This is a genomic window from Sphingopyxis sp. LC363, assembly GCF_000756385.1.
In the GTDB taxonomy this organism is placed as follows: domain Bacteria; phylum Pseudomonadota; class Alphaproteobacteria; order Sphingomonadales; family Sphingomonadaceae; genus Sphingopyxis.
In genome coordinates this window covers 1-114,610 of sequence record NZ_JNFC01000056.1, presented here as the reverse complement: position 1 = coordinate 114,610, position 114,610 = coordinate 1, and the positions used below count along the sequence as shown (strand labels likewise).

Sequence of the window (114,610 nt, the reverse complement as noted above, 5' to 3'; positions counted from 1 at the left end):
ACCCGGCTGGGACAGGCGGCGTCGCGGCGCGGCAAGGGGCTCGCCTTTGCGCATGAGGTCGGCCAGCTCATCTGGGGCGGCGCGCAGGACTGGCATCTCGGCGATCATCTTGCGGGCGCGGCGAAGCGCGCGGGGCTCGACCTCGCCGAACTCGACGAAGAGGCGGTGCGCGAGGCCGAAGCGCTCGACAATGAAGTCGCCGGCAACCAGGTCGCGCTCGAAATCGCGGGCCATTGGGGCGTGCCGACTCTCGTGTTCGAAGGCGAGCCCTTTTTCGGGCAGGACCGGATCGAGATGGCGAAGTGGCGCATGGAGCAGAAGGGCCTTCTCCCGCGCTGATCGGCGCTTGCCGAACCGGGTATGGAGGGCGCATAGCGCGTCGCATGACAATCGAACCCCGATATTTCGAAGCGCGCGACGGCGTGCGGGTGGCGTGGCGCGAGACGGGCGAAGGTCGGCCGCTGATTTTGCTGCACGGCCTGTTTTCGAGCGGCGAGGTCAACTGGATCAAGTTCGGCACTGCGGCACGCATCGCCCGCGACGGATACCGCGTGATCATGCCCGACCTGCGCGTCCACGGATCGAGCGACGCGCCGCACGAGGAGGAATTCTATCCGTCCGACGTGCTGGTGCATGACCTCGAAGATCTGGTCGCGCATCTGGACCTCGCCGACTTCGACCTCGGCGGTTTCTCGCTCGGTGCGCGGACGAGCGTGCGTGCAGTTGTCGCCGGGATGAAACCGCGCCGTTTGATTCTTGGCGGCATGGGATTGGCGGGGCTCGCCGGCTGGCAGCGGCGCGGGCGCTTCTTCAAGCGCGTGATCGCCGAATATGAGACGGCGAAACGCGGCGACGATACATGGCTGTCGGTTCAGTTCATGAAGACGATGAAGGTCGACCGCATCGCGGCGGGGCATCTGCTCGACAGCTTCACCGATACGACGCCCGAGATGCTCGCGGCGCTGACGATGCCGACCCTCGTCGTCTGCGGCGACCGCGATCAGGACAATGGATCGGCCGAGGAGCTGGTTGCGGCCTTGCCCGACGCGCGGCTTGCGACAATCCCGGGGACGCATATGTCGAGCGTGACGGAGCCCGAGCTGGGCGAAGCGATCGCCGTCTTTCTCGCGACTTGACCGGACTCGCGCCGGGCGCCTAGCTGTTCGCATGCGCCAGAGAGCGCTGCGATAACATTCCAGAGGACGCACCCCATGAAAGCCATGATTTCGACGCTGTCGCTTGCCCTGTCGCTCGCGGTGGCGACCCCCGCTTTTGCGCAGAGCGCACCCGCCGCTGCCCCCGCGGCGGCGGCCGCCACTGCTGCTGACGCCGACGCCTTCATCGCGGCGGTCGAAAAGGACCTGTTCGACTATACGGTCGAGGCCAGCCAGGCGAACTGGGTCAATTCGACCTATATCACCGAGGATACCGACGCGATGGCGGCGCGGATCAACGCGGTCGGCACCGAAAAGTCGGTCAAATATGCGCTCGAGGCCGCGAAATATATGAATGTCGCGGGACTCAGCCCCGACACCAAGCGCAAGCTCGACATTTTGCGCACCGGTATCGTGCTGCCCGCGCCGACGACGCCGGGTGCCGCGACCGAGCTCAACACGATCGCAACCGACCTGCAGTCGCAATATGGCAAGGGCCGCGGCACGCTGAACGGCAAGGAAATCTCGGGGTCGGATATCGAGGCCGAGATGGGCAATCTCGAGAACACGCCGGCGCAATTCGCCGAAATGTGGACGAGCTGGCACGACAAGGTCGGCGCGCCGATGAAGGACGATTATGCCCGCATGGTCGGCATCGCCAACGAGGGCGCGAAGGAGCTGGGCTTCACCGACACCGGCGCCATGTGGCGTTCGGGCTATGACATGCCGCCCGAAGAATTCGCCAAGCTGACCGAAAAGATCTGGCAGGACATGAAGCCGCTGTACGTCGCGCTCCACACCTATGTCCGCTGGAAACTGAACGAGAAATATGGCGACGCGGTGCAGCCCAAGACCGGCCCGATCCGCGCCGACCTGCTCGGTAACATGTGGGCGCAGGAATGGGGTAATATCTATCCGCTGGTCGCGCCCGCGGGCACCGGCGACCTCGGCTATGACATCGGCGACCTGCTCACCGCGCAGGGAAAGACCCCGCTCGACATGGTCAAGGCAGGCGAGAATTTCTATTCGTCGCTCGGGATGGCGCCGCTGCCCGAAACCTTCTGGAAGCGCAGCCAGTTCCTGAAGCCCGCCGATCGCGAGGTCGTCTGTCACGCGTCGGCGTGGGATATCGACAATAAGGACGATATCCGCATCAAGATGTGCATCAAGGTGAACGCCGACGACTTCATCACCATCCACCACGAACTCGGGCACAATTATTACCAGCGCGCCTATAACAAGCAGCCGTTCCTCTATTTGAACGGCGCGAACGACGGCTTCCACGAGGCGATCGGCGATTTCGTCGCGCTGTCGATCACGCCGCAATATCTCGTCGACATCGGGCTGCTCGACAAGGCGAAGGTGCCGAGCGCCGACAAGGATATCGGCCTCCTGCTTCGGCAGGCGATGGACAAGGTCGCCTTCCTGCCCTTCGGCCTGCTCGTCGACCGCTGGCGCTGGGGCGTTTTCGACGGGTCGATCCAGCCCGCCGATTACAACAAGGCATGGACGCAGCTGCGTACCCAATATCAGGGCATCGTCCCGCCGGGTGAGCGACCGGCGAACGCGTTCGACGCGGGCGCGAAATACCATATCCCGGGGAACACGCCCTACACCCGCTATTTCCTCGCGCGCGTGCTGCAGTTCCAATTCTATCAGGCGGCGTGCAAGCAGGCGGGCTGGAAGGGCCCGCTCCACCGCTGTTCCTTCTATGGCAACAAGCAGGTCGGCGCGAAGCTCAACGCGATGCTCGAAATGGGCGCGTCGAAGCCGTGGCCCGACGCGCTCGAAGCCTTTACCGGCAACCGCGAAATGTCGGGCAAGGCGATGGCCGACTATTTCGCGCCGCTGAAGACATGGCTCGACGAACAGAATAAGGGCAAGCCGTCGGGGTGGTGAGCTAGGCCGACTGGCAGGAAGTAGAAAGGCCGGGGTCGCGACCCCGGCCTTTTCATTGCGCCTCGACCGACTGTTTGAAGCGGGCGAGCCGTGCGCTTGCTGCTGCGGCGTGCGGGCCGATCCAGCGGTCGTGGATGTCCTGGATCGGTATCGCGTTGAGATGGTTCCAGCGTTCGCGACCGCGGCGTTCGGCGATGACGAGGCCGGCCTCTTCCAGCACCTTCAGATGCTGCATCACCGTGCAGCGGTCGATGTCGACGAAATGGCCGCACAGCGCCCCCGTCGTCAGCGGCTGGTCCTTCAGATCGTCGAGAATCTGGCGCCGGATCGGCGAGGCGAGCGCCTTGAACGTCGCGTCGAACTGTTCGTGAATTGACATGTTATAGTTTTATAACATAAAAAGAGTGCGACTCAAGCGGAGAATCGACATGGAACTGAAATTCAGGGTCGCGGCGCGGATCGCGAAGCCGGTGCACGAGGTGTTCGAGGCGGTCGCCGACCCCGCGAAGCTGTCGAACTATTTCACCACGGGCGGCGCGGAGGGCCGGCTCGAGACCGGCGCCACGGTGACGTGGGACTTCCATGATTTTCCGGGCGCCTTTCCGGTCTGGGTGGTCGAGGTCGTGCCCGACGAAAAGATCGTCCTCGAATGGCAGGCGAGCGAAGGCGAGGCGCATAACGTCGAGGGCAGCGAACCGAAGGATGCCGACTATCGCACGCGCGTGACGATGCGCTTCAAGGGGCTCGACGACGGCCGCACGCTGGTCGAAATCGCCGAGGAGGGCTGGCGTGAGAATCAGGGCGCGCTCAGCGCCTCCTATGGCAATTGCCAGGGCTGGTCGCAGATGCTCTGTGCGCTGAAGGCCTGGCTGGAACATGGCATCAATTTGCGCGAGGGGATGTACAAATAATTCGGCAATCCCCGGTGCCGTGGTGCGATATTCGAAGCACGGCGGGCGAACGTAAAATGTCGGGACGCGGCGGGTTGCGGACATGGAGAGAAGAAGGCTCCTCCCCTTCAGGAGTATCAGGTGAAACGTCCGGGGGACGTTTCACCTGATACTGGGTTGGGGTGGGGTCTATCGGCCTTGCGCAAGGCCGATAGACCCCACCCCACTACGCTAGGCAGCAAGCTGCCAAGTCTGCGTTGCCCCTCCCCTGAAGGGGAGGGACTTGATAGACCTCAACGTCCGCTCACCACCCCGAACCGGACATCGGGGCCGTATCGCCGGCAGGGGCGAAGAAAAAAGGGGGCGCCGCGGCGGGCGCGCGCCTCTACCCCCTTTGTCGTCGGATCAGAATTTGACCGTGCCGGTGACGAAGACCTGGCGCGGGTTGCCGTAGAAGGCGGTCAGCGTGCCTTCGGTGCCGAGCGCCGAGACCGGGAGGCCGTTGGCACCGAGGGCGGGGACGCCGGTGACCGGGTCGACGACGATGAAGGTATAGCCCGAGGTCTTATATTCCTTGTCGAGCAGGTTCTTGCCGAACACCCCGAGGCTCCAGCGGTCGTCGGGTGCGGTGTAGACGATGCTCGCGTCCCAGAGCGCGAAGCCTTTCTGGTCGATATAGGGATTGGGAATTTCGAACTGATAGGTCTTGCTGCGATAGGAAAGCGTCGTGGCGAAATTGATGTCGCCGTCGCCGACGGGGGTCGAATAGGCGAGGGTGCCGCTGGCGGTCCACTTCGGCGTGTTCTGGACCTCGCGGAAATCGGCGACATCGGTGGGAACGCCGCCGATGTTGGTGACATATTCCTTATATTCGGCGTCGATATAGCCGAGCGCGGTCGACAGCGTCAGCCGGTCGCCGACGGTCGCGACATCCTCGCCGAGCCGCGCGCGGCCTTCGAATTCCAACCCCTTGAAGGTCGCCTTCCCCGCGTTCGACACGACGCCGCAGAAGCTCGGCAGGCCTTGCACGGTGCAGGCGACCGAGCCGGGGATCTGGACGTCGGTATAGTCGGCGTAGAAGCCCGCGAGCGCGAGATTCAGCGCGCCGTCGAACAGGCTGCCCTTATAGCCGATTTCATAGCTGTCGACCTGTTCGGGGCGGAAGCTCAGAAAGGCGGCGACCTCGTCGTCGGTCGGCATGCCGGGGGTCGCGGCGGGCGCGTTGACCCCGACGCCGCGCGGGTCGAAGCCGCCGCCTTTGAAGCCTTGCGAATAGCTTGCGTAGAGCGTGTGGTCGGGGGTCGGCTTGAACGACAACGAAGCGCGCGGGGTGAATTTTTCGAAGCTCCGGCTGCCTTCGAAATCGGTGCCCGGCGCGCCGAAGGGCACCCCGGCGCCGCCGAATACCGGCGATCCGCCGCCGAGATAATTCTGGCGCAGGATCGAGGCTTCACGTTTGTCCCAGGTATAGCGGCCGCCGACCGACAGGCTGAGCCGGTCGGTGAAATCGAAGGTCGCATCGCCGAACACCGCGAAGGTCGTGGTGTCGACGTCGGCCTCGGTGAAGGCGGTCAGCCCCGCGAAAGTGTTGAAGATGCGCACGTCGAAGAGCGTGTCGGCGGTCGCATCGAGATAATAGAAGCCGAGCAGGCCCTTGAGCCGGTCGCCTTCGTAGAGCAGCTGGAATTCCTGGCTGATCTGTTCGTTGAAGTAGAAGCCCGGAACGTCGACGTCGACCGCGGGCAGCGCGTCGAAGTCGATCGGGGTCGCCGAGCGGTCCTTGCGCCACGCGCTGATCGAACGCAGCGTCACCGTGTCGCTGAGTTCGGCGGTGACATTCATCGCGAGGCCATAGGCCTCGATATCCTGCTTCGGATCGTTGAGACCGCCGCGCGAATCGAAGACGTCGTCGAGGACGGGCGCCCCCGTCGCGAGCGAGGGGATCAGGCGATGGCCGCCGCGCGGGTCGCTCTTGTCCTTGCTGTAATCGCCAGTGATGCGGATGAGCACGGGGGCGTCGTAGCCGCCGAGCTCGACGGTGCCGCGGCCGGCCCAGACGTCCTTGTTGTAATTTTCGAGCCCCGTCGTGAGATTGTCGCCGAAGCCGCCGCGCGACAGCCGCGCGATCGAGCCGCCGACGCGGACGAGGTCGCCGACCGGCGCGCTCGCGGTGACGACGAGGTCGGCCTGATCATAGGTGCCGAGCGTGCCCTTGATCTTGAGCGAAAACTCCTCGGGCAGCGGCTTGGTCACATATTTGACCGCGCCGCCGATCGTGTTGCGGCCATAGAGCGTGCCCTGCGGTCCGCGGAGGATTTCGATGCGCTCGACATCGTAGATGTCGAGCACCGCCGCCTGCGGGCGGTTGAGATAGACGTCGTCGAGATAGATGCCGACGCCCTGTTCGAACCCCGACACCGGATCCTGCTGGCCGACGCCGCGGATGAAGGCGCTGAGCGTCGAGTTCGACCCGCGCGAGACTTCGAGCGTCGTGTTCGGGGTCGTCGCGCCGATGTCGGTGATGTCGATCGCGCCCGCCTTTTCGAGCGCCTCGCCCGAGTAAGCGGTGATCGCGACGGGGACGTCGATCAGCCGTTCGTCGCGGCGGCGTGCCGTGACGATGATCTCGTTATCGCCGACGTCGGTGGCGCCGGCTTCCTGCGCGAAGGCGGGCGGGGCGAAGGCGATCATGGAAAGCGCGCTGGTGGCGAGCACGGCACGGCGCAGCGGGCGGACGAAAGGACGCATGAAAACTCTCCCATGTGATGGGCGACCCCTCGCCGCCCTGTTTGCTTTTCTTGGGCCGGTGCTTGCCAAGCCGCGCCGCTTCCAATAATGAAACATGAACCAAGTTTCAACTTGGAAACGAGCTTCGTCGTTTTTTGCTTGCCAGTGGTGCTCAAATGCCACGATGCAGGCGGAGCCGGACGGGGGGAGACGGAAAGGCAGCCATGGATCAGCCGCGGACCGAAACAGGCGAAGGCGCGGGCGATACGCGCGACAAGACGCCGCGCACCGAACGCGGACGGCGGACGCTGCGCAAGCTGCTCGACGCCGCGGCGGTCGAATTCGGCGAGCGCGGCTTTCACGAAGCGTCGATCAGCGCGATCACGCGCCGCGCCGGAACCGCGCTCGGCAGCTTCTACACCTATTTCGATTCGAAGGAGGAAATCTTCCAGGCGCTCGTTCGCTATATGAGCGAGCAACTGCGCGACCATGTCACGCCGCTGGTGCAGGCGGCGCCCGACGAGATCAGCGCCGAACGCATCGGGCTCGAATCCTATCTCGGCTTCGTGCGCGCGCATAAGGAGATTTACCGCATCATCGACGAGGCCGAGTTCGTCGATTATGCGAGCTATCGCCGCCACTATGAGACGACCGTGGCGCGTGTGCGCCAGCGGCTGGAAAATGGCGCGGCGCGCGGCGAGATTCGCGGCGACGTCAGCGAAATTCATGCTTGGGCGATCGGCGGGATGAACGTGTTTCTGGGGATGCGTTACGGCCTCTGGGATACCGACAGCGATATTTCGGAGATCGCCGCGATCGCGAACGACCTGCTTGCGAACGGGCTCAGGAAGCGGGATTAGCGATCGGTCCTCCCTGTCGCGAAGCGATGGGGAGGTGGCGGCGCGAAGCGCCGACGGAGGGGCAATAGCGCGACGTCGCGGCCCCTCCACCACGCCCTACGGGCGCAGTCCCCCTCCCCACCGCTTCGCGGCAGGGAGGATCAGGTTCGCGAAATCAGGAAGATCGCATGTTCGGCGCGCCAGCTGGCGGCGGCGTCGCTCGCCGGCTTGTCGCCCGACAGGTGCCAGACGCGCTCGACCCTGATGCCCTTGGCGCGCACGAGGTCGCGAAAGTCGCGGACCGTGACATGGTGGATGTTCGGCGTTTCGTACCAGGCGACGGGCAGCAGCCGCGTCACCGGCATCCGGCCGTTCCACAGCAGCGCGAGCCGGACGCGCCAATGCGCGAAATTGGGAAAGCTGACGAAGGCGCGCGGCGCGATGCGCAGCAGTTCGTCGACGACCCGGTCGGGGCGCTCGGTGGTCTGCAGCGTTTGCGACAGGATCGCATAGTCGAAGGCGTCGTCGGGATAGTCGGCGAGGTCGCGGTTGGCGTCGCCCTGCACGACCGACTGGCCGCGCGCGATCGCCGCGGTGACATTGTCGGGATCGATCTCCAGCCCGCGCGCGTCGACGCCCTTGGCGCGGAGCGCCGCCATCAGTTCGCCGTCGCCGCAGCCGACGTCGAGCACGCGCGCGCTCGACGGGACGGCGTCGGCGATGATCGCGAGATCGGGGCGAAGCTTCATTGCGCGGCCTGCCGGTAGACGTCGGGGAAATGCCGCTGCATGAACGGGTCGCTGTCCTCGATCGCGGTCCAGCCGAGCGCGGCATAGAGGCCGTGCGCGTCGCTGGTCGCGAGCATCCAGCGCCGCAGCCCCTGCAGCTCGGGATGGTCGTGGAGCGCGGTCACCATGCGCGCGGCAAGGCCATGCCCGCGATGCGCCGCGAGCACATAGACGTCGGCGAGATAGGCGAAGGTCGCGCGGTCGGTAACAACGCGGGCAAAGCCGACCTGCTCGCCGCCGGGCGCGAAGACACCGACGCAGAGCGACCCGGCGATCGCGCGTTCGACGACCGCGCACGCGATATTTTCGGCCCAATAGCTTTGGGCCAGAAAGGCGTGGATCGCGTCGACCTGCATGTCGGACGGGTCGAAGGAAAGGCGATAGGTTCCACTCATGCCAGACCCGCCCGCAAGGACCCCGCGACGAGCCGGTCGAGCGCGGGGACGTCGAGGAGGAAGCTGTCGTGGCCGAAGGGCGCCGACAGCTCGACGAAGCTCGCCGCCGCGCCGACGCTTTGCAGCGCCTGGACGACGCGGCGCGATTCGGAGGTCGGATAGAGCCAGTCGGTGTCGAAGCTGACGAGCGTGAAGCGCACGTCCCTGGCGCCCGCGAAGGCGCCGGCGAGGCGGCCGTCGTGCGGGTCGGCGAGGTCGAAATAGTCCATCGCGCGCGTGATATAGAGATAGGCGTTGGCGTCGAAGCGATCGGTGAAGGCCAGCCCCTGATGCCTGAGATAGGATTCGACCTGGAAATCGGCGTCGAAGCCGAAGCTCTTGATGTCGCGCGCCTGCAGCCGGCGGCCGAACTTCTCGGTCAGCCCCGCTTCGGAGAGATAGGTGATATGCGCGGCCATGCGCGCGACCGCGAGACCCTTGGTGGGCGCGCGCGCGCTGCCATAATATTGGCCGTCCTGCCAGTTGGGGTCGGCCATGATCGCTTGTCGCCCGACCTCGTGAAACGCGATATTTTGCGCCGAATGGCGCGCCGCGCTCGCGATGACGAGCGCCGAGGCAAGCCGTTCGGGAAAGGTCGCCGCCCAGGCGAGCGTCTGCATTCCGCCCATCGAGCCGCCGACGACGGCGTGGAGGCGCGATATGCCGAGATGGTCGAGCAGCATCGCCTGCGCGCGCACCATGTCGGTGATGGTGATGACGGGAAAGGCCATGCCGAGCGGCGCGCCCGTCGCGGCGTCGGGGGTCGCGGGGCCGCTCGTCCCCATGCAGCTGCCGAGCACATTGGCGCAGATGACGTGGAAGCGATCGGTGTCGATCGGCTTGCCCGGGCCGACCATGCGCGCCCACCAGCCGGGCTTGCCGGTTCCGGGATGGTCGCTCGCGACATATTGGTCGCCGGTGAGCGCGTGGCAGATCAGCACCGCGTTCGACCTGTCGGCGTTGAGCGCGCCATAGCTTTGCCAGGCGATCGTCACCGACGGCAGCACCTGTCCGCTGTCGAGCGGCAGCGGTGCGTTGATCGTCACGCCTTGATGCTGAATCTGGTGGAGAAGGCTCGCCATGATGTGCGCCGGGCTAAGCGGGCGCCGGGGGCGTGTCAACGATGGGCGCGAAAAGCCTCGTCATCCCGGACTTGATCCGGGATCCATCGCCGCGCTTGCCTTCGTGGACCCCGGATCAAGTCCGGGGTGACGAACGAGTAAAGGTCGAGCTTGGCGTTTCGCCCACTGGACTCGGGGCGCACAGCCGTTAAACGGCGCGGCATGACCGACGCGACCGAAACCCTTGTGCCCAAGCCGTGGATCAGCGGCATCGCTCCCTATGTTCCCGGCAAGTCAGCCGGCGCCGATGGCCGTCCGCTGATCAAATTGAGCGCGAACGAAAATCCGCTCGGGACGGGCGAGAAGGCGCGCGCGGCCTTCGCGGCGGCGCAGGGCGCGGCCGATGCGTTGTCGCGCTATCCCGATCCCGGCTCTGTCGAGCTGCGCGAGACGATCGCGGCGAAGTTCGGGCTCGATCCGGCGCGGATCATCTGCGGCAACGGGTCGGACGAGCTGCTCCACCTCGCGGCGGGCACTTACGCCGGGGTGGGCGACGAGATTCTCTATGTGCGCTACGGCTTTGCGGTCTACGAGATCGCCGCGCGGCGCGTCGGCGCGGTCCCGGTCGAGGCCGACGATCGCGACTATGCGACCGACGTCGACGCGTTGCTCGCGGCGGTGACCGACAAGACCCGCGTCGTCTATCTCGCCAATCCGAACAACCCCACCGGCACGCTCGCGACGCGCGAGGAGGTCCAGCGGCTTTACGCGGGTCTGCCCAAGAACGTCCTGTTCGTGATCGACCAGGCGTATAGCGAATATCTGTCGGAGGCCGAGGATGACGGCGGGCTCGAACTCGCCAAGACGCAGCCGAACGTGTTCATCACGCGCACCTTTTCGAAGATCCACGGGCTCGCCGCCGAACGCATCGGCTGGGGCTATGCCGCAGCCGAGGTGATTTCGGCGCTGCATCGTATCCGTTTGCCGTTCAACGTGACGCGCGCCGGACAGGCGGCGGCGATCGCGGCGCTCGGCGACGAGGAATTCGTCGCGCACAGCCGCGAGCATAATGCGACATGGCGCGCGTGGCTGGCGGGCGAGCTCGAAAGCCTCGGCAACCATGGCGTGCGCGTCGTGCCGTCGGCGTGCAATTTCCTGCTCGTGCTGTTCGAAGGCGATGTGAGCGCCGAGACGGTCTATAATCGGCTGATGGACGCGGGCTATATCGTCCGCTGGCTGCCGGGGCAGGGGCTACCCAATGCGCTGCGCATGACGATCGGCACCGCGGACGAGACGCGCGGGCTCGCGGCGGCGATCCGCGCGGCGCTGAACGGCTGATGGCGATCCGCAAGGTCGCGGTCATCGGACTGGGCCTGATCGGCTCGTCGATCGCGCGCGCGGTGGCGGAACGGTTGCCAGAGGTGGCGGTGACCGGCCATGACGCCAGCGACGATGTGCGCGGGGTCGCGCGCGCGCTGGGCCTTTGCGACACGATCGTCGACGATCCCGCCGCGGCTGTGGCCGATGCCGACCTCGTCATCCTCGCGGTCCCGGTCGGGCGCATGGCCGACGCGGCGGCGGCGATCGCGCCGGGGCTGAAGGCGGGGGCGATCATTTCGGACGTCGGATCGTCGAAAGCCGGCGTGGCGGACGCGCTGGCAAAGGCGCTGCCCGACCATATCGTCATCCCGGCGCACCCGGTCGCGGGGACCGAGAACAGCGGTCCCGCCGCGGGTTTCGCGACCCTGTTCGATCGTCGCTGGTGCATCGTCACCCCCGGCGCGGGGGCGTCGGGCGAGGCGGTGACGGCGGTGACGTCCTTCTGGCAGGCGCTCGGCGCGAAAGTCGACGTCATGGACGCCGCGCATCACGACATGGTGCTCGCGGTGACGAGCCATTTGCCGCACCTTATCGCCTATACGATCGTCGGCACCGCGAGCGAGCTCGAAGAGGTCACCGAGAGCGAAGTGATCAAATATTCGGCGGGCGGTTTCCGCGACTTCACGCGCATCGCGGCCAGCGACCCGGTGATGTGGCGCGACGTGTTCCTCGCCAACAAGGATGCGGTGCTCGCAACCTTGCAGCGGTTCAACGAGGATCTGACGGCGCTTCAGCAGGCGATCCGCCGCGGCGACGGCGCCAAGCTCGAGGACTGGTTCACGCGCACGCGCGCGATCCGGCGGTCGATCATCGAGCAGGGGCAGGATGATGCGGCGCCCGATTTCGGGCGGAAACATTAGTCCACCGAATCATCTCCAACCGCCGTTCGTATCGAGCGAAGTCGAGATACGCCTGCACAGCCCAAGCCTTCGCGTGTCTCGACTTCGCTCGACACGAACGGATTAAGGGGCTTTGTAGCCTTCCAGCAACGCCTCGGGTGGGTTCAGCGCGTTGATCGCACGCCAGACGCGCTCCTCGGCCTCGTCGCGCGGCAGCCCGGCGGGGATGGTTTCGCCGACCTTGTAGGTGATCGTGCCCGGCCATTTGACCCATTTGCGCGGCGGATAGGCGATGCCGCTGTTCACCGCGACCGGGATCACCGGCACGCCGAGCAGGCGGTAGACGCCCGCGAAGCCCGAGCGCAGCTGCGGCGCCTCGCCGTGCGCGACGCGCGTGCCTTCGGCGAACAGGACGAGCGGGCGCCCGCCCGCGAGCGCGGCTTTCGCGGCGCCGAGCATTGCGCGCATCGCCTTGCCGCCGCCGTCGCGATCGACGGGGATCAGGCCATAGAAGCGCGCCGCCTGGCCCCAGACGGGGATCGAAAACAGCTCTTCCTTCGCGAACACCGCGGGATGTTTGAACAGCATCGGCTGTTCGACCGTTTCGAACGCCGATTCATGCTTGAAGACGTACAGCACCGGGCTGTCGGGCATTTCGCCCTCGATGACGATCTTTTGCCCGAGCACGAAGCGGCAGATCAGCCGGTGGAACTGCGCCCAGATCCGCACGAACCAGATGGTGGCGCGGTGCGAGATCGGCAGCGAGACCACCGCGCCGATCGAGCTGATGCTGCTCATCAGCACGAACAGCAGCCAGAAGAGGATCGAGCGAAAGAGGGCGATGGTGTAGCGCATCGGCGCCCGCTTTAGAGCCCGAGGAGGCCGCCCGCCAGCCCCGCGAGATATTTATGATATTCGCGGAACAGGGTCGCGAAACTGGGCTGGCTGCGCACCGCGTCGGGCAGGATCGTCACCGTGTCGCCGACCGCGCGGCCAATCTCATATTCGGCGCGGCGCATGTGCCAGTCGGTGGTGACCAGCCGGATGCTCTTGTACTTGCGCCGCTGTGCCCAGGTCGCGACCTCGGTCGCGTTCGAGCGCGTATCCTCGGCCTCGAACCCCAATGCGATGCAGCAGTCGAACAGCGAAACCGGGCGCTTATATTCGGCGGCGAGCTCGCGCGGCTTCACCTCGCGCGCGACGCCGCTGATGAGCAGGCGCTTGGCGTCGCCCGCCTCGAGCCGTTCGAGCGCGCGGTCGATGCGGCCGGGGCCGCCGGTGAGCACGACGATCGCGTCGGTCTTTTGTGCGTCGGCGGGCAAAGGCAACAGCAGCGCAAACCATGCGAAGCCCAGCACCCAGGCCAGAAACAACAGGGAAATCAGGCGCTTGATCATAGAATCTTCTTGAGCGCCGCGAGCAGGGTCTGCCGCGCGGTGAGGGCAGCCAGCGCGATAGCCAATAGCGGCAGCGCCAGCAAGAGCGCCCAGCCCGCGGGGCCGAGCGATGCGGTCGCGGCGAGGCCCGCGGTGACGCCCGACCATTGCCAGCCGATGAGCAGCAGGATCGCCGCGGCGACGGTGCTGCCGAGCGCGATGCCATAGGCGGTGTCGATCGCGATGCGGCGCTGGAACAGCCGCGTGATCTGGCGGTCGGTCGCGCCGATCATATGGAGCATCTCGATCGTCGCATAATGGGTGCCGAGCGCGGCGCGTGCGGTCATGATCACCACCGCGGCGCTCGCCGCCGCCATCAGCAGCACCATGGCGCCGGCGATCCACGCGAGCGAACGGATGAGCCGCGCGACGGGACCCAGCCATTCGGCGTGCGGGATGATCCGCGCGCCCGGCGCCTCGCGCGCGACGAGGGCACGGAGCGCCTCCATATGGCTGCCGCGGTCCTCGCCGACGAAATCGACATCGACCAGGGCGGGCAGCGGCAGCGACTTCAGCACCGGGTCGTCGCCGTCTGCGCTGCCGAACCATTGGCCGAGCGTCGCCTGCAGCTCCTCGCGCTCGACCGAACGCGCCGACCGCACGAAGGGCTGCGCGGCTGCGGCGCGGCGGAGTGCCGCCGCCTGCTCGGCGCGCGTCACCGGGTTGGCGGTGACGATCTGGACGGTGACGCGCCCGGCAATCGCGTCGCCGATCGCGTTTGCAGAGCGGGCAAGACCGACCCCGGCGGCGGCGGCGAGCAAGGTCAGCATCATCAGGATCGCGACGACCCACGGCGTCGGCCCCGACAGGCGGCGGTCGGGCAGCAGGCGGCGATGCTGGACGGGGACGCGCGGGATGATCATGCGCGATTTGCCGGCGGATAGCGCAGCGCGCCGGTGGGGTCGGCGAGGCGGCCCTTTTCGAGCCGCATCATCTGCGCATTTTCGATGCGGCTGATCAGGTGGATGTCGTGGGTCGCGACGACGACGGTGGTGCCGAGGCGGTTCAAGGCCTCGAACAGGCCCAAGAGGCGCATCGCCATCTCGGGGTCGACGTTACCCGTCGGCTCGTCGGCGACGAGCAATTGCGGGCGCGCGATCACCGCGCGCGCGATCGCGACGCGCTGCTGCTCGCCGCCCGACAGCGTCGCGGGGCGCGCGTCGGCGCGATCGCCCAGCCCGATCCAGCTCAGCATTTCGCCCACAGGACCCGAAAGATCCTCTTCGCTGACCCCTGCGATGCGCAGCGGCAGCGCGATATTGTCGCGCGCGCTCAGATGCGGGATCAGGCGGAAGTCCTGAAAAACGACGCCGATGCGGCGGCGAAAGCCGGGCAGGCGGTGGCGCGGCATCGCGACCAGATCCTCGCCGAACAGGCGGACGATGCCGCGGCTCGGCCGCTGCGCGAGATAGAGCATCTTGAGCAGCGACGTCTTGCCCGCACCCGACGCGCCGGTGAGGAAATAGAAGCTGCCCGGCTGGAGGTTGAAGCTGATGTCGGAGAGGATTTCGGCATCGGGGCCGTAGCGCAGCCCGACGCCGTCGAATTCGACCATCGCACCGCCGGGGCGCGCCGGGGACGCGTCGGTCATGACGTCGCGCCGCAGCGATCGTGCGCCTGCGCGGGGTCTGGGGTCGGGTGCGCTGGTCCGCTCATCCACCTGCCTGTCGCACGGCTATCCACCAAGGACAAGGTGCGAGTGAAACGCGGCGCTTGCAACGCGCGAATCGGCGTGTTTAGAGGGATCCCATGATCCTTGCCTGCCCGTCCTGCCACACACGCTATGTCGTTCCCGATACGGCGATCGGTCCGACGGGGCGCACGGTGCGCTGCGCCAATTGCCGGCACAGCTGGTTCCAGGAACCCGCCGCACCCGCCGCAACGCCGCCCGCCCCGGCGGTCGAAGCCTCCGCGGCGACGCCAACGCCGGCCGCCGAACCCGCCGCCGGCACGCAATCGGAGGTTGCAGAGCCTTCGCCCACTCCGGCTCCCGCTCCGGCGCCGCCCGCCTTTGCCGCCGCCGTGGACCCCATGCCGCGCGCGGCGCCCATCGCGGCCGACGCGCCGCTGCCGTTCCGCCGCCCGCGGCGCAACCCGGCGAAGCGCTGGACGGCGATCGCCGCGAGCGCCGCCGTGCTGATGATCGCCGCGACCGCGGGGCTCGCCTATTTCGGCCTGCCGGGCTGGGCGCAGGGGCTCGGCCTGCCGGGCGGCGTCGATGAACCCGACCTGGTGATCGAGCTGCCGCCGAACCAGGATCATCGCGAACTCGCCGACGGGACGATCTATTTCGCCGCGTCGGGGGTGATCATCAACCCCACCGACCGCGAACAGCGCGTGCCGCCGATCCTCGCCGAGCTGCGCGATGCGCAGGGGACGATCGTCTACAGCTGGACGATCAAGCCGCCGGTTCGGATGCTGCCGCCCAACGAGAAGGTCAATTTCAGCGAGGCGAAGCTCGACATCCCGCGCCGCGCGACGCAGCTGACGGTGAGCTGGGCCTTACCGAAAGGCTGAGATTCCGGGGTGTTGTACTGACGTCACGCCGTCATAACAGCAGCGCGGCGCCCAAGGACAGCAAAAAGCTGGTCAGCGTTGCGACGATGATCGGCGCGAAGCTGCGCCATCCCTGATCGAGCAGCAGGTGCAGCCGCGCCTTCATCGCGGTGGCTACGATCGCGAGGAGAAGCAGCGCCTGCGCGGCGGTCGCGGCGGCATCCTGCGCGGGCCTCGGAATCACGACGAGCGAATTGATCGCCGCGAAGCCGAGAAAGCCGAGGATGAACCAGGGCAGGCGGAACGGAATGCGCGTCTCGGCGCCCGCTTCGCCGTTGCGGCCGAGCCAGAGCGCGATCAGCATCAGCATCGGGGCGAGCAGCGCGACGCGCGTCAGTTTGACGATCGTTGCGACCTCGCCCGCCGGCTGCGAGAAGGAAAAGCCGCCGCCGATCGCCTGCGCGACGTCGTGGACCGACGCGCCGATCAGGAATCCCGCCTGCGCGTCGGTCAGGCCGAGCTGCGCCGCGAGCACCGGATAGAGCGTCATCGCCAGCGCGCTCGCGACGGTGATGCCGACGAGGGTCAGCGTGAAGCGCGCCTGGTCGATGCGCTTGTCGCCGATCAGCGAATAAAGCGCCAGCGCCGCCGACGCGCCGCAGATCGCGGTCGCGCCGCCCGCGAGCAGCGCAGCCTGCTTGTCCTGCCGGAACAGCGGCGCGACGACGACGGTCGCGACGATCACCGCGAGCATGATGACGACGAGCAGCGCGAAGGGCAGCGGTCCCAGCTCGGCGAGCTGGCCAGCGGTGATCCGCGCGCCGACGAGCACGATGCCGATGCGCAGCGCGGTTTGCGACATCAGGTCGAGCCCGGCGTGGGTGCGCTTGTCCTGCGACAGGAAGGACAGGGCGAGGCCGATGAGCAGCCCCATCAGCACGATCGGCGCGGCATAATGATCGGCGAGCCAGGCGGCGGCGAGCGCGGCGATGGCGGTGACGAGGCTGCCCGGCAGATAGTCGCGCCAGCGATGCCGCGCGGGCGGATTCGCCTCGAGCTGCATTTCGCCGTAAAGGTCGGCGGCCATCGGCCAGCTCTGTTCGGATAGTTTCGCCAACGCTCCCGTCCTCTTTGCGGGGCCCGCTTCGCATATCCGCGCGCGCCGGTCGATAGGCCATTGCTGGCGGGCCAAGGGCTTGCTAGAGGCCGCGCTCTATCAGCACCCGTAGCTCAGCTGGATAGAGCGCTGCCCTCCGAAGGCAGAGGTCAAGCGCTAATTTCTCGGTAAATTTCCATCTATCTCCTTGGTATTAAACGCTTTTTCTGGTGAAAATAGCGTACCAAATAGGTTCGGTTCTTTCGCGTAAGCATGACGTAAGCATACTATGTAGTATCATAGCGTACGAAGGGTTTGGCTAGCGTACGCCGTTGCTGTCGATCCTGTCCTGCCATTCCGCATCGAATCCGTTGACCGATGCCCGTCGAACCGGCTAGGCACCGCCCCGAAGCACCCGTAGCTCAGCTGGATAGAGTGTCGCCCTCCGAAGGCGAAGGTCACAGGTTCGAATCCTGTCGGGTGCGCCATTTCCTTTTCATTTCAAATACTTGATGGGAATCCGGATAGCGCGTATCCCGACGGCGGAAATCGAAACCCGCCGATAGCATCAAGCAGCCGTTCGATCTCTCCGCTGGCCACCACATGGCTGCGGCTCTTGAAGGAATGGCGTCTTCGCGAAGTCGTCCTTTGGCGAGCAGCAACATCTGGCCATTGATAAAAATGGTCAGGCCTCGGCGCATTTCGCGACGACGTCGGCTTCCACGCCGCTACCCAAGGCGACTCGCGAGAGACTGATATTGAGGCTGCCACGGGTATCCACGCGAAACGGGGCGGTTATGCGTGACATGTCGGCGCCCGTCGCCGCGAAGCATTTGAGCGGCACGCCTACTACGCGCCACTGGCCGGGCACGAGCGCAGCAAATTCGGGCAGAAGAAGCGGACGACCGCAATCCGAGCCATCGCAGCGAACCGACAGGGTAACCGGCGCAGAGAGCGGCGCATCGAGCCTCACGGTCGCAAGCAGCATGACGTCGCCGTTAGTCTCTCTCGAAAGATCGATGGCATTCCGGGCGTTGATTTCGATCGCAGCGCCCTCAGGGCCCGCAGTGATGACGAAGCGCCGCGCCCCTTCCTGTACGGTGTGATCGGCCGCGTTGACGGTCGCGCGACCCGACAGGCCGGTCGCAGGAACCGTCGTCACGCGCAACGGATCGCTGCCATCGGCTTGCGATACGATTAGCGACCATGATGCCGTTGCTTCGCCTTTGTCGAAATAGACGCCGCTGCCGCTGCCGTCGTCGGCAACCTGGCTGTCCTGCGAAAGCTTTTTCCACGGTTGCGATCCATCGGCGTAGGTCAGGCCATAGCCGAGAGGAAACAGCGTTGGTCCGCCTTGCCTCGCCGTCGCTGGCCAGGCCGTCGGCAGGCGTCCCTGGAAATCGAAGGCCATCGTGCCGTCCTTGCGTGCGAACAACAGGTCGGCGACGCCGGCACCCTCCGAACCGGGAAGCCAAGCCGTGACGAAGGCGTCGGCTTCGTTCAGCGCTTCGGTGACGAAGAGCGGCCGACCGGTGATCATGACCGCCACCACCGGGATTCCCGCCGCTTTCAGCTTGCGCATCGTTGCGAAGGGGCGGCGCAGTTCGGGACGCAGCTGGAGCGACGGGATGTCGCCCTGAAATTCGGCATAGGGGGTTTCGCCGAAGACGACGATCGCCGCATCCGGGCGCTGCTTATAGTCGCCATCGGGGGCAAGCTCCGCACTGCCGCCCGCCGCGGCGACATTTTGCTCGATGCCGCGCCATAGCGAGGTCGCGCCCGGAAAGTCGCCGTTATCGAGCCCCGTCCCCTGCCAGCTCAGCGTCCAGCCGCCCGACTGGCGGGCGATGTCGTCGGCGCCGTCGCCTGCGACGAGGATATGCGCCTGCGGCCTGAGCGGCAGCAGGCCGGTGTTCTTGAGGAGGACGAGCGATTTGCGAACCGCTTCGCGGGCGACGGCCCGGTGCTCGGGCGCGCCGAGCAGTTCGTAACGGCCCGAATAGGCACGCGCGGACGGCTTGCCCGCGTCGAACAGCCCCAGCCGCTGTTTGACACGCAGGACGCGCAGCACCGCGTCGTCGAGCCGCGCCATCGGGATCGTGCCGTCCTTCACCTGCGCCAGCGTGCTCGCATAAAGCGCGCGCCAGCTGTCGGGGGCCATGAACATATCGATCCCGGCGTTGGCGGCGACGGGGCAACTGGCGTTGCTGCAGCCGGCGACCTGGCCATGCGCGTTCCAGTCGGTGACGACGAAGCCGCCGAAGTTCATCCGCTCTTTCAATATATCGGTGACCAGCCCCTTGTTCCCGGCGATCTTCACGCCTTGCCAGCTCGAAAAGCTGGTCATCACGGTGGCGACGCCATTTTCCATCGCGGGAATATAGGGCGCGCCGTGGACGAGGCGCAGTTCGAGTTCGGACACGGTCGCGTCGCCCTGATCCTTGCCGTCGACGGTGGCGCCGTCGGCGAGGAAATGCTTGGTGCTTGCGGCGACATGCGGTCCCGCCAGTATCGGCGCGGTCGACGGCGGTCCTTGCAGCCCGCGGATCATGCTGCCGACATAGGACGCGACGAGCGCGGGGTCCGACGAATAGCCTTCATAGGCGCGCCCCCAGCGATAATCCTGGGGGACGGTTACGGTTGGGGCGAAAGTCCATTCCTGACCCGTGACGCGGATTTCGATCGCCGTAATCCGGCCGATGCGCTCGATCAGTCCGGGATCGCGCGCGGCGCCCAGCCCGACATTGTGGGGAAACAGGGTGGCGCCGACGATATTGCTGTGCCCGTGCACGGCGTCGGTGCCCCACATGATGGGGATTGCCGGCGTGCTCTCCATCGACGCCGCGTAAAAGGCGTCGGCCAATGCGAGCCAGTCGCGCGCGGGAGCTAGGTCGTTGCCGCCGGGCCCCGAGTTTCCGCCGTTGAGCACCGAGCCCAGATGATATTCGCGCACCTCTTCGGGCGTCACGCTGCCGATGTCGGCTTGGATGATCTGGCCGACCTTCTGCTCGACCGACATGCGGGCCAGCAGCGCGCGGACATGCGCCTCGCCGCTGGGGGTCAGGATTTGGGGATAGGCGACTTCGGGCCATTGCTCGGGATGGACCGCGCCGGACGATGGGTCGGAAGCAATGGCCTCCTGCATCGTCGGCGCCGCGAGCGCGGGAACTGTCGCGGCGGTGACGGCAATGGCATAAACCGTTATTTTTGAAAGCATAAATCCCCTCTCGGATGCGGCGTCGTTCGCCGATTCTTTCCGGATTTTCTTATGTCAACCTTGACAGGCATAAGTCCATATATCGTCGATTTCCAAACATCGTTTGACAACGTTGACAAGATTATGCAACAAAAATGGAGCGCGAGGCTGACCGTCCCTTCGAGTCCGCTTGCCGGTTCCGGAATTCGGTCCGCCCGCGCGAACAGGGATTTTCATTGTCCGCACACAAAGATGCGGCTTGGGAGGGATGGATATGACCAGCGCGACTTTGCGCCACCGGAGCATGTTGTTTGCGGCGGCATCGGCCTTGGCCATGGGACTGGCCGCTTCGCCCGCGGCCGCGCAGTCCGCGCCGGCGGCTGACGAAGGCACGGAAAGCGAAATCGTCGTCACCGGTTTTCGCGCGTCGTTGGAAAATGCGCTGAACGCCAAGCGCGATTCGAACCTGATCATCGAATCGGTGACGGCCGAGGATATCGGGAAATTCCCCGACCAGAATGTCGCCGAATCGCTGCAGCGCCTTCCCGGGATTCAGATCGACCGCGAAAATGGGCAGGGGTCGAAGGTCCGCATTCGCGGCCTCGAACAGAATGTGACGCTGCTCAATGGCGAGCTTTTCGTCAGCGGGCTCGAAGTCTACAAGGTCGGCGAGGGCAATTATAACCGCAACGACAGCCTCGAAGGCGTGCCGTCCGAACTGATCGGCGGCATCGAGGTTTTCAAGTCGCCCAACGCGTCGCTACTCGAAGGCGGCCTCGGCGGTATCGTCAATCTCAAGACCCGCAACCCGCTCGACTTGCAGGACGGGCTGACCGCCGCGGGCAATTTCAAGATGAGCAAGGGCAGCGAAATCGGCGGCTGGGAACCCGCCGGCGCGGCGGTGCTCGGCTATAATTTCAACGACCGGCTCGGGATCATCGCGTCGTTCAGCTACGAGCGGACGAACAATCACGTCAATGTGCTCGGCGGCGACAATCGCGGCAACTGGGCCTTTGCCGAGGGGCGCCGCGATACCGCGACCGTCCCGACCAACTATTATGCCCCCGAATATCGCTATATCACCGACCGTGACCAGTATCGGCGGCGTTGGGGCGCGTCGCTCGGGGTCAATTTCAGGCCCACCGACGAACTCGAGGTCAGCGCGCAATATTTCCATTCGGACCTGAAGATCGACACGCGCGAGGCTTCGGTCAAATTCCCGTTCGGCCAGGGCGAATCGCAGGGCCTGGTGGGCAGCTACAATATCAACGACAATGGCGTGCTGACCGACGGAACCGTGCGTGCGCAATCGGCCGAGGTCATTTCGTTCGTCGACGTCTCGAAGATCAAGTCCGACAACCTTCAGTTCGGGATAGAGTGGGACAACGACGCCAATTTCCGCGCGTCGGTCATGGCCGATTATTCCTCGTCGAAGATGGGCCGCGAAGTGGCGAACAACGATGTGCGTTTCACCGCCTATGGCGTCCGCGGCCCCGGCACCTCGGGGCCGCAGCCGGGTTTCATCCCCAATCCGGCGGCGCCCGCGACGTTCGATTTCACCTATCGGAACGGCGACTTCCCGAGTTTCGGCATCGCGCCGGACAGCCCGCAGGATTTGTTCAGCAATCCGGCCTACGGCTTCTTCAAGTCGCACTGGGCCTTTGGCGACCGGTCCGACATCAAGGGCCATTCGATCCGCGCCGACTTCGGTTATGACGTCGACGACAGCGACACGAACACGATCACGCTGAGCGCGGGCTTTCGTTATGGCCAGCGCACGGTCGATTTCACCTCGGGCCGCTATCTCGCCGATTACAGCGGCAAGGGCGAGATCGACGCGACCGCGATTCCCGAGGCCGAGCGCGTGCCCGGTTTCTCGTACAACTGGACGCCCTACGGCTATTTCCAGGACGGCGCGATCGGATACAAGATCTGCGACCTGCCCGAGGCGAACAAGCCTGCGGCGTTTGCCGGATGCACCCGCTTCGGCAATTCACCGGCGCTCATCACGCCCTATCAGACTTTGACCAGCAATCCCGAGCGGGTCGAGACGATCACCAATTTCGCGGGCGGTGGGCATGTCGCGGGCGATACCGTGCTTGTCGCCGACCGGTCGCAGATGACCAATGCCCTGCAATGGATCCAGTCGCTCTATCCCGACACCCCCTTCACCTTCTTCGCCGATCCCTTGCAGACCTATCGGGTGAAGGAGGAGACGAAATCGGGCTATGTCATGGCCGACATGGGCGGGCTCGACGATCCCTATCATGTCAATGTCGGGCTTCGCATCGTCAACACCAGCCTGACGGTCGATCAGAACCAGCCCGCCAGCGCCGATCCCAGCTATTGGGGAACCGACAGCTGGAACGGGGTGCTGCGCGACTTCACCACCGCCCGCGTCGTTCGCCGCTACACCGACTTCCTGCCCAGCGTGAATGCGGTCTTCAACCTCAGCGAAGGCGACAAGGTCCGCTTCTCGGCCGCCCGCGTCGTCGCGCGCCAGCCGCTGGTTTCGCTGGGACAGGGTTTCGCCACCCAGTTCACGCGCGACCCTGCGGACGATCTGTTCAAATTCACCAACGGCAGCCGCGGCAACGCCGATCTCGATCCGTTCCGCGCCTATCAGTTCGACCTCGGTTTCGAGCACTATTTCGGAAATCAGGGACTGCTGTCCGCCGGGCTGTTCTGGAAGGAGGTCGACAGCTTCATCGTCAACGAAACCGTCGCGGTTTTCGTGAACGACCAGGCCGGTGGCCGGCTCGGTCCCGTATCGCAGCCCGCGAACGGATCGGGCGGCCGGGTGAAGGGGTTCGAGCTCGCCGGCCAATATGCCTTCGATTTCGGCCTCGGCTTTACCGCCAACTACACCTTCTCGGACACCAGCACCGATTTCAGCACCGACTTCACCGATAATCTGCCCTTGCCGGGCGTGTCGAAGCATTCGGCGAACGGGCAGATTTACTTCGAGAAATATGGCTTCGCCGCGCGCGCGTCGTACAGCTGGCGCTCGAAGCAATATCTCGGCAATTTCGGTTTCGCCGACGGGACGACGACGCGGACGCTCGGCATCTATCAGAAATCCTATGGGCAGCTCGACGGCCAGATCAGTTACAAGATTACCGACAATTTCGAGGTCTTCGCCGAGGCGATCAACATCACCAAGGCCGATACCAGCGTCTATCTGCAATTTCCCGAACTGCCCTTCCGCTATGAATCGGGTTCGCGGCGGTTCTATGGCGGGGTGAAATTCAACTTCTGATTTCGGCATCCCCCGAAATATGGCAGCGGTTCTCTTCGCGAGGACCGCTGCTCCTTTTTTCGGGGCGTCCCGATAGAGCGGGACCTCGCTGTGGCTATGACGAGATCGGCGGCGGCGCGGCGGTCAGCCGATCGACGAACGCGTGCGCATGGATAACCATCGCTCCCGGTTCCTCGCCCGCGAGTTCGCGAAGCAGCATGTCGGTCGCCGTCTTCGCCATCTCCATGACCGGCTGGCGGATCGTCGTGAGGCGCGGCCACACCACGCGGGCGATCTCCGAATCGTCAAAGCCGACGACGGTGAGGTCGGTGGGAACGTCGAATCCCAATTCGCGCGCCGCCGACATCGCGCCCACCGCCATATCGTCATTCTGCGCCAATATGGCGGTCGGCCGCAGCTTGCGCGACAGCAGGCGCTTGGTCGCCTCATAGCCCGATTCAAAGCTGAAATCGCCTGTCTCGACGAGTTCGGGGCGCTGCGACAGCCCGGCCGCGTCGAAGGCCTGGCGATAGCCGACAAGGCGCTGCGCGCTGGCCGCGTGGGCCGGATCGCCCATGATGATCGCGATTGTCCGGTGGCCGAGCCCTACGACATGCTCCGCGATCTCGCGCGCCGCCGCAACATCGTCCATCGCGGTCGACAGGCCGACATCGAGCCGGGATTGGGGCGCGATCCGCGCGAACGGAATGCGCGCATCCGAAAGCCCGTCGAGAATGTCGGGATGATCGGACGCCGGCGGCGCGAGGATGACGCCGTCCAGCGCCGCGGACCGGACGAGACTGACCACTTCGAGCGGGCGGTCCATGACCGATTCGACCGGCAAAACGATCAGCCGGTAGCGTCCGCCATGCAATCGTTCGAGCGCGCCCCGCTGCAATTCGACGACATAGCTCGGACTCGGCTTTTCGTAGATCAGGCCGATAAGATAGGATTGTCGCCGGACAAGGCCCTGCGCAAGAACATTGGGATGGTAGTTGAGCTCCTTCGCCGCACGGAGCACCTTTTTGCGCAATGCGGGCGAGATATGCGGTTCGTTGTTGAAGACGCGCGACACGCTTTTGGGTGACACCTGAGCCAGCCTGGCGACGTCAATGCTTGTCGAGCGCTTTCCTCCTTGAGCCATGCTTCAGCTCGTGACGAGATTGTCCTTCGTTGTCAATCGGGGAGCTGCTTCGCGCTTGAACCGGACTCAATGGCGCAGCGCCCCCTTTTTCAGTCGGGTAGAAAAATGGATGCTGGCCGGCTTCTTGCTTGCTGGAATTTGCAACCAGCATTGCCAATCGTCGCGGCCAATTACCGCACGGCTGCTTCTTGCGATTTGCGCCTCAGAGCTGCCCCGTCCCCGATCGGCCAAAAGCGCCGGGCAGGCGCAAAGCCGACACCTACCCGGCCGCCCAGGCGTAGCCTGTCAGTACCCGCTCCGAAAGCAGAGGCCAAGGGTTCGTATCCTTTCGGGTCCACCATTTCTCTTTACATTTCAGTTTGATATATCGCCGCGGCGCCGCCTATCCGCCACTGGAAGCGGGGGTCGCTTTTCGCGCGAAAGGATCTTCGCGCAGCGATCGCCCGGCGGTTTCCGGCATGAAACGCAGCGCCGCGAGGCCGACCAGACACGCCAGCATCATATAATAGGCGGGCATCAGCGGGTCGCCGGTCAGGGTGATGAGGCCGCTTCCGATCATCGGCGCGGTGCCGCCGAAGATCGAGGTCGAGACATTATAGGCGATCGCGAAACCCGCGAAGCGCACTGCGGTTGGGAACATCGCGGGAAAGGTCGCCGAGATCGTCGCAAGCTGCGGCACGTAGAGCAGGCCGAGCGCCATGAAGGCGATCAGCGCGCCGGCGAAGCCCGTCCCGATCAGCATGTAGAGCGGCACCACGCCGAGTAGCAGCCCGACCAGCGACCAGCGCCACATCGCGCGGCGTCCGACGCGGTCGGACAGCGCGCCCGCAAAGGGGAGGAAGACCATCATGAAGAGCATGCCGATGATCGGTACGAGCAAGGCCTCTTCGTTCGACAGGCCGATGCGCCGCTGCAGATAGGTCGGCATATAGCTGAGCAGCGAATAATTGACGACGTTGAGCGCGACGACGAGTCCGCCGACGACGAGCAGCGGGCGCCAATAGTCGCGCAGCATGATCGCGATGCCGGGCGGCTTTCGCCGTTCGGCCGACGCCATTTCCTCGCGAAAGATCGGCGTGTCCTCCATCTTCGAGCGGACATACATGCCGATGAGCCCGATCGGTCCCGCGATCAGAAAGGGAATGCGCCAGCCCCATTCGTGCATCGCCTGATCGCCGAGGTGCAGCGAATAGCCGAGCATCAGCGCCGCGCCGAAGGAAAAGCCGGCGAGCGTCCCGAATTCGAGGAAGCTGCCATAAAAGCCGCGCCGTTCGTCGGGGGCATACTCGGCCATGAAGGTCGCCGCGCCGCCATATTCGCCGCCGGTCGAAAAGCCCTGGAGCATCCTGAGCAGGATGAGCAGCGTCGGCGCCCAGAAGCCGATGCTGTCATAGGAAGGGATCAGCCCGACCGCGAAGGCCGCGCCCGCCATGAGCAGGATCGTCATCGCGAGCACCGACTTGCGTCCGATGCGGTCGCCGAGCGGCCCCCAGAACAGCCCGCCGAGCGGCCGGACGAGGAAGGAAATGGCGAAGGTCGCAAGCGCGAACAGCACCGCATCCTCCATGTCGCCGGGAAACAGCGCCGCCGAGATATAGGTCACGCCATAGGCATAGATGCCATAGTCGAACCATTCGACCGCGTTGCCGAGCGCGGAGGCTCCGACCGCGCGGTGCAGCGGCGTGGGCTCGCGAAAGGGGGGCGGGTGCCCCGGGGCGTGGGTCGTTACGGGCTTTTCCATGTCTCACCTGTTTGCGGAGGGGGTTCGGACGACGGCTCGGGGCCGGCGGGGTCGAGCAGCGCGGCGACGGGCGTCGTGCGCGGCAGAATCTGGAAATCCTGCTGCGCCGCGCCGGGGACGGGCGCGCTGGTAGCGAGGCGCCACAGGCCGAAGGCGAGCATCGCCGCCGCCGCGAGTGCGATGAAGAGAAAGAGCCCGCCCGCACCCGCGAACGTCATCGCCGCGGCGGCGCCGAGCGGGCCGAGCGCGGCGCCGACCGAATAGAGGAGGACGAGCTGGCCGCTCGCGGTGACGCGCTCCGACGGGAGCAGGCGGTCGTTTGCGAAGGCGACGCACAGCGGGTAGAGCGCGAAGCTGAGCCCGCCGAATATCGCGCCGAGACCGAGCAATAGGGTGCCGGTAGGCGCGGTGGCGAGCGCAATGCTGACGGCAAGCGTCGCGGCGAAACACGCGATGATCACGCGCCGCCGGTCGTAGCGGTCCGACAGGCGACCGAGCGGCCATTGCAGCGCGACGCCGCCGAGGATCACGATCGTCATGAAGGTCGCGGTGTCGGCGAGGCTGAGGCCGATCCGGCGCGCGTAAATGGCGGCAAGGCCATAGAAGGCGCCGAGCAAGAGGCCGGTGATCCCCGCACCCGCGACACCGAGCGGCGACGCTTCGAACAGGCGCTTCAGCGGTAGCGAGGCGGCATCCTCGAGCAGCGGCGCGGCCGCGCGGGTCAGGCAGACGGGGATGATCGCGAGCGTGATGAGGATCGAGGCGAGTTCGAAGGGGATCTGCGGCGCCGTGTTCCCCGATCGCAGGATGAGCTGGCCGAGCGCCTGCCCCGAATAGAGCGCGACCATATACCAGGCGAGCACGGTGCCACGTGTCGCCGGTTCGGAACGGTCGCCCAGCCAGCTTTCGACGCAGATGAAGACGCCCGCGACGCACAGCCCGTCGACGAAGCGCAGCGCCGCCCACAGCGCGGGGTGCTGGAACAGCGCATAAGTCAATGTGCTTGCCGAGAGCAATGCGACGAAGGCGGCGAAGGCACGGATATGACCGACGCGGCGCACGACCTCGCCCGCACGCAGCGCGCCCACGACGAGCCCGGCAAAATAGGCGGTCGCGACGAGGCCGATGATCATCGTGCCGCTGCCCGCGCGTTCGAGGCGCAGACCGATCAGCGTCGACAGGAAGCCGCTGCCCGCCATCATCACGAAAATCGCGACCAGCAGGCTCCGCACGGGCAGGATCGTTGCGAACATCGGCCGCGTTCGGCCGCCGCATCACGCGGCGCGCCGGCCCTCCGCAGCCGCATCGACGTCTTCGACGAGCGCCTTGTGCAGCACGCGCACCGCCGCGTCGAAATCGCGGCTGTCGACGATGAACTGGATGTCGACATTACGGATTTGATGCTGCATCGCGATCATGCCGATGCCGGCGTCCTCGAGCGCGCGCAGCGCGTCGGGGACGAGCCCGGGGCGCGAAATGTCGCTGCCGATCGCCGCGATCATCGCCACCGGTTGCGTCGAGATGGCAGCCTCGGGATAGTCTTTTTGCAGGTCGGCAATCACCTTTTTCACCGCGTCGGCGCTCGCCGACAGATAATGGGTGATCGTGTTCGCGTTCGACGATTTGCTGACGATCCACAGCCGGTGGCGCGTCAGCGCGTCGAGGATCGCGGCGTCATAGCCCTTCACCCCGACCATATCCTGTTCGAAGAAGGTCAGCGCCTGCATCTGACGGATGCCGGTGACGATCTCGACGCGCGGCACGTCGGAGACATAGTCGCCCGTGACGAGGGTGCCGCCATCCTCGCGGTCGAAGGTGTTGCGCACGCGCAGCGGAATGTCGGTCTGGCGAAGGCCGCGTCCGGCCCCCGGATGGATCGCTTCCATGCCGAGGTTCGCGAGCTGGTCGGCGACATCGTAGTTGGTGCGGCCGATCTTGCGCGCCTTGTCCTCGCCGACCAGCTTGGGATCGGCGCTCGACAGGTGGAATTCCTTGTGGATGATCGCCTCGCGCGCGCCGGTAAGGACGGCGAGCCGCGAAAAGGTCATTTCGGTATAGCCGCGCGCATAGCGGCGCACCATGCCGCCCTCGCAGCCGGCATAGCCGGTCACGATCGGCAGCGTCGTGGCGAGGTCGATTCCGGCGAAGGCGTCGCCGATCCGCGCGTCGAGACTGCGGAGATCCTCCTGATCCCAAAGCGTCAGGTCGACGAAGCGCGCGTTCACGTCGCGGTCGCGCAGCAGCAATGCGGTGCTGTGCGCGCTGTGCGCCTCGCCGATCCCGGCGAGCAGTTCGCGCACCGTCATCAGCTGTTCCTTGACGCAGAAGCGGCCGTGGGCGCGCAGGCGCGCGAGGTCTTCGAGGCACGCCGCGACCGTGGCGATGCGCGTGTCGACGAAGGCGTCGGCCTCGTCGCGGCTTTCGGGCCGCGCGAACATTCCGGCGTTGCGTTCGTGCATCGCGCGGCGGACATCCTCCATCGCCTCGCGCCAGCCGCCCACATCCTCGTCGGCGACGAAGCGGCCATAGACGCCGGGCACGCCGCTCTTCTTGTTCTCGAGCAGCAGGTCGGTCATCCCGCCATAGGCCGAGACCACAAAAATGCGATTGTAGAGATCGGCACCCGACCGCCCCGCGATCAGCACATTGTCGAACAGGGTCGCGGTTGCGGCCATCGAAGTGCCGCCGATTTTTTCGACGCTATGCCCGGTCATGCGGCCACCGTCTCGGCGAGCGGGCCGCGTTCGATCGTCAGCGGTTCGGGTTCGCCGCGATGGGCGAGGAACCAGGGGCGCGGCTTGTCCACACCGAACGGCATTTCGAGCCGGTTGCTGACCGCATTATAGACGAGGAAGGCGTTGGCGCGCGGGAAGGGGGTGATGTTGCCGTTCGACCCGTGCATCAGGTTGCAGTCGAACAGGATCACGGTGCCCGGCTTGCCCGTCGGCGCGACGATGCCGTGCCGGTGCGCGAGTTCGGCGAGGCTTTCCTCGTCGGGAACGCCATATTCCTGTTTCTTGAGTGAGCTCAGATAATGATCGTCGGGGGTTTCGCCGACGCAGGTGAGATAGGTGCGGTGCGACCCCGGGATCACCATCAGCGGCCCGTTGTGCGGCGTGTTCTCGGCGAGCAGCACCGACATCGACAGCGCGCGCATCCGCGGCATGCCGTCCTCGACGTGCCAGGTCTCGAAATCGCTATGCCAGTAGAATTCCTTGCCCGTGAAACCGGGCTTATAGTTGAGGCGCGACTGGTGGATATAGACCTCGTCGCCGAGCAGGAAGCGCGCGACGTCGGCGAGCCGCGCATCGGCGGCGAGCCGCGCCATCACGGGGCTCTGCGCGTGAATCTCGAAGATCGAGCGGATCTCGTTGGCCTGCGGTTCGGTGACGATCGTGTCGCTATCGAGCGCGGCCGGATCGGCGAGCAGCGCGCCAGCCGCTTTTTGCAGGAAGGCGACCTCGTCGGCCGAGAAAATATCCTCGAGCACGATATAGCCGTCGCGGTCGAATTGCGCCGCCTGGCGCGCGCTGATCGGCGCGTCATTGTTCCATTCGCTATGGACGACAGGGTCCTGCCGCGGCCGCATTTCGGCCTCGGGTGCGTGCCGCGATGGGTAGAGGTCTTGCATCGGACGTCTCCCTTTCTGTTTTCGTGATGATCAGTCGGCGGCGACGAGGTCGGCGTCGGCCGGATAGGCGCCGGTTTCGTCGTGGACTTCCTTGCCGGTCACTGGCGGGTTGAAGGCGCAGGCGGTCAAAATGTCGGTTTCGGGCCGCACGATGTGCCGGTCATGCTCGTTGAGCGCGTACATCACGCCGGGTTCCAGCCGGTGGATTTCGCCGGTGCCCAGATCTTCGATGGTGCCGGTGCCCTTCAGAACGAACACCGATTCCAGATGATTCTGGTAGTGCATCTTGAGCTCGGTGCCCGCGAACATGGTCGTGACGTGGAAGGAAAAGCCCATGCCATCGTCCTTGAGCAGCATGCGGGCGCTCGCCCAGCCGTCCGAGCGGACGTTGCGGTCGGATTTGCGGATGTCATTCAGGTTGCGAACGATCATGTGGATATCTCCTGTGTCTGTTATTCGGCGGCGACGGCGTAGTCGGCGGCCGTCGCCTGACGGATTTTGGTTTCGAGGATGTCGAGCCCGGTGCCGAGGACGGCGTCGTCGATGACGAGCGGGGCAAGCACCTTGATCACCTCGTCGTGCGCGCCGCTGGTCTCGATGATCAGGCCAGCGTCGAAGCAGGCGGCGGTCACGGTCGAAGCAAGCTCGCCCGAGCCGACATTGACGCCGCGCATCATGCCGCGGCCGCGGGTTTCGAAGCCATGCTCGGCCGCGATGCGATCGAGCCGCATCGCGAGAATCTGGCCGCGTCGCTCGATGTCGCGCTGGAAATCGCCCGTGCTCCAGAAATGCCTGAGCGCGGCGGTCGCGGTGACGAAGGCGTGGTTGTTGCCGCGGAAGGTGCCATTGTGTTCGCCCGGCGACCATTGGTCGAGCTCGGGGCGCAGCAGGGTCAGCGCGAAGGGCAGGCCCATGCCCGAGAGCGATTTCGCCAGCGTCACGATGTCGGGGGTGAAGCCCATATCCTCGAAGCTGAAGAAGCCGCCGGTGCGGCCGCAGCCCGCCTGGATGTCGTCGACGATCAGCAGCGCGCCATGCGCCCTGGCGATGTCCGCGATGCGGCGCAGCCACTCGGGCGAGGCGGCGTTGAGCCCGCCTTCGCCCTGCACCGTTTCGACGAGGATCGCCGCGGGGGCATCGAGCCCGCTCGACGGATCGGCGAGCCGCTGTTCGAGCAGGTCGGCGGTGTCGACGTCGGGGCCGTAATAGCCATCGTAAGGCTCGTGCGCGACATGGCTGAGCGGCACGCCCGCGCCGCCGCGCTTGGTGGCGTTGCCGGTGCAGGCGAGCGCCCCCAATGTCATGCCGTGGAAGCCGTTGGTGAAGGCGATCACCATTTCGCGGCCCGTGACCTTGCGCGCGAGCTTGATCGCGGCCTCGACCGCATTCGTGCCCGTGGGCCCGGTGAACATCACGCGATGGTCGAGCCCGCGCGGTTTCAGGATCAGCTCTTCGAAGGTGGCGAGAAAGTCCTGCTTTGCATCGGTGTGCAGGTCGAGCCCGTGCGCGATGCCGTCGGCGGCGATATAATCGAGCAGCGCCTGCTTCAGGATCGGGTGGTTATGCCCATAGTTGAGCGTCGAGCAGCCCGACAGCAAGTCGAGGTAGCGCCCGCCCTGGTCGTCGTGCATCCACACGCCTTCGGCCCTGCCGAACTGGCGCGGCATGGAGCGGGCATAGCTGCGAACTTCGGATTCGCGGCGCTCATAGATCGTCCGGTCCGGAATTGCGCCGGACGGCTGGGGTGTCGTGATCATGTGTCTATCCCTGTTCTGCGTCTATCTTTGTGCGGTCGATCGGCCCGATGCGGGCCAGATATTCGGTGGCGTGGGCGCCGGCGAAATGGGCTTCGCGCTCGAACAGCGCGCTGCGTTCCAGCTCGGCGTCCCATTTGCGCGCGAGGCTGCGGAACAATCCCCACGATGCCTGATTGTCGGCGGTGATCGTGGTGATCATGTGCGACACGCCATCCTGTGCCGGCCTGGCGAGCAGGTCGGCGATCATGCGGCTCGCGAGTTGCTTCCCGCGTCCCTCGGTGGAGACGGCGACCTGCCACACGAAAAAGGCCGCGGGATCCGACGGCGGGCGATAGCCCGACACCCAACCGACGATCCGCCCCGCCTTTTCGGCGATGACGCAATGGTCGGCGAAATGTTCGCACTGGAGCAGGTTGCAATAGCGGGAATTGCGATCGAGCGGCGGACACGCCGCTATCAAAGCGGTGACGGCGGGGCCGTCCGACGCGATCGGCCGGCGGAAGCGTATATCGGCATCTGCGGCCGGAATCGCGTCAAAATCTTTCCCTGGAGGCAATGACTCTTCGTCTTTTTGCCGATCTAGTATCTTTCATCTCCTGAAATAAATTTCGGATTTATGCGGCCTAGCAAGACCGTGATTCGCGCAAAATATAAGAGTTAAGGCCAAGCGTTCAACCCGCCGCCGCAATTTTATTTCATATATCGAAATATATGACAGCCCTGTGTCACCCGTTCGCGATCAGGGATAAGGCGTTGGCGCGCGCGGGGCGGGCGGCTAACAGAGCGCATGGAATCCGAAATTGCGAACGCGACGTTGAAGGCCTTGCGGCGCGTCCTGCGCGCGACCGACGGCGGCACCCGCAGGCTGGCAGCCGCCACCGGCCTCACGCCGTCGCAGCTGCTGGTGCTGCGCGAGATCGATGCCGGCGACGAGGTGACGCCCGGGGTGGTCGCGCAGCGACTGGAGTTCAGCCATGCGACGATCACTGCGATCGTCGACCGCCTCGTCGCGCTGGGTCTCGCCAGCCGGACGCGCAGCGTACAAGACAAGCGGCGCGTCCTTTTGGAAGCGACCGAAGCGGGCCGCCGCCGCCTCGTCGAAGCGCCGGACATGCTGCAGGAAAAGTTCGAGGCGGGATTCGCTGCGCTCCCGGGGTGGGAGCAGGCGATGATCCTGGCGGGCACCGAGCGTCTGGCCGACTTGCTGGGGGCGGGCGATGTCGATGCCGCGCCGCTGCTCGACACTGGAGCGATCGATCGCGATTGAAGCAGCCGGCCGCATATTTGCGAAGATCGCCGCGCGGCATCGGCGAGTCTTGTTTTTGACTGGCCGAGGCTGTTAGTAGCGAGGGCGGCCGCCGGAGCTATCCTCTCGGATGTGCCGGACAGCTTCGACCGGCCGTTCGAGCCGATGACCTGGGGAGACGGGCGCCAGATGTACGACCTGCTGGCCGGCCTGTCGGTGATCGAAGCTTCGTCCTTCGTCGCCTCCCCGACCGCCGGGCTTTATTGCGCGCAGATGGGCGCCGAAGTGATCCGCGTCGACCAGATCGGTGGCGGCCCCGATTTCCGCCGCTGGCCGGTGACCGCGGCCAATGATTCGCTCTATTGGGAAAATCTCAACCGCGCGAAAAAGTCGGTCGCGCTCGATCTCGGCCGGCCCGAGGGGCGCGAGCTGCTGCAGGAACTGGTGCGCGCGACGGGGCAGTTCGTTACCAACTTCCCGGTCGGCGGTTTCCTGTCGCACGACACGCTCGCCGAGGGGCGCGCCGACCTGATCACCGTGCGCGTGATGGGCTGGGCCGACGGCTCGCCCGCGCTCGACTATACGGTGAACAACAGCGTCGGTTATCCGATGCTCACCGGCGCGGGCCCCGATCCGGTCAACCATGTGTTGCCCGCGTGGGATTTGCTGACGGGCGCCTATGCCGCCTTCGCGCTGCTCGCGGCGATCCAGCGGCGGAACGTCAGCGGCGAGGGCTGCGAGGTGCGGCTTCCGCTGTCCGACGTTGCGATCGGTACCGTCGCCAACCTCGGCGGGGTTGCAGAGGTGCTTTATTCGGGCGCGAATCGCCCGCGGCTCGGCAATGCGGTCTATGGGCTGTTCGGGCGCGATTTCGTAACGCGCGACGGACGGCGCACGATGATCGTGGTCGTCACGCCGCGCCAATGGACGAACCTGGTCGCCGCGCTGGGACTCGGCGACGCGATCGCTGCGATCGAAAGCGATCGCGGCGTGTCCTTCGCGGCCGACGACGGGCTGCGCTTCGATCACCGCGACGCGCTCTATCCGCTGTTCGAGCGTGCGATCGCGGCGCGCGACCATGACGATCTGGCGGCCGCCTTCGACGCGGGCGGGATCGTTCATTCGCCCTATCGCACCATGTATGACGCGGTACAGGACCCCGCGCTCGTCGCCGACAACCCGATCTTCGGCGCCGCGGACAATCCGAGCGGCTTCGCCTATCCCGCAGCGGGTGCCTTTTCGACGATCCCGCAGGCGAAGCGCCATTCGCCGCGCGCTGCCCCGCTCAACGGCCAGCATTCGGAAGAAGTGCTCGCCGACCGCCTTTCGCTTTCCTCGGGCGAGATCGCCCGCCTGATCGATGCCGGTATCGTCGGCGTGGCGAGTTGCAAAAAATGACGTTTCCCAGCTTCCGATTCCCCGAGCGAAGACGAGGGGCTATGCCGAGCGAAGTCGAGGCGGCCGCGTCGCAGTTTCTCGCTCCACTCGAACGAGCCCCTCGTCTTCGCTCGGGGAATCGGAATTATAGACTCACGCATTATCCCTGGAGACAAGCATGACCCTGCGCCGCGCCGCCATCGTCGCCCCGATCCGCACCGCTGTGGGAAAATTCGGGGGCGCGCTTTCGTCGATGACCGCGGGAGAGCTCGGCGCCGTCATTTTGAAAGCGCTCATAGAACGCACGAAGATCGACCCGGCGCGCGTCGACGACGTCGTCTTTTCGCAGGGCTATGGCAATGGCGAAGCGCCCGCGATCGGCCACTGGTCATGGCTCGCCGCGGGGCTGCCGCTCGAGGTGCCGGGCTATCAGCTCGACCGCCGCTGCGGATCGGGGCTGCAAGCGATCATCAACGCCGCGATGATGGTGCAGACGGGTATCTCCGACGTCGTTGTCGCGGGCGGCGTCGAATCGATGTCGAACGTCGAACATTACAGCACCGACATTCGCAAGGGCGTGCGCGCGGGCAACCTCACGCTCCACGACCGGCTGACGCGCGGGCGGCTGATGTCGCAGCCGGTCGAACGCTTCGGGGTGATCAGCGGCATGATCGAGACCGCCGAAAATCTTGCCAGGGATTATGGCATCTCGCGCGAAGCAGCCGACGCCTATGCGGTGCAGAGCCACCAGCGCGCCGCCGCGGCGTGGGCGAAGGGACTGTTCGACGACGAGCTGGTGCGGGTCGAGGTGCCGCAGAAGAAGGGTGATCCGGTCGTCTTTGCACATGACGAGGGTTATCGTGCCGACGCGACGATGGAGACGCTCGGTAAGCTGCGCCCGCTCGAAGGCGGGGTGGTGACGGCGGGCAATGCGAGCCAGCAGAATGATGCGGCGGCGGCGTGCCTCGTCGTCGCCGAAGACAAGCTCGACGAACTAGGGCTGGAACCGATCGCCTGGTATCACAGCTCGGCGGCGGCGGGCTGCGATCCGAGCCGGATGGGCATCGGGCCGGTACCCGCGGTCGAGCGGCTGTTCGCGCGCAGCGGCCTCGGCTGGGGCGACATCGACCTTGTCGAGCTCAACGAGGCCTTCGCGCCGCAGGTGCTCGCGGTCTTGAAGGGCTGGGGCTGGTCGGACGACGACAGCCGCAACGCGATTTTGAACGTCAACGGATCGGGCATCTCGCTCGGCCATCCGATCGGCGCGACCGGCGGACGTATTCTCGCGAACCTCACGCGCGAGCTGGTGCGCCGCGACGGGCGTTACGGGCTCGAGACGATGTGCATCGGCGGTGGGCAAGGCATCGCCGCGATTTTCGAGCGCGCTGCCCGAGGGGCATAGGATCGACGAAGATGAAACCGCCACCTCAACAAAAAGCCGTTTGTGCTGAGCTTGTCGAAGCACCGTCCTTCTTCGCGAGACCCGAAAGGAAGAACGGCCCTTCGACAAGCTCAGGGCGAACGGATTGTTGGTAATGCAAGCCGATCTGAACAACGCACTGAACGCAGCGCAGGCCTATCGTGACGCCGCGCGGAGGGCGCTCGTGGAGCGGCTCGCGCTGCATCCGATCGACCGCGAGCAGCGCGCGGCGCATGGCTTCGCATGGGTCGCGACGACGGTCGCGGCGCTGGAGGCGGTGCTGGCGTGGTGCGAGTCCGGCCAGAACTCGAACCCGCTCGATGCGTTCGATGCGAAGGTCGCGGTGCTCGCGTTCGCCGAGGGGATCGGCCAGCTCGTCGGCGGATTGCCGATGGGGCAGAATGAGATTTTCCGCCCTGCCGATCTTGGCCTAGGTGTCGAGGCGCGCGCGCTCGCGGATAGCTGCGCCGGCCTGCTCGATACCGACCACGCCGCGACCCGCGCCGCCGTCGCCGCCGAACTCGCCGCGGGGCAGTGGCCGAGTGAGACGCTGCACGACCCCGATCTCGACGCGATCCGCGAGCAGTATCGCCGCTTCACCGACGCCGCGATCGTGCCGGGCGCGCATGGCTGGCACCTCGCCAATGCGTTGATCCCCGACGCGACGGTGCAGGCGATGGCCGACCTCGGCACCTTCGGCGTCTGCATTCCCGAGGAATATGGCGGGCTCGGGCTCGGCAAGCTCGTCATGTGCATCGTCACCGAGGAATTGTCGCGCGGCTGGATCGGCGCGGGATCGCTCGGCACACGGTCGGAGATTGCGGGCGAGCTGATCGCGATGGGCGGAACCGAGGCGCAGAAGGCGGATTGGCTGCCCCGGATCGCGAGCGGCGAGGTGTTGCCGACCGCGGTGTTCACCGAACCCGACGTCGGATCGGACCTCGGATCGCTCCAGACCCGCGCGCGGCGCGAGGATAATCAGTGGGTCATAGACGGCGCGAAAAACTGGATCACCCACGCCGCGCGCTCGGACCTGATGACGCTGCTCGCGCGCACGCTTCCACAAGCGAAGGGCTATGCCGGGTTGTCGATGCTGCTCGTCCCGAAGCCGCGCGGGACCGAAGCCGATCCCTTCCCCGCCAAGGGCATGAGCGGCAGCGAGATCGAGGTGCTCGGCTATCGCGGGATGCGCGAATATGCGTTGCAGTTCGATGCGATGCACGCTCCCGCCGACGCGCTGCTCGGCGGCGCGGAGGGGCAGGGGTTCAAACAGCTCATGCGCACCTTCGAAGGCGCGCGGATCCAGACCGCGGCGCGCGCTGTCGGGGTGGCGCGGCGCGCGCTCGAACTCGGGCTCGACTATGCGCTCGCCCGCAAGCAGTTCGGCCGGGCGATCATCGATTTCCCGCGTGTGTCGGACAAGCTCGCGATGAGCCTCGTCGATTTCGTGATGGCGCGCGAGCTCAGCTATGCGGCGGCGCGCGCGAAGGACAGCGGCAAGCGCTGCGACATCGAGGCGGGGATGGCGAAGCTTCTCGCCGCGCGCGCCGCTTGGTCGAACGCCGATGCGAGCCTGCAGATCCATGGCGGCAACGGTTATGCCATGGAATATGAAATCAGCCGTGTGCTGTGCGACGCGCGCATCCTCAATATCTTCGAGGGCGCCGCCGAGATTCAGGCGCAGGTGATTGCGCGCGGGCTGGCCGAGGGGCGCAACTAGGCGTGATCATCAATCGTCTCTACTTGACGCACCGGCGAGATCCCGGCCTTCGCCGGGATGACGAGGAAAAAATACATCAACGCCGATCACGCCCTAGCCAGAGCAAAGGCTGGCGAACGGGGAAGTTGCGCACGACCTCGCCGACGACTGGGTCGGGGTTCAGCCGTTGCCAAAGCGCCAGCCAGTCGCCGCGTGTCTGCGCGAGGCCGCCGAAGAGCAGGCTCGGCTGGCGCACGGGGAAGCCGTCCCAATATTCCACGTCGGGCGGCAGCGGCCATTTCGCCTTGTCGGCGATATAGGGCGCCATCCATGCGATCGCGCCGCCGATCGAGCGGCCGTCGGGGGTCTTCCAGCCGATCAGCTCGCCGCCGCCGAGCAGCCACGCCGACGCGGTGAGGACGTCGAGGTTGAAGAGCGAATAGGCGTAGGGCTTGGTGCGCGCGAGTTCGAGCGGCTGGCGGCCGTCGGCGGCGATCTGCGTCGGGATGATGATCGTCTTGAGCCGGGCGCGGGCATCGGCGAGGATGTCGTCGCGGCCGAGCAATGCGGCGAAGCTGGCCGCCTGCAAGAGCCAGCAAGTTCCGTGGTTATTCTTCTCGTCGCGCTCTTCGGTACCGAAGGGCGAGGTGGTGAGCCAATCCAGATAGGATGCGAACCAGCCTTCGACGCCGGCGCGGATCGCGGCATAGCCCGGCGCGTCCTTTCGCGCGAACAGCGCCGCAGCGCGCGCGACCTCGACGATCTGCAGCGTGTCGATCACCCCGATCGCGCGGCCCGTATTGACGCCGATGATCGCCTGCGCGTGGTCGAGATTGGGGTTCATCCGCGTCTTTGGATCGACGAACCATGCGTGGAGGTGGCGCATCGCGGCGTCGGCGCAGCGCGGCTCGCCGGTGAGATCCCATAGCGCCGCGAGCGCGGGAACGGTCCGCCCGAAGGCGATCAGCGCGTCGCGGTGGCCGTCGAACTTGTCGGGGTTCGAGCGGCCGTCGCGGCGGATATAGGCGCCGCCGGGGTTCGCCGGATCGGGCCACCAATAATCACCTTCCGAATAATAATCCTGCGGTCCGGCGGGACTGCGCGGCGCGGGGATCGCGGCGATGGTGCGCGGCTCGGCGCCAAGCAGGGCTTCGGCTTGCGGTAGCAGACGGCGGCGCTCGATCGCGCGAATGTCGAGCGCGCCGGGCTGCGGGCGTGCCCATGCTGCGGACGCGGCGAGCAGCGCGGTGAGTAGCAGGGTACGGCGTGCGATCATTGGGGGCCCTTCGGGGCGATGCGACGGCGAAGCAACAGATCGCCGTCGACCGCGCGCGGATAGGCGCCCGGACCCCAGGCATCGTCGGCGCGAACGAGCAGCCGGTCCAGCATCGCGGCCGGCCAGCCCTGTTCCTTGTACGGCCAGTCGGATGCGCGGCCGCGATATGCGGCGACATAGTCGGTCGCCCGGCGCAGCGAGCGGCCGCGTTCCTCGGCGCGATAGAGATCGATGCCAAGGCACGCCGCGCTGTCGGCCAGCGTGTAGGCGGCGTCGAGCGCATAGAGCGAATAGTGGAAGCTGCGCGTTCGCGTCAGCTCCTTGGGCAAGGCGCCTGAGGGATCGACTTGCCGTGCGAGGCGCCTTGCAGGAAAGGCCGCCACGATCCGGCGTGCGACATCGGGGCGCCGCGCGAACAGTGCGAAGCGCGCGACCTGCGCGTCGTACCAAAGGCCATGGTTATTGGCGGCCTTGCCTTCCGCCCTGCCGTTCGGACTCGTCAGCATCCAGTCGAGATAGCGCGAAAACCAGCCTTCGAGCGCGGTCATTTCGTCCGCCGTCAGCGCGCCCGACGGCGCGATCAGCCCGGCGGCGTCGATCACCGCGACGAAGCCCGCGCCGTCGAGCACGCCTTCGGCGCGACCGTTCGACACGCCGGGCACGGCTTGCGCGAAGTTCATGTTCGGGTTCATGCGCGTCGCGGGATCGAGGAACCAGACGCGGATGACGCGCGCGGCGCCGTCGGCATATGTTCGCTCGCCACTGTAATAATAAGCGAGGCCGAGCGTGTCGGCGTCGCGCACCATGCGCGCAAGCGCGGCGCGGTCGAAGCGGCCCGATTCGATATCGGGATTGGTGTCGCCGTCGCGGCGGACATAGGCGCCGTTTGGATTGGCGGGGTTCGGCCACCAATAGCGCGCGAGGCTGACATAATCGTGGCGGTCGCCCGATAGGGGGATGCTGCGCTTGTCGGTCACCGACGCGGGTTTCGCCGCCAGCGCCTTGTCGGCGCGGACGATCAGGTCGCGATAGGCGGCGCCGATCGCCGGATCGGTTGGCAGCGCCGCCTTGATCGCTTCGAGATCGGCGGGGCGCAGCGCGAAGGTGCGGCGGCCATCGAACGACGCCGAATAGCCTTCGCTCGTCTCACAAGCAGGCGTTGAGGAAAAAGCCGCCGCCGCGGACGGAGTCGCGGCGGCGGCCAGGATAGCCCAAGGGAGTCGGGCTAAAACTGCTGGCTTCACAGGCGGACCCGGAAGCCGAAGAAATATTGCGTACCGCTGCGCGACACTTCGGCGATGCTGTCGTATCCGCCCTTGTACATGATGTCGTTGGTGCCGGTGACGTTGAGCGCCTGCAGCTTAAGCTGGACATTGTCGGTGAGATTATATTGCGCCGACAGATTGATGTAGGTCGCGCCGCGAATCTCGCGATTGGTGCCGCTGTTCGGCTTGTAATAGCCCGAACGGTAGCGAAGGTTGGCGCGCAGCGAGAGGCCCCATTTTTCGAACCACACCGATCCGCTCGCGGTCCATTTCGACAGGCCGATCAGGTTCGCGGGATCGACATAGTCGGCGATCGGCGAGGTATCCGGATATTCGAAATTGGCGAAGGCGCGGTTGACCGATCCCTGGATGCCGAGCCCGTCGAGCGGGTCGGGAAGCCAGGTGAAGGCGTGGCTCGCGGTCGCCTCGATCCCGTAGAGATGCCGCGTCTCGCTGTCGTTGGTCGGGGCGACCGGTGCGATGGTGACGGTCTCGGTTACCGGCGCGCCGCCGTCGCGGATCGTCGTGATGGTGACGTCGGTCGGGATCGGCTCCTCGGCGCTGATCACCGTGCCCTTCGCCCACTTATAATAGCCCGCGATCGAGAGAAGCGTGTCTTGCGACGCATAGAGCTCGAGGCTCGCATCGAGGTTCCATGCGCGCAGCGGCTTGAGGTTCGGGTTGCCGGTGGTCGCGTCGAAGATGATATTGTCGAGCCCCGTGCCCGCCGTCGGGTTGAGCCGGATGCCCGCGCCGAAGCTTTCGATCCCCGACCGCGCGATCGCGCGATAGGCGGCGAGGCGCAGCTTGACCTCTTGCGAAAGGTCGAAGGCGATGTTCGCGCTCGGCAGGAAATAATTATAGCTGCCCGTGGCGCGGTTCGTCAGCAGCGCGCCGTTCGGATCGGGATCGACGCTATAGCTGTCGCCGGCGGTGTCGATCGTGATCACATAGGGCTGGCGATAGCCGATCGAGGTGATGTCGGTCTTGACCCAGCGTAGCCCGATATTGCCGCTGAACGGCACGCTGCCCGCCTGCGATTCGAAATTGGCGAGGCCGTAGAGCGCATAGATGCGCTCGGTGACGTCGATGTCGCTCGGGTCGCGGCCGTCGGTCGGATAGGGAAGCGCGTCGTCGCCGCCGGTGAAGGTGCGGAACAGGCAGTCGTTGTCGAACGTCGCCCAGCGCGTGACGTTGGTGCCCATACCCTGCATGTAGCTGGTCGTCGTAAAGGGCACGCGGCAATTCTGGTTCGCCTGCGCGATCAACTCCGCCGGGGTCGCGCCGTCGATTGCGGCCAGCGTGTTGAGGTCGTTGTTGCGCGCATTGTCGTTGGTGCGCTGGTGGTCCGAATAGCGGCCGCCGACCTTGACCGAGGTGATGAAACCGTCGAGTTCGCGCTCCACGTCGAGCCGTCCGGCCCAGATGCGGTCGCGGCGGTCGGTGACGAAGCGGTTGCGCGCATAGACCGAATTGGGCGCGGTGGTCAGGAACAGGTCGTGGTCGGTGATGTCGAAATCCTCGAATTCGACGACTGGCACGACATTGTCGTCGACATAGGACAGCGTATAGCCGACGCGGCGGTTCGATCGCATGCGCGTCGCCTTCTGCGTTTCGGTGCGGTGGCTGTCCGAATAGGATCCGTCGAAGCTGACTGTCCAGCGATCGGGGGTCCAGATCAGACCCAGGCCGCCGCCCTTGTAGCTTTCGTTACGCTGGCGCGTTTCGAGCTGGTTCTCGATATTCGAATTGCCGCGATAGCTGATCAGCGCGCCGGGCGAATAGCCGTTGCTGCCGTCGCCGATGACCAGCGGTTCGATCCCGCGCAGCCCTTCGGGGATGCCGAGCACGTTGCGGTCCTCGCGGCTGCGGCGCTTCGAATATTGGCCGTCGATCGCGATCTCGAATTCGGGTGACGGGCGCCACTGGATCGCGCCGATCAGCCCGTCGCGAATCTCCGAGGTTTTCTGGGTGCGGAAGCTGCGCGACGAGGTGGGGAAATAATAATCCCCGATCGTTTCGCCGACCGTCACGCCATTGGCGGTGCGCGGCCCTTCGGCGAAGGTGCAGTTGATGTTGGCGCCGGCGGCTGCCTGCGTCGCGGCATTGCCGGTCAGCTGCCAGGGATTGTCGGCCGAGGTGTTGCAGAGCTGGAAGGTCGAATTGCCGTTGTAATAATCCTCGGGCGCGCTCGTGTCCTGACGCTGGTAACCGATCGACACGCCGATGTCGCCGAGCCCGGTTTCATATTGGTCGGTGTAGGAAATATTGGCGCGGTAGCCAAGCCCGTCGTGCTGATAGACATCGTCGTCCTGCGGCTGGAAGTCGCCGCGCACCTCGAACTGGATGCGCCGCTTGCCATAATCGAGCGGCTTCATCGAGCGAAGCTCGATCACCCCGCCGACGCCGCCTTCGAGAAAGTCGGCGCGCTGCGTCTTGTAGACGAGGACGCCGTTGACCAGCTCGGACGGGAATTGCTGGAAGGCGACCGAGCGGTCGGGCCCCGCGGTCGACACTTCGCGGCCGTTGAAGGTCGAAAAGCTCAAGGTCGGACCAAGGCCGCGCACCGACAGTTCGTTGGCGTTGCCCTTGAAGCGGTCTGCCGAGACGCCGACGATGCGTTCGAGCGTGTCTCCGACCGAATTGTCGGGGGTCGCGCCGATCTCTTCGCTGACGAGGCCGTCGACGACGACATCGGCGGCGCGCTTGAACTCGATCGAGCTGCGCTGCGTCGCGCGCGTGCCCGTGACGAGGATCTCGTCGCCGCCATCGACCGCTGCCGCCGCCGCCTCGCCTTCGGTTTCGGGCGCTTCCTGCGCCCATACGGGCATGGCGGCGAACAGCGCCGCCGACGCCAGCAAGGCGGCGCGGGTCGGCAGGACCGATGATGGCTTCATTTCCCTCTCCTTTTTATGCCGCCCCTGGATTTGCGGCGCGGACCCGGTTGATACCGGTGTCAATTTAAGTTGTTATACAACTTCCAAATTGTATTACAACTCAAAAAGGAGAAGTCAATCATTCGCGCCGGGAGCCGGTATGAACCGCAACCGCCGAATTTATTGAGGCTTTCCGCGCTTTTTCGCCAAATCGAACATCGCGGTTCCCGCGAGCAGATAGGCGCCGCTGCCGTAGAATTGTGTCTCCTTTGCCGAGACGCTGTCGGGGCGGTCGCCGACCTGCTGGACCCAGCCGAGCATGCCGTCGGGCTGGACCGCGCGGCCGAGCGCCGCCCAGCCGCGCACCGCTGCGGGCTGATAGGTCGCGCGGTCGAGCAGGCCGTTGTCGACCCCCCATGCGAAGGCATAGGTGAAGAAGGCGGTGCCGCTCGATTCGGGCGGCGTGCCGGGGTTGTTGTCGAGCAGCGAGGCGGGCCAGTATCCGTCGGCCTTTTGCAGCGTCACGAGCCGGGTTGCCATGTCCTTGAACAATTTCTCATAATAGGGGCGCTGCGGGTCCTTCTTGTCCAGCACCTGCAGCACGCGGACGAGCCCGCCCATCACCCAGCCGTTGCCGCGGCTCCAGAACAGCTTGCGTCCCTTGGCGTCGCGCATGTCGAAAAAGCGGCTGTCGCGAAAATAGAGCTGTTCCGACGGGTCGAAGAGATAGTCGGTCGTCGCCTTCCACTCTTCGTGCACGAAATCGGCGTAGCGCTTGTCGCCGGTCGCTTTGGCGAGGCGGAGCAGTGTCGGCGGCGCCATGAACAAGGCGTCGCACCAGCACCAGCGATCGGTGCAGGCCGACGTGCCCTTGCCGGGCGCGACGGGGATGAATTCGAGCCCCATCGTCGGCCGGTTGGCGAGGACATGGTCGAAATAGGCGCGCATCGGCGCGATCGCCTTCTTGCCCGCGCCATTTTTCGCCGCCCATAGCCACGCCTGCCCGATCAGCTGATCGTCGGCGTGAAAGGGAAGGTCGCCCAGTTGCCATTTTTCGGCGCGGCCAAGGTCGAGCAGCGGCTTTGCATATCGTCTGTCGCGGTTCGCGAGCTCGGTCAGCGCGACCCAGAAGGTCGCCTGCTGCCAGTCGCGTACCTCTTGTACGCTCTTGCGCGCCGCCGGCATCGTCGCCCAGTTGGTGCGGTTCGCGAGCTGCCAGTCGGCAACGCGGCGCGTGTCGGTGAGGATCGCGGCGGGGTGCGGCATCACCGGCTCGGCGGGCGCCGACAAGGCCGCGGGCGTCGTCATCAGAATCGAAAACAGGCTCAGCGACATGGCATATCCTCTCCCTCTCAAGCGGGCCCGGCTTTTCGCCTTGACACCGGTGACATACCTCTTTCCTTTTTAATCGAGTGTCAATAATGTTGTCACACAACTAGCGCATATGGCCAGAGGGAATGGAATGCCGAAAATCGTGTCAGCCCGGGTGATATTGACCTCGCCGGGCCGGAATTTCACGACGCTGAAAATCGAATGCGATGACGGCACGACCGGCGTCGGCGATGCGACGCTCAACGGCCGCGAACTGGCCGTCGCGGCCTATCTTTCGGAGCATGTCGTCCCCTGTCTGATCGGGCGCGACGCACATCGGATCGAGGATATCTGGCAATTTCTCTACAAGGGCGCCTATTGGCGCCGCGGGCCGGTGACGATGGCGGCGATCGCGGCGGTCGACATGGCGCTGTGGGACATCAAGGGCAAGATCGCGGGGCTGCCGGTCTATCAATTGCTCGGCGGCGCGGCGCGCGAGGGCTGCATGGTCTATGGCCACGCCAACGGAACGACGATCGAAGATACGATCGAGGCGGCCCTCGATTACCAGCGGCAGGGGTATAAGGCGATTCGCCTGCAGTGCGGCGTGCCCGGGATGGCGTCGACCTATGGTGTCAGCAAGGACCGCTATTTCTACGAGCCCGCCGACAATGACCTGCCGACCGAAAATATCTGGTCGACGGCGAAATATATGCGGATCGTCCCCGAACTCTTCGCCGCGGCGCGCGAGGCGCTCGGTTGGGACGTCCATCTGCTCCACGACATCCATCACCGGCTGACCCCGATCGAGGCGGCGCGGCTCGGCAAGGATCTCGAGCCCTATCGTCCCTTCTGGATCGAGGATGCGACCCCGGCCGAAGATCAGGAGGCGTTCCGCCTGATCCGCCAGCACACGACGACGCCGCTGGCGGTCGGCGAGATTTTCTCGTCGGTGTGGGATTGCAAGCATCTGATCGAGAACCGGCTGATCGACTATATCCGCGCGACGGTGCTCCACGCGGGCGGCATCACGCATATGCGACAGATCGCCTCTCTCGCCGACCTCCACCAGGTCCGCACCGGCTGCCACGGCGCGACCGACCTGTCGCCGGTGACGATGGCGGCGGCGCTGCATCTGGGGCTTTCAATCCCCAATTTCGGTATACAGGAATATATGCGCCACACGGTGGAGACCGACGCGGTTTTTCCGCATGCCTACCGCTTCGCGGAAGGCATGCTGCATCCGGGCGACGCGCCCGGCCTCGGCGTCGAGATCGACGAGGCGCTCGCCGAAACCTTTCCTTATGCTCGCGCCTATCTGCCGGTGAACCGGCTCGAGGACGGAACGATGTGGAGTTGGTGATGCGGTCGAAGATCCTTGCCTTTTCGCACCGGACAAAATCGCCCCAACTTCGAACGCGTAATTCATGGGCACGGACCCTAGCCAGCCTCGCGGCTCGATGATAACGCAGCATCCATGGCGGTAACCAAGGCGGCATCGCTGGCCGACGATCTGGTCCAGCGTTTCGAGGAACAGATCGAAACGGGCGAAATGCCCGTCGGATCGCGTTTCCCGACCGAAAAAGAGATCACCGAGACGTTCGGCGTCAGCCGCACGGTCGTGCGCGAGGCCTATTCGCGGCTCGCGGCGCGCGGCCTGCTGGTCTCGCGGCGCGGATCGGGCGCCTATGTTCCCGACGGCGCGCAATATCGCGCCTTCCAGGTGACTGCCGAAGAAATCGGCGAGATCGACGATGTATTGAGGCTGCTCGAAATGCGCATGGGGTTCGAGGTCGAAATGGCCGACCTTGCCGCCCGGCGCCGGACCGATGCGGACCTTGCGGCGCTGCGGCATACGCTCGACGCGATGGAGGAAAGCCGCGACGTCGATGCGTCGGTCGCCGCCGACGCCGCCTTTCACGCCGCGATCGCAAGCGCGACCGGCAATCCCTATTTCCTGCGCTTCACGCAGTTTCTCGGCGTGCGGCTCGTGCCGTCGCGGCGGCTCTATCTGCAGGGCGACGATCCGGTCCGGCACCAGCGCTACGCGCACACGATCAATCGCGATCATGAGGCGATCGTCGTCGCGATCGAGGCGGGCGATCCCGTCGCCGCGCGCCGCGCCGCGCGCCGGCACATCGAAAAGTCGATCCAGCGCTATCGCGGTTTGAAGGAGAGCCGATAGCGGGGCGAATCGGACGCCGGAGCGGTGGCCGAATATGGAGCGGCAAGGAAATTAGCTAGCTACCGACCTTGATTTCGACTCGTGATGCTCTATTCCAACCCCCGTGCAAGGCGACCCCGACAATTACCTCAGCCTGCTGTCGGCCGCGCAGATCGAGACGCTGCGGCACGTTTACGAGCATAAAAATTCCAAGCAGATTGCCCGTCTGATGAACGTGTCGCCGCACACCGTCGATGAGCGTGTTCGGCGCGTGTTAAAAAAACTTAATGTTTCCAACAGAATCGAAGCGGCGCGGATCCTGGCGGTTAACGGTGTCTTCGATCATGTTACCCCTTATCAGCCTTTGACATATCAATTGATCGACCTAGGCGAGGTTCCTCCAGCCGTCGATGCGGAACCGGGGCGCAGTTCGTTTCGGCGATTTTTCGATATTGGTTCGCCATTTCCTACCGCGTCCCAGCCGGCCAACCGGCATGGGTTGATGGAAAGGATAATCTGGCCAATCCTGATCGCCTTCGCGACGATTTTGGCTTTCTCCGCCCTCTATTCGATCCTTGTCGGACTCGGTCGCGTTCTGACCTGATGTTCGAACGAATGCTGCGGGGGGGAACCGGTAGCATTCTTTTTCAAGGAAAAAGATGATGCTGAATCAACGAGTTTCTGCGGCGAAGAAGATCGCTTCCGAGCTGCATCTGGCCGAAGACGCCATCGACGAAGCGATGATCCGCATCGCGCAGCTCGCCGCGACGCTGCCCGCCGCGCGCCGCGAGACGAATATGTCGGCGATCGTCGGCCAGGAAGCGATGGCGAAGGTCGCACAGGCGCTCGCCGCCGCCGGCGAGGTCCGCCAGCTCTTGACCGACGCGCATCTGGCGCTGACCGTGACGCAGAAGGAAGTCGGCCTCGGCACGCGCATGTTCGGCGCGGGCGTCAAGCCGGCGAGCGCGAAGCTGGTCGACGAGGGCAGCAACGACCGCCAGGGCGCCGACGCGCCGGCGTTCGCGAAGGCCGGTTGATCCGCAAGAAAGGTTGACTGCCACAATGTGGTCCGTGGCGATCTATTATGCCGTTCTGCTCATCACCGTCGCCGTCGCGATCCGACGCGGCGGACCGCTCGAACGCTGGGCAGCCTATACGGCATTGATCGCCTCGGTCCTCACGACGGCCGTGACGCCTTTCCCGACCTGGACCAACATCGAGGTCAATATCTTCATCATCGACGTACTGGTTCTGATGAGCTTCTGGTTCATCGCCATGCGGACGCAGAGTTTCTGGCCTTACTGGATTACCGGATGGCAGCTGATCGCCATATTTGGGCATATCCAGAAACTCATGTTCTCGGAGATATTGGCGCGGCCCTATTCGCTGCTTTCGGTGTATATATCCTATCCGATCCTGTTGCTGATCATCTACGCATCGGGATCCTACAGTCGGCGGAATGACGTTACGGCCTGAAATGTGGCTCCCCAGGGGCATCGTCACATGCAGCCGTTTTCGAACGAAGAAATTGCCGAGCTGAAATCGCGGGTCGACCAGATCCACGAACTGCTCGCGAGCCGCGGCGAGGAATCGCCATCCGCCGCCGCGCGCCCGGCCGAAGCTGTTCGCCGCGACGCGGCGACAAGCGCGGGGCTGCTCGACCAATTGTCGCTCAGCATCCAGATCCGGCGTATCCGCCGCAGCCATTTCGGGACCGCCGAAATGTCGGGGCCTGTCTGGGACATGATGCTCGATCTGATGCTCGCGGGCGCGCACGGCCGTATGCTCAGCGCGAGCGATCTCGCGACCGGGGCGGGGGTTCCGCTGTCGTCGGGGCTGCGCATGATCGCATCGCTCGAGCAGCGCGGACTGGTGCATCGCTCGATCGACGAGCGCGATCGCCGCCGCACGATCGTGCGCCTGAGCGACAGCGGGACCGAGCGCATGGCGAGCTATTTCGAAAAGATCGGCGGCGTCCGCCAGGCTCTTCCCCCGCTGGCGGCCTGATCCCCGGATCGGGTGCGGGGGCGACTGGTCGCGCGCACCGCACCCGGCCGCTCCTATTCGGTCATTTCCTTCATCATGCGGTCGACCTTGATCATCGCCTCGCGCTTGATCTGGCAGATGCGCGCGGCGCTGACGTCGAGCGTCAGGCCGATTTCGTGCAGGTTGAGTTCTTCGAAGAAATAGAGCTGGAGCACCATCTGCTCGCGCTCGGACAGGCGGCCGACGCACTCGCGCAGCGCCCCCATCAGATCCTCCTGCTCGCAGCGTTCGTCGGCGCCGGCATCCTCGTCGGCGGCGAGGAAAGCGCCGATGTCGGTCAATTCGTCGAGCGAGGTCGACCGGCCGTGCGTCGCATTGCGTTCGAGCGCGAAATAATCCTCGGCCGACATGTCGAACGCGACCGCCATCTCGGCCGCGGTCGGCGCGCGCATCAGCTGCTGTTCGAGCGCGCCGCGCATCGCCTGGATCCGCTTCGCGGCGACCATCGCCGAGCGGCCGACGTCGGCCTCGCGGCGCAGCTGGTCGATCATCGCGCCGCGAATGCGCGTTGTCGCATAGGTGGCAAAGGCGAAGCCGCGCTCCTCATAATGGCGGCTCGCTTCGATCAGCGCGATCAGCCCGGTCTGGATCAGATCGTCGAGTTCGCTGGTCCGCGACACGCGCGAAAAGACCTGCCACGCGATCTTGCGCACCAGCGGGGCATATTCCTCGACCAGCGCCTCGACGCTTTCGCCATAGCCTCGCGCACCCGGCGCTCGGCCGCTCGCGGCAAATTGCTCGGCGGGCTCAATTCTCATGCACTTGGTCCTCCATGGGGGCGTCGGGCCCGGACGCGAGGCGCGGCACTTCGGCGCCGATCGTCGCGACGATTTCGGTCTGCTTGGTCGCGGGAATCTCGAGGTAGGAGATGACGGCGACGTCGGGGAAAGTGGCGCGCACGAGGCGCGAAAGCGCGGAGCGGCAGATCGGCGAGGCGACGAGCGCGAAGCTGCGCGTCTGGAGCAGCAGCGGTTCGACCGCCTGTCCGACCTGTTCGATGATCGTCATCGCCATGCCATGTTCGAACGGCCATTCGGCGGCCGGATTGGCGCGCACGGCCTGGTTGAGAAGCATTTCGATTTCGGGGCTGAAGGTGACGACGGGAAGCGGCATCCGGCTCGGCACGATCGTCTGGACGATGAGCGCGCCGATGCGCTGGCGCACCGCCTCGACCAGGTCGATTTCGCCGAGTTGCTGGCCCGACAGCGCAACCATCGCCTCGGCGATCTTGCGGAAATCGCGCAGCGGCACGCGTTCGACGAGCAGCGATTTGCAAAGGCTCGCGACGCGCGGCAGCGAATAGCCTTGCGGCGAGAGATTCTGCGCGAGCTGCGGATAATGCGTCTTGAGATTGTCGATCAGCGCCTGCGCATCGTCGATGCCGAACAGCTCGGCCGCCGATCCGACGATACTGTTGTTGAGGTGCGTCGCGACGACGGTGGCGGGGTCGACGACCGTATAGCCCGCCGCGATCGCGTCATTCTGCATCGCCTTCGGAATCCACAGCGCGTCGAGGCCGAAGGTCGGATCCTTGCACGGCCGCCCGGTCACCTTGGTGACGAGGTCGCCCGAATCGAGCGCGAGCATCTCGTTGGGGAAGACCTCATCCTCGCCGACGATTACCCCGGCGACCGAGATGCGATAGACGTTGCCGGGCAGCGACAGATCGTCGCTGACCTTCACCGGCGGGACGACGAAGCCGAGTTCCTTCGACAGCTGGCGGCGGATGCCGGTGATGCGCGTCATCAGCGGCGATCCCTTGCGTTCGTCGACGAGGGTGACGAGCGCATAGCCGATCTCGAGCTGGCACGCGCTTGCGTCGCTGACGTCGGCCCATTCGATGTGCGAGGGGTCGGGCGCGGGCGCGGCGGGCTCGGGCAGGTCGGCGACCGCGGCTTCGGCTCGGCGGAGCTGCCAGCCGATCGCGAAGGAGAGCGCGGCGGCGGGCAGGATCAGCATCTGCGGCATCGCGGGAACGAGGCCGAGGATGAGGAGGATGCCGCCGACCGCCATCCAGATGACGGGCGAGGAGAATTGGCTGCCGATCTGGCCGCTGAGGTCGAAGGGCGACGCGACGCGGGTGACGATCGCGGCGGCGGCAATCGACAGCAAAAGCGCTGGAATCTGCGCGACGAGCGCGTCGCCGATCGCGAGTGTGATATAGGTGCTTCCGGCTTCGGACAGGCTGAGGCCGTGGCTGAACATGCCGAGGATCAGCCCGCCGACGATGTTGACGAACAGGATCAAGAGGCCCGCGACCGCGTCGCCCTTCACGAATTTCGAGGCGCCGTCCATCGAGCCGTAGAAATCGGCTTCGGTGCCGACCTCGACGCGGCGCGCCTTGGCTTCTTCGGGGGTGAGCAGCCCGGCATTGAGATCGGCGTCGATCGCCATCTGCTTGCCGGGCAGCGCATCGAGGGTGAAACGCGCCGACACTTCGGACACGCGGCCCGCGCCCTTGGTGATCACGATCAGGTTGATGATCATCAGCACGAAAAACACGAACAGGCCGACGACATAGTCGCCGCCGATCAGCACTTGGCCGAACGCCTCGATGACATGGCCCGCCGCCGCGGTGCCCTCGTGGCCGTGGACGAGCACGACGCGCGTCGAGGCGACGTTCAATGCAAGGCGGAACAGGGTCGCGAGCAGCAGCACGGTCGGAAAAGCCGAGAAGTCGAGCGGTTTCGACGCCTGCAGCGCGACCATCAGGATCAACAGGCTGATCATGATGTTCGCGACGAAGCTGATGTCGAGAATCAGCGGCGAGACCGGGATCACCATCAGCCCGACGAGGATCAGCATCCCCGCCGGCAGCGCCGAGACGCTGGCGAAGCGCGCGAAATTGCGGAGGTTGAAGCCAGCGGTCATGCCGCGCCTCCCGAAAGCGACGCGAGCCGCCGATAGGCATCGGCGGCAAAGCCCATCGAGAGCTTCTTTGGCATAGGCTGGATATCCATCATCTGGAGCGGCGGACGTCCTCCGCCGGCGGCGCTCGCCAACCCGCTCGAGCTGCTCGCCTGCGCGTGCCAGCCGGTGGGGGCGAAGGGCTTCATATTTTCGATCTTGCCGCCCTCTTCGAGCTTCACGCGAAAGCGTTCGCGGATCTCCGCAAGGCTGCGCATGCTGCCGTCGCCGGCGTAGAAGACCGACCGGTTTGCGGCGGCCGCCTCGGGCATCATCGACGCGCCGGGCTGGTCGGGATCGGCCGCGAGCGCCGTCAGGAATTTGGCGGCGCCGCCGCTCCCGAGGAAATGCGCGAGATAGAGGTCGACCGGCTCGGCGCTGCGGCCGATCCGGCTTTCGAGATAGGCGCGATTGTCGCCGGTCAGCGCGGCGGCCATATTCGAGGAGGCGGCGGGATCGTCGCGCAGGTCGAAGATCTGCTGACGAAGCGCGGGATCGGCGACGCTCAGCCGGCCCGACGCGTCGCGGCCGATCGCATCGGCCGCCCAGGCGAGGCCGTGGTTCGCGCCGTGGCGGTCGAGCGTCGCGAGCCAGGTCTGCTTGGTGAACTGATAGAGGCCGCGCGCCGACGAGGTCGACGCTTTGGCGGCCGGATTATAGGCGCTCTCGACGCGCGCGACGTCGAACAGATAGTCGAAATCGATTCCCGACCGCACCGACGCATTCTGCACCGCGTCGAGCACGGGGGCGGCGATGCGGTTGGCGCCCTGGGGATTGTTGATTGCGTTCATGGCTTTCGGTTCCGCTTGTTCAGCAGACCAAAAGCAATCATCGTGCCATTTCGCGGAAACGACCGATATTTTGTTTATTTTTAGTAGCTTAAAGCAGCTCCGCGCGGGCGGGTGCCGCGGATGTCATGGCTTTTGTCAATCCTCTGACGCGTCCAGTTCTTCAATATGTTGACGCGCACCGCAGCGGCTTCGAGCTGGTTCAGCGTCTGCCCGATCAGCGCGCGCGCGCGATGCTCGCTGCCCGCGGGGACCGCCGCGCCGCGAAACAGGATCACCGCGGTCGCGAGTTCCTCGGTCGCGGCGATGATCGCGCCGGCATCATGCCCGTCGAGCGCGCCGACGAGCGTGTTGAGCCGCGCCTGAACCTCATCCATCTGCGCCAGCATCATTCGGCCCCGCGGCCGTGAAAGTCGAGCATCGCGCTCGCGATGATCGCGGGGTGGACGCTATAGCTGCCGTTGGCGATCGCGGTGCGCAGCGATGCGACGCGCGCGACGTCGACCGGCGGCGCCTGGTCGGCCAGGCTACCGGCGAGGCGCGTCAGCTTCGCGGTCGGCAGATTTTCCTGTGCCGGCTGGAGCTGTGCGGGCGTGCGCATCGCCGCGACACTTTCGCTCGCGACCCGGCGCAACGGGACGGCGCGGCCGACGGCGCCGACTGGTCCGATCTTGCTGTCACCCGACATAAAAGCCTCCATCCGGTGCCGTCAGAAAAGTGACGGCGCGGTTCACGAAGGCTTTAACGGACGGTGTATGCGGCGATTAAGGCGGCTGATCAAAAAAACAAAAGAAAGGCCCGGCGCCGTCGGAAAGCCGACAGGCCGGGCCTGGAGGAGGGTAAGGTAAGAAAGATCAGTCGTGCAGGACGGCGCGCCCCGGCCCTGTGACGGTGGCGCTGAGCTTCGACTTGTTGTCCTCGCCCTTGAGCGCAATCGTCTCGCCGACGCGGCCGTCCTCGGCGGCGATCGCGGCATAGCTGATCGAATAGCTTTGCGTGTCGATCGTGACGCGAACATTGTCGCCGCGGCGGATCACCGGGGCGCTTTGCGCGGGGCGGGCATAGCTTGCCGCCGCGGGTGCGGCGCCGGCGGGTCCCGTCATCGGGACGCGCAGGCGCCAGCCGAGCGCGTCGCAGCGCACTGCAAGCGTGTGCGCGTCGATCGCGGTGATCGACGCCTGTTCGGGGCAGCGCGCGAGCTTGATGCGGCGATCGATCGGCGTCGCCGTACGGCCCAGCGCATTGGCGACCGTCGCGGTCAGCGCGTCGATCGTTTGCCAGTCTTCGGTCGCCTGCTGGGCGCCGGCACCATATGGGGCGGCGATGAGGCAGGCGGCGAGGCCGGCGAGAATTTTGCGGGACAAGGTCGATCTCCTTCGGTCCGGTTGTTCGCCCGATAAGCTGCAGGAAGCGTGCCAGTCGCGGTTTGACGCGCGGTTTTGCCGAGGGGCGACGGGCGTCGTCGGTTTTTTGACGAGGGCGCTCGCACCTTGCATTGAACTCCATATAAATTATTGAAATATGATGATTAATTTCTTTTGGCACGGCCATTGCATCATGCCTTGGTGTATTTCCGCGCGTCCGTGCCACCCGGCCGGACCCGGCGAAAGCCCCGCCGCCGGATGGCGGCAAATGAAGGAACGGGATGATGGCATCCGAGAAACTCTTTGGCCTGCACGCGACTGCGCTCCAGCTGCGCAGCCAGCGCATGATGATGCTCGCGTCGAACATCGCGAACGCCGCGACGCCGAATTACAAGGCGCGCGACATCGACTTCGCCAAGGCGCTCGACCTCGCACAGCAGGGCGCCTCGACCGACGGCGCGATTTCGTATCGCGTGCCGGTCCAGGCGTCGCTCGACGGCAACACCGTCGAGATGGCGACCGAGCAGACCGCCTATGCCGAAAACGCGCTGGCCTACCGGTCGAGCCTCGCCTTCCTCAGCGGCCGCATCAACACGCTGTCGCGCGCGCTCAAGGGCGAATGACGATGAACGGCAATTTCTCGGTCTTCGACATCAGCGGCCGCGCGATGTCGGCGCAGCTCGTCCGGCTGAACACGACGGCGTCGAACCTTGCCAACGCGGGGACGGTCGCGGGCAGCGAGGCGGGCGCCTTCCGCTCGCTGAAGCCGGTGTTTCGCACCGTGATGGACGACCATGGCCGCGCGACGGTCCAGATCGATCAGGTCACGACCTCGAAAATGGCGCCGTCGAAACGCCATGATCCGTCGAACCCGCTCGCCGACGCCGACGGCAACGTCTGGGAAGCCGCGGTCGATAGCGCCGCCGAGCTGGTCGAGATGGTCGAGACCGCGCGCCAGTATCAGAACAATGTCCAGGTCCTCGAAACCGCGAAGGGCCTGATCAACGAAACTCTCAGGATGGGACAGTAAGATGGGCGTCAACAGCATCACCAACAACAACCCCGTGATCCACCCCAAGGGCACCAGCCAGCAGATGGATCAGAGCGATTTCCTCCGCCTGATGACCGCGCAGCTGTCGCAGCAGGATCCGTTCAACCCGGTCGATAATCAGCAGATGGTCGCTCAGATGGCGCAATTCTCGAGCCTCGCCGGGATCAGCGAGACGAACAATGTGCTCGCGCAGATTTCGGAGCAGCTGACCGCGCAGACGCAGCTGCTCAAAGACATCAAGGCCGCCACCCCGGCGCCCGCTCCCACCACGCAGGAAGGATAAGTCCATGTCATTCTATACCTCGCTCTCGGGCCTCAAGGCTTCGCAGACCGATATGTCGGTCATCTCGAACAATATCGCCAACGCCGGCTCGGTCGGCTTCAAGCGCAGCAAGGCGCAGTTCGGCGATATCTTCGCCTCGTCGCCGACGCAGTCGACGAAGACGATCGCGGGCCAGGGCACGCGCCTCAACGGCATCACCCAGCAGTTCACGCAGGGATCGTACGAAGCGAGCGAAAAGACGCTCGACATGGCGATCGTCGGCGAGGGCCTGTTCATCGTGAAGGGCAATCCGCCGACCGAAGCGATCACCTATACGCGCAACGGCTCGTTCGAACCGACGCCCGACGGCTATGTCATCGACACGACGGGTTCGAAGCTGCAGCTGCTGCCCGTCGATGCCGACGGCAATGTCACCAACAACACGCTCGCCGGCGCCTTCGACATGCAGCTGCCCACGGGCGCGCCGTCCGACCCGACCGCGTCGCTGGTCAATGTGTCGATCGGACTCGACGGCCTCGTCACCGCGACTTTCGCGAACGGGGAAGACCAGATGCTCGGCAAGGTTGCGATGGCGACCTTCCCGACGATGTCGGGCCTGCGTCCGACGGGCGATGCGCACTGGCAGTCGACGGGCGAAAGCGGCCCGCCGACGATCGACGGCCCGACCAGCGGCTCGATGGGCGCGGTCCGTTCGGGCGCGCTCGAACGCTCGAACGTCGATATCACCGAGGAGCTGGTGATGCTGATGTCGGCGCAGCGCAATTTCCAGGCGAATGCCAAGGCGATCGAGGGCGCGTCGCAGCTGACCCAGACGATCATCGGCATGCGCTGACGCAGCCCTGACCACCGCCTGCCGGGAGTATCCAGATGGACCGCCTCATCTATACCAGCCTTACCGCGATGCGGGGCAGCATGTCCCGGCAGACGGCGATCGCCAACAATCTGGCGAACGCGCAGACACCCGGCTTCCGCGCCGATATGGCCAATGCGCAGTCGCTGTGGCTCGACGGCAGCGGGCTCGACGCGCGTGCGATGGCGTCCGAGGAAGTGCTCGGCGCCGACATGCGCGCCGGGACCGTCACCCAGACGGGCCGCGACCTCGACATCGCGATGCAGGGCGATGCCTTGCTGGTGGTGCAGGCGAAGGACGGCGAAGAGGCGTACACGCGGCGCGGCGACCTGCAAGTCTCGCCGAGCGGGCTGCTCACCACCGGCGACGGCAACCCCGTGCAGGGGACGCAGGGCCCGGTGACGATCCCGCCCGCCGACGCGATCAACATCGACCAGGAAGGCCGCGTGTGGGTCGTGCCGCAGGGCGGCGATCCCGAAAATCCGCAGGAGGTCGACCGGCTGCGGCTCGCGACTCCCGCGGGGTCGGAAATCGTCAAAGGCCTCGATGGCCTGTTCCGCGTCAAGGGCGGCGGCATATTGCCGGACGACCCCGAAGCGCGGCTGCTCACCCGCTCGATCGAAGGATCGAACGTCACCGCGACCAGCACGCTCGTCGAGATGATCGAGGCGAGCCGCAGCTGGGACACCCAATTGAAGATGATCAGCGACGTGCGCGACATGGACAGCGCGACCGCCAATCTGATGCAGCTCCCCCGTTAGAGCACGCTCAAGGAGAATATGAAATGAGTATCGGTGCCTTGCACGTCGCGCGGACCGGTCTGGATGCCCAGGGCTTCCGGATGCAGGTGATCGCCAACAACCTCGCCAACGTCAACACCACGGGCTTCAAGCGCGACCGCGCGAGCTTCGAGACGCTGAGCTATCAATTGATGACGCAGGCCGGCGCGCCTTCGACCGCGGAAAATCGCTATGCGACGGGGCTCAATCTCGGCACCGGCGTCGCACTCAACGGCACCGCGCGCATCGATACGCAGGGCGCGTTCCAGACGACGGGCAACGGGCTCGACGTCGCGATCGACGGCGCCGGCTATTTCCAGGTCGAAATGCCCGACGGGCGCATCGGCTATACTCGCGCGGGCAATTTCGGCCGCGCCCCCGACGGCACGATCGTGACGTCGGACGGCAAGCCGCTGACCCCCGCGATCCAGCTTCCCGAGGATGCGAGCAATGTGACGATCGGTCTCGATGGCACCGTCTCGGCGACCGCCGCCGACGGCACCGCGCTCGAACTCGGCCGGATCGAGATCGCGCGCTTCGCCAACCCGGCGGGGCTGCAGGCGATCGGCGGCAACATGCTCGTCGAAACGCAGGCCTCGGGTGCGCCGCTCGTTGGCGGCGCGGGCGAGGAAGGCCGTGGCTCGCTCCGCGGCGGGATGCTCGAGGGATCGAACGTCAATGTCGTCGAGGAGCTCGTCGACATGATCGAGACGCAGCGCGCCTATGAGGTCAATTCGAAGATGATCTCGGCGACCGACGAGATGATGAAAAATGCGTCGCAGACTCTCTAGGCTGGCGATGCTGGCCGTCGCGCTCGCGCCTGTCTTGGCGCACGCGAAGGACAAGCTGCCGCCCGACGCCTTTGCGGCGTCGATGCCGCTGCCGCCTCCTCCGCCGCCGGCGAACGGCTCGATCTTTCAGGGCGCTTATGTGCCGCTGACGTCGGGCGGGCGCGCGGGCGCGGTCGGCGACATCGTCACGATCCAGCTCGTCGAGCGCACCGCGGCGACGAAAAGCAATGCTGCGGGCACCCAGCGCGACGGCGATATCGGCCTCACGCCGCCGACCACCGGACCGCTGTCGCTGTTCAACCCCAGCGATATAGCAATGGGGGGAGGCCAGCAGTTCAAGGGCAAGGGCGAAGCGTCGCAGTCGAATGCGCTGTCGGGCGAGGTCAGCGTGACCGTCGCCGCCGTCTATCCCAACGGCACGATGCTGGTGAAGGGCGAGAAATTCCTGACCCTCAACCGCGGCGACGAGCGCGTCCAGATCTCGGGGATAGTGCGCGCGATCGACATCAGCCCCGACAACCGCATCCTGTCGACCCGCGTCGCCAACGCGCACATCCGCTACGTCGGCAAGGGCGAGATCGCGCGCGCGAGCCGGCAAGGCTGGCTGCAGCGTTTCTTCTCGATCATCAGCCCCTTCTAACAAGGAATTTGAAGTGACCCAGCGTCCGATCCTGTTCACCCTTTTTGCGCTGCTGCTCGCGAGCTTCGCCTTCGCGGCGCCCGCGCACGCCGAGCGCATCAAGGACATGGGCCAATTCCAGGGGCTGCGCGCGAACCAGCTGACGGGCTACGGCCTGGTCGTGGGCCTCGCCGGCACCGGCGACGACAGCCTCGACTATTCGACGTTGGGCATGCGCGGCGCGGTGTCGCGCTTCGGCCTGACGCTGCCGCCCGGAGTGAACCCGGCGCTCAAGAACGCCGCGGCGGTGATGATCACCGCCGAACTGCCGCCCTTCGCCAAGCCCGGCCAGCGGCTCGACGTCACCGTCTCGGCGATCGGCAAGGCAAAATCCTTACGCGGCGGCACGCTCGTGCTCGCGCCGCTCTATGGCGCCGACGGACAGATTTACGCGATGGTGCAGGGTAACCTCGTCATTGGCGGGCTCGGCGTCGATGCCGCCGACGGGTCGAAGCTGACTGTCAATGTGCCGTCGAGCGGGCGCATCGCGGGCGGTGCGACGGTCGAACGCGCGGTCGACACCGGCTTTGCGACCGCCAGCTATCTGACCTTCAACCTCCACCAGTTCGACGCGACCAATGCGAAGCGCGTCACCGACGCGATCAACGCCGCGCTCCCCGCCACCGCATCGATGATCGACGGCGCGAGCATCGCGATCCGCGCCAGCGGAAACGGCGACGAGCGGATGCGGCTGATGTCGCAGATCGAGAATCTCGGCGTGACGCGCGCCGAACCGCCGGCGAAAGTGATCGTCAACGCGCGCACCGGCACGGTGGTGATCAACGGCGCGGTCCGCGTCGGTACCGCCGCAGTCAGCCACGGCAAGCTCACCGTGTCGATCAAGGAAGCGCCGATGGTCGTCCAGCCCGCGCCGTTCAGCCGCGGCCAGACCGCGATCGAGCCATCGAGCGAGATCGAAGTCACCGAAGATTATCGCCCGGCCTTCCTGATGAACCCCAATGCCTCGCTCTCCGATCTGGTCGATTCGATCAACCGGCTGGGCGTTCCCCCCGGCGACCTCGTCGCCATCCTCGAGGCGCTGAGCCAGGCCGGCGCGCTCACTGCGGAACTGGTGATCATATGACGAGCCCCATTTCTTCCGTTTCGGCGACGCCCACCCCCGCGGCTGCGGGGGGCGGCGACGGCGGGCTGCGCAAGGCGGCCGAGGCGTTCGAAGCCGTGATCCTGCGCCAGCTGATGGCGTCGATGCGGCAGGCGAAGCTTGCCGACGACATCTTCGGGTCGAGCGCGACCGACAATTTCCGCGAGATGGCCGACGCGCGCACCGCCGACAGCCTCGCCGCGATGCGCCAGTTCGGCATCGCCGACATGGTCGAGCGGCAGTTCCGCGGACCGCTCGGCGGGCTTGCCACGCGCTCGGGCGGAGGCGTGCAATGAGCGACTTGCTCGGCATCGGCTACAGCGGGCTCAAGGCCTATTCGCGCGCGCTCTCGACGATCGGCGACAATATCGCCAACGCCCAGACGCCCGGATACGCGCGGCGGCGGCTCGAAATGATGGAAGCCGTCGGCGGCGGCAATTCGATCTTCTATCGCGGCAACACCAATCCGGGCGGCGTCGACATCCGCGGCCTCGACCGTTCGGTCGACGCGTGGCTGATCGAGGATTCGCGCCTCACCTCGGGCGATGCCGAACGCGCGGCGACGAAGCTCGACTGGCTGGGCAAGGTCGAAGGCGCCTTGAGCGACGAGACGAACGGGATCAAGACCGGCCTCACCAACCTCTATACGACCGCCGACCAGCTGACCTCGGATCCGTCGAACCGGACGCTGCGCGCCCAGTTTCTGCAGTCGGTCGACGACATCGCATCGGGATTCCGCACCGCCGCGAACGAACTCGACAAGATGGGCGAGGGGATCGAGGGCGCCGCCGCGAGCGAGGTCGACACGTTCAACGCGAACCTCGATGCGCTCGAACAGATCAACATCGGGCTGCGCAAGGCGCGGCCGGGATCGACGAACGAAGCGAGCCTGCTCGACGAGCGCGACCGATTGCTCGACAAATTGTCGTCGCAGGCGGGGGTCAGCGCGAGTTTCGACAATAATGGCGCGGTGACGCTGCGCGCCGCCGGATCGGGCGACCTGCTTGTCGGCGGCGGGGTTGTGAACCCGATTTCGGTGACTGCCGCGGCCGACGGGCGGCTGTCGTACAGTATCGGCGGATCGCCGCTTGCCATCTCGACGGGATCGCTCGCCGGGCTCGCCGAGGGGGCGAACCATGTCGCCGACCAGCGCGCCGCGCTCGACACGATGGCGAGTGATTTCGCCACCCAGCTCAACGCCGCGCATCAGGCGGGTACCGATGCCGGCGGCAATCCGGGGCAGCCGTTGTTCACGGGCACCAGCGCCGCGACCTTGACCGCCACGACGCTGACCCCCGATCAGGTGGCGGCCGCCGACGCGTCGGGCAGCAACGGCAATATGCTGGCGTTCGGCTCGATGCGGGGGGCGGACGATCCCGAGGCGCGCTGGTCGGGCCATATGGCCTCGCAGGCGCAGACGGTCGCGTCGTCGCGCGCGCAGGATGCCGCCGCCGCGACGCGCGCCGACGCGTCGGCCGCCGCGCGCGATGGGGTCAGCCAGGTCGATCTCGACACCGAGGCGGCCGAATTGCTGCGCTTCCAGCAGGCCTATTCGGCCGCCGCGCGCACGATCCAGGTCGCGCGCGAAACGATGCAAACGCTCTTGAGCTCGCTGTAAGGAGGCCGGGACGATGATCAACGCCGTGGGCAATCGCATGACGCGCGAAATCGCGCGCCAACAAAAGCTCGCCGACGCGCTCGAGCGGACGCAGATCCAGATTTCGGGCGGCAAGAAGCTCCTCCGAATGTCCGACGATCCGGTCGCGGCGCGCCGCATCGCGACGATCGGCACGACGCAGGCGAGCATGGCCGCCTGGTCGGCGAACGTCAATTCGGCCTCGGCACTCGTGTCGCAGGCCGACGGGGTGATGAAATCGGTGAGCGACCTGATGTCGCGCGCACGCGAGCTGACGCTCGCCGCCGCGAGCGATACCGCGAACCCCACCGACCGCGCGACGATTGCGGCCGAACTCGGGACGATCGCCGACGAGCTCGACGCGCTCGCGGCGACCCGCGATTCGAACGGCGATCCGGTATTCGCCGCCGGCGCCGCGCGCGTGATGCGCTTCGATTCTGACGTCACCTTTGCGCCGGTACCGTCGGCGGCCGATGTTTTTGTCGTCGGGGGCAACAGCCTGTCGACGGGAATCCGCGACGCCGCGATGGCAGTCGCCGCGAACGACAAGGCGGGAATGAACGCATCCTTGGGATCGCTCGACACCGCGATCAGCCACGTCGCCGACGAACATGCCAAGATCGGCCTGTCGGGCGGTCGCCTCGACCGCATCGGCGACGGTCTTGCATCGCGCGGGATCGCGCTCAAGGACGAACGCTCGGTGGTCGAGGATACCAATCTCGAAGAGGCGATCGCCCAGCTCCATGCGCAGGATTTGACGCTGCAGGCCGCGCAGGCGGCCTTCGCCAAGATCAACCGGCAGACCTTGTTCGATATTTTGGGCTGACGGCCCTCAATCTTGCGACGGCGCTGCCGTTAATCATCAAGACGTCCCCGAGTTAGTGGGGGCCTGAGTTTGCGGGGCCGGCCTCGACAGCCGGGTCCCGAATGGAGTTGCGCGCACATGTTTCCCGTTGTCGGCATCGTCGTCTTGATCCTGCTGGTCTTCGGGGGCTTTGCGCTGACCGGGGGCAACCTCGGCCCCGTGATGCACGCGCTGCCGCACGAGATGCTGATCATCGGCGGCGCGGCGCTCGGCTCGCTGATCATCGGCAATTCGGGCGCCGACCTGAAGGCGCTCGCCGGCGGGCTCGGCAAGGTTTTCAAGGGACCGCAATACAAGAAGCAGGATTATCTCGACTGCATCCTGCTCGTCTCGACGTTGATGAAGATGATGCGCACTGAGGGGCCGGTCGCGGTCGAGCCGCATATCGAGGATCCGAAGAATTCGACGATCTTTCAGCAATATCCCAAGCTTTTGAAGGACGACACGCTCGTCCATCTGATCTGCGACACGCTGCGTCTGGTGGTCGTGTCGTCGGGGACGCTCGACCCGCACGCGGTCGAGGAGGTGATGGACAATGCGCTGAAAAGCCACCACCACCACAGCCTGAAGCCCGCCGAAGGCTTGCAGAGCCTCGCCGACGCGCTCCCCGCGCTCGGCATCGTCGCGGCGGTGCTCGGCGTCGTCAAGACGATGGGCTCGATCGACCAGCCGCCGGCGATCCTCGGTGCGATGATCGGCTCGGCGCTTGTTGGCACCTTTCTCGGCGTGCTGCTCGCCTATGGCCTCGTCGGCCCGTTCGCGACGCGCGCCAAGACGGTGATCGAAAGCGACGGCGCCATCTATCACACGGTGAAGCAGCTGATCATCGCCTCGCTCCACGGCCATCCGCAGCCGCTGGTGATCGAGGCAGCGCGTTCGGGCGTCGACCATCATAACCAGCCGAGCTTCGCCGAAGTCTTTGATGGCATGAGAGGCCGCTGATGGCCGCGCGCCCGAACACGCCGCCGCGGCCGATCATCGTCAAGAAGGTGATTCAGGAAGCGCATGGCGGCCACCACGGCGGCGCGTGGAAGGTCGCCTATGCCGACTTCGTCACCGCGATGATGGCCTTCTTCCTCCTGATGTGGCTGCTCGGCGCGACCAACGAGGCCCAGCGCAAGGCGCTCGCCGACTATTTCGCGCCGACGATCGTGCAGACGAAAACCGAAACCGCGGGATCGAACGGCCTGTTCGGCGGCGATTCGCTGGTGGCGGCGGATCGCTATCCGCATGGCGCCGCACAAACGGGCACGCGCGCGATGACGATCCCGCGCGATGCGGTCGGCGGCCCGCGCGAGGCGTCGGGGCGCGAACGCAAAGCCGAATCGAAAAAGTTCAACGCGCTCGCCCAGTCGCTGAAGGAGCGGCTCCAGAGCCGCGCCGACCTCAAGCGCCTCGCGCGCAACCTGCGCTTCACCGAAACGCTCGAAGGGCTGCGCATCGACATCGTCGACGACGCCGACGTCTCGATGTTCGCGATCGGCACCAGTCAACTGACCCCGTCCGGCGCGAAGCTGTTCGCCGAGGTCGCGGCGCTGATCGCCGAAGTGCCCAACCGGGTGATGATCCGCGGGCACACCGACGCTGCACCCTGGTCGGCGAAATCGGGCACCAACAACTGGCGCCTGTCGGTCGACCGCGCCGAGGTCACGCGCCACTATCTTTCGTTCCGCGGCATCGCGTCGGAGCGGTTCGCGCGAATCGAAGGGGTCGCCGATCGCGAGCCCTATGTCCCTTCCGACCGATTCGATCCGCGCAATCGCCGTATCTCGATCACCCTCGGGTGGCGGTCGGTGAACGATTAGTGCCAATTTGGCAGCATATCGGCGATAGTTAACGCGTTTGTGGCGTTAATGCTTTCATTTTGGCGATATCCCTTTGTTTTGAATAGCTTAGCGAGAACCAAATAAGCTTTTGTTTACCAGTTTCGTCAATTGCTGAGTCCATCGAAGGGGCACCGAGCGGGCGGTGCGGTGGAGACCAAAATGACACTGGGGCACAACAATAATGCAGCGCTCGAAGCGCTGATCATCGGGTCGAGCCCGGCGGTTTGCCGGCTGCGCGAGATGATCCGCCGCGTGGCGCGATCGAACGCTTCGGTGATGCTCTGCGGCCCGTCGGGCTCGGGCAAGGAACTGGTCGCCCGGGCGATCCACGACGAAGGCGTCCGTGCGGGCAAGGCCTTTTCGGCGATCAACTGCGGCGCGATCCCCGGCGAACTTATCGAATCCGAACTGTTCGGGCATGAAAAGGGCAGCTTCACCGGCGCCCATGCCCGCCGCATCGGTCATTTCGAAGCGAGCGAGGGCGGCACGCTCTTCCTCGACGAAATCGGCGACATGCGTTTCGACATGCAGGTGAAACTGCTCCGCGTGCTCGAAGACCGGACGATCGTCCGCGTCGGCAGCAGCGAGGTGAAGGCCGTCGACGTCCGCGTCATTTCGGCCACCCATCAGGATCTCGGCGCCGCGATCGCCGAAGGCAAGTTCCGCGAAGACCTGTTCTTCCGGCTCGGCGTGGTTGTGCTCCAGGTCCCCAGCCTGGCCAGCCGCGTCGAGGATATTCCGGCGCTCGTCCGCCACTTCCAGCGCCGGATGCCGGCCGATGCCAAATGCCGCTATGACGACGCCGCGATGGCGCTCCTCATGCAGCACGCCTGGCCGGGCAATGTGCGCGAACTCCGCAATTTCGTCGAACGCGCCAGTGTTCTCCACGGCGGCGAGACGCTCGGCGCCGACGATGTCGCGATGCTTTTGAACCCCACCGCAGCGCTTGCACCCCGGCCGGCTGTCCCCAGCAGTCCCGCCGCGGTGCAGGCCGGCGCGGACGATTTCACGACGCCCGCGACGCCCTATGCCAAGACGCCGGCACCGGGCCGCCCGATTGACCTCAAGCGCGAGATCGAGACGATCGAACTCGAACAGATCCACGTCGCGCTCGACCTCGCCGACGGGATCATTTCGGAAGCCGCGCGCCTGCTGACGCTGAAGCGCACGACGCTGATCGAGAAGATGCGCAAATATGGCGTCCACCAGCAGGCCGCCTGACGGCCCGCGCGACACAGGTTTCAGCACCCGCTGAAAAAGGGGGCTCTGGTCCGCTCCCGCACCACCCGGCCGCCCGTCCCCACCTAGGGCGGCCGGGTACCCATCAGGTTATCAAATATGAACGGCACCGGCCGGCTCCTTCATACGACGGGCGAGCCGTTCGTTATGATCAGTGCGAGAGCGGCGTGCGTCAAATCCGATCCGCATCCCCGAGCCCATCGACTGCTCTGGCGGGCGCTCAGGATAAACTTCGGCCTTTGGCCGAAGACGAGGGGCCCGTTCGAGCGGAGCGAGAACCGAAAACGTCGCAGCCTCGACTTCGCTCGGCATAGCTCCTCGTCTTCGCTCGGGGGATGCGGATATTTCAGATTGCGCGCAATGGGCGCTAACGAAGCTGTCGCCAGGCGGCGCTGATCGTCAGGATTCCTTCGAGAAGTTCGGAAAGCCCCTCGGCGCTGTTCGCCGCCACGGCATCGTCGAGCTTGCGGCGCATGCTGCGGTAGACGCGCGAGAGCGCGGTCGCAACATCGCCGCCCTTGTCGCGGTCGAGATTGACGTCGAGGCCGATCAGGATCGCGCGCGCGCGATGCGCGGGTTCGGTCGCCGAAATGCGCTGCCCCTGCCGCACCATCGCGGCGAGGACGCCGACGGCGGTTTCGAGCTCGTCGTAAAGCATTGTCACCAGCTCGATCGGGTCGGCGGCGGCGGCGCGGCTTTCGTTCTGCAAGCGGCGATAAAGTCCGGTCGCCCGGACGGTCGAGGCGGTAGCGGTCACGGTCCTGGTCCCCACGCTCTGGTTAGTCATTGCCCTGATTCGACCAGAGCTTGATCTGTTGTTCCAGATAGGATTGCGTCGCCTTGAACGCGGCCAGCTTCGCTTCGAGCGCGCCATATTGCTTCTCGAGGCGCTTCTTGTACGCGTCCTCGCGTTCCTCGATCTTCTCGAGCTGGTCGGCGAGATTTTCCTTTTTCGTGTCGAGCGATTTCGACACGCGATCGATCGCGCCATTGACCCCGACCGCCTTGTCGCGGATCGCGTCGAGCGCGAAGGCGATGCCGGGGTCGCTCTGTTCGGTGTGGGTGGCGTCGCGACGCGGGTTGAACAGCGCCTCGACCGCGCCGGCGTCGGTTTCGAGCGCCTTGTCGAGCCTTTTATTGTCGACCGACAGCAGACCTTCCTTCGTTACCGAAACGCCGATGTCGGACAGCTGGTTGATGCTGCCGTGGCTCGAAACCACCTTGTGGAGGAGCCCGCCGAGTTCGCGTTCGAGTTCGCGCAATCCGGTCGTCGGGCCCGACAGGCTCGATGCGGCGACGAGGCTTTTCTTGAGCTGGTTATAGACCGCGACAAAATCGCCGACGGTCTGCTTGATCATGTCGAGCGGGCGGCTCGCGCCGATATCGACGGGCTGACCCGGCGCCGCTTTCTTGAGCGTGAGCGACATGCCCGGGACGACGTCGTCGACGATGTTGGTCGCGCGGCTGAAAGCGATGCCGTCGATGGTGAATTCGGCGTTGGCGGCGCTTTGACCCTCGGTCATGCCGCCGCCGGTGGTAAAGGCCGAGAGGCCCGGATCGGCGCCGGCATCGGCGGTGAGGGTGAAGGCGCCCGCTTCGCCGGTCGGGCCTTTCAGGATCAGGCGATGCCCGCCTTCGTCGGCGATGATCGACGCGGTGACGCCCGCGCCGCTCGCGTTGATTGCGTTCGCAAGCCCGTCGAGGCTGTTGTTCGTCGCGTCGATCGTGATCGTCTTGGCGACGCCGCCGACGGTCAGCGTCATCGTGCCCGCGCCGATCGCGGCGGTCTTGTCGGTGACAACGCCCGAATAATTGGTCTGCGCGCGCGCGAGCTGGTTCACGACGACCGTCGCGGCAAAGCTGTCGGCGGAAAGGCCCGCGCGGCTGGTGGCGCCGAGCACGCTTTCATCCGACACGGTGGGCGTGCTGCGCAGCGTGCCGTCATTGACCATCTGGCTCAGCGAATCGGCGAATCCGTCGAGATCGGCGCGCGCCTGCGCGAGCGCGCTGATCCGCGTTTGGTTCGCCTGCGTCAATTCGGTCATGCGCGCGATCTTGGGGTCACGCGACGCGTTCGACAGGTCGGTAACGAGCTGTTTGACGTCGAGGCCCGAGCCGAACCCGAGGCTGTTGGCGATTGAACTGACCATGGCAAATATCCTTCGCACTGCTTAACGGCGGCGCGCAGGGAAGATTAAGCCTGACGCCGGCCTTCGGGATCGAAGCGGTGCGAAGGCGGCACGTCGACTGCAGGCTGGCTGAGCCCGTCGGCGACCGCGCGTTCCAATTGGAAGACGAAGGCGAGCACGGTCGCGACCGCGACGAACAATTCTTCCGGAATCACGCGGCCCGCGCGCGCGGTGAAATAGATGGCGCGGGTGAGCTGCGGATATTCGAGCATCGGCACATTGGCGGCGCGCGCCAGCTCGCGGATCGACAGTGCGACATCGCCGCGTCCGCGCGCGACGACGACCGGCGCGGCGTCGGTCCCGGGACGATAGCGCAGCGCGACCGAGAAATGCGTCGGGTTGGTCAGGACGACGGTCGCTTCCGACACCGCCTTGCGCGCCGACCCGCTCAAAATCTCGTGTGCGCGCTGGCGCTGCGCCTGCTTGAGTTCGGGGGCGCCGTCGGACTGGCGCATCTCCTCCTTGATCTCCTGCTTGCTCATCATCAGCCGCTTGTTGCGCTGGAACCATTGCACCGGGACATCGATCAGCGCGATGACGACGAGCCCGCCGGCGAGCGTCAGCATCGCGTGGCCGACCGCCTTTCCGGCAAGGCCGATCGCGGCGATCAGGTCGGTCGATGCCATCGTCATGATCGCGGGCAGACTGCTTGCGACGAGCCAGTAACCGATCGTCCCGAGCAGCAGCACTTTCGCGATCGCCTTGCCGAGCTCGGTCGCGCCCTGCATGCCGAACATGCGTTTGAGCCCGCTCAGCGGGTTGATCCGGTTGCCCTTGAAGTGGAGCGCCTTGCCGCGCCAGCCTATCGAGCCGAGCATCGCCGGACCTGCGACGGCGGCGCCGAGCGCGAGCGCGAACAGGCTCGCGAGCGGCAGCAAAATCTCGACGCCGTTGCGCATCAGCGCCTCGGCGGGCGCGAAATCGGCGACGTCGGCTGCGGTCAGCGTCAGCCCGCGACGGACGAGGTCGCCCGCCGACTGGACGAACCAGCCGCCCGCGGCGACGATCCAGCCCGCGGCGGCGAGCATCATCAGCGCGGTCGCCAACTCGCGCGATATCAGCACATCGCCCTCGCGCGCCGAATCGGCGAGCTTCTTCGCGGTCGGCTGTTCGGTTTTCTGGTCCTTGTCGCTGCCTTCGGCCATGGCTCAGATTCCCGCGACCATGCGCGCGGCGTCGAGCGCGTCGGAGAGGATGCGCGCGACCGCCTCGGCCATCGCGGGCGTCGCGACGCCGAGCAGCACGATCCCGGCGAGCAGGGTCGCGGGGATGCCGACCGCGAACAGGTTGAGCGCGGGCGCCGAGCGGCCGATCACGCCCATGATGATCTGGACGAGAATGAGCACGAAGCCGACGGGCATCGCGATCGTCAGCCCCGCCGCGAACATCAGGCTCCCGAAGCGGATGAGGCCGCCGATCGCGTCCCACGAGGGAAAGGCGTTGCCGGGCGGCAGCGCGTCATAGCTGCCCACGATGATGTCGATCAGCAGCAGATGGCCGTCGGCGGCGAGGAAGAGCGCCGTCGCCATCATCGACAGGAACTGGCCGATCGCCGAACTCGACGCGCCGCTCAACGGATCGACCATCGACGCGAAGCCGAGGCCCATCGCATTGCTGATCACTTCGCCCGCGAGCAAGGCGGCGGCGAGTCCCATCTGGAGCACGAAGCCGATCGCGAGCCCGATCACGACCTCGCCGATGACGAAGAAAAAGCCCGGAACCGACACGATGCCTTCGGGCGGCAGCGCCATGCCCGATGCCGCGACCGCGGGCACCCCGACCGCGAGCGCGATCACGAGCCGAAGCTGTACCGGCACATTCGCGGCGCCGAACACCGGCGCTGCGATAAAGGCGGCGCCGGGGCGGATCATCCCCAGCATCCACAGCTGAAGCATCGCCTCGATATTCGGGATGTCGGCGGGGTTCATCGACGTGCCGCGAGCCCTAACGGACGAGCGCCGGAATCTGCGCGAACAACTCGCGCGTGAAGTCGGTGAGCAGCACGAGGATGCTGCCGCCGAAGATCGCGAGGCAGATCGCCGCGACGATCAGCTTGGGCACGAAGGTCAAAGTCTGTTCGTTGATCGAGGTCGCCGCCTGCACCATGCCGAGCAGCACGCCGATGACGAGCACCGGCAACAGCAGCGGCGCCGAGGCGAGCGCAAGGATCCACAGCGACTGCTGCGCGACCCCGATGAAATAGTCGGCTTCCATGGCCTCAGTGCCTGCTGTCGAGCGACTGGCCCGCCCTGACCGGTTCGATTTTGTCCCGGTGCAGGGCAGGCGAAGCGCCGCGATGCGATACGTCCCGCTGGGGGACCAATGTGACGATGGGCCAAAAGCGGCCGGTTCCGAAGGGGCTCCAGCGCCGCGGCGCGCGGTGCTCCCCGGAAACCTGCGCCGCGGCGCAATCGAGGTAGGTCAATCCCATCGTACCGGACCCTAACTCACGAAGGAGGAGGCGAGCGATCCCATCGTCAGCGCCCAGCCGTCGACGAGGACGAAGAGCAGCAGCTTGAACGGCATCGATATGATCGTCGGCGACAGCATCATCATACCGAGCGACATCAGTGCCGATGCGACGATCAGGTCGATGACGAGGAAGGGGAGGAAGATGAGGAAGCCGATCTGGAACGCGGTCTTGAGCTCGCTGGTGACGAAGGCGGGGAGCAGGATCGAGAAGGGGACGTCCTTCGGGCTCGCATAGCTCGGCGCCTTGGCGATCTTCGCGAACATCATCAGGTCGGTCTTGCGCGTCTGCTTCATCATGAAACCGTGGAGCGCATCGCCCGAGCGCGACACCGCTTCGCCGATGTCGATCTGTTCCTGACCATAAGGTTCGATCGCGACGCGGTTCACTTCGCTGATCACCGGCGCCATCACGAACAGCGAGAGAAAGAGGCTGAGGCCGACGAGCACCTGGTTCGGCGGCGTCTGTTGCAGCCCGAGCGCGTGGCGCAGGATCGACAGCACGATGATGATCCGCGTGAAGCTCGTCATCATCAGCAGCAGCGACGGCAGCACCGTCAGCAGGCTCATCAGGACGAGGATCTGGAGCGACAGGCTCAAGGGTCGGCCGTCGCCGCCGATCTCGTTCACCGCGCGGCTGAGGCCGTCGGCCGCCTGTGCATAGGCCGCCGGCGCGGTGCAGAGCAGCGCGCCGCCGCCGGCGAGCGCCGCGGCACGCAGCCAGAAGCGGCGGTCAGTCGACATGGAAATCCCCCTGCGCGTCGTCGGCAATCCGCGTGATCCCGTTACGCGACACCGCGACGAGAATCCGCTGCCCCGCGAATTCGACGACCGCGAGCTTCGATCCCGGGCCGAGCGGCAGCACGTCGATCATTTCGACCGCGCGCGTCTTGGTCGCGCCGCCGACGAGCGGCACGCCCATCTGGACGCGCTTCCACAGCCACAGGCTGCCCCACGCCATGCCGCCGACGATCGGCAGCAGGATGAGCAGGCGGAGGATATATTCGAACATCAGGCTCTCCGTTCGAAGCCTTCGAGCCCGCGCGCCGGCGCGACGACTTCGGCGACCTGAATGCCGTAGCGGCCATCGACGCTGACGATTTCGCCCTTCGCGATGAGGGTGCCGTTGGCATAGATGTCGAGCAGGTCGGTCGCGGCGCGATCGAGCTCGATCACGCTGCCTTCGCCCAATGCGAGCAACTCGGAAAGCGTCATCGAGGTCGACCCGACCTCGACCGACACGCGCAGCGAGACGCCGGCGAGCAGGTCGAAATTGGGCGCGGCGGCGATGCTCTTGTCGCGCCGGTCGGCGCGCGCCTTCGGGGCGTCGGCGATGTCAGTCATTGTCCGGTCCTTTTTCGATATGGTCGATCATGATCGCGGCGTTGCCATTGGCTTCGCCGATGCTGCCGAACGCGAAGCTGCGCCCGGCGACGGTCACCGGCACATGGCGCGGCATGGAAAGCGGAATGATGTCGCCGACCTCGAGCGCGAGCAGCTTGACGAGGCTGATCTCGGGACGCGCGAGCACCGAGCGAACGGGCATGCGCACGTCGCGCAGCGCCTTGTCGAGCGCGCCCGACCAGACCGGATCGCCGCCGCCGGCGGCCGGCATGTCGGGAAGCAGTTCGTCGCCCGCGATCCCGCGCAGCGCCGCGACCGGATAGGCGCACAGGATGACGCGCCCGTCGAAAGGCGCGCCGCGCAGCGTGAAACGCTGCACGAACAATTCGTCCTCGGCGCGCACCGCGGCGAGCTTCGCCGGATCGGCGGTAACGCAGTCGAGTTCGGGTTCGAGTGCCAGCTTGCCGCGCCAGGCGGCGGCGAGCTGCATCCCGATGTCGCGGCCGAGCCGCGCGGCGAAGCGGTCTTCGGCGTCGGTCAGCTCTTCGCGTTCGGCGGCGAGCTGGCCGCGGCCGCCATAGAAGATATCGACGAGCTGGAGCAGCAGCGAGCGCGATCCGGCGAGCAGCACCGGGCCTTTGAGCGGCGCCGCGTGATAGCGCCAGAAGATCGCAGGCGCGGCCGACGCGCTCCACTCGGCAAAGCTCATCTGTTCGGCGCCGGCGCGCTCGACCTGAATCGCCGGCGCACCGAGCGCGCGGATAAGGTCGCGCAGGCTGCGCGCGAACTGGTTCGCGACGCCCTCGAGCGCGGGAAAGGCATAGCTATCCGCCGCCTTGCGCAGCAGGAGCGATTCCTTGCTGTCCGCGGGCGCGGCCGCGGGAGCCGGTGGAGAAGCCCTTGGGGCCTTCACGGCTTTGACGGATTTCGTGCCGGTGGTCACTGGATCACCAGACTCGTGAAATAGACATTGTCGATACCCCCGAAACCTTCCTTCTCGCGCAGCACATCGTTGATCGCGGTCGTCAACTGGCGTTGAAGCCGCTGTTTCCCCTCTGATGTGGAGAGCAGAGCCGGATTCTGTTCGGCGAGCACCATAAGCACGACCGAGCGGATCGGCACTGCCTGCCGTTTGATATTATTGATAACCTTGCCGTCGTAGAAGGTCGAAAGGCTGATACCGATCTGCAAAAAGCCCGATCCGTCGGCGAGGTTCGTCGTGAAGCTTTCGGTGATCGGATAATAGGTGATCTCATACGTGCGCGGATCGACCTTGAACTTGTCGTTCGGGACCGAGACGGTTCCGACCTTGAGCGGCGCTTCCTTGTTGTCGCCCTCGGCGGCGGGTTCGGCGCCGTCCTCGCTGCGCACGACGAGCTTGGGATAATTATCCTCGGGCTTCGCTTCATGCGCCTGCAGCGCGCCGAAATAGATGCCCGCGCCCGCGCCGGCGCCGATCAGCGCGATCGCCGCGACCCCGATCAGCAGCAGCTTTTTGAACTTGCCCTTTTTCTTGGGGGCGCCTTCGACATTATCCTTGGCCATGATGAGACCCTTTCTGATCAGGCGAAGCGGCCGCGGCGGTCCGCGGCGCGCGCTTCGTCGCGCGGCTCGGCGCGTTCGGTGGCGGTTTCGATAAGATGCGTGGGGTTAGCGGCGGCGGAACGGTCCTGCCCCTGGCCCTGGCTTTGCGACTGGCGTCCGGTCTCGCCCGGCGTGCAGGTCACTTCGGCGCCGGTGACGCGCACGCCCTGCTGGCGCAGTTCGTCGACGAGGCGGCCCTGTGCGGCGGTGACGATCGTCGCGGTCGCTTCATGATGCGTGTCCATCTTCAGCGCGACGCCCTCGTCGCCGTGTCGCATCGCGACGTCGAGCCGGCCGAGGTGGCGCGGCATCAGGCGAAAGCTGATGTCGCCGCTGTCCGACTTGGTCGCGGCGATGTCGCGCGCGAGCTGGTCGATCCACGCGCCGTCGCTGTCCATGTCGAGCACGCGCTCGGCGATTTGGGCGGGTGCGGCGGCTTCGGTCGCCATGGCGGTGCCCTGCACCGCGGGTTGGGCGAAGAGGATCGTCATCGACGGTGCGGCGTCGACGGGCTTTGCGGCCGGCGCTTCGGTGCCGGCTGGGATCGGCAGCGGCGCGCTGGCGTCGCGCGGGCGCGCGGCGACCGGCGTTGCCGGTGTCTCGGCGTCGGCACGGACCTGCGGCGCCTCGACCGGCTTGGCGGGCTTCGCGGCGGCCGGAATGGTGGCGGCCACGACCGCAGCCAGATTGGTCGCCGGGGCGGCGGTGGTGACGGCTTCGCCCGGTTCCGCCGTGTCGGGGGCGGTATCCGCTTCGCTTTCGGCCGGCACCGGCTTGCCGGGTGCGGGCGTGCCGGGCACGCTGCCGCCCAGCGCGACCAGCAGGGTCGCAGCCAGTGCGGCAGGGTTTGTTTCGGCAGGCTCCGCTTTGACGAGCGGGGCTTCGACGCTGACGGCGGCTTTGAGCGGCGCGGTATCGATCTGCGGGGGCACGGCCTCGGCCGTCGGCGCGGTAACGATCGCGACCGCCGCTGTCGCCTTGGCGATCGGCGCAGCGGCCGCGGGGGCGCCCGTAACCGGCGCCGCGGCGAGCAGCCGGTCGAAACCGCCGCCTTCACCGCCTTCGGGAAGCTGGCCGATATTGGCAAGGAAGGTCGCGAAGCCCGCGGGCATTGCGCCCTGCGGCGTTGGAAGGGATGGCGCGCCCATCATGCCGCACCGCCTTCGATCAGGCGCAGGCGCATGCCCGTGCGCGGACGGTGCGGGCGGTTCGCGTCGTCGCGGCGTTCCCGTTCGGCCTCGGCCGATTTGCGGCTGCGTTCATAAAGGCGCACCGCCGATTCTTCCTTCGCCATTGCGCTTTGTGCGAGCGCGCCCATCTGGTCGCGGCGCTGGCTCGCGCCCGCCAGCGGCGCGGTCAGGCTTTCCTGCGCGATGTCGAGCCGCATCGCGAGCTCGCCGATTGTGTTGAGCGCGCGGCCGGCGACCGCGCCCTTCGCCATCGCCAGGTCGACGCGCAGCGTTTCGAGCCGCTTGGCGAGCTCGACGAGATTCGCCAGTTCGCCATTGGCGCGCGCCAGATTGGCCTCGGCCAGCTGATGTTCGACGGAGCGCACGCGGATGATGCGTTTGCGGCGTGCGGTGCGGGCGTTCATGCGGAATATCCTTCGATCAGGGCTTGGCGGGAAATGTCGAAATCGACCTGCGCCTTGGCAGGCTGCGAAACATAGGCGAGCTGGTCGGCGTGGCGGGCGATCGCGGTGTCGAGCACCGGATCGGCGCCGGCGACGTAAGCGCCCATCAGCATCAGGTCGCGATTCTCTTCATAGAGCGACCAGAGCTGTCGAAAGCGCGCGGCGGCGGCGGCATGTTCGGGGTCGACCGAATCGACCATCGTGCGCGACAGCGATCGCGCGACGTCGATCGCAGGATAGACGCCCTGTTCGGCGAGCTGGCGCGACAGGATGATATGGCCGTCGACGATCGCGCGCGCGCTGTCGACGACGGGATCGTCGATGTCGCCGCCATCGGCGAGCACGGTGTAGAGCGCGGTGACCGATCCGCCGGTTTCGCGGTCGATGCCGGCGCGTTCGCAGAGCGAAGGGATGAGCGCGAAGACCGACGGCGGATAGCCCTTCATCGTCGGCGGCTCGCCCAGCGTCAGCCCGATCTCGCGCTGCGCATGCGCGACGCGGGTCAGGCTGTCGATCAGCAGCAGCACTTTCTTGCCTTCGGCGCGAAAGGCCTCGGCGATCGCGGTTGCGCGCATCGCGGCGCGCAGGCGGAGCAAGGGCGGATGGTCGGCGGGAACCGCGACGACGACCGACTTCTTGCGCACCTCGGGGGGCAACTTGGTTTCGACGAAGTCGCTGACCTCGCGGCTGCGTTCGCCGATCAGCCCGACGACGATGACGTCGCATTCGGTGCCCGCGATCATCTGGCCCATCAGCACCGACTTGCCGACGCCCGACCCCGCGATGATCGCGACGCGCTGGCCTTCGCCGACCGTGAGCAGGCCGTTGATCGCGCGCACCCCCATGTTGAGCGCGCGCGTGACGCGGCCGCGGCGCAGTGGATTGACCTTGCGGCCGGCGAGCGGCCACTGGAATTGCGACTTGATCGCCGGGCGGCCGTCGAGCGGATTGCCCTGTGCGTCCATGATGCGGCCGAGCAAAGCCTTGCCGACCGGAACCATGCTCGACGCGCCGTGCGGTTCGACGGGCGCGCCGGTGACGAGCGGCTTGCCCGAGTCGAAGGGGAGGACGAGGCTGCGGTGACCGCGAAAGCCGACCACCTCGCCATAGACATAGTCATTGTCTGCCGACCGGATGCGGACATTGCTGCCGAGCGGCATCGGAAAACCCGAGACTTCGAGCATGATGCCCTCGTGCGAGACGAGCGTGCCGATGCGGCGCGGGCTGGCGTGCGCCAGGTCGACGGGGTCGAGCAATTGCTGCGCGGAGAGGGCGAGGCGGCGCGTCATGCGGCTTCGCTTTCGCCAAGCGCGGCGCGCAACTCCTCAAGATAGACCGCACGGCCATGCTCGATCCAGCCGGTCGAGGTTTCGATGCGGACGGTGCCCCGCATCATCGCCGCGTCGCTCTCGACCGCCATCGCAAGCGGGCAGTCCGCGAGCAGCGCGGCATCGTCGGGATGGACCCACAAAGTGCGCGCCTTGTCGGCGTCGGCGATCATCGCCGCGGCGGTTTCGACCTGTGCGCGCAGCCATTCGGCGTCGATCGGCGCGGTGGCGACGATCTGGCGGACGAGGCGTTCGACGGTCGCGGCGATCAGCTGCGCCAGCTCTTCGCTCGGTTCGTCCTGCAGCGCCTCGGCGGCGGCGAGCAGCGCGAGCAGCTGGTGGCGTTCGGCGACGAAGGCGGCTTCGGCCAGACGCTGGCCTTCGGCGAGGCCGAGCGCGAAAGGGTCGTCGAGATCGATTTCATTGACGCCTTCGGGCTCCTCCGACTGCACCGGAGAGGCGGGCGCGAAGGACAGCGGACGAAAACCGCCGCGCGCCATTGCATCGGCAAGGTTGACGGGGACGAAGCCGGTTTCGACGGCACGATCAGACATAATCGTCGCCTCCGCCCGCGATCATGATCTCGCCGGCCGCGGCCATCTGGCGCACGATCTGCATCACGCTCTTCTGCGCGTCGTCGACGTCGGCGCGCTTGACCATCGTCATCTCGTCCATTTCGTCGCGGATCGTTTCCGCGGCGCGCTGCGACATGGTGGCGAGGCACATGTCGACCATATCCTCGTCGGCGCCCTTGAGCGCGATCGCGAGCTGGGCGGCATCGACCGAGCGCAGCACGCTGCTGAGGCTCTTTTTGTCGAGGTCGCGCAGATTTTCGAAGATGAACATTTCTTCCTCGATCGTCTGCGCGAGGATGCGATCGTGCTTCTTGAGCGCGCGGATCGTGCGTTCGGAAAGCTGCTTCGGCATCTTCTTCATGATCTTGGCGACGTCGCTCGGGCCGCCGATCGCCTGCTTGGCGACGCGCTGGCCATCGACATTGGCGCTGGCGAGTACCGATTCGAGATCCTCGATCGCGGCGGCGGGGACCGAGGTGAGCATTGCGGCGCGCAGTACCAGATCGGCCTGCAGCACTTCGTCGAGCGTCTCGATCGCGCGTGCGGCGACGTCGGGGACGAGCACCGACAGGATCAGCGCGCCCACCTGCGGATGCTCGCTCGCGAGCAGGCCGCTGATCGCATCGACGTCCATCCAGCGCAGCATTTCGAGCGACGCGGCGCTGCGCTGCGGCGCGACGGCGGCGAGGATATTGTCGGCGCGGACGTTGCCGACGGCTTCGTTGATCACCGTGCGGATGCGCGTGTCGGCGCCGATCGCGAGCGCGCTGACGTCGCGGCTGCGCGTGACGAAACGGTCGAGCGCCTGTCCGATCTGCTGCTCGCTGGCGTTGGCGGTGTCGAACATCGCTTTGGCGAGCTGGCGCACCTCGTCGGGGTCGAGCTGCTTCAGGATCGTCGCGGCTTCGCTCTCGTCGAGCAGCATCAGCAGGATCGCGGCGGCGGCCGATCCTTCGATCGCGGGCATCGCGGGCGCATTATCCAGTTCGGCGAGCTCAGGCACGGGCGCCCTCCTGCATCAGGTGACGGACGACGAGCGCGGCGCGTGCCGAATCCTGGCGGACGAAGGCGCGGACGAGATTGGCGCGCGCTTCATAGCTCGGCGCCTGTTCGATCATCTCGAGCGTGATTTCGCGATGGTTCGATCCGTTGGCGAGCGCCGGGCGGTCGGTCGCGGCGAGCAGCGACGCTTCGAGCTCCTGATTCTGTTCGGCGCGTCTGGCGGCGCGTTCCTTGGCCGCGCGGATAATCGGGCGACCGATGAAGAGGAAGGCGAGCAGCGCGGCGAGGATCGCGCCGACCTGCTTGACCAGCGGCAGGAACCAGCCCTGATCGTAAAAGGCGGGCTCGGTGTTTTCTACAGCCACGAACGGGCGCTGGTTGATCGCGACGAGGTCGCCGCGCGCGGCGTCAAAGCCGATCGCGCCCTTCACCAGACTGTCGATCTTGGTCAGGTCGGCCTGCGTCAGCGCCTTCTTGCCCTGATTGAGCGCGACGGCGACCGAGACGCGGCGCAGCCTGCCCTGCGGCGAATGGGTGACCGAAATCTCGCGGCCGACTTCATAGGCGCGCGCGGCATTTTCATTGCTCTCGACGCCGGGTGCGGGGGGCGCGCCGGCCGGGGCCGGCTGCGGCCCTTCGGCGGTGACCGTCGTCGCCTGCGGCGGCTGGTTCGACAGCGCGCCGGGAATGCCGACGGCGGGGGCGCTCGTGCCGCTGGTCGAACGGGTGATCTGCTCGCTGGTCAGCGCGCGGTCGTTCTCGGGGAAGCTTTCGCGCGTTGCCTGGCTTTCGGACATGTCGACGTCGGCGTGGACCTCGACGGTATAATTGCCGGCGCCGAGCATCGGGCCGAGCAAGGTGTCGAGCGCGCGGCGGAACCGGTCCTCGACCTGCAATTGCATCTGGAACGCCTTCATGTCGCTGCCGCTCGCGGTGTCGGAGAGCAGCGCGCCGCGCTGATCGATCACCGACACCTGATCGGCGTTCATGCCGGGCACCGAAGAGGCGACGAGGAAGCGGATCGCCTGCACCTGCCCGTCGCTGAGCGAGCGGCCATTCTGCAACGTCAGCATCACCGACGCGGTGGCGGGCTTGTCGTCGCGCACGAACAGGCTGGGTTCGGCGGCGGCGACATGGACACGCGCGCTCTTGACCGCGTCGATCGTCTCGATCGTGCGCGACAGGTCGGCTTCGCGCGCCGAGCGCAGCGCTTCGCCCTCGATCGCGCGGCTCGACCCCATGGGGAGCGAAGCGATCAGGCTGTCGCCGCTCGGCGCCGCCTTGGGGAGGCCCTGTCCGGCGAGCGCGATGCGCGCCTGATGCAGCTTGTCGGCATCGACGGTGAGCGCGCCGGTCGAACCATCGATGCTGTGCGCGATGCCCTGCGACTGGAGCGCTTCGGCGACCGCCGCCTTGTCGGCGTCGTCGAGCCCGGCGAACAGCTGCGCCTGCGGCGCCGCCTGCATCGTGAAATAGGCGAGCGCGGCGATGCCGATCGCCGACGTCATCGCGATCGCGGGCAGCGCGCGCTGCACCGCCGGCTGGCGGATGAACTGGCTCACGGGTGCGAAGCGACCGCCCAGGACGGGGGCGGGGAGGCGGTTCGCGGATCCGTCGTCGACGGGGGTCAGGATTTGCGCTTCGGCCATGGATTACACCGGCATGTTCATGATGTCGCGGTACGCGGACAGCAGCTTGTTGCGGACTTGCAGCGTGGTTTCGAAGCCGAGCGAGGCTTTCTGGCGCTCGATCATCACGCTGACGATGTCGTGCGTGTCGCCGCGCTCATAGGCTTCGGTGATCTGGCTCGCCTTCGACTGCTGGGCGTTGACCTGTTGCAGCGCATTGTTGATCGCGGCGCCGAAATCGGGAGTGCCCGCCGCGCCGCCTTCGGCCGCGCCGATGCCGCCGCGGCCCGCGGCGCGCTGCAACGCCTGGTTCTGATTGAGGATCGAACTGCGCATCTGCAGCAGCCGGCTCGGGTCAATCGTGCTCATTGCTTCTTCATCCGTCCTGTTGCGCGGCGGTCTGCCGCACGCACAAAGAAGGATGCAAAGCTCGTGCCAAAAATATTTATCTAATATTTTCAGTAGTTTAAATAAGGTGCACCCGGCCTGTGGGCGACTTTCGGCATTTTTTTGACGCGCCGGGCTTAAGCGCTGCCGCCGCGCGCCGTTACTGGCTTCGTGACCGCTCCTCGAGCCCTCACATCACGGGAATGGCCATCGAGGCCGGAAAGGAACAAAGATGACTGTCATCAACACCAATGTGAGCGCGCTTCGCGCCCAGAACAACTCGCGTGTCGCAGGCCAAATGCAGTCGCAGGCGATGGAACGCCTGTCGAGCGGCAAGCGCATCAACAGCGCGAAGGACGACGCCGCCGGCCTCGCCATCGCGACCCGCATGGACGCCAGCGCCCGCGGCCTGACCCAGGCGATCCGCAATGCCAACGACGGCATTTCGCTCGCCCAGACCGCCGACAGCGCCGCCGGCAGCATCTCGGACATCCTCGTCCGTATGCGTGAACTGGCGATGCAGGCCTCGACGGGCACGCTCAGCGACGACGACCGTACGCTGGTGCAGGAAGAAGTTACCGCGCTGATTTCGCAGATCGGCGACGTCGCGACCCGCACCACGTTCAACGACAATGTGCTGCTCAACGGCAGTGTCGCCGCGGGCTTCGACATCCAGACGGGTCTCGATACCGGCCAGGTCGTGAATATCACGGTTGCCGATCTGCAGGCTGCCGCGCTTGGTGTTGACGCGCTCGACTTCTCGACCGCGGCGGGTGCGCAGGGCGCGCTGGCGACGCTCGACACGGCGATCGACACGGTTGCGACCGAACGCGCCAACCTCGGTGCCCAGCAGAACCGCCTGACCTCGGCTGTCGACAATTTGACGTCGAGCGTCACGAATCTGTCGGAAGCGAAGTCGCGCATCGAAGACGCCGATTTCTCGGTCGAATCGACGAACCTCGCGGCCGCCGGCATCCTGGCGCAGGCGTCGACCGCGATGCTCGCCCAAGCGAACCAGAGCTCGCAGGGCGTGATGAACCTGCTCCGCTAAGTTTCGCGAACATTTCAGGCTATATTCGGTTGGTCCCTTAGATAGCCTGATTGGATGCCCCGGCCCCCACAGCCGGGGCATCTTCTTTTTTCTTTTTTCTTTTTTGCGCGAAGGCGCGGCACCGGCCCGCTCCCCCACCCGGCCTCCCATAGAATACTATGTCGGGAGGCCGGGCGGGGAGCGGGCCGGCGCCGCTTCCGGCGTTAGCCGGAAAACGATCCATCAATGAAAATCGCGCGATTTTGGCAGGATTCGGACGTTGCGCGGATGGCCGTGCTGCGCCGCATGGCCGCGCGGCGGCTGCGGATGACGGACCTCGTCGGCGCGGCAGACGTCGGGATCGAAGCGCCGGTCGCTCCCTAGCGTATCGAGCATCGCCGTGCGGTCGACGATCCGCGTCGCCATCAGGTGGATCACCCCTTCCTTGCTCCGTTGCACCTCGCCCTCGGCGAGCATCAGCCGCGATGCCATCACCGCGCGCCGCTGGCGTTCGAAAAGGCGCGCCCACAGCAATATGTTGACGATCCCGCCCTCATCCTCGAGCGTGATGAAGATCGCATTGCCTTTGCCGGGTCGCTGGCGGATCAGCACGACGCCGGCGGTGCGCACGATCGATCCGTTCTTCGCCGCCGCGACCCCGGCCGCGCTCAGCACGCCTTCGCGCTCGAAATCATCGCGCAAGAATGCCATCGGATGGCCTTTCAGCGACAAGCGCGTCGTCTGATAGTCGGTGAGCACATGCTCGACCATCGGCGTCGGCGGCAGTGCGGCATCCTCCTCGAAGCCGAGTTCGTTCGCCTCGGCGGCGGCGAACAGCGGCAGCACGCCCTGCCGAACGCGCCGCGCATCCCACAGCGCCGGACGCCGGTCGAGCCCCATCGAGCGGCACGCATCGGCATCGGCGAGAAGGCGCAGCGCGCGCGACGGCAGATTGGCGCGGCGTGCGAGTTCCTCGATCGAAGCGAAAGGCGTAGTGCGCGCCAAAGCGATCTGCGCCGCCCACTCTTCGCGAAACCCGTCGACCTGCCGAAAGCCGAGCCGCAACGCGAGGCTGCCGTCGTCCTTTCGTTCGAGGCTGTTGTCCCAGTCGCTCGCATTCACATCGACCGCGCGCACCTCGACCCCATGCTCGCGCGCATCGCGCACGAGCTGCGCGGGGGCGTAAAAGCCCATCGGCTGCGAATTGAGGATGCCGCACGCGAAGACCGCGGGATGGTAATGCTTGATCCATGAGGAGACATAGACGAGCCGCGCAAAGGATTGCGCATGGCTTTCGGGAAAACCATAGCTGCCGAAGCCCTCGATTTGCTTGAAACAGCGTTCGGCGAAATCCTGCTTGTAGCCACGACGCACCATGCCCCCGACCATCTTCTCCCGGAAATTGTCGATCGTGCCCACATTACGAAACGTTGCCATGGCGCGCCGCAGTCCATTCGCTTCCTCGGGAGTGAAGTCTGCCGCGACGATAGCGAGTTTCATCGCCTGTTCCTGGAAGAGTGGAACGCCGTAGGTGTCGCCCAGAACATCGACGAGTTCATCTTGGGGATATTGAGGAGAGGGGGAAGGATATTCTACTTTCTCCTCCTTGTTGCGTCGACGCAGATAGGGGTGGACCATGTCGCCTTCGATAGGACCCGGGCGAACGATCGCAACCTGCACAACCAGATCGTAGAATTTTTCAGGCTTTAATCGCGGCAGCATGTTGATTTGCGCCCGGCTCTCGACCTGGAACACGCCGATGCTGTCGCCGCGCTGGAGCATTTTGTAGACGGCTTCGTCCTTGCAATCGATGTCGAGTTCCAGCGTGTAATCGCCCAGCCCATGTTCGCGCATCAGGTCGTAACATTTACGGATGCAGGTCAGCATGCCGAGCGCGAGCACATCGACCTTCATCAGACCGAGCGCGTCGATGTCGTCCTTGTCCCACTCGATGAAGGTGCGATCCTCCATCGCAGCGTTGTGAATCGGGACGAGTTCGTCAAGCCGCCCTTCGGTCAGCACAAACCCGCCGACATGCTGCGATAGATGGCGCGGCGCCTTGAGCAGTTCGCCGACGAAACGGTGCAGCCGTTCGATCTCGCCATTGTGTGGATTGAGACCTGCCTCAACGAGGCGTTCAACCGGTACCTCGTCGCCCCAGCTCCCCCAGCTTGTGTCGGCGAGCCGCGCGGTGACATCCTCGCTGAGACCCAGCGCCTTGCCGACCTCGCGGATTGTACTGCGCGGCCGATAGTGGATGACGGTCGCGGCGATCGCGGCGCGATCGCGCGTATAACGGTCGTAGATATATTGGATAACCTCCTCGCGCCGCTCATGTTCGAAATCGACGTCGATATCGGGCGGCTCGTCGCGCTCGGCTGACACGAAGCGTGAGAAAAGCAGCTTATGCTCGTCGGGATCGACCGACGTGACACCCAGCAAAAAACAGACGATCGAATTGGCAGCCGATCCGCGACCTTGGCACAGGATCGGCGGTTCCTGCGCGCGGGCGAAGCGGACGAGATCATAGACGGTCAGGAAATAATAGACATAGTTCCGACGCCGGATCAGGCGGAGCTCATTGCCGATGAGCTTGCGAATTTTCGGCTTCAGCGGCGTGCCATACCGCTCCTCCGCAGCGGTCTTCACCAGATGATGGAGATAGTTGAAGGGCTTCCACCCCAGCGGCACCGGCTCGTGCGGATATTCATATTGCAAGTCTTCGAGGCGAAAGCCGATGCGTGCGAGCAGCCTTGTGCTTGCTTCGATTGCCTTCGGATAACCCTCGAACAGGCGTTTCATCTCGGCGGGCGCTTTCAGATAACGCTCGCCATTGGCGCGAAGCAGCTTGCCGGCTTTCGAGATCGTCGTGCCTTCGCGGATGCAGGTGATGATATCGTGAAGCGGGCGCTGTTTCTTGGTTGCATAAAGTGCGTCGTTGGTCGCGAGCAGGGGAACGCCGGTTGCCGCCGACACGCGCTGGAGTTCGGCCAGCCGGCGCGCGTCGGCGCCCGATTGCGGCATCGTGGCGGCCAGCCAGACCGACTTCGGCCGCTTGCTTTTGAGGGTGCGGAGCAACTCCTCGTCGCCTTCCATCGCGATGAGGAGGAGATCGTCGCAATGATCGAGCAGGTCTTCGAGATGGAGAATGCAGTCGCCCTTTTGCGCGCGCAGGTTTCCGGTCGACAGAAGGCGCGTCAGTCGTCCCCAGCCTTGGCGATCGACGGGATAGGCGACGATGTCGGGAGTGCCGTCGGCGAAGACGAGCCTTGCCCCGACCACGAGCCGGAAGTCCTTCACCATCTCGGGCTGTTTGACCTGCTGTTCCTTCAAAAAAGCCCACGCCCGCACCACCCCCGCGACACTGTTGCGGTCCGCGATGCCGATGCCCTTCATGCCGAGCGCCAGCGCTTCCGCAACCATGTCGGCGGGATGCGAGGCGCCGCGCAAGAAGCTGTAGTTGGTCGCGGCGACCAGCTCGGCGAAGCCGGGCTCGGTTTCGGATGCCTCGCTCATGCGAAGACCCCGTGGATATACCAGCGCGGGTCGGGCTTTTCGTCGTAGAGGCCGTGGCGGAAGAGCCAGAAGCGGCGGCCCTGCGCATCCTCGACGCGGTAATAGTCGCGCGTCAGCCCGCCATTGTCACGGCGCCGCCACCATTCGGCGGCGATGCGTTCGGGGCCTTCGTAGCGGCGGATCGCATGGAAGGCGCGGCGCCAGCGGAAACGCTGCGGCGGGCCGTCGGGGACCTCGGCGATCACCTCGATCGGCTGCGGCGGGTCGAAGAGGTGGAAGGGACGCGTCGGCGGTTCGCCCGGCTCGGGCGCCTGCCAGGGCAGCGGCGCGGGCGCGTCGATCGCGGGCAGTTCGAGCTGCGCCTGTTCGGGGATATGCGTGTCGGCGGGACGCAGCCGTCGCACGCGCCCGCGCCCGAGCCGCGTCGCGAGCCGGTCGGCGAGTTCGTCGATCGCAGCCTCCTTGACCGCGCCGCCCTCGAGCCCCAGCTGGCTCGCGCCGAGCGCCTCGATCCGCGGTACCGCGAGGCGGATCATGTCGAAGCCGAAACCGGGGTCGAGCGGGTCGGCGAGGCCGTCCATGCGCTCGGCGAACAGGCGCATGACGAGCCCGGCGTCGCGCGTCGGGTGCCCGGTCTCGATCGCGATCGTCCGCGCGAGGCCGTCGCTGCGAAAGAAGGTCGCGCGGAAATGGCGCCCACCCTTGCCGCGTTCGCCAAGCTCCTCAATGGCTTCGGCGGCGAGTTCGGTGAGGACTTTGGTCGCGTGTACCGTGCTGCCGAGCGGCTCGGCGAAGCGGCGTTCGGCGGCGACCGGCGGTGGCGTCACGCGCGGGTCGAGCGGGCTTGGCGAATCGCCCAATATGCGGCGCAGCGCCATCGCGGCATCGGCGCCGAAGCGCGCGGCGAGGTTCGCCATCGGGCGGCTCGCAAGGTCGCCGATCGTCTTCAATCCTGCGCGGACGAGCGCGGTCGTCGCCTCGGCTTCGAGTTCGAGCGCGGCGACGGGCAGGCGGCGAATCGCGCTGGCTTCGTCGGGAGCGGGGCGCGCCTGATAACGCGCGAGCGCGCGGGCGGCGTCGGCGGTCGGGCCGAGCGCGTGGCGCAGCGTCATGCCAAGGCGCGCGAGGCGCATCTCGACGTCGGCGATCAGTCCCGCCTCGTCGCCGAAGAGATGCGCGGCGCCCGCGATGTCGAGGATCAGCCCGTCGGGCGCGTCGAGCGCGACGAGCGGCGTGTAGCGCGCAGAGCCCTGCGCGAGCCGGTCGAGCCATTCCGCATCGAGCACCGGATCGTGCGGAACGACCATAAGCTCGCCGACCTGCGCCCGCGCATCGGCGAGCGGCATGCCGGGCCGCAGCCCGACCGCGAGCGCCGCCGCATCGACGCTCGCGAGGCGCATCGCGCCGCGCTGCTTCTCGGCGAAGACGAGCGGGGCGTCAGGCGGCCGCGGCGCGGTGCGAAGCCATCGCTCGGCGGGCAGGAAGGGGAAGAAGAGCGCCAGATAGCGCCGCTTCTCCGAAGCATTTCTCGTCATGGTTCCAGTCCAGTCGCCAGCGCGTCCCCGCGGGGCCGGCTCGCCAGCGCAGCAGTTCGAGGTCGAAGGCGGGCGCGCCGGGGGCATTGGCCTCGAGCGCGTGCGAGGGCGCGGCGGCGACGCTCCAGCGCGTTTCGGCGACGCTCGGCGTCGGCACGGCATTCAGGCGGAGCATCAGCAGAGTGGTGCCCGCATCGCGCGCGCCGAGTGCAAGGCGGCGGCCGGCAGTGAGGTCGAGCAAAGGGAATTTTCCCCAGCTTTCGACGATCACCGCCGCCGACCCCGCGCAGCGAATCGCATCGTTCGCACAGGCGAGCAGCATCTTGGGGTCGGCCGCCTCGACGAGGAGCAGCCGGTCGGGATCGCCGCCGAGTTCGGCGATGCCGGGGGCGTAGATATGGCCGCTGCGCTTGCCGGCGTCGCTTGTACGCAGCCAGATCAGTGGCGCCTTGCCCGGCGTGCGCAGCGCGACGAGCGCCGCGAAGGCGGCGGCGCTCGTCGCATCGAGCGCGTCGGCGGCGAAAAATTCATGGGTGCGTCCGACCGCGAGCCCACCGCCGAACGCGTCGTCGAAGCGCGCGTGGCCGCTCGCCAGCCAGCCTTCGCCCCGGCGGCTTTCCACGCCGTCGCTGGCGGCGATCCGGGCGATGCGTTGGCGCAGCCCGGCGAGAGGGTGAGACGACTCGCGCATCATTTGTTCCTGATATGTTCTATTAGCGTGCGAGCGGGGGCTATTGTCAAGATGAGTCGATATCGCCCCTGATCGTCATGCCGGACTGATCCGGCATCCATTCCGGCGGCGTGGTCGTGGACCCCGGATCAAGTCTAACGAGCCACGTGTCTCTTTAGAGGGTGACGAAGCTATTGGGGTGCAGGCGCCGCCGTGCCCGCGCTGCTGTCGCCGCCCAATGCGCGGAACAGTGCGATTCGGGTCTGGACGAGCAGCAGCTGGGTCGCGATCTCGCTGCGCCGCGCCGAATAGAGGCTGCGCTGGGCGTCGAGGCTGGCAAGGAAGCTGTCGACGCCGCCCTTGTAGCGCGCGTCGGTCAGCGTCGCGGTATCGGCGGCGGCTTCGCTATTCGCTGCGGCGGCGCGGACGCGTTCGGAAATCGTGCCCTGCACCGCGAGCGCGTCGGCGACCTCGCGAAAGGCGGTCTGGATCGCGCCTTCATAGCCCGCGAGTGCGACGTCGCGCTGCGCCTCGCTGACGGCGACCCCGGCGCGGCGCCCGCCGGCGTCGAAAATCGTCGCCGTCGCGTCGCCGCCCGCCGACCAGCTGAACGATCCGCTGTCGAACAGGCTACCGAGCGCGTCACTCGCGAAACCGAGCAATCCGGTGAGCGAGATCGACGGGAAGAGCCGCGCGCGCGCGACGCCGATGTCGGCGTTGGCGGCGCGCAGATCATATTCGGCCTCGATCACGTCGGGGCGGCGGAGCAGGATTTCGGAGCTGACCCCTGCGGGCAGCGACACGACCGACGGCGTGACTTCGGTCAGGCTCGCGGGCAGCAGCGCGCGGTCGACGTCGCCGCCGACGAGCAGGCGAATGAGGTTCTCGTCCTGCGCAAGCGCGGTTCGTTGCTGCGCGATCGAATCCTCGGCGGTCGCGAGAATCTGTTCGGCCTGGCGCAGGTCGGTGCGCGGCGCGACGCCGCCGTCGAGCCGTGCCTGGGTGAGCCGCACGCTTTCGCGCGCGTTGGCGGCGGTGTCCTCGGCGATTTTGAGCAGGTCGCGGTCGGCGCCATAGGCCGCCCAGGCCTCGGCGAGACCCGCGATCAGCGCGAGGCGCACCGTGCGCGACGCGGCCTCGGTCGCAAGCGCGCGGTTGCGGTCGGCCTCGGTCGCGTTGGCGAGACGGCCGAACAGGTCGAGTTCGAACGCGGTGACGCCGCCGCGCAGCGAGAAGTCGCCGCTACCATTCCCGTTGCCGCTGCCGCCGCCGTCCGAATAGCCCGCGCCAACCGTTACGCCGAGTTCGGGGAATTGCGCCGAGCGCGTGACGCGCACCTGCGCGCGCGCCGCGGCGACATTGGCATAGGCGGTGCGCAGGTCGCGGTTGCCGCTCAGCGCCTGCTCGGTCAGCGCCTGCAGCCGCGGGTCGGTGAAGACGCTTTTGTAGGAGAGGATCGGCAGCGCCGCTTCGCTTTGCAGCAGATAGGCGTCGCCGACCGGCCAGCTTTGCGGGACCGGCGGCGCCGGCAGCACCGTCTTGGGCGCGAGCGAGCAGCCGGCGAGCGCGAGCGTGCTCACGATCAGGAGGGCGCGCGCGCCGGTCATGCCGGCACCTCGGCCGCCCCGCCGTCCTTCCTCTTGCCGAAGCGCGCGCGCATCGCGGCGAGCCCGTCGCGCACGCCGCGGCGGACGAGCACGAAGAAGAGCGGGATGAAGAAGATCGCGAGGAAAGCGGCGGTGAGCATGCCGCCGATCACCGAGGTGCCGATCGCGACACGGCTGTTCGCGCCCGCGCCGGTCGCGATCGCGAGCGGCAGCACGCCGAAGATGAAAGCGAAGCTCGTCATCAGGATCGGGCGTAGACGGATGCGCGCCGCCTCGACCGCCGCCTCGATCACGCGCTTGCCCTTTTTCTCTTCCTGCTCGGCGAACTCGATCATCAGGATCGCGTTCTTCGCCGCGAGTCCCATCGTCGTGAGCAGACCGATCTGGAGATAGACGTCATTCTCGAGTCCGCGCAGATTCACCGCGAACACCGCGCCGATCAACCCCAAGGGGATGACGCACAGCACCGCGAGCGGGATCGACCAGCTTTCGTAGAGCGCGGCGAGGCAGAGGAAGATGACGAGCAGCGACAGGCTGTAAAGCAAGGGCGCCTGTCCCGACGAGAGGCGTTCCTGATAGGAAGAGCCCGACCAGGCGACGCTGGTGCCGGGGATTTGGTTCGCCATGCGCTCCATCTCGTCCATCGCCTCGCCCGAGCTGGTGCCGGCGGCGGGTTGGCCCGAGATTTCGAAGGCAGGCACGCCCTGAAAGCGCGAGCTGCTGCTCGGCGTCGTCGACCAGCCGGTCCGGGCAAAGGCCGAGAAGGGCGACATTTCGCCGTCGGCCGAGCGGACAAACCATTGCCCGAGATCTTCGGGCTTGGCGCGATAGGGGGCATCGCCCTGCACAAAGACGCGCTTGACGCGCCCCTTGTCGATGAAATCGTTGACGTAGCGGCCGCCCCACGCGGTCGCGAGCGTCGAATTCACATCGGCATTGTCGATGCCATAGGCCGTCAGCCGCTGCGTATCGACGTCGATCTTGAGCGTCGCGACGTCGGGCAGGTCGGACAGGCGTACCGACGTGAGTTTCGGATTGTCGTTTGCCATCGCGAGCAGGCGGTCGCGCGCTTCGGCGAATTCGGCGCGGCTCATCCCGCTGCGATTCTGGAGCTGCATCGTGAAGCCCGACGAATCGCCAAGGCCGCGCACCGCGCCGGGGACGAGCGCGAAGATCTGCGCGTCGCGCAGGCCGCTCAGCGCCTTGCGCGCGCGATCGACAATCGCATCGGCGGTATTTTCCTTGCCCGGCCGGTCGTCCCAATGAGTGAGGTTGACATAGCCCTGGCCGGTGTTCTGGCCCGCCGCCGCGCCGCCGCCGCCGCCCGCGATCAGGAACAGCGTCTGGGTGTTCGCCTGCTCCTGCGTCAGCAGATATTTTTCGATTTCGTCGCGCACTTCGAGCGTGCGTGCCTGCGTGGCGCCGGCGGGCAGACGGAACTGGACCGAAACGCGTCCCTGATCCTCGTTGGGCAGGAAGCTGCTGGGCAGACGCAGGAAGAGGAAAACGAGCGCGGCGAGCAGCAGGAGATAGATGCCGAGGAAGAGCCATTTGCGGTCGACGACCTTGGTCACGCTGCCGACATAGCGGGAGACCGCGTGGTCGAAGCGCGTGTTGAAACCGTTTTTCGCGCGTTCGAGGAAAGCATGGACGCGCGGGAAGCGCCCGCCGCTCGCCGCTGCGTCATGGCTCTTCGGCTTGAGCAGGGTTGAAGTCAGCGCGGGGCTCAGGATCAGCGCGACGAGCACCGACAGCATCATCGCCGAGATGATGGTGACCGAGAATTGCCGGTAGATGACGCCGGTCGACCCGCCGAAGAAGGCCATCGGCAGGAACACTGCCGACAGCACGAGCGCGATCGCGATCAGCGCGACCTGCAGCTCCTTCATCGACTGGATCGTCGCCTCGCGCGCCGACATGCCGGGATTTTCTTCCATCAAGCGCTCGACATTCTCGACCACGACGATCGCGTCATCGACGAGCAGGCCGATCGCGAGCGTCAGCCCGAACAGGGTGAGCGTGTTGATGCTGAACCCGAGCAGATAAAAAATGCCGAAGGTGCCGAGCAGTACGACGGGCACCGCGATCGCGGGGATCAGCACCGCGCGCCAGCTTTGCAGGAAGACGAACATCACGAGGATGACGAGCAGGATAGCCTCGAACAGCGATTTCTGCACCTCGCTGACCGACAGTTTGATGAAGGCGGTCGCATCGTTGGCGTAAGAGTAGGTGAGGCCGTCGGGGAAGTCGGCGGCGAGTTCCGCCATCCGGGCCTTGACCCGGTCGGCGGTCTCGAGCGCGTCCGACCCCGGCGACAGCGAGATCGACATGCCGGCGCCCGGATGTCCGTTGATACGCACGATCGCGCTGTAATTCTCGGCGCCGATCTCCACCCGCGCGACATCCTTGATCCGCACCGTCGATCCATCGGGCAGCGTCTTGAGGACGATATTCTCGAACTCTTCGACCGTCTGCATTCGCGACTGGGCGGTCACCGTCGCATTGAGCATCTGGCCCTCGGGCGCCGGCAGGCCGCCGACGTCGCCCGCGGCGACTTCGCTGTTCTGTGCCGTGATCGCCGAGATTACGTCGCTTGGCATCAGCGACACGGCGGTAAGACGCCGTGGATCGAGCCAGATGCGCATCGCGTGCGGCGACCCGAACACATTGACATCGCCGACGCCGTCGACGCGCGACAGGGGGTCCTGGATGTTCGACGACAGGAAATCGGCGACATCGGGGAAGGACCGGGTATCGGTGGTGTCATAGACGCCGACGAGCAGTAGCGTGTCCGAATTGGACTTGGTGACGCGCACGCCCTGCGCTTGCACCTGCTGCGGCAGGCGCGAGACGGCCGACTGAATCTTGTTCTGGACCTGCACCTGCGCGATGTCGGGGTCGGTGCCCTTCTCGAAGATCGCGGTGATGCTCGCCTGCCCGCGCGAACTCGACTGCGAGCTGAAATAAAGGAGGCCGTCGATCCCGGTCAGTTGCTGTTCGAGTACCTGCGTGACGCTGTTCTCGATCGTTTCCGCCGAAGCGCCGGGGTAGCTCGCGCGGATGTTGACCTGCGCCGGCGCGATGTCGGGATATTGCTCGATCGGCAGCGAAAAAAGCGCGCCGACGCCGCCGAGCATGACGATGATCGCCAGCACCCAGGCAAAGATCGGCCGATTGATGAAAAGACGCGACATGCGGCGCTACTTGCCCTTCGCCCCGGTGGCCGCGCCCTTCGGCGTCCCCACGCGCTGCGGGCTGTTCGCGGGCACCGGCCGGATCGTCGCGCCCTGCCGCAGATTGCCGATCCCCTGCGTGATCACGCGCTCGCCGGGTTTCAGCCCGCCGGTGACGACCCAGTTGGCGCCCGAAGTGCGGTCGGCGACAATCTTGCGCCGCACCGATTTGTTATCCTTGCCGACGAGGTAGACGAAGGCCGAACCGTCGAAGTCGCGCTGGACCGCGGCCTGCGGCAGCAGGATCGCCGACGGGTTCACCGCTTGGTCGAACATCGCGGTCACGAACATGCCGGGCAGCAACACGCCCTTCGGATTGGGGAAGCGCGCGCGCAGCGTCACCGTTCCGGTCGCTTCGTTGACGGTGACGTCGGAAAACTGGACCGTCCCGGCAAAGCCATAGTTGCTGCCGTCCTCGAGGCGCAGGCGCACCGACGTGCTGCCGGCGTCGACTCCGCCGCTTTCGATCGCCTGACGCAGCGTGGTGAGTTCGGCGCTCGACTGCTGCATGTCGACGAACATCGGATCGGTCTGCTGGATCACCGCGAGCGGGGTCGCCTGGCTCGCGCTGACGAGCCCGCCCGGCGTCACGAGCGATCGGCCGATGCGGCCGCTGATCGGTGCGGTGATCGTCGCGAAGCGCAGGTTGATGCGCGCGGTTTCGAGCGCGGCGCTGTTCTGCGCGACCGTGGCGCGCGCCATCCGCGCCTGTGCGAGCGCGTCGGTATAATCCTGCTCGGCGACCGCCTGCATCTTGGCGAGCGGTTCGAGGCGGCGCGCGCGTTCGTCGGCCGCCGCTGCGCTCGCCCGCGCGCTCGCTAGGTTCGCAGCGGCTTGGTCGACCCCCGCCTGATAGAGGCGCGCGTCGATCTGATAGAGCGGCTCGCCCGCGCGCACGAAGCTGCCCTCGGTGAACAGGCGGCGGCGGATCAGGCCGTTCACCTGCGGACGTACTTCGCTCGTCTCATAGGCGACGGTGCGTCCGCCGAGCGAGGTGGTGAGCGGCACCGGCTGGACCGCGACGGTGACATAGCCGACCTCGGGCGCGCCGCGGCCGCCCTTCTCTTCTCCGGCGGAGCAGGCGGCAAGCGACAGCGCGATGGCACACAGGGCTCCGGCACGAAGCAGCGGCCTCTTGTCCAGCATGGGTTATCTCGTTTCAAATCGGAACGGGGGAGTTTTGCGCCTATTCAGCCGATTGCCCCCGCGCTGGCAAGCCCTCTGGGCGCGATGCGACAATTTGCGACAATTTTTCTGACGGATGGTTGACCCAGCCAATCGTGGCTCAAAGTTGTCATACTAATGGGATAGTTGTCATACAATTTTTTGCTTGACAGCGACTCGCTCTTGCCCGCATCATCGTGACACCGGTTACCAAAACCGGATAACGAAATAGAAATAGATGGCGACCGAGTGGCTCCGAAAGGCGGCATTGGTCGCAATCCGTGGAAAACGGGCGCTCGGGCGGCAAGTCCCCGCGCCCGGGTGGGAGGATGGATATGGCTATTCAGGCAAGACGGGGCATCGGGATAGTGGCGAAGCTCGCGGGCGGCGCGTCGCTGGCCGCGCTGGCGATGACGCCGGCTCATGCGCAGGACGCAGCGGGCGCGCCGGCGGAGGAGGATGCGATCGTCGTGACCGGCATTCGCGCTTCGCTCGAGCAGGCGGCGGATATCAAGCGCGAGGCCGATCAGGTGCTCGACGTCATCACCGCCGAGGATGTGGGCAAGCTTCCCGACGCCAATGTCGCCGAGGCGCTGCAGCGTGTCACCGGCGTCCAGATCACCCGCGTCTTCGGCGAGGGCCAGTCGGTGTTGGTGCGCGGGCTCCAGCAGGTGCGCGTCGAGGTCGACGGGCGCACTTTGCTCGGCTGGTCAGCGCGGCTGTCGCCGCCCGAGAATGACCAGCTCGGCCGCTCGTCGGGGCTCGATTCGGTGCCGTCGAGCCTGTTCGGGCGCCTCGAAGTGCGCAAATCGCCGCTTGCGAGCCAAGCCGAGGGCGGGCTCGGCGGCACAGTCAACCTCGTCACGCCGAAGCCGCTGTCGTTCAAGGAGCCGACGGTCTCGCTGCGCGCGCAGGGCGTCTATTCGGAGAACAGCGACAAGTTCGAACCCGCGATCACCGGCTTCGCGACGACCAAGTTCGCCGACGGCCGCATCGGCGTCATGCTTGCGGGCGAATATCAGAAGCGCACCTCGACGACGCAGGCGTTCGAGCGCAACAATTTCCTCGACCGCAATTACACCGCCGGCGGGACGACGACCGTCCAGCAGACGCCGGTGCTGCTCCAATATGAACAGTTCACCGTCGATCGCTCGCGGCTCGGGCTCAACGGCGCGATCCAGTTTGCGGTGACGCCCGAATTCACGGTCACCGCCGACGCGCTCTATTCGAAGCTCAAGACGGGGCGCCGCCAGGATTTCTTTGCCTTCCGCCTGCCCACCGGTACCAACCCGGTGACGAACCCCGTGGTCGAGGACGGCATGGTGGTCGCGGGCAATGCGAACGGCACTGTCACCACCGCGGGACAGATCCGCAACGAACCGACCGAAAGCTTCCTCTATGGCCTCAACGGCAAATATGAAGGCGACAACGGGCTGACGATCGAGGCCGACGGCTATTACAGCAAGGGCACGATCGATCAGACGATCCAGATCATCACGCTGCAGGGCACCGCCGCGGTGCCCGGCGCGTTCGATTTTCGCGACCAGACGATCCCGTCGCTGACGCTCGGCGGGACGTTCGATCCGACCGATTATGCCTCCTACAATCCCGCGAACAACGGCGTGCGCAGCAACCGCCTGCTCGGCCTGCTTGAGGAATGGACGGGCAAGCTCGACGTCAGCTACGAGGCCGGCAGCGGGGTCACGATCGCCGCCGGAGTGCGTTATACCGACCTCCACGCGCGCTCGAACGCCTTCCGTAGCCAGGTCACCCCGACGCGCGAGGAAATCGAACCCTATCTGAAGCTGGTCGATGCCGACGATTTCCTGTCCGACATTCCGGGCAGCTTCCCGCGCAGCTTCCTGAGCACCGCGCCGACCTACGACTTTGTTTTCAACCGCGCGCAGGCGGCCGAACCGAACCCCGATCCCGATGGCCGCTCGACGCTGCTGCCCAACCTCCAGCGCGACTATGATTTCAGCGAAAAGACGCTCGCGGGCTATCTGATGGTGTCGGGCGAGGGCGAGATCGCGGGCATCCCGTACAAGGCAAACGCGGGCGTGCGCATCGCGTCGACACGGCTGTCGGTCGACTCATACGTCAACGTCGGCGCGGTCAGCACGCTGCGCAACGACAAGAACCGCTACACCAATGTGCTGCCCAGCGCGAACATCGCCTTCAACGTCACCGACGATTTCCTTGTCCGCGTGTCGGGATCGCAGACGATGCAGCGTGCCTCGATCGCCGACCTTGCGCCCTCGACTTTTTTCAATGCGACCAATCTGTCGGTCACCGGCGGCAATGTGAATCTCGAACCGCCGATCGCGACGCAGGCCGATATCAGTTTCGAATATTATACGGGGAAAAGCTCGCTGATCTCGGGTGCGGTCTTTTACAAAGACGTCAAGAATTTCATCGCGAGCTTCGTGACCACCGGGGTCGATCTCGATCTCGACGATCAGGGCCGCGAACTGACCTTCTCACGTCCCGAAAATCTGGCGAGCGCAAAGATAAAGGGGTTCGAGATCGGCATCCAGCAGTTCATGGACTTTCTGCCCTCGCCGCTCGACGGCTTCGGCGTGATCGCCAATTACACCTATTCGGATGCCGAAGATAATGCCGGCTTCCCGCTCGTCGCGGTGTCGAAGAACAGCTACAACCTCGTCGGTCTCTATGAAAAGGGGCCGTTTTCGGCGCGCATCGCCTATAATTACCGCGACGAGGCGGTGTTCGAATTTTCGCAAGGACGCCCGAGCTTCATCGGCGCGCGCTCGCAGCTCGACGCCCAGCTCGGGGTCGACATCACCGACAATATCGCGCTGTCGCTGCAAGCGCAGAATCTGCTGCCGAAAAAATCGGCGACGAGCGAATATAGCAATTTCAACACGACCGCGCTCAACAGCTATGCCTTGTCCGAGCGGCGTTTCTCGGTCGGCGTGCGCGCGAAGTTCTAAAAGGGGTCCCCGACATGGCGGCGGCGGTCGCGCGCCGCCATGTCACCGGGCCGCAGGGAGTGGATGAGTGATGATCTTGGGTAAAGGGCGTGCGCGTCTCGTTTCGGTTGTGGCGCTGGGTGCGACGCTGATTTTTCCGGTTCAGGCGCAGCCGGGGAAATTGCCCAAGATCCTGTCGGACCCCGCGACGGTGGCGGCGAACCCGCTGCCCGATTTTTCCTATGCGGGTTATGGCTTCGGCCTCGCGTCGATCCCCGCCGATGCCGGGACGATCATCGAAGTGACCGATCATGGCGCGATCCCCGACGACGGGCTCGACGATAGCAAGGCGGTGCTCCGCGCGCTCGCCGCCGCCAATGCGGTGAAGGGCAAAGTGACGCTGCGCTTCCCGAAAGGGCGGACGCAGATCACCGAAGTATTGCGTATTACGCGCAGCGACATCGTCCTCGACGGCGCGGGCGATGGCCCCGGCGGCAGCGAGCTCTGGTTCCCGCGCCCGCTCAAGCTCATCGACAAGAGCCACGATTATGACGAGCTGCGCGAATATCTGGTGCGCGAAAAGAAGCAGCAGGTCGAGCCCGAGCATAATATCGACTATCTCTTCACCGAATATACGTGGGCGGGCGGGATGATCTTTGTCGCGCCCGAGGGCAGCCGGCCGGTCTCCTACGACGGGACAAAGGATGTTCGCGATCCGGTGCTCGCGACCGGGATATCGGGCAAGCAGTTCGCCCGCACGCTGACGGTCGACGATCCGTCCAAGCTGAAGGTCGGCGACATCGTCCAGCTGCAATGGTTTTCGGTCGACGGACCGAAGAGCAGGATCCTGACATCGCTTTACGGCGACACCGACCTGCCGATCGGTTCGCACCACTGGACCTTTCCGAACCGGCCGGTGGTCGCGCAGGCGACGCGCGTCGCGGCGATCCGCGGCAAGACGGTGACGCTCGGCGATCCGCTGCTCCACGACATCCGCGCCGACCAGCCCGCGGTGGTCGCCGACTGGAAGCATCTGACCAACGTCGGCATCCAGAATCTGCGGCTGCAATTTCCCGAAGCGCCCGCCTTCGGCCATCATCTCGAGCAGGGTTATAACGGCATCTATATGACCGGCGTGTTCGACGGCTGGATCCGGGGGCTGACGATCGACCGGGCGGACAGCGGCATATTGACCGACAATGCCGCAAGCCTGACGATTTCCGACATCATAACGACGGGCGACCGCCGCGCGCATTATTCGGTACACGTCGGCGCGGTGCACAATGTGCTGGTCAAGCATCTGAAAGTCGAAAATCCGGCGGTCCACCCCGTGAGCATCAACACGCGCTCGACGCGGTCGGTGTTTCTGCGCGCGGTCGTCGACAGGGATGCGATCATCGACCAGCACAGCGGATCGAACCACCAGAATCTGTTCGACCAGATCGAAATGCACATCGATCCGAAGCAGGGCAAGGACGGTTGGCAGTATCAGCTCTGGGTCGGCGGCGGAGCGCCTTACTGGAAGCCCGGGCACGGCCTCTACAACACGCTTTGGAACGCGAAGCTTGTCGTGCCCGAAAGCATCCCCGCCGATGCCAGCGTGGCGATCACCAGCGGGCTCGAAGGGCCGGGCGAGCGGATCGTCGGGCTGCACGCGAACCGAAAGATCCGGGTCAGCTATACGCCGACGCCCTATATCGAGGGCACGGGGCAAGCGGTCGACGCGGTGCCGTCGCTTTACGAATATCAGCTCGCGCGCCGGCGTCGCTGACGCTCTCTTCAACATCGTCATCCCGGCGACAGCCGGGATCTCGCCGGTGCGTCAGAAGGCGAGGTCGAGATCCCGGCCTTCGCCGGGATGACGAAATAAAGAAGACGGTGTTTCAGTCGAATCCGATCCGGCTCTAACGCCCCGGTGGCGGGCCGACCGACTGGCGTTCGACGAAGGTCGAGGCGAGCACATTGCTCTCGTCGCTCGATGCCTTCGCGCCCGGCCCCAGGAAATCGGGAACGAGCGTCTGCGCGGCGCGGATGCCCATTTCGCGGATCGGCCAGCGCACGGTGCTGAGCGCGGGCCAGATATGCGTCGCGGTCGGGCTGTCGTCGAACCCGATGATCGACAGCTCGCCCGGCACCTTGATGCCCTTGCCATGCGCGACGCTCATCAGGCCCGCCGCCATCTCGTCGTTCGAGCAGAAGACCGCGGTCGGGGGTTCGGCCCGCGAGAGCAGGGCTTCACCGGCCTCGATGCCCGCGGTGTAGCGATAATTGCCGGGCGCATAAAGTTCGGCGGGCAGGTCGAGCCCCGCCTCGGCGAGCGCCGCGCGGAACCCCTCTTCGCGCTCGGCGGCCGAACGGAAGCCGACAGGACCGCGCACGAAGCCGATGCGGCGATGGCCGAGCGCGACGAGCCCGCGCACCGCTTCGGCGACCACTTCGCGGTCATTCGACGAGATGCAGCGCTTCGCATCGTCGATCCGTGCCGACCCGATGCGGACATAGCGCACGCCAAGATCCTCGCAGAGCGCGGCGAGATCATCATTCTCCGAGATCGGAGGCAGCAGCATCGCGCCGATCGGGCGCTGCTTTTCAAGGAAGGTGCGGACGTCGTCGAGCATCTTGTCCGACCCGCGGTCGACGGGGCGGACGAGCAGCGCGAGGTCGCTGTCCTTGATCGCGTCGAGCACCCCGCGCTGGAAATTGAGCACCGTCTGCGCGTTCGGATTGTCGTGGAGCAGCGCGATCAGAAAATTGCGACGAAAGGCGAGCGCGCGCGCCTGCGGATTGGGAACGAAGCCGAGCTGCTCGATCGCCTTTTCGACCGCCGCGCGCGTCTTGTCGGTCAGGAATTCGGACCGGTTGATCACCCGGCTCACCGTCTTCTTCGACACCCCCGCCAACGCCGCGACATCGTTGATCGTCGGCTGCTTGCCCCCCGGCCCCTTATTTTGTGCCGCCATATTCGCTCTTTCCCCTGCGGAGCCTCTGGCCAGACCCGCGCTTTTCTATGCTGATGGGCGCTCGAACGCGTAAAATCAACGCCCGGCGGAAGTGCCGACAACTCTTGACACCGGTTACCATCAAAACTAGCAAGGCGGCAAGCCCAGAAATATCGAGCGAGGATGCGATCCCATGTTTTCCAAGACCTATTACGCCACCCATCCCGTGATGATGGAGGAGGTGTCGAATGCCGAGCTGCGCGATCGCTACCTGATCCAGAATCTATTCCGCACCGGCGAATGCGTCCTCAATTACACCCACGCCGACCGTTTCGTGATCGGCGGCGTCGCGGTGGGCGGCGCGCCCGTCAAGCTGCCTGCGCAGACCGAACCGCCGTCGGCCGCGGGGCACCCTTTCCTCGAGCGCCGCGAACTCGCGATCGTCAATGTGTCGTCGGTGCAAGGCACGGTGACCGTCGACGGCGAGAGCTTCACGCTCGGCAACAAGGATTGCCTCTATGTGACGATGGGCGCGAAGGACGTCGCCTTCGCGGGTGAGGGCGCGCGCTATTATCTGGCGTCGTGCCCGGCGCACAAGGCGTTCACCACGCGCAAGCTCGGCATCGCCGACGCCAATGCGCTCGACCGCGGCAGCCTCGCCGAATCGAACGAGCGCACGATCTTCCAGCTCGTCATTCCGGGCGTGTGCGACAGCGCGCAGCTCGTCATGGGCCTCACCGTGCTCAAGGAAGGCAGCGTCTGGAACACGATGCCGCCGCACATCCACGAGCGCCGCAGCGAGATCTATTTCTACTTCGAGCTGGACAATGTCGACACCGACCGCGTCATGCACTTCATGGGCGAGGGCGAGGCGACGCGCCACATCGTGATGCAGAATGAGGAAGCGGTGATCTCGCCGCCCTGGTCGATTCACATGGGCGCGGGCACGAAATCCTATGCCTTCATCTGGGCGATGGCGGGCGAGAATCAGGATTATACCGACATGAACGTCCTCGACATCTGTCAGCTGTCGTAACCATTATCGTCACCCCGGACCTGATCCGGGATCCGGACAACACCGCCGAAATGGATGCCGGATCAAGTCCGGCATGACGAAGGGTAAGAAGATGAAGATGTTCGACCTCACCGGAAAAGTCGCGCTCGTCACCGGCGCCAACACCGGCATCGGGCAGGGGATTGCGCTTGCGCTCGCCGAGGCCGGTGCCGACATCGCCGCCGCGGGCCGCTCGCCCGCCGACGAGACCGTCGGCAAGGTCCGCGGGCTCGGACATAGGGCCGAGAATTTCGCCGCCGACCTGTCGAGCGTCGGCGCGGTCCAGCCGCTCGTCGATGCGGTGCTCGCCGAATTCGGCCGCATCGACATCCTCGTCAACAATGCCGGCATCATCCGCCGCGCCGATGCGGTCGACTTCACCGAGGCCGACTGGGACGCGGTGATGGACACCAATTTGAAGACGCTCTTCTTCCTGTGCCAAGGCGTCGGGCGTCACATGATCGCGCGCGGTTCGGGCAAGATCATCAACATCGCCTCGATGCTGACCTTTCAGGGCGGCATTCGCGTGCCGAGCTATACCGCGTCGAAATCAGGGGTCGGCGGGCTTACCAAGCTGCTCGCGAACGAATGGGCGGCGAAGGGCGTGCAGGTCAACGCGATCGCCCCCGGCTATATCGCGACGAACAACACCGCCGCGCTGCAAGGCGACGCGACGCGTAACCGCCAGATCATGGAACGCATCCCGGCCGGACGCTGGGGCGACCCGAGCGATATTGGCGGCGCTGCGGTCTTCCTCGCGTCGCCGGCGTCGGACTATGTGCAGGGCCATATCCTCGCCGTCGACGGCGGCTGGCTCGCGCGCTAGCATCGCGCCATGACCGGTCGCCTCGTCTTTTTCGGCGAACTGCTGATCCGCCTGACCGCGCCGGGCAATGAGCTGTTGATGCAGTCGCCGTCGCTGTCGCTCCACGTCGGCGGCGCCGAAGCCAACGTCGCGATCGGGCTCGCGCACCTCGGCCATGCTTGCGCGATGGTCAGCAAGGTTCCTTCGAACGCGCTGGGTCGCGGTGCGGTGGCGGCGGTGCGCGGCGCGGGCGTCGACTGCGCCGCCGTCACGCTTCACCCGGGGCGCATGGGGCTCTATTTCCTCAGCGTCGGCGCGGGGCTGCGCGCGTCCGAGATCGTCTACGACCGCGCCGGGTCGAGCTTCGCGGCGACCGGGCCCGAGGACTATGATTTCGACCGCCTGCTCGCGGGCGCGGGCCTGCTCCACCTGTCGGGCATCACCCCCGCGCTCGGGCCGCGCTCGGCCGAATCCGCGCTCGCCGCGGCGCGCGCGGCGAAGCGGCTCGGCGTGCCGGTCAGCTTCGACGGCAATTACCGCGCGATGCTGTGGGAGGCGTGGGATAGCGACCCGCGTTCGGTCCTGACGGCATTGATCGACAGCGCCGACATTTTGTTCGGCAACCATCGCGACCTGTCGCTGGTGCTGGGGCAGGAATTCAGCGGCGACGGCGAAGACAGGCGGCGCGAGGCAGCCGAGGCGGGCTTTGCCGCCTTCCCGGGCCTCGCGCTGATCGCCTCGACCGCCCGCCACACCGTCACCGCCGACCATCACCGCATTGCCGCGCGGGTCGACCTGCGGAGCGGCGGCCACCAGACCGATGAGGTCGACGTCACCGGCATCGTCGATCGCATCGGCGCGGGCGACGCCTTTGCCGCCGGGGTACTTCACGCGCATTTGTCGGGCGGCGATGCCAAAGCGATGGCGGAGAGCGGGCTTGCGCTGACCGCGCTCAAACATTCGCTGCCGGGGGATGCGAGCCGGTTCGGGCAGGCCGATATCGATGCCTTTCATGGCGGCGGGCTCGATGTCCGGCGCTGAGCCGACGCGTCGCGCGCTGCTGGCGGCTGGCGCGCTGCTTTTCCCGGTCATCGCGCGTGCGGACACATTTGCGCCGATCCATCATATCGGCGCGGTGGACGCCGCCGACGGCATGTATCAGTCAGGCAAACGTCGCAGCTTCGGCGATGGCAGCGCCTGGGCCTTTACCGGAATCCGCTATGGCCGCGCCGATCGCTTCCGCGCGCCAACCCCGGTGATGGCGTCCGAACAACTGCGCCACGACATCTTCGGCCCCGCCTGCCCGCAGAGGGGCGAGAGCTATCAGCCGCGATCCGAAGACTGCCTGTTCCTCAACGTCTGGACCCCCCACATCGAGATGAAGCGCAAGCGTCCGGTCATGGTCTATTTCCACGGCGGCGCCTATTCGGCCGGCAGCGTCACCGATCCGGTCAACGACGGCGCGCGGCTCGCGGCGCGCGGCGATGTCGTCGTGGTTACCGTCAACCATCGCCTCAACGCGCTCGGCTATCTCTATCTCGCGCGCCTCGATCCGCGCTTCCCCGACAGCGGCAATGCGGGGCAGCTCGACCTGATCGTCGCGCTGCAATGGGTCCGGCGCAATATTGCGGCGTTCGGCGGCGATCCCGCCAATGTCACCGTCTTCGGCCAGTCGGGGGGCGGCGCGAAGATCGCGACGCTGATGGTGATGCCCGCCGCGAAAGGCCTGTTCCACAAGGCGATCACGATGAGCGGCCAGCAAGTCACCGCGTCGGGGCCACTCAACGCCACCAGACGCGCCGAGGCGTTTCTCGATAAACTCGGCAAAAATGTCGATCCCGCGACCGCGCCGGTCGAGCAGCTCGTAACCGCGCTGGCGGCGATCGACCCGATCCTCGGCGGCTCGGTCTATATGGGGCCCGTGCTCGACATGAAGCATCTGACGCGCCACCCCTTCTGGCCCGACGCCGCGCCGCAGTCGCTAGGCGTTCCGATGATGCTCGGCAACACGGTGATGGAGACGCGCGCTTTCTACGCGCCCGACGGCAAGCAGCTCGCGGGGCTCGATTTCGCCAATCTCGCCGCACGGATCGCGCCCGAGATGCGGATCGACATCCATCCCGAGTGGGTCGTGGCGCAGTTCCGCGCGCGCTACCCTGACGCGCCGCCGCTCGAGCTATTCCACCGCATCGTCACCGCCGCGCGCAGCTGGCGCGGACAGGTCGAGGAAGCCGAAGCGCGCGCGCGTGCCGGAGCGCCCGCCTTCGTCTACCAGCTCGATTTCGAGAGCGCGAAGCACACCGACGACATCGGCCTCAGCTTCGGCACGACGCCCGATCCGACCTCCGCACAGCAGGCGATGAGCGACCGCGTCATGGACGTTTTCGTCCGCTTCGCACGCACCGGCGATCCGGGGTGGCCGACCTATGATCTTGCGCAGCGGCAAACGATGATATTCGACACCGGGAGCCGCGTCGAGAGCGATCCGCGCCGATGGGAACGCGAGCTGTTTGCGCGTGTGCCCTATATCCAGCCGGGCAGTTGAAGCGCGTTCATACTCTCATAGCGTCATCCCGGCCTTCGCCGGGATGACATATTGGTCAAACGAGCTTGTGCGAGGCGAGCCAGTTCCACAGCAACTCGGGCCAGATTGCGACGGGCAGCCCCGCCGTCTTCATCAACCCGAAGCCATGCCCGCCGCGCTCGAAGAAATGCGCCTCGACCGGCGCGGCGATGCCGCGCGTCGCTTCGCGCAGCCGCGCGCTGTTCTCGACCTTCACGACATCGTCGTCCTCGGCGTGGAGCAGCCACAGCGGCGGCTGGTCGGCGCGGACATTGCGTTCGGGCGAATAGGCTTTCTCGCGCCTCGCGTCGGCGTCCGCGCCGATCAATTTCTCGCGGCTCATTGCATGCGCGATCGCGGGATCCATCGATACGACGGGATAGATGGCGGCGAGCGCATCGGGCCGCGCCGGCAGCGTGTCGGCGGTATCGAGCGGATCGTAAAGCTTTGCGTCGAAGCGCGTGAGCAGGCTCGTCGCGACCTGCCCGCCCGCCGAAAAGCCGCCGAAGGCGACGTGCGCCGGGTCGATCCCGTCGATCCGCGCGCGGCTGCGCACGAGCCGCACCGCGCGCTGCGCATCGGCGAGCGGGACGTCGGCGCCGTTCGCCCAGCCGTCGCCGGGCAGGCGATAGAAAAGAACATAGACGGTGACGCCGCGCACCGTCAGCCAGCGCGCCAGTTCATAGCCTTCCTTGTCGACCACGACATAGCGATAGCCGCCGCCGGGGGCGAGGATCACCGCCGCGCCATTGGGTTTGGCGGGGCGGAAGATGTCGAGCCGCGGGCGCGTGATGCGCTCGAGCATCCGGTCGCTGGCTTGCGGATCGTCGCTGCGCTGCACGACCTTTTCGACGAGGCCCGCGGGCGGCGCGATATGGCCTTCGGGCCAGAGCGCGATGCTCGCATCGGGGGTCAGGCCGGCGGGCCGCGTCCACGCTGCGCGCGCCGCCGCGCTTGCGAAAGGCAGCGCGAGGCTCGCAGTCAGCAGCGAGCGGCGGCCGACGGTCATCGCCCGGCCTCCTTGTTCGGATAGGCGACGATCAGCACGAGCGGCACGCTGCCCGTCTGGCGGATGCCGACCCTCGCGCCCTTGTAAAGCCACGCCGCCATTCCGGCTTTCAGCGCCTTCTCCTCGCCGTCCGAATGGACGATGCCGGTGCCCGAGAGGACGTAATAAATCTCGTCATGGTCGATGGGGTGGGCGCCGATCGCCGCGCCGACATGCAGCGCGCGCTTGCGAAATTCGAAGCTGCGCGGCGCGGGCACCGCATCGCTGATCCGGTATGCGGTCGACATGCCGATCGCGCCATGTGGCGGCGCTTCTTCGCGCACCGTCGCGGCTTCGTCGATCACGATCATCGCGGGGGCGGCGGCGTTCGCGAGAAGGATCGCAAGCAGCGCGCTCATTGTCCTTCTCCACGCGACGCACGATCGCGCGCCGACAGATGCTCCTGCGGCATCGGTGCGGTCTGGCCGGGGTAACGGCCAGACTTCGGTTCCATCGTCGTAAGGTCCCAATCCTTCTCGACGAAGGGCGCGCGCACCGGCGCTGCGACCTTGGGATAGGCGCTGACCTCCTTTTCGTCATCGATGACGTCGCCGCGCCCTTCGGCGACAAAGAAGAGAATGCGGATCTCCTCGGCGTCGCGCGCCCAGGGCCGGGCGCCGGCGGTCGCGAGCACCGAGGTTTCGACGTCGCGCGACGGCAGGATGCGATAACCGTCCGTCGGCGCCAGCGGCGTCTTGGCGCGGATCAGCTTGGCCTGCGTCTCGCCATAGCGCCCGAACTCGGGAAGCGGCTCGCCGTGGCGGTCGACCGCCAGATTGTCCTTGCCATAATAGTCGAGGTCGCCGTCGCCGCCGAGCATGAGGAAGGGCAGGCCCTCGTCGGTGTCGTTACCGCCGCGCATCACATTGCCGATCGCGGTGATCTGCCCCGTCACATAATCATGCCCGACCCATTCGAGGTTCATCAGGTTATAATGCACCGCGCGATGCTGCGGGTTGTAGATCAGATTGTTGATCATCAGCGCCTGCCCGCCACCCTTGATCAGCGGGTTGCGCTCGACATTATGCGCCCAGACGTTGCGATAGAAGACGATGCCCGTCGCATTGTCGTGGATCAGCGATCCCTTGCTGTGCTCGCCCTTGGGATGGCTCGCGTCGGCGAGGCCTTCGGCGGCGAGGTTGTTCGAAAAGCTGATGTTGTGGCTCGTTCCCTTCCGCCACTCCGCGACGCTCTTGCCGGTGAAGCGCGGGCCCGATGCCGACATATTCTCGTCGATCCCCCACAGGAAAGTGCAGTGATCGACGATGACATTCTGCGCCGCGAGGGTCGAGAAGGTATCGGCCTCCCAGCCGCTGCGCTTCGGCTGGCCGTCGGCGCCGGTATAGACGCGCAAATGGCGCATCACGACGTCGTGCGTCTTCACGTCGATGCCGGTGCGGATCAGGGTGACCCCCGGTCCCGGCGCGGTCTGGCCGGCGATCGTCAGATATGGATGTTTGATCTCGATCGTCTTGCGGCCCATGTCGATCACGCCGCCGACTTCGAACACGATGATGCGCGGCCCCGGCGTCTCGATCGCCGCTTTCAGCGACCCCGGACCATCGGGCGCGAGCGTCGTCACGCGCAGGATCTTGCCGCCGCGCCCCCCGGGCGTTGCGGCCGCCGGGCCGACCGCACCGGGGAAGGCCGATGGTGCGGCATCGGCGGCCGACGCCGGTACAGCCGACATCGCAAGCGCCAGAAAAAGCGCAGTAATCCAAGGTTTCCGGCGCATCTCTCTCTCCCTATTCTTTGGGTATTGACACGGCTACCCATATCCTTCAATCTTCCTGACACCGGTTACCCCAATCGGTCAACGAGAAAATATTTCCAAGGGAGAGGGTCTGATCCGGTCCGCGGCGCATGGCGGCGGCCAATCTCACTCTCTGAAAAATCGACGGATGAAGCGGCGAGCCAGATCGCTTCGTCCAGCAAAGTAACCGGTGTCATTTCTTGCGCGAGCGGGGGCAACGGGGCACAAGGGAGGATGATGATGGTTATTCATGCAATGCGAAGCGTTCGCGCTTTGACCCGGCTGGCGTGTGGCGCCTCGCTGGCCGCACTGGCGCTGGCACCGGCCCATGCGCAGGACGCCGAAGCCGTCGCAAGCGAGGACGAGATCGTCGTCACCGGCTTCCGCGCTTCGCTCGACAAGGCGCTCGACCAGAAGCGCGATTCGATCTCGGCGGTCGACGTCATCGTCGCCGAGGATATTGCCAAATTCCCCGACCAGAATCTCGCCGAGTCGCTCCAGCGCATCCCGGGGATTTCGATCCAGCGCGACGCCGGCGAGGGCCGCGCGATCACCGTCCGCGGACTCGGCGCCCAATTCACCCGCGTCCGCCTCAACGGCATGGAAACGATCGCCACCTCGACCGACGGCGCCTCGGCGAACCGCGACCGCGCGTTCGACTTCAACGTTTTCGCGTCCGAACTCTTTACCTCGCTCGTGGTCCACAAGACGGCGTCGGCATCGCTCGACGAAGGTTCATTGGGTGCCGTGGTCGATCTCAACACGGGCAACCCGCTCGGCGGCAAGGAAGGTTTCACCGCCGTCGCCTCGGTGCAGGGGCGCTACAACGACCTGACCAAGGACGTCGATCCGCGCCTCGCGGGCCTCATCGCCTGGACCAATGCCGACCGGACGTTCGGCGTCTCGGCGTCGGTCGCCTGGGCTGATTACAAGACGCACGAACTCGGCAACAACAGCGTGCGCTGGGCGCAGGCGCCGTTCCGCAGTGTCGATGGCGTCACCTGCCTCGCCGGATCGAGCTTCGTCGACAACCCCTCGGACGGCTGCATCGAGGTCGCCGAAGCCTTTCACCCGCGCATCCCGCGCTACGGCCTCGTCAGTCACGACCGCGAGCGCCTCGGCGCCACCGCGTCGATTCAGTGGGAACCGAGCGAAAACACCAAAATCTCGATCGACGGCCTCTATTCGACCTTCAAGGAGACGCGCGACGAATTTTGGGGCGAGGTGCTGCTGCGTAGCGAAGAGGACGCGATCGACGTTTCGAACTACACGATCGACGGCGACAACAATCTCATCGCCGCCGACCTCGACAATGTCTATGTCCGCACCGAACGCTATTCACGCCAGAGCAAGACCGAATTCTACCAGATTTCGGGCCGCCTCGAACAGCGCCTGACCGACGCGTTCGCGGTCAATCTTCTCGGCGGCATCTCCAAGTCGCAGGCCGACATTCCGGTCGAAACGACCCTCGCCTTCGACGATGTCGACGCGACCGGCTATCGCTACGATTATACGAATATGAAATATCCGCTGCTGACCTTTGGCGCCGGCATCGACGATCCCTCGTCCTTCGTGCTCGCCGAATTCCGCGACCGGCCGTCCTTCCTGACCAACAAGTTCAAGACCTTCGCGGCCGATTTCGACTGGGACGTCGCCGACCGGTTCAAGATGCGCGGCGGCGGCTTCTATCGCCAGTTCGATTTCGACACCGTCGGCTATCGCCGCGACAGCAGCTATTGCAGCGCCTTCACCTGCGCCCCGGGTACGGGCGGCTTGCCGGTCACCTCGGACATCGCCGAGCTGTTCGAACTCGGCGACGCCGGGCAACCGTCGGGTAACACCAACGCCTGGATCATTCCCGATCTCGACGCGGGCACCGCGCTGATCGATCTCTATGGCCGCCCCGCGCAGCTCCAGCAGGGCGAACAGCGCGCCGTCACCGAAAAAACCTATGGCGGCTGGTTCATGGCGGAGTTCGAGACCGACGTGCTCGGCATGCGGATGACGGGCAATGCCGGCGTCCGCTATGCCAAGACCGATCAGTCGTCATCGGGCTTCACCAGCGGCACCTTCGTCACGGTCGACCGGACCTATGACGACTGGCTGCCCTCGTTCAACGTCAACCTGCACCCGACCGACAGCGTCATCCTGCGCGGCGCGATCGCCAAGGTGATCACGCGTCCGACGCTGGGCAGCCTGACCCCGGGCGGTTCGGTCGACCAGTTCAATTTCCGCATCAGCTCGGGCAACCCGTTCCTCGAACCCTATCGCGCGACGACCTTCGACCTCGCGGCCGAATGGTATTTCGCACCGGGGGCGATCGCGTCGGTGGCGCTGTTCGCCAAGGATATCGAAAGCTTCCCGCTCTCGGACAGCTTCCAGGGCACCTATGCGTCGAGCGGCCTGCCGCTCGCGCTGCTGACGCCGGGAACGCCCGCCTATCAGGCGATCGTCGAGGGGGGCAATCCGGGCCGCGAGTTCGAATTCCGGACGACCGTCAACGGTCCCGGTGCCAGCCTGAAGGGCGTCGAGCTGTCGTTGCAGCTGCCCTTCTCGGTCTTTTCGGATTCGCTGCGCCACTTCGGCGTGCTCGGCAACACGACCTTCGTGAAGAGCGACGTCGATTACGCCATCCGCGGTCCGCTGGTATATGATCCCGACGACAACCGGTTGGAGGCGCCGGCCGCCAGCACCTTCACCCAGCCGCTGCTCGGCCTCGCCAAGCGCGCGTGGAATGCCACCGTCTATTATGACGACGGCAAATTCTCGGTCCGCACGTCGGCCGCGTGGCGCAGCGGCTATAACGACAGCACCAGCGGCAACAACAATGTGTTCGAAGGTTATGGCAGCTCGTTCAACGTCGATGCGTCGATCCGCTATGCGCTGACCGACAATATCGAACTGTCGATCGAGGGCACCAACCTGACCGACGATTATCGCTATCGCTTCACCGATCTCGAAGCGAACCGCAATTACGAGAATAATCACTACGGTCGCACCTTCCTGTTCGGTGCACGCTTCAAGATCTGACACGAGTTGATTTCGTCCCGGTGAGGCCCGGCCTTCGCTTGCGGGGGCCGGGCCTTTCTTTTTTCGAGGAGAATGATGTGACCGATCGGCGCGACATGCTCAAACTGGCGGGAGCGGGATTGCTGGGGACGGGGCTGACGGGTTTCGGTGCCCCGGCGGGCTTAGTCGTCCCCGCCCGCGCGGCGCCCGCTTCACCCGGCCCCGCGCCGGCGTGGGCAAGAGGCTTCGATGGCCAGCGCAAGGCCGACCTTGGCGACGGAGGTTTCCTCAACCCGATCATGGCGGGCGACCATCCCGATCCGTCGATCCTGAAGGACGGCGCCGACTATTATATGACCTTCTCGACCTTCGATAGCTATCCGGGCCTGGTCATCTGGCATTCGCGCGATCTGGTGAACTGGCGCCCGATCGGCCCCGCGCTGACCCGCAATATCGGTTCGGTCTGGGCGCCCGAACTCTGCAAGCATGACGGCCGCTATTATCTCTACATTCCCACAAAGGGCCCGAACACCAGCTGGGTGATCTGGGCCGACCGGATCGAGGGACCGTGGAGCGACCCGGTCGATCTCGATCTGCCGAACCATATCGACCCCGGCCATGCGGTCGGCGAAGACGGGTCGCGCTGGCTGTTCCTGTCGGGGGGCGATCGCGTTCGCCTGTCGGATGACGGACTGTCGCGCGTCGGCGAGCCCGAGCATGTCTATGACCCGTGGCGCTATCCGTCCGACTGGGTCGTCGAGGGTTTCGCGCCCGAGGGGCCGAAGATCACGCGGCGTGGCGCCTATTATTACATGATCACCGCGGTCGGCGGCACCGCCGGGCCGCCGACCGGCCATATGGTCATCGCGGCGCGGTCGAAGTCGATCCACGGGCCATGGGAAAATTGCCCCGCCAACCCGCTCGTTCGCACCGTTTCGGCCGCCGAAAAATGGTGGTCGCGCGGCCATGCGACGCTCGTCGAAGGGCCGGCGGGTGACTGGTGGAGCGTCTATCATGGCTATGAGAATGGCTATTGGACGCTCGGGCGGCAGGCTTTGCTCGACCCGATCGAATGGACCGGCGACGGCTGGTTCCGCATGAAGGGCGGCGACCTGTCGCGGCCGATCGCGAAGCCGAAGGGCGGCACGGTCGCAGGGCCGCACGGCATGGCGCTTTCGGACGATTTCGCGACGCTTGCGCTCGGCGCGAAATGGAATTTCTTCAAGCCCGCCGCCGACGAACCCAGCCGCGCGCGCGTCGAGGACGGCGCACTGGTGCTGGCGGCGCGCGGCGAGGCGCCGGTCGACTCCTCGCCGCTGCTCCTGATCGCGGGCGATCAGGCGTACCGCTTCGAATGCGATATCGAGATCGCGCCGGGCGGCACTGCGGGGCTGATCCTCTTCTATGACGAGAGGCTCTATTGCGGGCTCGGCTTCGACGGCGCGCGGTTCGTCACCCACCAATATGGCATCGAGCGCGCGCGCCCCGCCAACCCGCACGGATCAAGGATGCGGATGCGCGTCACCAACGACCGTCATATCGTCACCTATGACACGAGCGGCGACGGCGGAAAGACGTGGGTCCGCTTCGACCGCGGCATGGAGGTGTCGGGATATCACCATAATGTGCGCGGCGGTTTCCTGATGCTGCGTCCCGGCCTTTATTCGGCGGGAGCGGGGGAGGCACGCTTCCGCAATTTCACCTTCACGGCGTTCGATTAAAGCGTCACGCCCGATTTCCAGATCGCGATATCGCGTTCCGCATTGGCTTCGGCCTTGGTCGGCGCGCCCGAAGCGGTGGCGGCGACGAGGTCGAGCAGCGCGTCCGCAGCCTGATCGAAACCAGCATCGAGCACCTGCCCGGCGTCGAAATCGATCCACCCCGGCTTGCGTCCGGCGAGCGCGCTGTTCGACGCGATCTTGAGGGTCGGCGCCGGAAAGCCGAGCGGCGTGCCGCGTCCGGTCGTAAAGAGGATCACCGTCGCGCCCGCCGCCGTCAGCGCGGTCGACGACACCGCATCGTTGCCAGGCGCTTCGAGCAGGGTGAGGCCGGGAAGCATCGCCTCGCCGCCGTAGCGGCGGACATCGACGAGCGACACCTGGCCGCCCTTCTGCACCGCGCCCAATGACTTTTCCTCGAGCGTCGTGATCCCGCCCGCGATATTGCCGGGCGAGGGATTTTCGCTCACCGGTTCGCCGTGACGGATGAAATATTGCTTGAAATCGCGAACGAGCGCGACGGCTTCGTCGAACACCGCGCGCGACACCGCGCGGTCCATCAGCAGCTGTTCGGCGCCGAAAATTTCGGGGATTTCGGTCAGCACCACCTTGCCGCCCGCCGCCGCGATGGTATCGGCCATGCGCCCGACGAGCGGGTTGGCGGTAAGGCCCGACAGACCGTCCGAGCCGCCGCATTTGACCCCGAGCACCAGTTTCGCCAGCGGCATATCGGTGCGCGGCGTATCGGCGCATTCCGCCACCAGCTCATCGACCAGCGCGAGGCAGACGGCCTCGTCATCCTCGACCGCCTGCGCCGACAGGGTTCGGATATGCGCGCGGCGTTCGGCGGGAATGCTATCGAGCAGCGCGCCGAGCTGGTTGCTCTCGCACCCGAGGCCGACGATCAGCACGCCGCCCGCATTGGGGTGCTGCGCGAGCGCCGCGAGCAGCGCGCGCGTATGGCCAAGGTCGTCGCCGAGCTGCGAACAGCCGAAAGGATGCTTGAAGGCATGCACCCCGTCGACCCGCCCCGCATGGCGCTCGCCCGCGATCCGCGCGACGCGTGCGGCAAGATTGCCGACGCAGCCGACGGTCGGTAGAATCCATATCTCGTTGCGCGTTCCGACGCGGCCGTCGGCGCGGAGATAGCCTGAAAAGGTCCGGGAGGGTCCGGCCGCGGGCGCCGCGCCTGCGGGAGGCGGCGCATAAAGATAGTCGCCGCCACCGCCGAGCGCGGTCGTCAGATTGTGGCTGTGCACATGCTCGCCGGGCGCGATGTCGGCGGTCGCGGTGCCGATCGGAAAGCCATATTTGACCACCGCCACGCCGCGCGCGATCGGCGCGAGCGCGATCTTGTGTCCGCGTTCGACGGCGACCGATGCGCGAAGGCCGCTATCGCCGAAGAGCGCCTCGCCCGCACCGATATCGGCAATCGCGGTCGCGACATTGTCCGCGTCATGGACGCGGATCGCATGGATTTTGCCGACGCCGGTCATCGTCGCCCGACACCCGGCAGGACGAGGCTATTTGTCATACATCCGATATTCGCTTGCCTTTGACACCGGTGTCTCTTACACCACATCGCGGAAGAGGGAAATGAGAAAGATGCTGGCGACAAGCGATCAAGAGAATATAGCGCGGGCCCTGATCGACGCGCGTGGGCGAAAGACACCGCTTACCGCCTATCCCGGCGCGATGCCGCAGACGATGGCCGAGGCTTATGCGATTCAGGACAGCGCGATCGCGCTCGACGGCCGCCGCATCGGCGGCTGGAAAGTCGGACGAATCGCGCCCGAACTCGTCACCCGCTATGGCGGCAACCGCCTGACCGGCCCGATCTTCGCCGACGAAATCGTGGGTGCCGCCGAACAGCCTGTGATGCCCGTCTATGCCGACGGATTCGCCGCGGCCGAGGCCGAAGTGCTGCTTTGTTTCGGCGAGGTCGGCACGCGCGATTATGATATCGACAGCGTGAAGCACTGCATCGCCGACGTCCGCACGGGTATCGAAATCGCGAGTTCGCCCTTTCCCGAAATCAACCGCCACGGTCCCGCGGTCACGGCGTCGGACTATGGCAACAACAAGGGGCTGATCCTCGGCCCGCCGATCGCCGGCTGGGAGGACGCCGACCTCATCCGCATGCCGGTCGAAATGACGATCGACGGCGAAACCGTCGGCACCGCGACAATGGAGGCCATGCTCGACGGCCCCTTCGGCTCGGCGCTGTTCCTGATTCGCATCCTCCGCGCGCGCGGCATAGCTATTCCACCCGGGACATGGGTGTCCGCGGGTGCGATCACCGGTATCCATGAAATCCGGCCGAGCCAGCGTGCCGAAGCAATCTTCGACGGAAAAATCCGCGTCGGCTGCTCGATCAGAAGCTTTTAGAGCAAATAACAGGAGAGGATTATGGCACAGGCATTCGCGGACGGAGGGACGGCGGCGCCAGTGCCTCGGTCGGGGCGTTATCGCTGGCTGATCGTCGCGCTACTGTTCGCTGCGACCACGGTCAATTATATCGACCGCACCATGCTCGGGCTGCTTGCGCCGACCCTCGGCGACGAGCTCAAATGGACCGAGAACGACTATGGCAACATCGTCACCGCCTTCCAGTTCGCCTATGCGCTGGGCTTTCTCCTCATGGGTTGGCTGATCGACCGCTTCGGCCCCAAGATCGGCTATGCGATCGCGATCTCGATCTGGACCGTCGGCCATGTCGCGCACGGTTTCGCCGCGTCGGTCGTCTCTTTCATGCTCGCGCGCGTCATCCTCGGCGTCGGCGAGGCGGGGCATTTCCCCTCGGTCGTCCGCGCGTCGAGCGAATGGTTCCCGCAAAAGGAACGCTCCTATGCGATCGGCTGGGTCAACAGCGCGACGACGATCGGCGTCATCCTGACCGCGCCGACGGTCGCGCTGTTCATGCGCGTGCTCGGCTTCGACTGGCGCGAAACCTTCATCTACACCGGGGCCTTCGGCGCCCTGCTGCTGATCCTCTGGCTCTGGTTCTACAGCAATCCGCGCGAGAGCGGAAAGGTCAGCGAGGCCGAACTCGCATGGATCGAACATGACCCGCCCGAAAAGGTCGAGCGGCTCGGCTGGGGCGCCATCGTCACCAAGCGCGAGGCGTGGGCGTTCGCGGTCGCCAAATTCCTGACCGACCCGGTGTGGTTCCTGATGCTCTTCTGGCTGCCCAAATATTTCAGCACCACATATGACGTCGATCTGAAGATCGTGCTGCTGCCGATGATCATCATGTATCTGCTCTCCGACGCCGGCAGCATCCTCGGCGGCTGGGTGTCGTCGAAGCTCATCCAGGCGGGCCACAGCGTCAATTTCGCGCGCAAGGTCACGATGATCGGCGCGGGCCTCTGCGTGCTGCCGCTGCTGTTCGTCACCGGGCTCGACAATATGTGGCTCGCGGTCGTGCTGATCGGCATCGCGCTCGCGGGGCACCAGGCCTTTTCGTCGACGATCCTGTCGATCCCGCCCGACATGTTCCCGAAACGCGCGGTCGGATCGGTAATCGGGCTCGGCGGCTTCATGGGCGGCGTCGGCGGCATGATCATGGCGAAATCGACCGGGCTCGTGCTCGACGCGACGGGGGGCAATTACACGCTCATCTTCGCCGCCTGCACGACCGTCTATTTCCTTGCCGTGCTCGCGGTCCACATATTGAGCCCGCGCCTTGCGCCGGTCAGCGTCGAAAGCGCGAAATAGCGCGATGCCGCGTCCGCTGCTCCTCTCCCCCGACCGCCTCTTTCCGTCCGATCCGGCGCAGCGCGACATCGCGCGCCGGCTCTATGGGGAAGTGGCGGGTCTGCCGATCGTCAGCCCGCACGGCCACACCGATCCCGGCTGGTTTGCGGGCAACGCGCCCTTCGGCAATGCGGCGGAGCTGCTGCTTCACCCCGATCATTATGTATTTCGGATGCTCTATTCGCAGGGCATATCGCTGGGTGCGCTCGGCATCCGCAACCCGGCGGCCGATCCGCGTGAAAGCTGGCGGCTCTTCGCGCAAAACTACCATCTCTTTCGCGGCACCCCGTCGCGGATGTGGATGGACTGGGTGTTCGCCGAGGCGTTCGGCTTCGACGTGCAATTTTCGGCCGAGACCTCGGACCTTTATTACGACCGTATCACCGAGGCACTTTCGACCGACGCCTTCCGCCCGCGCGCGCTCTTCGACCGCTTCGGGATCGAGGTGATCGCGACGACCGAAAGCCCCCTCGACACGCTCGAACACCACGCCGCGATCCGCGCCGCGAATGCCAGCGGCGAATGGGGCGGGCGCGTGATCACCGCCTATCGCCCCGACTCGGTCGTCGACCCCGAATTCGAAGGCTTTCGCGATAATCTCCAGCGCTTTTCCGAACTGTCGGGCGAAGATGCGTTCAGCTACGCCGGTTATCTCGCCGCCCACCGCAACCGCCGCGCTTTCTTCGCTGAAATGGGCGCGACCTCGACCGACCACGGCCACCCGACCGCCGCAACCGCCGATCTCTCGGACGCTGAAGCCGAAGTTCTCTTCGCACGCGTCACCGGCGACGATGTCAGCGCCGCCGATGCCGAGCTGTTCCGCGCGCATATGCTGACGGTGATGGCGGGGATGAGCCTCGACGACGGGCTCGTCATGCAAATCCACCCCGGCGCCTTCCGCAACCATAACCCGTGGCTGTTCGCCCACTATGGCCGCGACAAGGGCGCCGATATCCCGATGGCGACCGACTATGTCCACGCGCTGCGCCCGCTGCTCGGGCGTTATGGCAACGAGGCCGCGCTGACGATCATCCTCTTCACATTGGACGAGACGAGCTATGCGCGCGAACTCGCGCCGCTCGCGGGGCATTACCCCGCGCTGAAGCTCGGCCCGGCGTGGTGGTTCCACGACAGCCCCGAGGGGATGCGGCGCTTCCGCAGCCAGACCACCGAGACCGCAGGCTTCTATAATACAGTCGGCTTCAATGACGACACGCGCGCCTTCCTCTCGATCCCCGCGCGCCACGACGTCGCGCGGCGCATCGATTGCGGCTTCCTCGCGCAATTGGTCGCCGAGCACCGGATGGAGGAATGGGAGGCGGCCGAACTCGCGGTCGACCTCAGCTACAATCTCGCCAAGGCCGCGTACAAGCTGTGAGGCTGTCGGCACAAACACCGCTCCCGGCGTCGGTGCAGGCGCCGGGTTACGACCGCGCCGCCCAGGCGGCGGGCATCGTCCATATCGGCATCGGCGCCTTCCACCGCGCGCATCAGGCCGTCTACACCGACGATGCGATGGGCGCGGGCGACCGCGACTGGGGCATTATCGGCG

The 114,610-nt window shown here is 66.0% G+C and carries 103 protein-coding genes, 1 tRNA gene and 1 pseudogene (1 of these 105 cut by a window edge); 47 read left to right on the top strand and 58 right to left on the bottom strand.

Annotation, left to right across the window (positions count from 1 at the left end; all coding sequences use genetic code 11):
* The 3 genes from FG95_RS17190 to FG95_RS17180 form a co-directional block, all read left to right on the top strand.
* A protein-coding gene (locus FG95_RS17190; RefSeq protein ID WP_037557452.1) for a 2-hydroxychromene-2-carboxylate isomerase crosses the window boundary here: on the top strand, positions 1-339 show its 3' portion. Its footprint begins 309 nt before the window's first position; the window shows 339 of its 648 coding nt (coding positions 310-648); its start codon lies off the left edge, out of view; it ends in the stop codon at positions 337-339.
* A gap of 44 nt (positions 340-383) precedes the next feature.
* Positions 384-1,136, top strand: a complete 753-nt coding sequence (locus tag FG95_RS17185) for an alpha/beta fold hydrolase (RefSeq protein WP_052182467.1) — start codon at positions 384-386, stop codon at positions 1,134-1,136.
* Between the two features lie 75 nt (positions 1,137-1,211).
* Positions 1,212-3,053, top strand: coding sequence for a M2 family metallopeptidase (locus FG95_RS17180; RefSeq protein WP_037557450.1), 1,842 nt, complete (start codon positions 1,212-1,214; stop codon positions 3,051-3,053).
* Between the two features lie 52 nt (positions 3,054-3,105).
* Here FG95_RS17180 and FG95_RS17175 read toward each other — a convergent pair whose 3' ends face one another.
* On the bottom strand, positions 3,106-3,432 hold the full coding sequence (locus FG95_RS17175; RefSeq protein ID WP_037557449.1) for an ArsR/SmtB family transcription factor: 327 nt from the start codon (positions 3,430-3,432) through the stop codon (positions 3,106-3,108).
* A gap of 49 nt (positions 3,433-3,481) precedes the next feature.
* Between FG95_RS17175 and FG95_RS17170 the strand changes: the two genes are divergently transcribed.
* A complete protein-coding gene (locus FG95_RS17170) occupies positions 3,482-3,964 on the top strand; it encodes an SRPBCC family protein (protein WP_037557448.1) in 483 nt (160 codons plus the stop codon).
* 384 nt (positions 3,965-4,348) lie between these two features.
* Here FG95_RS17170 and FG95_RS17165 read toward each other — a convergent pair whose 3' ends face one another.
* Positions 4,349-6,634, bottom strand: coding sequence for a TonB-dependent receptor (locus FG95_RS17165; RefSeq protein ID WP_443027708.1), 2,286 nt, complete (start codon positions 6,632-6,634; stop codon positions 4,349-4,351).
* Positions 6,635-6,894: 260 nt separating this feature from the next.
* On the opposite strand from FG95_RS17165, the gene FG95_RS17160 reads away from it, so the two are divergent.
* Positions 6,895-7,530, top strand: coding sequence for a TetR/AcrR family transcriptional regulator (locus FG95_RS17160; protein WP_037557446.1), 636 nt, complete (start codon positions 6,895-6,897; stop codon positions 7,528-7,530).
* Between the two features lie 140 nt (positions 7,531-7,670).
* Here the strand turns inward: FG95_RS17160 and metW are convergent, their stop codons facing one another.
* Genes metW through metX form a run of 3 tightly spaced genes read right to left on the bottom strand, consistent with a single transcriptional unit; the run spans position 7,671 to position 9,813 of the window.
* Complete coding sequence (gene metW, locus FG95_RS17155) at positions 7,671-8,258, bottom strand: methionine biosynthesis protein MetW (protein ID WP_037557445.1); 588 nt, start codon at positions 8,256-8,258, stop codon at positions 7,671-7,673.
* Entirely contained in the window at positions 8,255-8,692 is a 438-nt protein-coding gene (locus FG95_RS17150; protein WP_037557444.1) for a GNAT family N-acetyltransferase, read from the bottom strand. The genes metW and FG95_RS17150 overlap by 4 nt, the downstream gene beginning before the upstream one ends.
* Positions 8,689-9,813 carry a homoserine O-acetyltransferase MetX gene (gene metX, locus FG95_RS17145; protein WP_037557443.1) on the bottom strand — a complete coding sequence of 375 codons (1,125 nt, stop codon included), beginning with the start codon at positions 9,811-9,813 and terminating at the stop codon, positions 8,689-8,691. The genes FG95_RS17150 and metX overlap by 4 nt, the downstream gene beginning before the upstream one ends.
* Before the next feature lie 201 nt (positions 9,814-10,014).
* Here metX and hisC point away from each other — a divergent pair, with 201 nt between their 5' ends.
* Both hisC and FG95_RS17135 read left to right on the top strand, forming a co-directional pair.
* Positions 10,015-11,130 (top strand): histidinol-phosphate transaminase, encoded by a 1,116-nt coding sequence (gene hisC, locus FG95_RS17140; protein ID WP_037557442.1) that lies wholly within the window; start codon positions 10,015-10,017, stop codon positions 11,128-11,130.
* Complete coding sequence (locus tag FG95_RS17135) at positions 11,127-12,032, top strand: prephenate/arogenate dehydrogenase family protein (protein ID WP_037557441.1); 906 nt, start codon at positions 11,127-11,129, stop codon at positions 12,030-12,032. Before hisC ends, FG95_RS17135 begins: the two co-directional genes overlap by 4 nt.
* 102 nt (positions 12,033-12,134) lie before the next feature.
* Here FG95_RS17135 and FG95_RS17130 read toward each other — a convergent pair whose 3' ends face one another.
* The 4 genes from FG95_RS17130 to ftsE are packed head-to-tail and all read right to left on the bottom strand — an operon-like array spanning position 12,135 to position 15,038.
* Entirely contained in the window at positions 12,135-12,866 is a 732-nt protein-coding gene (locus FG95_RS17130) for a lysophospholipid acyltransferase family protein (RefSeq protein ID WP_037557440.1), read from the bottom strand.
* A gap of 11 nt (positions 12,867-12,877) precedes the next feature.
* Positions 12,878-13,408 (bottom strand): YdcF family protein, encoded by a 531-nt coding sequence (locus FG95_RS17125; protein WP_037557439.1) that lies wholly within the window; start codon positions 13,406-13,408, stop codon positions 12,878-12,880.
* Complete coding sequence (locus FG95_RS17120) at positions 13,405-14,310, bottom strand: cell division protein FtsX (RefSeq protein WP_037557438.1); 906 nt, start codon at positions 14,308-14,310, stop codon at positions 13,405-13,407. The genes FG95_RS17125 and FG95_RS17120 overlap by 4 nt, the downstream gene beginning before the upstream one ends.
* Positions 14,307-15,038 carry a cell division ATP-binding protein FtsE gene (gene ftsE / locus FG95_RS17115; RefSeq protein WP_052182466.1) on the bottom strand — a complete coding sequence of 244 codons (732 nt, stop codon included), beginning with the start codon at positions 15,036-15,038 and terminating at the stop codon, positions 14,307-14,309. Before ftsE ends, FG95_RS17120 begins: the two co-directional genes overlap by 4 nt.
* Positions 15,039-15,196: 158 nt before the next feature.
* Between ftsE and FG95_RS17110 the strand changes: the two genes are divergently transcribed.
* Positions 15,197-15,964 carry a zinc-ribbon domain-containing protein gene (locus FG95_RS17110; protein ID WP_037557437.1) on the top strand — a complete coding sequence of 256 codons (768 nt, stop codon included), beginning with the start codon at positions 15,197-15,199 and terminating at the stop codon, positions 15,962-15,964.
* A gap of 31 nt (positions 15,965-15,995) precedes the next feature.
* Here FG95_RS17110 and FG95_RS17105 read toward each other — a convergent pair whose 3' ends face one another.
* Positions 15,996-17,030, bottom strand: coding sequence for a YeiH family protein (locus FG95_RS17105; protein ID WP_037557516.1), 1,035 nt, complete (start codon positions 17,028-17,030; stop codon positions 15,996-15,998).
* Positions 17,031-17,450: 420 nt separating this feature from the next.
* Here FG95_RS17105 and FG95_RS17100 point away from each other — a divergent pair.
* Positions 17,451-17,527 (top strand) — tRNA-Arg (locus tag FG95_RS17100).
* Here the strand turns inward: FG95_RS17100 and FG95_RS20630 are convergent.
* Both FG95_RS20630 and FG95_RS17095 read right to left on the bottom strand, forming a co-directional pair.
* The gene (locus tag FG95_RS20630; RefSeq protein WP_152567697.1) at positions 17,498-17,740 is read right to left on the bottom strand and encodes a hypothetical protein; all 243 of its coding nucleotides are present in this window, start codon (positions 17,738-17,740) and stop codon (positions 17,498-17,500) included. The two genes, FG95_RS17100 and FG95_RS20630, sit on opposite strands and share 30 nt — an antisense overlap.
* Positions 17,725-20,256 (bottom strand): glycoside hydrolase family 3 protein, encoded by a 2,532-nt coding sequence (locus tag FG95_RS17095; protein ID WP_037557436.1) that lies wholly within the window; start codon positions 20,254-20,256, stop codon positions 17,725-17,727. The genes FG95_RS20630 and FG95_RS17095 overlap by 16 nt, the downstream gene beginning before the upstream one ends.
* 253 nt (positions 20,257-20,509) lie before the next feature.
* Between FG95_RS17095 and FG95_RS17090 the strand changes: the two genes are divergently transcribed.
* Positions 20,510-23,494 carry a TonB-dependent receptor gene (locus FG95_RS17090; RefSeq protein ID WP_052182474.1) on the top strand — a complete coding sequence of 995 codons (2,985 nt, stop codon included), beginning with the start codon at positions 20,510-20,512 and terminating at the stop codon, positions 23,492-23,494.
* Between the two features lie 94 nt (positions 23,495-23,588).
* Here the strand turns inward: FG95_RS17090 and FG95_RS17085 are convergent, their stop codons facing one another.
* From FG95_RS17085 to ectA, 8 genes are all read right to left on the bottom strand, one after another.
* A complete protein-coding gene (locus tag FG95_RS17085; protein ID WP_037557434.1) occupies positions 23,589-24,617 on the bottom strand; it encodes a LacI family DNA-binding transcriptional regulator in 1,029 nt (342 codons plus the stop codon).
* Between the two features lie 382 nt (positions 24,618-24,999).
* Complete coding sequence (locus FG95_RS17080; protein WP_037557433.1) at positions 25,000-26,358, bottom strand: MFS transporter; 1,359 nt, start codon at positions 26,356-26,358, stop codon at positions 25,000-25,002.
* Positions 26,343-27,611 carry an MFS transporter gene (locus FG95_RS17075; RefSeq protein WP_037557432.1) on the bottom strand — a complete coding sequence of 423 codons (1,269 nt, stop codon included), beginning with the start codon at positions 27,609-27,611 and terminating at the stop codon, positions 26,343-26,345. Before FG95_RS17075 ends, FG95_RS17080 begins: the two co-directional genes overlap by 16 nt.
* Positions 27,612-27,632: 21 nt before the next feature.
* The gene (locus tag FG95_RS17070; protein ID WP_037557431.1) at positions 27,633-29,072 is read right to left on the bottom strand and encodes an aspartate kinase; all 1,440 of its coding nucleotides are present in this window, start codon (positions 29,070-29,072) and stop codon (positions 27,633-27,635) included.
* Positions 29,069-29,989 carry an ectoine hydroxylase gene (gene thpD / locus FG95_RS17065; RefSeq protein ID WP_037557430.1) on the bottom strand — a complete coding sequence of 307 codons (921 nt, stop codon included), beginning with the start codon at positions 29,987-29,989 and terminating at the stop codon, positions 29,069-29,071. Before thpD ends, FG95_RS17070 begins: the two co-directional genes overlap by 4 nt.
* A gap of 30 nt (positions 29,990-30,019) precedes the next feature.
* A complete protein-coding gene (locus FG95_RS17060; protein WP_037557429.1) occupies positions 30,020-30,421 on the bottom strand; it encodes an ectoine synthase in 402 nt (133 codons plus the stop codon).
* A 20-nt stretch (positions 30,422-30,441) separates the two neighbouring features.
* Positions 30,442-31,746: a diaminobutyrate--2-oxoglutarate transaminase gene (gene ectB, locus FG95_RS17055; RefSeq protein WP_037557428.1), complete on the bottom strand. Its 1,305-nt coding sequence runs from the start codon at positions 31,744-31,746 to the stop codon at positions 30,442-30,444.
* A gap of 4 nt (positions 31,747-31,750) precedes the next feature.
* Complete coding sequence (gene ectA / locus FG95_RS17050; RefSeq protein ID WP_152567698.1) at positions 31,751-32,254, bottom strand: diaminobutyrate acetyltransferase; 504 nt, start codon at positions 32,252-32,254, stop codon at positions 31,751-31,753.
* 279 nt (positions 32,255-32,533) lie between these two features.
* On the opposite strand from ectA, the gene FG95_RS17045 reads away from it, so the two are divergent.
* The 4 genes from FG95_RS17045 (at position 32,534) to FG95_RS17030 (ending at position 37,509) form a co-directional block, all read left to right on the top strand.
* Entirely contained in the window at positions 32,534-33,013 is a 480-nt protein-coding gene (locus FG95_RS17045) for a MarR family winged helix-turn-helix transcriptional regulator (protein ID WP_037557426.1), read from the top strand.
* Between the two features lie 168 nt (positions 33,014-33,181).
* Positions 33,182-34,390: a CoA transferase gene (locus FG95_RS17040; RefSeq protein WP_037557514.1), complete on the top strand. Its 1,209-nt coding sequence runs from the start codon at positions 33,182-33,184 to the stop codon at positions 34,388-34,390.
* 157 nt (positions 34,391-34,547) lie between these two features.
* A complete protein-coding gene (locus FG95_RS17035; protein WP_037557425.1) occupies positions 34,548-35,771 on the top strand; it encodes an acetyl-CoA C-acetyltransferase in 1,224 nt (407 codons plus the stop codon).
* Positions 35,772-35,904: 133 nt separating this feature from the next.
* A complete protein-coding gene (locus FG95_RS17030) occupies positions 35,905-37,509 on the top strand; it encodes an acyl-CoA dehydrogenase family protein (protein ID WP_037557424.1) in 1,605 nt (534 codons plus the stop codon).
* Between the two features lie 76 nt (positions 37,510-37,585).
* On the opposite strand, the gene FG95_RS17025 is transcribed toward FG95_RS17030, so the two are convergent.
* The 4 genes from FG95_RS17025 to FG95_RS17010 form a co-directional block, all read right to left on the bottom strand.
* A complete protein-coding gene (locus tag FG95_RS17025; protein ID WP_037557423.1) occupies positions 37,586-38,764 on the bottom strand; it encodes an alginate lyase family protein in 1,179 nt (392 codons plus the stop codon).
* A complete protein-coding gene (locus FG95_RS17020; protein ID WP_052182465.1) occupies positions 38,761-40,008 on the bottom strand; it encodes an alginate lyase family protein in 1,248 nt (415 codons plus the stop codon). The genes FG95_RS17025 and FG95_RS17020 overlap by 4 nt, the downstream gene beginning before the upstream one ends.
* Entirely contained in the window at positions 40,005-42,926 is a 2,922-nt protein-coding gene (locus FG95_RS17015; protein WP_037557422.1) for a TonB-dependent receptor, read from the bottom strand. Before FG95_RS17015 ends, FG95_RS17020 begins: the two co-directional genes overlap by 4 nt.
* Positions 42,927-43,085: 159 nt before the next feature.
* Complete coding sequence (locus FG95_RS17010) at positions 43,086-44,240, bottom strand: glycoside hydrolase family 88/105 protein (RefSeq protein ID WP_037557421.1); 1,155 nt, start codon at positions 44,238-44,240, stop codon at positions 43,086-43,088.
* 127 nt (positions 44,241-44,367) lie between these two features.
* Between FG95_RS17010 and manD the strand changes: the two genes are divergently transcribed.
* The 6 genes from manD to FG95_RS16980 all read left to right on the top strand — a co-directional run bounded on the left by manD (position 44,368) and on the right by FG95_RS16980 (position 48,387).
* Positions 44,368-45,579, top strand: a complete 1,212-nt coding sequence (gene manD / locus FG95_RS17005; protein ID WP_037557420.1) for a D-mannonate dehydratase ManD — start codon at positions 44,368-44,370, stop codon at positions 45,577-45,579.
* Between the two features lie 114 nt (positions 45,580-45,693).
* The gene (locus FG95_RS17000) at positions 45,694-46,401 is read left to right on the top strand and encodes a FadR/GntR family transcriptional regulator (RefSeq protein ID WP_037557419.1); all 708 of its coding nucleotides are present in this window, start codon (positions 45,694-45,696) and stop codon (positions 46,399-46,401) included.
* A gap of 103 nt (positions 46,402-46,504) precedes the next feature.
* Positions 46,505-46,984, top strand: a complete 480-nt coding sequence (locus FG95_RS16995; RefSeq protein WP_037557418.1) for a response regulator transcription factor — start codon at positions 46,505-46,507, stop codon at positions 46,982-46,984.
* Positions 46,985-47,039: 55 nt separating this feature from the next.
* Positions 47,040-47,417, top strand: a complete 378-nt coding sequence (locus FG95_RS16990) for a hypothetical protein (protein WP_235211605.1) — start codon at positions 47,040-47,042, stop codon at positions 47,415-47,417.
* Between the two features lie 25 nt (positions 47,418-47,442).
* Positions 47,443-47,856, top strand: a complete 414-nt coding sequence (locus tag FG95_RS16985; RefSeq protein ID WP_037557417.1) for a hypothetical protein — start codon at positions 47,443-47,445, stop codon at positions 47,854-47,856.
* A 27-nt stretch (positions 47,857-47,883) separates the two neighbouring features.
* Positions 47,884-48,387 carry a MarR family winged helix-turn-helix transcriptional regulator gene (locus FG95_RS16980; protein ID WP_037557416.1) on the top strand — a complete coding sequence of 168 codons (504 nt, stop codon included), beginning with the start codon at positions 47,884-47,886 and terminating at the stop codon, positions 48,385-48,387.
* A gap of 53 nt (positions 48,388-48,440) precedes the next feature.
* Here FG95_RS16980 and FG95_RS16975 read toward each other — a convergent pair whose 3' ends face one another.
* From FG95_RS16975 to FG95_RS16950, 6 genes are all read right to left on the bottom strand, one after another.
* Complete coding sequence (locus FG95_RS16975; RefSeq protein ID WP_037557415.1) at positions 48,441-49,184, bottom strand: sigma-70 family RNA polymerase sigma factor; 744 nt, start codon at positions 49,182-49,184, stop codon at positions 48,441-48,443.
* Positions 49,174-51,297, bottom strand: coding sequence for a flagellar biosynthesis protein FlhA (gene flhA, locus FG95_RS16970; RefSeq protein WP_037557414.1), 2,124 nt, complete (start codon positions 51,295-51,297; stop codon positions 49,174-49,176). The genes FG95_RS16975 and flhA overlap by 11 nt, the downstream gene beginning before the upstream one ends.
* On the bottom strand, positions 51,294-52,124 hold the full coding sequence (locus tag FG95_RS16965) for a transglycosylase SLT domain-containing protein (protein ID WP_037557412.1): 831 nt from the start codon (positions 52,122-52,124) through the stop codon (positions 51,294-51,296). The genes flhA and FG95_RS16965 overlap by 4 nt, the downstream gene beginning before the upstream one ends.
* Before the next feature lie 80 nt (positions 52,125-52,204).
* Positions 52,205-52,513, bottom strand: a complete 309-nt coding sequence (locus FG95_RS16960; protein ID WP_235211604.1) for a hypothetical protein — start codon at positions 52,511-52,513, stop codon at positions 52,205-52,207.
* Positions 52,510-52,809: a flagellar biosynthesis anti-sigma factor FlgM gene (gene flgM, locus FG95_RS16955; protein ID WP_161786573.1), complete on the bottom strand. Its 300-nt coding sequence runs from the start codon at positions 52,807-52,809 to the stop codon at positions 52,510-52,512. Before flgM ends, FG95_RS16960 begins: the two co-directional genes overlap by 4 nt.
* Before the next feature lie 166 nt (positions 52,810-52,975).
* Positions 52,976-53,485: a flagella basal body P-ring formation protein FlgA gene (locus tag FG95_RS16950; RefSeq protein WP_037557410.1), complete on the bottom strand. Its 510-nt coding sequence runs from the start codon at positions 53,483-53,485 to the stop codon at positions 52,976-52,978.
* Between the two features lie 281 nt (positions 53,486-53,766).
* Here FG95_RS16950 and FG95_RS16945 point away from each other — a divergent pair, with 281 nt between their 5' ends.
* From FG95_RS16945 to FG95_RS16880, 14 genes are all read left to right on the top strand, one after another.
* The gene (locus FG95_RS16945) at positions 53,767-54,108 is read left to right on the top strand and encodes a flagellar basal body rod protein FlgB (RefSeq protein ID WP_037557409.1); all 342 of its coding nucleotides are present in this window, start codon (positions 53,767-53,769) and stop codon (positions 54,106-54,108) included.
* A complete protein-coding gene (flgC, locus tag FG95_RS16940; protein ID WP_037512556.1) occupies positions 54,105-54,515 on the top strand; it encodes a flagellar basal body rod protein FlgC in 411 nt (136 codons plus the stop codon). The genes FG95_RS16945 and flgC overlap by 4 nt, the downstream gene beginning before the upstream one ends.
* Position 54,516: 1 nt before the next feature.
* Positions 54,517-54,819 (top strand): flagellar hook assembly protein FlgD, encoded by a 303-nt coding sequence (locus tag FG95_RS16935; protein ID WP_037557408.1) that lies wholly within the window; start codon positions 54,517-54,519, stop codon positions 54,817-54,819.
* 4 nt (positions 54,820-54,823) lie between these two features.
* Positions 54,824-55,651 carry a flagellar hook-basal body complex protein gene (locus FG95_RS16930; protein ID WP_037557406.1) on the top strand — a complete coding sequence of 276 codons (828 nt, stop codon included), beginning with the start codon at positions 54,824-54,826 and terminating at the stop codon, positions 55,649-55,651.
* A gap of 35 nt (positions 55,652-55,686) precedes the next feature.
* Positions 55,687-56,430, top strand: coding sequence for a flagellar basal-body rod protein FlgF (flgF, locus tag FG95_RS16925; RefSeq protein WP_037557405.1), 744 nt, complete (start codon positions 55,687-55,689; stop codon positions 56,428-56,430).
* A 23-nt stretch (positions 56,431-56,453) separates the two neighbouring features.
* Complete coding sequence (gene flgG, locus FG95_RS16920; RefSeq protein WP_037557404.1) at positions 56,454-57,239, top strand: flagellar basal-body rod protein FlgG; 786 nt, start codon at positions 56,454-56,456, stop codon at positions 57,237-57,239.
* Positions 57,220-57,879: a flagellar basal body L-ring protein FlgH gene (locus FG95_RS16915; protein ID WP_037557403.1), complete on the top strand. Its 660-nt coding sequence runs from the start codon at positions 57,220-57,222 to the stop codon at positions 57,877-57,879. Before flgG ends, FG95_RS16915 begins: the two co-directional genes overlap by 20 nt.
* A gap of 13 nt (positions 57,880-57,892) precedes the next feature.
* The gene (locus FG95_RS16910) at positions 57,893-59,002 is read left to right on the top strand and encodes a flagellar basal body P-ring protein FlgI (protein WP_052182463.1); all 1,110 of its coding nucleotides are present in this window, start codon (positions 57,893-57,895) and stop codon (positions 59,000-59,002) included.
* Positions 58,999-59,316, top strand: a complete 318-nt coding sequence (locus FG95_RS16905) for a rod-binding protein (RefSeq protein ID WP_037557402.1) — start codon at positions 58,999-59,001, stop codon at positions 59,314-59,316. Before FG95_RS16910 ends, FG95_RS16905 begins: the two co-directional genes overlap by 4 nt.
* Positions 59,313-60,638: a flagellar hook-associated protein FlgK gene (gene flgK / locus FG95_RS16900; RefSeq protein ID WP_037557401.1), complete on the top strand. Its 1,326-nt coding sequence runs from the start codon at positions 59,313-59,315 to the stop codon at positions 60,636-60,638. Before FG95_RS16905 ends, flgK begins: the two co-directional genes overlap by 4 nt.
* Before the next feature lie 13 nt (positions 60,639-60,651).
* Complete coding sequence (locus FG95_RS16895; RefSeq protein ID WP_037557400.1) at positions 60,652-61,482, top strand: flagellin N-terminal helical domain-containing protein; 831 nt, start codon at positions 60,652-60,654, stop codon at positions 61,480-61,482.
* 117 nt (positions 61,483-61,599) lie between these two features.
* Positions 61,600-62,463: a flagellar motor stator protein MotA gene (gene motA / locus FG95_RS16890; protein ID WP_037557399.1), complete on the top strand. Its 864-nt coding sequence runs from the start codon at positions 61,600-61,602 to the stop codon at positions 62,461-62,463.
* Entirely contained in the window at positions 62,463-63,326 is an 864-nt protein-coding gene (locus tag FG95_RS16885) for a flagellar motor protein MotB (RefSeq protein WP_037557398.1), read from the top strand. The genes motA and FG95_RS16885 overlap by 1 nt, the downstream gene beginning before the upstream one ends.
* Positions 63,327-63,506: 180 nt before the next feature.
* Entirely contained in the window at positions 63,507-64,568 is a 1,062-nt protein-coding gene (locus FG95_RS16880) for a sigma-54 interaction domain-containing protein (RefSeq protein WP_037557397.1), read from the top strand.
* Between the two features lie 385 nt (positions 64,569-64,953).
* Here the strand turns inward: FG95_RS16880 and FG95_RS16875 are convergent, their stop codons facing one another.
* The 17 genes from FG95_RS16875 to fliE all read right to left on the bottom strand — a co-directional run bounded on the left by FG95_RS16875 (position 64,954) and on the right by fliE (position 78,707).
* Positions 64,954-65,343, bottom strand: a complete 390-nt coding sequence (locus tag FG95_RS16875) for a flagellar export chaperone FliS (protein WP_037557396.1) — start codon at positions 65,341-65,343, stop codon at positions 64,954-64,956.
* 22 nt (positions 65,344-65,365) lie between these two features.
* Positions 65,366-66,736, bottom strand: coding sequence for a flagellar filament capping protein FliD (gene fliD / locus FG95_RS16870; RefSeq protein WP_037557395.1), 1,371 nt, complete (start codon positions 66,734-66,736; stop codon positions 65,366-65,368).
* A 44-nt stretch (positions 66,737-66,780) separates the two neighbouring features.
* Positions 66,781-67,920 (bottom strand): EscU/YscU/HrcU family type III secretion system export apparatus switch protein, encoded by a 1,140-nt coding sequence (locus FG95_RS16865; RefSeq protein WP_037557394.1) that lies wholly within the window; start codon positions 67,918-67,920, stop codon positions 66,781-66,783.
* A gap of 3 nt (positions 67,921-67,923) precedes the next feature.
* Positions 67,924-68,703, bottom strand: coding sequence for a flagellar biosynthetic protein FliR (gene fliR / locus FG95_RS16860; RefSeq protein ID WP_037557393.1), 780 nt, complete (start codon positions 68,701-68,703; stop codon positions 67,924-67,926).
* Positions 68,704-68,719: 16 nt separating this feature from the next.
* Complete coding sequence (locus FG95_RS16855; protein WP_037557392.1) at positions 68,720-68,989, bottom strand: flagellar biosynthetic protein FliQ; 270 nt, start codon at positions 68,987-68,989, stop codon at positions 68,720-68,722.
* Positions 68,990-69,217: 228 nt separating this feature from the next.
* Positions 69,218-69,988 carry a flagellar type III secretion system pore protein FliP gene (fliP, locus tag FG95_RS16850; protein ID WP_037557391.1) on the bottom strand — a complete coding sequence of 257 codons (771 nt, stop codon included), beginning with the start codon at positions 69,986-69,988 and terminating at the stop codon, positions 69,218-69,220.
* Entirely contained in the window at positions 69,978-70,256 is a 279-nt protein-coding gene (locus FG95_RS16845; protein ID WP_037557390.1) for a flagellar biosynthetic protein FliO, read from the bottom strand. Before FG95_RS16845 ends, fliP begins: the two co-directional genes overlap by 11 nt.
* Positions 70,256-70,588, bottom strand: a complete 333-nt coding sequence (gene fliN / locus FG95_RS16840) for a flagellar motor switch protein FliN (RefSeq protein ID WP_037557389.1) — start codon at positions 70,586-70,588, stop codon at positions 70,256-70,258. The genes FG95_RS16845 and fliN overlap by 1 nt, the downstream gene beginning before the upstream one ends.
* On the bottom strand, positions 70,581-71,501 hold the full coding sequence (locus FG95_RS16835) for a flagellar motor switch protein FliM (protein WP_235211603.1): 921 nt from the start codon (positions 71,499-71,501) through the stop codon (positions 70,581-70,583). Before FG95_RS16835 ends, fliN begins: the two co-directional genes overlap by 8 nt.
* A 26-nt stretch (positions 71,502-71,527) precedes the next feature.
* A complete protein-coding gene (locus FG95_RS16830; protein WP_037557387.1) occupies positions 71,528-72,133 on the bottom strand; it encodes a flagellar basal body-associated FliL family protein in 606 nt (201 codons plus the stop codon).
* 17 nt (positions 72,134-72,150) lie between these two features.
* Entirely contained in the window at positions 72,151-73,323 is a 1,173-nt protein-coding gene (locus FG95_RS16825) for a flagellar hook-length control protein FliK (protein ID WP_081933219.1), read from the bottom strand.
* On the bottom strand, positions 73,320-73,766 hold the full coding sequence (locus FG95_RS16820; RefSeq protein ID WP_037557384.1) for a hypothetical protein: 447 nt from the start codon (positions 73,764-73,766) through the stop codon (positions 73,320-73,322). Before FG95_RS16820 ends, FG95_RS16825 begins: the two co-directional genes overlap by 4 nt.
* The gene (locus FG95_RS16815) at positions 73,763-75,094 is read right to left on the bottom strand and encodes a FliI/YscN family ATPase (protein ID WP_037557383.1); all 1,332 of its coding nucleotides are present in this window, start codon (positions 75,092-75,094) and stop codon (positions 73,763-73,765) included. The genes FG95_RS16820 and FG95_RS16815 overlap by 4 nt, the downstream gene beginning before the upstream one ends.
* On the bottom strand, positions 75,091-75,687 hold the full coding sequence (locus tag FG95_RS16810; RefSeq protein WP_037557382.1) for a FliH/SctL family protein: 597 nt from the start codon (positions 75,685-75,687) through the stop codon (positions 75,091-75,093). The genes FG95_RS16815 and FG95_RS16810 overlap by 4 nt, the downstream gene beginning before the upstream one ends.
* On the bottom strand, positions 75,680-76,711 hold the full coding sequence (fliG, locus tag FG95_RS16805) for a flagellar motor switch protein FliG (RefSeq protein ID WP_052182462.1): 1,032 nt from the start codon (positions 76,709-76,711) through the stop codon (positions 75,680-75,682). The genes FG95_RS16810 and fliG overlap by 8 nt, the downstream gene beginning before the upstream one ends.
* Positions 76,704-78,359, bottom strand: a complete 1,656-nt coding sequence (gene fliF / locus FG95_RS16800) for a flagellar basal-body MS-ring/collar protein FliF (protein WP_037557380.1) — start codon at positions 78,357-78,359, stop codon at positions 76,704-76,706. The genes fliG and fliF overlap by 8 nt, the downstream gene beginning before the upstream one ends.
* Positions 78,360-78,362: 3 nt before the next feature.
* Positions 78,363-78,707 (bottom strand): flagellar hook-basal body complex protein FliE, encoded by a 345-nt coding sequence (gene fliE, locus FG95_RS16795; protein ID WP_037557379.1) that lies wholly within the window; start codon positions 78,705-78,707, stop codon positions 78,363-78,365.
* A 250-nt stretch (positions 78,708-78,957) separates the two neighbouring features.
* On the opposite strand from fliE, the gene FG95_RS16790 reads away from it, so the two are divergent.
* On the top strand, positions 78,958-79,776 hold the full coding sequence (locus FG95_RS16790; protein ID WP_037557378.1) for a flagellin N-terminal helical domain-containing protein: 819 nt from the start codon (positions 78,958-78,960) through the stop codon (positions 79,774-79,776).
* A gap of 222 nt (positions 79,777-79,998) precedes the next feature.
* On the opposite strand, the gene FG95_RS16785 is transcribed toward FG95_RS16790, so the two are convergent.
* The 6 genes from FG95_RS16785 to FG95_RS16760 all read right to left on the bottom strand — a co-directional run bounded on the left by FG95_RS16785 (position 79,999) and on the right by FG95_RS16760 (position 91,462).
* Complete coding sequence (locus FG95_RS16785) at positions 79,999-83,271, bottom strand: error-prone DNA polymerase (RefSeq protein WP_037557377.1); 3,273 nt, start codon at positions 83,269-83,271, stop codon at positions 79,999-80,001.
* Positions 83,268-84,806: a Y-family DNA polymerase gene (locus FG95_RS16780; protein WP_037557376.1), complete on the bottom strand. Its 1,539-nt coding sequence runs from the start codon at positions 84,804-84,806 to the stop codon at positions 83,268-83,270. The genes FG95_RS16785 and FG95_RS16780 overlap by 4 nt, the downstream gene beginning before the upstream one ends.
* The gene (locus FG95_RS16775) at positions 84,709-85,500 is read right to left on the bottom strand and encodes an ImuA family protein (RefSeq protein ID WP_235211602.1); all 792 of its coding nucleotides are present in this window, start codon (positions 85,498-85,500) and stop codon (positions 84,709-84,711) included. Before FG95_RS16775 ends, FG95_RS16780 begins: the two co-directional genes overlap by 98 nt.
* Before the next feature lie 167 nt (positions 85,501-85,667).
* Positions 85,668-87,083 (bottom strand): efflux transporter outer membrane subunit, encoded by a 1,416-nt coding sequence (locus FG95_RS16770; protein WP_037557374.1) that lies wholly within the window; start codon positions 87,081-87,083, stop codon positions 85,668-85,670.
* Positions 87,080-90,277, bottom strand: coding sequence for an efflux RND transporter permease subunit (locus FG95_RS16765; protein WP_037557372.1), 3,198 nt, complete (start codon positions 90,275-90,277; stop codon positions 87,080-87,082). Before FG95_RS16765 ends, FG95_RS16770 begins: the two co-directional genes overlap by 4 nt.
* A gap of 6 nt (positions 90,278-90,283) precedes the next feature.
* Positions 90,284-91,462: an efflux RND transporter periplasmic adaptor subunit gene (locus tag FG95_RS16760; RefSeq protein WP_037557369.1), complete on the bottom strand. Its 1,179-nt coding sequence runs from the start codon at positions 91,460-91,462 to the stop codon at positions 90,284-90,286.
* A 353-nt stretch (positions 91,463-91,815) separates the two neighbouring features.
* Here FG95_RS16760 and FG95_RS16755 point away from each other — a divergent pair, with 353 nt between their 5' ends.
* On the top strand, positions 91,816-94,434 hold the full coding sequence (locus tag FG95_RS16755; RefSeq protein WP_161786572.1) for a TonB-dependent receptor: 2,619 nt from the start codon (positions 91,816-91,818) through the stop codon (positions 94,432-94,434).
* Positions 94,435-94,504: 70 nt separating this feature from the next.
* A complete protein-coding gene (locus tag FG95_RS16750; RefSeq protein ID WP_037557365.1) occupies positions 94,505-96,184 on the top strand; it encodes a hypothetical protein in 1,680 nt (559 codons plus the stop codon).
* 133 nt (positions 96,185-96,317) lie between these two features.
* Here the strand turns inward: FG95_RS16750 and FG95_RS16745 are convergent, their stop codons facing one another.
* On the bottom strand, positions 96,318-97,373 hold the full coding sequence (locus FG95_RS16745) for a LacI family DNA-binding transcriptional regulator (RefSeq protein ID WP_037557363.1): 1,056 nt from the start codon (positions 97,371-97,373) through the stop codon (positions 96,318-96,320).
* Between the two features lie 172 nt (positions 97,374-97,545).
* Between FG95_RS16745 and kduI the strand changes: the two genes are divergently transcribed.
* From kduI to FG95_RS16725, 4 genes are all read left to right on the top strand, one after another.
* On the top strand, positions 97,546-98,388 hold the full coding sequence (gene kduI / locus FG95_RS16740; RefSeq protein WP_037557362.1) for a 5-dehydro-4-deoxy-D-glucuronate isomerase: 843 nt from the start codon (positions 97,546-97,548) through the stop codon (positions 98,386-98,388).
* Between the two features lie 91 nt (positions 98,389-98,479).
* Entirely contained in the window at positions 98,480-99,232 is a 753-nt protein-coding gene (gene kduD / locus FG95_RS16735) for a 2-dehydro-3-deoxy-D-gluconate 5-dehydrogenase KduD (RefSeq protein WP_037557508.1), read from the top strand.
* A 9-nt stretch (positions 99,233-99,241) separates the two neighbouring features.
* Positions 99,242-100,252 carry a sugar kinase gene (locus FG95_RS16730; RefSeq protein WP_037557361.1) on the top strand — a complete coding sequence of 337 codons (1,011 nt, stop codon included), beginning with the start codon at positions 99,242-99,244 and terminating at the stop codon, positions 100,250-100,252.
* Complete coding sequence (locus FG95_RS16725) at positions 100,239-101,756, top strand: carboxylesterase/lipase family protein (RefSeq protein ID WP_037557507.1); 1,518 nt, start codon at positions 100,239-100,241, stop codon at positions 101,754-101,756. Before FG95_RS16730 ends, FG95_RS16725 begins: the two co-directional genes overlap by 14 nt.
* A 55-nt stretch (positions 101,757-101,811) precedes the next feature.
* Here the strand turns inward: FG95_RS16725 and FG95_RS16720 are convergent, their stop codons facing one another.
* From FG95_RS16720 to FG95_RS16710, 3 genes are read right to left on the bottom strand one after another with little or no spacing between them, the layout of a single operon-like run.
* A complete protein-coding gene (locus FG95_RS16720; protein WP_037557360.1) occupies positions 101,812-102,783 on the bottom strand; it encodes an alpha/beta hydrolase in 972 nt (323 codons plus the stop codon).
* Positions 102,780-103,181: a cupin domain-containing protein gene (locus FG95_RS16715; protein ID WP_037557359.1), complete on the bottom strand. Its 402-nt coding sequence runs from the start codon at positions 103,179-103,181 to the stop codon at positions 102,780-102,782. Before FG95_RS16715 ends, FG95_RS16720 begins: the two co-directional genes overlap by 4 nt.
* Positions 103,178-104,557, bottom strand: a complete 1,380-nt coding sequence (locus FG95_RS16710) for a pectate lyase family protein (RefSeq protein ID WP_037557357.1) — start codon at positions 104,555-104,557, stop codon at positions 103,178-103,180. Before FG95_RS16710 ends, FG95_RS16715 begins: the two co-directional genes overlap by 4 nt.
* Positions 104,558-104,815: 258 nt before the next feature.
* On the opposite strand from FG95_RS16710, the gene FG95_RS16705 reads away from it, so the two are divergent.
* Positions 104,816-107,605, top strand: a complete 2,790-nt coding sequence (locus FG95_RS16705; RefSeq protein ID WP_081933227.1) for a TonB-dependent receptor — start codon at positions 104,816-104,818, stop codon at positions 107,603-107,605.
* Positions 107,606-107,700: 95 nt separating this feature from the next.
* Complete coding sequence (locus FG95_RS16700) at positions 107,701-109,305, top strand: family 43 glycosylhydrolase (RefSeq protein ID WP_081933226.1); 1,605 nt, start codon at positions 107,701-107,703, stop codon at positions 109,303-109,305.
* On the opposite strand, the gene FG95_RS16695 is transcribed toward FG95_RS16700, so the two are convergent.
* On the bottom strand, positions 109,302-110,798 hold the full coding sequence (locus tag FG95_RS16695) for a UxaA family hydrolase (protein WP_037557354.1): 1,497 nt from the start codon (positions 110,796-110,798) through the stop codon (positions 109,302-109,304). The genes FG95_RS16700 and FG95_RS16695 overlap by 4 nt on opposite strands.
* A 100-nt stretch (positions 110,799-110,898) precedes the next feature.
* Between FG95_RS16695 and FG95_RS16690 the strand changes: the two genes are divergently transcribed.
* From FG95_RS16690 to FG95_RS21160, 4 genes and pseudogenes are all read left to right on the top strand, one after another.
* The gene (locus FG95_RS16690) at positions 110,899-111,690 is read left to right on the top strand and encodes a 2-keto-4-pentenoate hydratase (RefSeq protein ID WP_235211601.1); all 792 of its coding nucleotides are present in this window, start codon (positions 110,899-110,901) and stop codon (positions 111,688-111,690) included.
* Between the two features lie 21 nt (positions 111,691-111,711).
* Positions 111,712-113,019, top strand: a complete 1,308-nt coding sequence (locus FG95_RS16685; protein ID WP_052182461.1) for an MFS transporter — start codon at positions 111,712-111,714, stop codon at positions 113,017-113,019.
* Positions 113,020-113,023: 4 nt separating this feature from the next.
* Positions 113,024-114,436, top strand: a complete 1,413-nt coding sequence (uxaC, locus tag FG95_RS16680) for a glucuronate isomerase (RefSeq protein WP_037557352.1) — start codon at positions 113,024-113,026, stop codon at positions 114,434-114,436.
* A gap of 32 nt (positions 114,437-114,468) precedes the next feature.
* Positions 114,469-114,610: pseudogene (locus FG95_RS21160) on the top strand (mannitol dehydrogenase family protein); the annotation flags it as partial.

Coding starts and splice junctions, on each gene's coding strand:
- FG95_RS17185 (WP_052182467.1), top strand. CDS start 384: ATGACAATCGAACCCCGATATTTCGAAGCGCGCGACGGCGTGCGGGTG.
- FG95_RS17180 (WP_037557450.1), top strand. CDS start 1,212: ATGAAAGCCATGATTTCGACGCTGTCGCTTGCCCTGTCGCTCGCGGTG.
- FG95_RS17175 (WP_037557449.1), bottom strand. CDS start 3,432: ATGTCAATTCACGAACAGTTCGACGCGACGTTCAAGGCGCTCGCCTCG.
- FG95_RS17170 (WP_037557448.1), top strand. CDS start 3,482: ATGGAACTGAAATTCAGGGTCGCGGCGCGGATCGCGAAGCCGGTGCAC.
- FG95_RS17165 (WP_443027708.1), bottom strand. CDS start 6,634: ATGATCGCCTTCGCCCCGCCCGCCTTCGCGCAGGAAGCCGGCGCCACC.
- FG95_RS17160 (WP_037557446.1), top strand. CDS start 6,895: ATGGATCAGCCGCGGACCGAAACAGGCGAAGGCGCGGGCGATACGCGC.
- metW (WP_037557445.1), bottom strand. CDS start 8,258: ATGAAGCTTCGCCCCGATCTCGCGATCATCGCCGACGCCGTCCCGTCG.
- FG95_RS17150 (WP_037557444.1), bottom strand. CDS start 8,692: ATGAGTGGAACCTATCGCCTTTCCTTCGACCCGTCCGACATGCAGGTC.
- metX (WP_037557443.1), bottom strand. CDS start 9,813: ATGGCGAGCCTTCTCCACCAGATTCAGCATCAAGGCGTGACGATCAAC.
- hisC (WP_037557442.1), top strand. CDS start 10,015: ATGACCGACGCGACCGAAACCCTTGTGCCCAAGCCGTGGATCAGCGGC.
- FG95_RS17130 (WP_037557440.1), bottom strand. CDS start 12,866: ATGCGCTACACCATCGCCCTCTTTCGCTCGATCCTCTTCTGGCTGCTG.
- FG95_RS17125 (WP_037557439.1), bottom strand. CDS start 13,408: ATGATCAAGCGCCTGATTTCCCTGTTGTTTCTGGCCTGGGTGCTGGGC.
- FG95_RS17120 (WP_037557438.1), bottom strand. CDS start 14,310: ATGATCATCCCGCGCGTCCCCGTCCAGCATCGCCGCCTGCTGCCCGAC.
- ftsE (WP_052182466.1), bottom strand. CDS start 15,038: ATGACCGACGCGTCCCCGGCGCGCCCCGGCGGTGCGATGGTCGAATTC.
- FG95_RS17110 (WP_037557437.1), top strand. CDS start 15,197: ATGATCCTTGCCTGCCCGTCCTGCCACACACGCTATGTCGTTCCCGAT.
- FG95_RS17105 (WP_037557516.1), bottom strand. CDS start 17,030: ATGGCCGCCGACCTTTACGGCGAAATGCAGCTCGAGGCGAATCCGCCC.
- FG95_RS20630 (WP_152567697.1), bottom strand. CDS start 17,740: ATGCGCCGAGGCCTGACCATTTTTATCAATGGCCAGATGTTGCTGCTC.
- FG95_RS17095 (WP_037557436.1), bottom strand. CDS start 20,256: ATGCTTTCAAAAATAACGGTTTATGCCATTGCCGTCACCGCCGCGACA.
- FG95_RS17090 (WP_052182474.1), top strand. CDS start 20,510: ATGACCAGCGCGACTTTGCGCCACCGGAGCATGTTGTTTGCGGCGGCA.
- FG95_RS17085 (WP_037557434.1), bottom strand. CDS start 24,617: ATGGCTCAAGGAGGAAAGCGCTCGACAAGCATTGACGTCGCCAGGCTG.
- FG95_RS17080 (WP_037557433.1), bottom strand. CDS start 26,358: ATGGAAAAGCCCGTAACGACCCACGCCCCGGGGCACCCGCCCCCCTTT.
- FG95_RS17075 (WP_037557432.1), bottom strand. CDS start 27,611: ATGTTCGCAACGATCCTGCCCGTGCGGAGCCTGCTGGTCGCGATTTTC.
- FG95_RS17070 (WP_037557431.1), bottom strand. CDS start 29,072: ATGACCGGGCATAGCGTCGAAAAAATCGGCGGCACTTCGATGGCCGCA.
- thpD (WP_037557430.1), bottom strand. CDS start 29,989: ATGCAAGACCTCTACCCATCGCGGCACGCACCCGAGGCCGAAATGCGG.
- FG95_RS17060 (WP_037557429.1), bottom strand. CDS start 30,421: ATGATCGTTCGCAACCTGAATGACATCCGCAAATCCGACCGCAACGTC.
- ectB (WP_037557428.1), bottom strand. CDS start 31,746: ATGATCACGACACCCCAGCCGTCCGGCGCAATTCCGGACCGGACGATC.
- FG95_RS17045 (WP_037557426.1), top strand. CDS start 32,534: ATGGAATCCGAAATTGCGAACGCGACGTTGAAGGCCTTGCGGCGCGTC.
- FG95_RS17040 (WP_037557514.1), top strand. CDS start 33,182: ATGTACGACCTGCTGGCCGGCCTGTCGGTGATCGAAGCTTCGTCCTTC.
- FG95_RS17035 (WP_037557425.1), top strand. CDS start 34,548: ATGACCCTGCGCCGCGCCGCCATCGTCGCCCCGATCCGCACCGCTGTG.
- FG95_RS17030 (WP_037557424.1), top strand. CDS start 35,905: ATGCAAGCCGATCTGAACAACGCACTGAACGCAGCGCAGGCCTATCGT.
- FG95_RS17025 (WP_037557423.1), bottom strand. CDS start 38,764: ATGATCGCACGCCGTACCCTGCTACTCACCGCGCTGCTCGCCGCGTCC.
- FG95_RS17015 (WP_037557422.1), bottom strand. CDS start 42,926: ATGAAGCCATCATCGGTCCTGCCGACCCGCGCCGCCTTGCTGGCGTCG.
- FG95_RS17010 (WP_037557421.1), bottom strand. CDS start 44,240: ATGTCGCTGAGCCTGTTTTCGATTCTGATGACGACGCCCGCGGCCTTG.
- manD (WP_037557420.1), top strand. CDS start 44,368: ATGCCGAAAATCGTGTCAGCCCGGGTGATATTGACCTCGCCGGGCCGG.
- FG95_RS17000 (WP_037557419.1), top strand. CDS start 45,694: ATGGCGGTAACCAAGGCGGCATCGCTGGCCGACGATCTGGTCCAGCGT.
- FG95_RS16990 (WP_235211605.1), top strand. CDS start 47,040: ATGATGCTGAATCAACGAGTTTCTGCGGCGAAGAAGATCGCTTCCGAG.
- FG95_RS16985 (WP_037557417.1), top strand. CDS start 47,443: ATGTGGTCCGTGGCGATCTATTATGCCGTTCTGCTCATCACCGTCGCC.
- FG95_RS16980 (WP_037557416.1), top strand. CDS start 47,884: ATGCAGCCGTTTTCGAACGAAGAAATTGCCGAGCTGAAATCGCGGGTC.
- FG95_RS16975 (WP_037557415.1), bottom strand. CDS start 49,184: ATGAGAATTGAGCCCGCCGAGCAATTTGCCGCGAGCGGCCGAGCGCCG.
- flhA (WP_037557414.1), bottom strand. CDS start 51,297: ATGACCGCTGGCTTCAACCTCCGCAATTTCGCGCGCTTCGCCAGCGTC.
- FG95_RS16965 (WP_037557412.1), bottom strand. CDS start 52,124: ATGAACGCAATCAACAATCCCCAGGGCGCCAACCGCATCGCCGCCCCC.
- FG95_RS16960 (WP_235211604.1), bottom strand. CDS start 52,513: ATGATGCTGGCGCAGATGGATGAGGTTCAGGCGCGGCTCAACACGCTC.
- flgM (WP_161786573.1), bottom strand. CDS start 52,809: ATGTCGGGTGACAGCAAGATCGGACCAGTCGGCGCCGTCGGCCGCGCC.
- FG95_RS16945 (WP_037557409.1), top strand. CDS start 53,767: ATGATGGCATCCGAGAAACTCTTTGGCCTGCACGCGACTGCGCTCCAG.
- flgC (WP_037512556.1), top strand. CDS start 54,105: ATGACGATGAACGGCAATTTCTCGGTCTTCGACATCAGCGGCCGCGCG.
- FG95_RS16935 (WP_037557408.1), top strand. CDS start 54,517: ATGGGCGTCAACAGCATCACCAACAACAACCCCGTGATCCACCCCAAG.
- FG95_RS16930 (WP_037557406.1), top strand. CDS start 54,824: ATGTCATTCTATACCTCGCTCTCGGGCCTCAAGGCTTCGCAGACCGAT.
- flgF (WP_037557405.1), top strand. CDS start 55,687: ATGGACCGCCTCATCTATACCAGCCTTACCGCGATGCGGGGCAGCATG.
- flgG (WP_037557404.1), top strand. CDS start 56,454: ATGAGTATCGGTGCCTTGCACGTCGCGCGGACCGGTCTGGATGCCCAG.
- FG95_RS16915 (WP_037557403.1), top strand. CDS start 57,220: ATGCGTCGCAGACTCTCTAGGCTGGCGATGCTGGCCGTCGCGCTCGCG.
- FG95_RS16905 (WP_037557402.1), top strand. CDS start 58,999: ATGACGAGCCCCATTTCTTCCGTTTCGGCGACGCCCACCCCCGCGGCT.
- flgK (WP_037557401.1), top strand. CDS start 59,313: ATGAGCGACTTGCTCGGCATCGGCTACAGCGGGCTCAAGGCCTATTCG.
- FG95_RS16895 (WP_037557400.1), top strand. CDS start 60,652: ATGATCAACGCCGTGGGCAATCGCATGACGCGCGAAATCGCGCGCCAA.
- motA (WP_037557399.1), top strand. CDS start 61,600: ATGTTTCCCGTTGTCGGCATCGTCGTCTTGATCCTGCTGGTCTTCGGG.
- FG95_RS16885 (WP_037557398.1), top strand. CDS start 62,463: ATGGCCGCGCGCCCGAACACGCCGCCGCGGCCGATCATCGTCAAGAAG.
- FG95_RS16880 (WP_037557397.1), top strand. CDS start 63,507: ATGACACTGGGGCACAACAATAATGCAGCGCTCGAAGCGCTGATCATC.
- fliD (WP_037557395.1), bottom strand. CDS start 66,736: ATGGTCAGTTCAATCGCCAACAGCCTCGGGTTCGGCTCGGGCCTCGAC.
- FG95_RS16865 (WP_037557394.1), bottom strand. CDS start 67,920: ATGGCCGAAGGCAGCGACAAGGACCAGAAAACCGAACAGCCGACCGCG.
- fliR (WP_037557393.1), bottom strand. CDS start 68,703: ATGAACCCCGCCGACATCCCGAATATCGAGGCGATGCTTCAGCTGTGG.
- FG95_RS16855 (WP_037557392.1), bottom strand. CDS start 68,989: ATGGAAGCCGACTATTTCATCGGGGTCGCGCAGCAGTCGCTGTGGATC.
- fliP (WP_037557391.1), bottom strand. CDS start 69,988: ATGTCGACTGACCGCCGCTTCTGGCTGCGTGCCGCGGCGCTCGCCGGC.
- FG95_RS16845 (WP_037557390.1), bottom strand. CDS start 70,256: ATGTTCGAATATATCCTCCGCCTGCTCATCCTGCTGCCGATCGTCGGC.
- fliN (WP_037557389.1), bottom strand. CDS start 70,588: ATGACTGACATCGCCGACGCCCCGAAGGCGCGCGCCGACCGGCGCGAC.
- FG95_RS16830 (WP_037557387.1), bottom strand. CDS start 72,133: ATGGCCAAGGATAATGTCGAAGGCGCCCCCAAGAAAAAGGGCAAGTTC.
- FG95_RS16825 (WP_081933219.1), bottom strand. CDS start 73,323: ATGATGGGCGCGCCATCCCTTCCAACGCCGCAGGGCGCAATGCCCGCG.
- FG95_RS16820 (WP_037557384.1), bottom strand. CDS start 73,766: ATGAACGCCCGCACCGCACGCCGCAAACGCATCATCCGCGTGCGCTCC.
- FG95_RS16815 (WP_037557383.1), bottom strand. CDS start 75,094: ATGACGCGCCGCCTCGCCCTCTCCGCGCAGCAATTGCTCGACCCCGTC.
- FG95_RS16810 (WP_037557382.1), bottom strand. CDS start 75,687: ATGTCTGATCGTGCCGTCGAAACCGGCTTCGTCCCCGTCAACCTTGCC.
- fliF (WP_037557380.1), bottom strand. CDS start 78,359: ATGGCCGAAGCGCAAATCCTGACCCCCGTCGACGACGGATCCGCGAAC.
- fliE (WP_037557379.1), bottom strand. CDS start 78,707: ATGAGCACGATTGACCCGAGCCGGCTGCTGCAGATGCGCAGTTCGATC.
- FG95_RS16790 (WP_037557378.1), top strand. CDS start 78,958: ATGACTGTCATCAACACCAATGTGAGCGCGCTTCGCGCCCAGAACAAC.
- FG95_RS16785 (WP_037557377.1), bottom strand. CDS start 83,271: ATGAGCGAGGCATCCGAAACCGAGCCCGGCTTCGCCGAGCTGGTCGCC.
- FG95_RS16780 (WP_037557376.1), bottom strand. CDS start 84,806: ATGACGAGAAATGCTTCGGAGAAGCGGCGCTATCTGGCGCTCTTCTTC.
- FG95_RS16775 (WP_235211602.1), bottom strand. CDS start 85,500: ATGATGCGCGAGTCGTCTCACCCTCTCGCCGGGCTGCGCCAACGCATC.
- FG95_RS16770 (WP_037557374.1), bottom strand. CDS start 87,083: ATGACCGGCGCGCGCGCCCTCCTGATCGTGAGCACGCTCGCGCTCGCC.
- FG95_RS16765 (WP_037557372.1), bottom strand. CDS start 90,277: ATGTCGCGTCTTTTCATCAATCGGCCGATCTTTGCCTGGGTGCTGGCG.
- FG95_RS16760 (WP_037557369.1), bottom strand. CDS start 91,462: ATGCTGGACAAGAGGCCGCTGCTTCGTGCCGGAGCCCTGTGTGCCATC.
- FG95_RS16755 (WP_161786572.1), top strand. CDS start 91,816: ATGGCTATTCAGGCAAGACGGGGCATCGGGATAGTGGCGAAGCTCGCG.
- FG95_RS16750 (WP_037557365.1), top strand. CDS start 94,505: ATGATCTTGGGTAAAGGGCGTGCGCGTCTCGTTTCGGTTGTGGCGCTG.
- FG95_RS16745 (WP_037557363.1), bottom strand. CDS start 97,373: ATGGCGGCACAAAATAAGGGGCCGGGGGGCAAGCAGCCGACGATCAAC.
- kduI (WP_037557362.1), top strand. CDS start 97,546: ATGTTTTCCAAGACCTATTACGCCACCCATCCCGTGATGATGGAGGAG.
- kduD (WP_037557508.1), top strand. CDS start 98,480: ATGAAGATGTTCGACCTCACCGGAAAAGTCGCGCTCGTCACCGGCGCC.
- FG95_RS16730 (WP_037557361.1), top strand. CDS start 99,242: ATGACCGGTCGCCTCGTCTTTTTCGGCGAACTGCTGATCCGCCTGACC.
- FG95_RS16725 (WP_037557507.1), top strand. CDS start 100,239: ATGTCCGGCGCTGAGCCGACGCGTCGCGCGCTGCTGGCGGCTGGCGCG.
- FG95_RS16720 (WP_037557360.1), bottom strand. CDS start 102,783: ATGACCGTCGGCCGCCGCTCGCTGCTGACTGCGAGCCTCGCGCTGCCT.
- FG95_RS16715 (WP_037557359.1), bottom strand. CDS start 103,181: ATGAGCGCGCTGCTTGCGATCCTTCTCGCGAACGCCGCCGCCCCCGCG.
- FG95_RS16710 (WP_037557357.1), bottom strand. CDS start 104,557: ATGCGCCGGAAACCTTGGATTACTGCGCTTTTTCTGGCGCTTGCGATG.
- FG95_RS16705 (WP_081933227.1), top strand. CDS start 104,816: ATGGTTATTCATGCAATGCGAAGCGTTCGCGCTTTGACCCGGCTGGCG.
- FG95_RS16700 (WP_081933226.1), top strand. CDS start 107,701: ATGCTCAAACTGGCGGGAGCGGGATTGCTGGGGACGGGGCTGACGGGT.
- FG95_RS16695 (WP_037557354.1), bottom strand. CDS start 110,798: ATGACCGGCGTCGGCAAAATCCATGCGATCCGCGTCCATGACGCGGAC.
- FG95_RS16690 (WP_235211601.1), top strand. CDS start 110,899: ATGAGAAAGATGCTGGCGACAAGCGATCAAGAGAATATAGCGCGGGCC.
- FG95_RS16685 (WP_052182461.1), top strand. CDS start 111,712: ATGGCACAGGCATTCGCGGACGGAGGGACGGCGGCGCCAGTGCCTCGG.
- uxaC (WP_037557352.1), top strand. CDS start 113,024: ATGCCGCGTCCGCTGCTCCTCTCCCCCGACCGCCTCTTTCCGTCCGAT.